The sequence below is a fragment of the Sphingobacterium corticibacterium genome (assembly GCF_004208525.1).
GTDB lineage: Bacteria > Bacteroidota > Bacteroidia > Sphingobacteriales > Sphingobacteriaceae > Sphingobacterium > Sphingobacterium corticibacterium.
Window position 1 is genome coordinate 115,344 of the sequence record NZ_SGIT01000001.1, and the last position, 115,343, is coordinate 230,686.

Annotated in this window: 108 protein-coding genes and 2 tRNA genes (2 of these 110 cut by a window edge); 58 read left to right on the forward strand and 52 right to left on the reverse strand. The window is 39.3% G+C overall.

Annotated elements, in window-relative coordinates; translation table 11 throughout:
- The 14 genes from glgB to EWE74_RS00540 all read left to right on the forward strand — a co-directional run.
- Positions 1-721 carry the 3' portion of a 1,4-alpha-glucan branching protein GlgB gene (gene glgB / locus EWE74_RS00475; protein ID WP_130139586.1) on the forward strand. The gene continues 1,184 nt to the left of window position 1, outside the view, so the window shows 721 of its 1,905 coding nt (coding positions 1,185-1,905); its start codon lies beyond the left edge, outside the window; the stop codon is at positions 719-721.
- 3 nt (positions 722-724) lie between these two features.
- Positions 725-2,137, forward strand: coding sequence for a glycogen synthase (locus EWE74_RS00480; RefSeq protein ID WP_130139587.1), 1,413 nt, complete (start codon positions 725-727; stop codon positions 2,135-2,137).
- 10 nt (positions 2,138-2,147) lie between these two features.
- A complete protein-coding gene (locus EWE74_RS00485; protein ID WP_130139588.1) occupies positions 2,148-3,419 on the forward strand; it encodes a glucose-1-phosphate adenylyltransferase in 1,272 nt (423 codons plus the stop codon).
- 112 nt (positions 3,420-3,531) lie between these two features.
- Entirely contained in the window at positions 3,532-3,969 is a 438-nt protein-coding gene (locus tag EWE74_RS00490) for an RrF2 family transcriptional regulator (protein ID WP_130139589.1), read from the forward strand.
- A 54-nt stretch (positions 3,970-4,023) separates the two neighbouring features.
- Positions 4,024-5,232, forward strand: a complete 1,209-nt coding sequence (hmpA, locus tag EWE74_RS00495; protein WP_130139590.1) for an NO-inducible flavohemoprotein — start codon at positions 4,024-4,026, stop codon at positions 5,230-5,232.
- Positions 5,233-5,364: 132 nt separating this feature from the next.
- Positions 5,365-6,645 (forward strand): chloride channel protein, encoded by a 1,281-nt coding sequence (locus tag EWE74_RS00500; RefSeq protein WP_130139591.1) that lies wholly within the window; start codon positions 5,365-5,367, stop codon positions 6,643-6,645.
- A 697-nt stretch (positions 6,646-7,342) separates the two neighbouring features.
- Positions 7,343-7,981 carry a hypothetical protein gene (locus tag EWE74_RS00505; RefSeq protein ID WP_130139592.1) on the forward strand — a complete coding sequence of 213 codons (639 nt, stop codon included), beginning with the start codon at positions 7,343-7,345 and terminating at the stop codon, positions 7,979-7,981.
- A 298-nt stretch (positions 7,982-8,279) separates the two neighbouring features.
- A complete protein-coding gene (locus EWE74_RS00510; RefSeq protein WP_130139593.1) occupies positions 8,280-9,002 on the forward strand; it encodes a sensor histidine kinase in 723 nt (240 codons plus the stop codon).
- A complete protein-coding gene (locus EWE74_RS00515; protein WP_165384606.1) occupies positions 8,995-9,705 on the forward strand; it encodes a LytR/AlgR family response regulator transcription factor in 711 nt (236 codons plus the stop codon). The genes EWE74_RS00510 and EWE74_RS00515 overlap by 8 nt, the downstream gene beginning before the upstream one ends.
- A gap of 109 nt (positions 9,706-9,814) precedes the next feature.
- Positions 9,815-12,085, forward strand: coding sequence for a cation:proton antiporter (locus EWE74_RS00520; protein WP_130139595.1), 2,271 nt, complete (start codon positions 9,815-9,817; stop codon positions 12,083-12,085).
- Between the two features lie 30 nt (positions 12,086-12,115).
- Positions 12,116-12,334: a hypothetical protein gene (locus EWE74_RS00525; protein ID WP_130139596.1), complete on the forward strand. Its 219-nt coding sequence runs from the start codon at positions 12,116-12,118 to the stop codon at positions 12,332-12,334.
- Between the two features lie 545 nt (positions 12,335-12,879).
- Complete coding sequence (locus EWE74_RS00530) at positions 12,880-13,941, forward strand: fatty acid desaturase family protein (protein ID WP_130139597.1); 1,062 nt, start codon at positions 12,880-12,882, stop codon at positions 13,939-13,941.
- A gap of 318 nt (positions 13,942-14,259) precedes the next feature.
- Positions 14,260-15,399 (forward strand): DEAD/DEAH box helicase, encoded by a 1,140-nt coding sequence (locus EWE74_RS00535; protein WP_130139598.1) that lies wholly within the window; start codon positions 14,260-14,262, stop codon positions 15,397-15,399.
- A 4-nt stretch (positions 15,400-15,403) separates the two neighbouring features.
- Positions 15,404-15,598, forward strand: coding sequence for a cold-shock protein (locus EWE74_RS00540; protein WP_130139599.1), 195 nt, complete (start codon positions 15,404-15,406; stop codon positions 15,596-15,598).
- Between the two features lie 53 nt (positions 15,599-15,651).
- Here EWE74_RS00540 and EWE74_RS00545 read toward each other — a convergent pair whose 3' ends face one another.
- On the reverse strand, positions 15,652-16,083 hold the full coding sequence (locus EWE74_RS00545) for a cold-shock protein (RefSeq protein WP_239018511.1): 432 nt from the start codon (positions 16,081-16,083) through the stop codon (positions 15,652-15,654).
- Between the two features lie 127 nt (positions 16,084-16,210).
- Entirely contained in the window at positions 16,211-17,242 is a 1,032-nt protein-coding gene (locus EWE74_RS00550; protein ID WP_130139600.1) for a helix-turn-helix transcriptional regulator, read from the reverse strand.
- Between the two features lie 857 nt (positions 17,243-18,099).
- Between EWE74_RS00550 and EWE74_RS00555 the strand changes: the two genes are divergently transcribed.
- Together EWE74_RS00555 and EWE74_RS00560 are read left to right on the forward strand one after the other, a co-directional pair.
- The gene (locus EWE74_RS00555) at positions 18,100-19,194 is read left to right on the forward strand and encodes a slipin family protein (protein ID WP_130139601.1); all 1,095 of its coding nucleotides are present in this window, start codon (positions 18,100-18,102) and stop codon (positions 19,192-19,194) included.
- Between the two features lie 125 nt (positions 19,195-19,319).
- A complete protein-coding gene (locus EWE74_RS00560) occupies positions 19,320-20,741 on the forward strand; it encodes an RtcB family protein (RefSeq protein WP_130139602.1) in 1,422 nt (473 codons plus the stop codon).
- A gap of 146 nt (positions 20,742-20,887) precedes the next feature.
- Here EWE74_RS00560 and EWE74_RS00565 read toward each other — a convergent pair whose 3' ends face one another.
- On the reverse strand, positions 20,888-21,202 hold the full coding sequence (locus EWE74_RS00565) for an RNA polymerase alpha subunit C-terminal domain-containing protein (protein ID WP_130139603.1): 315 nt from the start codon (positions 21,200-21,202) through the stop codon (positions 20,888-20,890).
- 247 nt (positions 21,203-21,449) lie between these two features.
- Positions 21,450-21,534: transfer RNA gene (locus EWE74_RS00570), tRNA-Ser, on the reverse strand.
- Between the two features lie 157 nt (positions 21,535-21,691).
- Between EWE74_RS00570 and EWE74_RS00575 the strand changes: the two genes are divergently transcribed.
- A complete protein-coding gene (locus EWE74_RS00575; RefSeq protein ID WP_130139604.1) occupies positions 21,692-22,543 on the forward strand; it encodes a GH25 family lysozyme in 852 nt (283 codons plus the stop codon).
- Here EWE74_RS00575 and EWE74_RS00580 read toward each other — a convergent pair.
- Complete coding sequence (locus EWE74_RS00580; protein ID WP_130139605.1) at positions 22,540-23,865, reverse strand: hemolysin family protein; 1,326 nt, start codon at positions 23,863-23,865, stop codon at positions 22,540-22,542. The genes EWE74_RS00575 and EWE74_RS00580 overlap by 4 nt on opposite strands.
- Before the next feature lie 188 nt (positions 23,866-24,053).
- Between EWE74_RS00580 and EWE74_RS00585 the strand changes: the two genes are divergently transcribed.
- Together EWE74_RS00585 and EWE74_RS00590 are read left to right on the forward strand one after the other, a co-directional pair.
- Complete coding sequence (locus EWE74_RS00585) at positions 24,054-25,157, forward strand: phosphotransferase enzyme family protein (RefSeq protein ID WP_130139606.1); 1,104 nt, start codon at positions 24,054-24,056, stop codon at positions 25,155-25,157.
- 13 nt (positions 25,158-25,170) lie between these two features.
- Entirely contained in the window at positions 25,171-25,809 is a 639-nt protein-coding gene (locus EWE74_RS00590) for a carbohydrate-binding family 9-like protein (protein ID WP_130139607.1), read from the forward strand.
- Between the two features lie 108 nt (positions 25,810-25,917).
- On the opposite strand, the gene EWE74_RS00595 is transcribed toward EWE74_RS00590, so the two are convergent.
- Complete coding sequence (locus EWE74_RS00595) at positions 25,918-26,781, reverse strand: 1-aminocyclopropane-1-carboxylate deaminase/D-cysteine desulfhydrase (RefSeq protein ID WP_130139608.1); 864 nt, start codon at positions 26,779-26,781, stop codon at positions 25,918-25,920.
- 51 nt (positions 26,782-26,832) lie between these two features.
- Here EWE74_RS00595 and EWE74_RS00600 point away from each other — a divergent pair, with 51 nt between their 5' ends.
- Both EWE74_RS00600 and EWE74_RS00605 read left to right on the forward strand, forming a co-directional pair.
- On the forward strand, positions 26,833-27,867 hold the full coding sequence (locus tag EWE74_RS00600) for an RluA family pseudouridine synthase (RefSeq protein WP_130139609.1): 1,035 nt from the start codon (positions 26,833-26,835) through the stop codon (positions 27,865-27,867).
- Between the two features lie 22 nt (positions 27,868-27,889).
- On the forward strand, positions 27,890-28,750 hold the full coding sequence (locus EWE74_RS00605) for an aminotransferase class IV (RefSeq protein WP_130139610.1): 861 nt from the start codon (positions 27,890-27,892) through the stop codon (positions 28,748-28,750).
- Positions 28,751-28,951: 201 nt separating this feature from the next.
- Here the strand turns inward: EWE74_RS00605 and EWE74_RS00610 are convergent, their stop codons facing one another.
- From EWE74_RS00610 to EWE74_RS00640, 7 genes are all read right to left on the reverse strand, one after another.
- Entirely contained in the window at positions 28,952-30,382 is a 1,431-nt protein-coding gene (locus EWE74_RS00610; RefSeq protein WP_130139611.1) for an amino acid permease, read from the reverse strand.
- Between the two features lie 81 nt (positions 30,383-30,463).
- Positions 30,464-32,080, reverse strand: a complete 1,617-nt coding sequence (locus EWE74_RS00615; RefSeq protein ID WP_130139612.1) for a DUF4139 domain-containing protein — start codon at positions 32,078-32,080, stop codon at positions 30,464-30,466.
- Positions 32,081-32,138: 58 nt separating this feature from the next.
- Entirely contained in the window at positions 32,139-32,291 is a 153-nt protein-coding gene (locus EWE74_RS21515) for a FeoB-associated Cys-rich membrane protein (protein ID WP_206365101.1), read from the reverse strand.
- A 6-nt stretch (positions 32,292-32,297) separates the two neighbouring features.
- The gene (gene feoB, locus EWE74_RS00625) at positions 32,298-34,400 is read right to left on the reverse strand and encodes a ferrous iron transport protein B (RefSeq protein WP_130139613.1); all 2,103 of its coding nucleotides are present in this window, start codon (positions 34,398-34,400) and stop codon (positions 32,298-32,300) included.
- 1 nt (position 34,401) lies between these two features.
- On the reverse strand, positions 34,402-34,638 hold the full coding sequence (locus EWE74_RS00630; RefSeq protein ID WP_130139614.1) for a FeoA family protein: 237 nt from the start codon (positions 34,636-34,638) through the stop codon (positions 34,402-34,404).
- Between the two features lie 111 nt (positions 34,639-34,749).
- Positions 34,750-35,616 (reverse strand): ZIP family metal transporter, encoded by an 867-nt coding sequence (locus tag EWE74_RS00635; protein WP_130139615.1) that lies wholly within the window; start codon positions 35,614-35,616, stop codon positions 34,750-34,752.
- The gene (locus EWE74_RS00640) at positions 35,613-36,206 is read right to left on the reverse strand and encodes a phosphatase PAP2 family protein (protein WP_130139616.1); all 594 of its coding nucleotides are present in this window, start codon (positions 36,204-36,206) and stop codon (positions 35,613-35,615) included. The genes EWE74_RS00635 and EWE74_RS00640 overlap by 4 nt, the downstream gene beginning before the upstream one ends.
- Before the next feature lie 203 nt (positions 36,207-36,409).
- Between EWE74_RS00640 and glmM the strand changes: the two genes are divergently transcribed.
- Positions 36,410-37,792, forward strand: a complete 1,383-nt coding sequence (glmM, locus tag EWE74_RS00645; RefSeq protein WP_130139617.1) for a phosphoglucosamine mutase — start codon at positions 36,410-36,412, stop codon at positions 37,790-37,792.
- Between the two features lie 60 nt (positions 37,793-37,852).
- Here glmM and rplI read toward each other — a convergent pair whose 3' ends face one another.
- From rplI to EWE74_RS00665, 4 genes are all read right to left on the reverse strand, one after another.
- Positions 37,853-38,296, reverse strand: coding sequence for a 50S ribosomal protein L9 (gene rplI, locus EWE74_RS00650; protein ID WP_130139618.1), 444 nt, complete (start codon positions 38,294-38,296; stop codon positions 37,853-37,855).
- A 12-nt stretch (positions 38,297-38,308) separates the two neighbouring features.
- Positions 38,309-38,572 (reverse strand): 30S ribosomal protein S18, encoded by a 264-nt coding sequence (gene rpsR, locus EWE74_RS00655; protein WP_105716646.1) that lies wholly within the window; start codon positions 38,570-38,572, stop codon positions 38,309-38,311.
- The gene (gene rpsF, locus EWE74_RS00660; RefSeq protein WP_130139619.1) at positions 38,572-38,940 is read right to left on the reverse strand and encodes a 30S ribosomal protein S6; all 369 of its coding nucleotides are present in this window, start codon (positions 38,938-38,940) and stop codon (positions 38,572-38,574) included. Before rpsF ends, rpsR begins: the two co-directional genes overlap by 1 nt.
- A 68-nt stretch (positions 38,941-39,008) precedes the next feature.
- Positions 39,009-39,881, reverse strand: coding sequence for a cupin-like domain-containing protein (locus EWE74_RS00665; RefSeq protein ID WP_130139620.1), 873 nt, complete (start codon positions 39,879-39,881; stop codon positions 39,009-39,011).
- 185 nt (positions 39,882-40,066) lie between these two features.
- Between EWE74_RS00665 and EWE74_RS00670 the strand changes: the two genes are divergently transcribed.
- Complete coding sequence (locus EWE74_RS00670) at positions 40,067-40,573, forward strand: lipocalin-like domain-containing protein (RefSeq protein ID WP_130139621.1); 507 nt, start codon at positions 40,067-40,069, stop codon at positions 40,571-40,573.
- Positions 40,574-40,641: 68 nt separating this feature from the next.
- Here EWE74_RS00670 and EWE74_RS00675 read toward each other — a convergent pair whose 3' ends face one another.
- Genes EWE74_RS00675 through gyrA form a run of 3 tightly spaced genes read right to left on the reverse strand, consistent with a single transcriptional unit; the run spans position 40,642 to position 45,498 of the window.
- Positions 40,642-41,826, reverse strand: coding sequence for a tetratricopeptide repeat protein (locus EWE74_RS00675; protein ID WP_130139622.1), 1,185 nt, complete (start codon positions 41,824-41,826; stop codon positions 40,642-40,644).
- A gap of 2 nt (positions 41,827-41,828) precedes the next feature.
- Entirely contained in the window at positions 41,829-42,983 is a 1,155-nt protein-coding gene (locus tag EWE74_RS00680; protein ID WP_239018512.1) for a tetratricopeptide repeat protein, read from the reverse strand.
- Positions 42,937-45,498 carry a DNA gyrase subunit A gene (gene gyrA, locus EWE74_RS00685; RefSeq protein WP_130139623.1) on the reverse strand — a complete coding sequence of 854 codons (2,562 nt, stop codon included), beginning with the start codon at positions 45,496-45,498 and terminating at the stop codon, positions 42,937-42,939. The genes EWE74_RS00680 and gyrA overlap by 47 nt, the downstream gene beginning before the upstream one ends.
- A 301-nt stretch (positions 45,499-45,799) precedes the next feature.
- On the opposite strand from gyrA, the gene serC reads away from it, so the two are divergent.
- The 5 genes from serC (at position 45,800) to EWE74_RS00710 (ending at position 50,725) form a co-directional block, all read left to right on the forward strand.
- Positions 45,800-46,870 carry a 3-phosphoserine/phosphohydroxythreonine transaminase gene (gene serC, locus EWE74_RS00690; RefSeq protein WP_130141075.1) on the forward strand — a complete coding sequence of 357 codons (1,071 nt, stop codon included), beginning with the start codon at positions 45,800-45,802 and terminating at the stop codon, positions 46,868-46,870.
- A 9-nt stretch (positions 46,871-46,879) separates the two neighbouring features.
- A complete protein-coding gene (locus EWE74_RS00695) occupies positions 46,880-47,827 on the forward strand; it encodes a D-2-hydroxyacid dehydrogenase (RefSeq protein WP_130139624.1) in 948 nt (315 codons plus the stop codon).
- Positions 47,828-47,952: 125 nt separating this feature from the next.
- Complete coding sequence (locus EWE74_RS00700) at positions 47,953-49,266, forward strand: aspartate kinase (protein ID WP_130139625.1); 1,314 nt, start codon at positions 47,953-47,955, stop codon at positions 49,264-49,266.
- Positions 49,267-49,362: 96 nt separating this feature from the next.
- Positions 49,363-50,538: a diaminopimelate decarboxylase gene (gene lysA / locus EWE74_RS00705; protein ID WP_394343217.1), complete on the forward strand. Its 1,176-nt coding sequence runs from the start codon at positions 49,363-49,365 to the stop codon at positions 50,536-50,538.
- A 114-nt stretch (positions 50,539-50,652) separates the two neighbouring features.
- Positions 50,653-50,725: transfer RNA gene (locus EWE74_RS00710), tRNA-Lys, on the forward strand.
- Between the two features lie 298 nt (positions 50,726-51,023).
- Here the strand turns inward: EWE74_RS00710 and EWE74_RS00715 are convergent.
- Entirely contained in the window at positions 51,024-51,458 is a 435-nt protein-coding gene (locus EWE74_RS00715; RefSeq protein ID WP_130139627.1) for an SRPBCC domain-containing protein, read from the reverse strand.
- Between the two features lie 302 nt (positions 51,459-51,760).
- On the opposite strand from EWE74_RS00715, the gene EWE74_RS00720 reads away from it, so the two are divergent.
- A complete protein-coding gene (locus tag EWE74_RS00720; protein WP_130139628.1) occupies positions 51,761-52,978 on the forward strand; it encodes an enolase C-terminal domain-like protein in 1,218 nt (405 codons plus the stop codon).
- A gap of 57 nt (positions 52,979-53,035) precedes the next feature.
- Here the strand turns inward: EWE74_RS00720 and EWE74_RS00725 are convergent, their stop codons facing one another.
- Together EWE74_RS00725 and EWE74_RS00730 are read right to left on the reverse strand one after the other, a co-directional pair.
- Positions 53,036-53,653, reverse strand: a complete 618-nt coding sequence (locus EWE74_RS00725) for an MCP four helix bundle domain-containing protein (protein ID WP_130139629.1) — start codon at positions 53,651-53,653, stop codon at positions 53,036-53,038.
- A 185-nt stretch (positions 53,654-53,838) separates the two neighbouring features.
- Positions 53,839-54,372 carry a dihydrofolate reductase family protein gene (locus EWE74_RS00730; RefSeq protein WP_130139630.1) on the reverse strand — a complete coding sequence of 178 codons (534 nt, stop codon included), beginning with the start codon at positions 54,370-54,372 and terminating at the stop codon, positions 53,839-53,841.
- Positions 54,373-54,866: 494 nt separating this feature from the next.
- On the opposite strand from EWE74_RS00730, the gene EWE74_RS00735 reads away from it, so the two are divergent.
- The 3 genes from EWE74_RS00735 to EWE74_RS00745 all read left to right on the forward strand — a co-directional run bounded on the left by EWE74_RS00735 (position 54,867) and on the right by EWE74_RS00745 (position 56,686).
- Positions 54,867-55,412 carry an AAA family ATPase gene (locus EWE74_RS00735; RefSeq protein WP_130139631.1) on the forward strand — a complete coding sequence of 182 codons (546 nt, stop codon included), beginning with the start codon at positions 54,867-54,869 and terminating at the stop codon, positions 55,410-55,412.
- Between the two features lie 116 nt (positions 55,413-55,528).
- Positions 55,529-56,272, forward strand: coding sequence for a hypothetical protein (locus tag EWE74_RS00740; protein ID WP_130139632.1), 744 nt, complete (start codon positions 55,529-55,531; stop codon positions 56,270-56,272).
- Positions 56,273-56,338: 66 nt separating this feature from the next.
- Positions 56,339-56,686, forward strand: a complete 348-nt coding sequence (locus EWE74_RS00745) for a hypothetical protein (protein ID WP_130139633.1) — start codon at positions 56,339-56,341, stop codon at positions 56,684-56,686.
- Positions 56,687-56,857: 171 nt separating this feature from the next.
- Here EWE74_RS00745 and EWE74_RS00750 read toward each other — a convergent pair whose 3' ends face one another.
- The 5 genes from EWE74_RS00750 to EWE74_RS00770 form a co-directional block, all read right to left on the reverse strand.
- Positions 56,858-58,147 carry a hypothetical protein gene (locus tag EWE74_RS00750; RefSeq protein WP_130139634.1) on the reverse strand — a complete coding sequence of 430 codons (1,290 nt, stop codon included), beginning with the start codon at positions 58,145-58,147 and terminating at the stop codon, positions 56,858-56,860.
- A 5-nt stretch (positions 58,148-58,152) separates the two neighbouring features.
- A complete protein-coding gene (locus tag EWE74_RS00755; RefSeq protein ID WP_130139635.1) occupies positions 58,153-60,552 on the reverse strand; it encodes a TonB-dependent receptor in 2,400 nt (799 codons plus the stop codon).
- 74 nt (positions 60,553-60,626) lie between these two features.
- The gene (locus tag EWE74_RS00760; protein WP_165384607.1) at positions 60,627-62,177 is read right to left on the reverse strand and encodes a PepSY-associated TM helix domain-containing protein; all 1,551 of its coding nucleotides are present in this window, start codon (positions 62,175-62,177) and stop codon (positions 60,627-60,629) included.
- Between the two features lie 31 nt (positions 62,178-62,208).
- Positions 62,209-62,490: a hypothetical protein gene (locus EWE74_RS21170; RefSeq protein WP_130139637.1), complete on the reverse strand. Its 282-nt coding sequence runs from the start codon at positions 62,488-62,490 to the stop codon at positions 62,209-62,211.
- A gap of 465 nt (positions 62,491-62,955) precedes the next feature.
- Complete coding sequence (locus EWE74_RS00770) at positions 62,956-63,636, reverse strand: YceI family protein (protein ID WP_130139638.1); 681 nt, start codon at positions 63,634-63,636, stop codon at positions 62,956-62,958.
- Between the two features lie 144 nt (positions 63,637-63,780).
- On the opposite strand from EWE74_RS00770, the gene EWE74_RS00775 reads away from it, so the two are divergent.
- Entirely contained in the window at positions 63,781-64,146 is a 366-nt protein-coding gene (locus EWE74_RS00775) for a winged helix-turn-helix transcriptional regulator (RefSeq protein WP_130139639.1), read from the forward strand.
- An 8-nt stretch (positions 64,147-64,154) separates the two neighbouring features.
- Here EWE74_RS00775 and EWE74_RS00780 read toward each other — a convergent pair whose 3' ends face one another.
- From EWE74_RS00780 to EWE74_RS00790, 3 genes are all read right to left on the reverse strand, one after another.
- Entirely contained in the window at positions 64,155-65,474 is a 1,320-nt protein-coding gene (locus EWE74_RS00780) for a gluconate:H+ symporter (protein ID WP_130139640.1), read from the reverse strand.
- A gap of 18 nt (positions 65,475-65,492) precedes the next feature.
- Entirely contained in the window at positions 65,493-66,986 is a 1,494-nt protein-coding gene (locus EWE74_RS00785) for a gluconokinase (protein WP_130139641.1), read from the reverse strand.
- Positions 66,987-67,177: 191 nt separating this feature from the next.
- Positions 67,178-67,633 (reverse strand): DinB family protein, encoded by a 456-nt coding sequence (locus EWE74_RS00790; protein WP_206365102.1) that lies wholly within the window; start codon positions 67,631-67,633, stop codon positions 67,178-67,180.
- 124 nt (positions 67,634-67,757) lie between these two features.
- Between EWE74_RS00790 and EWE74_RS00795 the strand changes: the two genes are divergently transcribed.
- Complete coding sequence (locus EWE74_RS00795) at positions 67,758-68,216, forward strand: SRPBCC family protein (protein ID WP_130139642.1); 459 nt, start codon at positions 67,758-67,760, stop codon at positions 68,214-68,216.
- A 40-nt stretch (positions 68,217-68,256) separates the two neighbouring features.
- Here the strand turns inward: EWE74_RS00795 and EWE74_RS00800 are convergent, their stop codons facing one another.
- Positions 68,257-68,481 (reverse strand): VF530 family protein, encoded by a 225-nt coding sequence (locus EWE74_RS00800; protein ID WP_130139643.1) that lies wholly within the window; start codon positions 68,479-68,481, stop codon positions 68,257-68,259.
- A 457-nt stretch (positions 68,482-68,938) separates the two neighbouring features.
- Between EWE74_RS00800 and EWE74_RS00805 the strand changes: the two genes are divergently transcribed.
- Entirely contained in the window at positions 68,939-70,339 is a 1,401-nt protein-coding gene (locus EWE74_RS00805; protein ID WP_130139644.1) for an RtcB family protein, read from the forward strand.
- 191 nt (positions 70,340-70,530) lie between these two features.
- On the opposite strand, the gene EWE74_RS00810 is transcribed toward EWE74_RS00805, so the two are convergent.
- Positions 70,531-71,616, reverse strand: a complete 1,086-nt coding sequence (locus EWE74_RS00810; protein ID WP_130139645.1) for a Gfo/Idh/MocA family protein — start codon at positions 71,614-71,616, stop codon at positions 70,531-70,533.
- Between the two features lie 239 nt (positions 71,617-71,855).
- On the opposite strand from EWE74_RS00810, the gene EWE74_RS00815 reads away from it, so the two are divergent.
- Complete coding sequence (locus EWE74_RS00815; RefSeq protein WP_130139646.1) at positions 71,856-74,393, forward strand: tetratricopeptide repeat protein; 2,538 nt, start codon at positions 71,856-71,858, stop codon at positions 74,391-74,393.
- 47 nt (positions 74,394-74,440) lie between these two features.
- Here EWE74_RS00815 and EWE74_RS00820 read toward each other — a convergent pair whose 3' ends face one another.
- Positions 74,441-75,595, reverse strand: a complete 1,155-nt coding sequence (locus tag EWE74_RS00820; RefSeq protein ID WP_130139647.1) for a TlpA family protein disulfide reductase — start codon at positions 75,593-75,595, stop codon at positions 74,441-74,443.
- Positions 75,596-75,844: 249 nt separating this feature from the next.
- Here EWE74_RS00820 and EWE74_RS00825 point away from each other — a divergent pair, with 249 nt between their 5' ends.
- Both EWE74_RS00825 and EWE74_RS00830 read left to right on the forward strand, forming a co-directional pair.
- Complete coding sequence (locus EWE74_RS00825) at positions 75,845-78,589, forward strand: DEAD/DEAH box helicase family protein (RefSeq protein WP_130139648.1); 2,745 nt, start codon at positions 75,845-75,847, stop codon at positions 78,587-78,589.
- Between the two features lie 72 nt (positions 78,590-78,661).
- Positions 78,662-79,141 (forward strand): DinB family protein, encoded by a 480-nt coding sequence (locus EWE74_RS00830; protein ID WP_130139649.1) that lies wholly within the window; start codon positions 78,662-78,664, stop codon positions 79,139-79,141.
- Positions 79,142-79,223: 82 nt separating this feature from the next.
- Here the strand turns inward: EWE74_RS00830 and EWE74_RS00835 are convergent, their stop codons facing one another.
- On the reverse strand, positions 79,224-79,778 hold the full coding sequence (locus tag EWE74_RS00835) for a hypothetical protein (protein ID WP_130139650.1): 555 nt from the start codon (positions 79,776-79,778) through the stop codon (positions 79,224-79,226).
- Between the two features lie 148 nt (positions 79,779-79,926).
- Here EWE74_RS00835 and EWE74_RS00840 point away from each other — a divergent pair, with 148 nt between their 5' ends.
- A complete protein-coding gene (locus EWE74_RS00840; RefSeq protein WP_130139651.1) occupies positions 79,927-80,139 on the forward strand; it encodes a hypothetical protein in 213 nt (70 codons plus the stop codon).
- Positions 80,140-80,305: 166 nt separating this feature from the next.
- A complete protein-coding gene (locus tag EWE74_RS00845) occupies positions 80,306-81,619 on the forward strand; it encodes a TPM domain-containing protein (protein ID WP_130139652.1) in 1,314 nt (437 codons plus the stop codon).
- 213 nt (positions 81,620-81,832) lie between these two features.
- On the opposite strand, the gene EWE74_RS00850 is transcribed toward EWE74_RS00845, so the two are convergent.
- Both EWE74_RS00850 and EWE74_RS00855 read right to left on the reverse strand, forming a co-directional pair.
- Complete coding sequence (locus tag EWE74_RS00850) at positions 81,833-82,405, reverse strand: tetratricopeptide repeat protein (RefSeq protein ID WP_206365103.1); 573 nt, start codon at positions 82,403-82,405, stop codon at positions 81,833-81,835.
- A 147-nt stretch (positions 82,406-82,552) separates the two neighbouring features.
- Complete coding sequence (locus EWE74_RS00855; RefSeq protein WP_130139654.1) at positions 82,553-83,143, reverse strand: hypothetical protein; 591 nt, start codon at positions 83,141-83,143, stop codon at positions 82,553-82,555.
- Between the two features lie 214 nt (positions 83,144-83,357).
- Between EWE74_RS00855 and EWE74_RS00860 the strand changes: the two genes are divergently transcribed.
- Positions 83,358-83,876 (forward strand): sugar phosphate isomerase/epimerase family protein, encoded by a 519-nt coding sequence (locus tag EWE74_RS00860; protein ID WP_130139655.1) that lies wholly within the window; start codon positions 83,358-83,360, stop codon positions 83,874-83,876.
- A gap of 257 nt (positions 83,877-84,133) precedes the next feature.
- The gene (locus EWE74_RS00865; protein WP_130139656.1) at positions 84,134-84,571 is read left to right on the forward strand and encodes a DoxX family protein; all 438 of its coding nucleotides are present in this window, start codon (positions 84,134-84,136) and stop codon (positions 84,569-84,571) included.
- A gap of 147 nt (positions 84,572-84,718) precedes the next feature.
- On the opposite strand, the gene EWE74_RS00870 is transcribed toward EWE74_RS00865, so the two are convergent.
- Both EWE74_RS00870 and EWE74_RS00875 read right to left on the reverse strand, forming a co-directional pair.
- On the reverse strand, positions 84,719-85,174 hold the full coding sequence (locus EWE74_RS00870) for a hypothetical protein (protein ID WP_130139657.1): 456 nt from the start codon (positions 85,172-85,174) through the stop codon (positions 84,719-84,721).
- Between the two features lie 18 nt (positions 85,175-85,192).
- On the reverse strand, positions 85,193-86,269 hold the full coding sequence (locus EWE74_RS00875) for an energy transducer TonB (RefSeq protein ID WP_130139658.1): 1,077 nt from the start codon (positions 86,267-86,269) through the stop codon (positions 85,193-85,195).
- Positions 86,270-86,578: 309 nt separating this feature from the next.
- Here EWE74_RS00875 and EWE74_RS00880 point away from each other — a divergent pair, with 309 nt between their 5' ends.
- Positions 86,579-86,830, forward strand: a complete 252-nt coding sequence (locus EWE74_RS00880; protein ID WP_130139659.1) for a DNA/RNA helicase domain-containing protein — start codon at positions 86,579-86,581, stop codon at positions 86,828-86,830.
- 73 nt (positions 86,831-86,903) lie between these two features.
- On the opposite strand, the gene EWE74_RS00885 is transcribed toward EWE74_RS00880, so the two are convergent.
- From EWE74_RS00885 to erm, 4 genes are all read right to left on the reverse strand, one after another.
- The gene (locus EWE74_RS00885; RefSeq protein WP_130139660.1) at positions 86,904-87,440 is read right to left on the reverse strand and encodes a hypothetical protein; all 537 of its coding nucleotides are present in this window, start codon (positions 87,438-87,440) and stop codon (positions 86,904-86,906) included.
- A 61-nt stretch (positions 87,441-87,501) separates the two neighbouring features.
- Positions 87,502-87,921, reverse strand: coding sequence for an LIC_13387 family protein (locus tag EWE74_RS00890; RefSeq protein ID WP_130139661.1), 420 nt, complete (start codon positions 87,919-87,921; stop codon positions 87,502-87,504).
- A gap of 28 nt (positions 87,922-87,949) precedes the next feature.
- The gene (locus EWE74_RS00895) at positions 87,950-88,396 is read right to left on the reverse strand and encodes a carboxymuconolactone decarboxylase family protein (RefSeq protein WP_130139662.1); all 447 of its coding nucleotides are present in this window, start codon (positions 88,394-88,396) and stop codon (positions 87,950-87,952) included.
- 50 nt (positions 88,397-88,446) lie between these two features.
- The gene (gene erm / locus EWE74_RS00900) at positions 88,447-89,247 is read right to left on the reverse strand and encodes a 23S ribosomal RNA methyltransferase Erm (protein WP_130139663.1); all 801 of its coding nucleotides are present in this window, start codon (positions 89,245-89,247) and stop codon (positions 88,447-88,449) included.
- Between the two features lie 481 nt (positions 89,248-89,728).
- On the opposite strand from erm, the gene EWE74_RS00905 reads away from it, so the two are divergent.
- Entirely contained in the window at positions 89,729-89,941 is a 213-nt protein-coding gene (locus EWE74_RS00905) for a DUF4287 domain-containing protein (protein WP_130139664.1), read from the forward strand.
- Positions 89,942-90,268: 327 nt separating this feature from the next.
- Here EWE74_RS00905 and EWE74_RS00910 read toward each other — a convergent pair whose 3' ends face one another.
- From EWE74_RS00910 to EWE74_RS00935, 6 genes are all read right to left on the reverse strand, one after another.
- Positions 90,269-91,744 carry a hypothetical protein gene (locus tag EWE74_RS00910; protein ID WP_130139665.1) on the reverse strand — a complete coding sequence of 492 codons (1,476 nt, stop codon included), beginning with the start codon at positions 91,742-91,744 and terminating at the stop codon, positions 90,269-90,271.
- Positions 91,745-91,836: 92 nt separating this feature from the next.
- Positions 91,837-92,796, reverse strand: a complete 960-nt coding sequence (locus tag EWE74_RS00915; RefSeq protein ID WP_130139666.1) for a BT_3987 domain-containing protein — start codon at positions 92,794-92,796, stop codon at positions 91,837-91,839.
- 38 nt (positions 92,797-92,834) lie between these two features.
- The gene (locus EWE74_RS00920) at positions 92,835-94,514 is read right to left on the reverse strand and encodes a RagB/SusD family nutrient uptake outer membrane protein (RefSeq protein ID WP_130139667.1); all 1,680 of its coding nucleotides are present in this window, start codon (positions 94,512-94,514) and stop codon (positions 92,835-92,837) included.
- A 4-nt stretch (positions 94,515-94,518) separates the two neighbouring features.
- On the reverse strand, positions 94,519-97,791 hold the full coding sequence (locus EWE74_RS00925; RefSeq protein WP_165384609.1) for a SusC/RagA family TonB-linked outer membrane protein: 3,273 nt from the start codon (positions 97,789-97,791) through the stop codon (positions 94,519-94,521).
- 218 nt (positions 97,792-98,009) lie between these two features.
- Positions 98,010-99,251 (reverse strand): FecR family protein, encoded by a 1,242-nt coding sequence (locus EWE74_RS00930; RefSeq protein WP_165384610.1) that lies wholly within the window; start codon positions 99,249-99,251, stop codon positions 98,010-98,012.
- Between the two features lie 83 nt (positions 99,252-99,334).
- Positions 99,335-99,955, reverse strand: a complete 621-nt coding sequence (locus tag EWE74_RS00935; protein ID WP_130139670.1) for an RNA polymerase sigma factor — start codon at positions 99,953-99,955, stop codon at positions 99,335-99,337.
- Positions 99,956-100,658: 703 nt separating this feature from the next.
- Here EWE74_RS00935 and hchA point away from each other — a divergent pair.
- The gene (gene hchA / locus EWE74_RS00940; RefSeq protein WP_130139671.1) at positions 100,659-101,510 is read left to right on the forward strand and encodes a glyoxalase III HchA; all 852 of its coding nucleotides are present in this window, start codon (positions 100,659-100,661) and stop codon (positions 101,508-101,510) included.
- Between the two features lie 131 nt (positions 101,511-101,641).
- Positions 101,642-102,301, forward strand: coding sequence for a hypothetical protein (locus EWE74_RS00945; RefSeq protein WP_130139672.1), 660 nt, complete (start codon positions 101,642-101,644; stop codon positions 102,299-102,301).
- Between the two features lie 47 nt (positions 102,302-102,348).
- Here EWE74_RS00945 and EWE74_RS00950 read toward each other — a convergent pair whose 3' ends face one another.
- A complete protein-coding gene (locus EWE74_RS00950; RefSeq protein WP_130139673.1) occupies positions 102,349-103,617 on the reverse strand; it encodes an ATP-binding protein in 1,269 nt (422 codons plus the stop codon).
- Positions 103,618-104,630: 1,013 nt separating this feature from the next.
- Here EWE74_RS00950 and EWE74_RS00955 point away from each other — a divergent pair.
- From EWE74_RS00955 to EWE74_RS01000, 11 genes are all read left to right on the forward strand, one after another.
- Positions 104,631-105,419: a virulence RhuM family protein gene (locus tag EWE74_RS00955; RefSeq protein WP_130139674.1), complete on the forward strand. Its 789-nt coding sequence runs from the start codon at positions 104,631-104,633 to the stop codon at positions 105,417-105,419.
- Complete coding sequence (locus EWE74_RS00960) at positions 105,409-106,143, forward strand: helix-turn-helix transcriptional regulator (RefSeq protein WP_130139675.1); 735 nt, start codon at positions 105,409-105,411, stop codon at positions 106,141-106,143. The genes EWE74_RS00955 and EWE74_RS00960 overlap by 11 nt, the downstream gene beginning before the upstream one ends.
- A 72-nt stretch (positions 106,144-106,215) precedes the next feature.
- The gene (locus EWE74_RS00965) at positions 106,216-106,749 is read left to right on the forward strand and encodes a dihydrofolate reductase family protein (protein WP_130139676.1); all 534 of its coding nucleotides are present in this window, start codon (positions 106,216-106,218) and stop codon (positions 106,747-106,749) included.
- 163 nt (positions 106,750-106,912) lie between these two features.
- Positions 106,913-107,728 carry an AraC family transcriptional regulator gene (locus tag EWE74_RS00970; RefSeq protein WP_130139677.1) on the forward strand — a complete coding sequence of 272 codons (816 nt, stop codon included), beginning with the start codon at positions 106,913-106,915 and terminating at the stop codon, positions 107,726-107,728.
- 72 nt (positions 107,729-107,800) lie between these two features.
- Positions 107,801-108,271, forward strand: a complete 471-nt coding sequence (locus EWE74_RS00975; RefSeq protein ID WP_206365104.1) for a VOC family protein — start codon at positions 107,801-107,803, stop codon at positions 108,269-108,271.
- 56 nt (positions 108,272-108,327) lie between these two features.
- Positions 108,328-108,795 carry a GNAT family N-acetyltransferase gene (locus EWE74_RS00980; RefSeq protein WP_130139678.1) on the forward strand — a complete coding sequence of 156 codons (468 nt, stop codon included), beginning with the start codon at positions 108,328-108,330 and terminating at the stop codon, positions 108,793-108,795.
- A gap of 465 nt (positions 108,796-109,260) precedes the next feature.
- Positions 109,261-110,145 carry an Mph(E)/Mph(G) family macrolide 2'-phosphotransferase gene (gene mph, locus EWE74_RS00985; protein WP_130139679.1) on the forward strand — a complete coding sequence of 295 codons (885 nt, stop codon included), beginning with the start codon at positions 109,261-109,263 and terminating at the stop codon, positions 110,143-110,145.
- A 708-nt stretch (positions 110,146-110,853) separates the two neighbouring features.
- A complete protein-coding gene (locus EWE74_RS00990) occupies positions 110,854-111,159 on the forward strand; it encodes a nucleotide pyrophosphohydrolase (RefSeq protein WP_239018513.1) in 306 nt (101 codons plus the stop codon).
- A gap of 442 nt (positions 111,160-111,601) precedes the next feature.
- Entirely contained in the window at positions 111,602-112,360 is a 759-nt protein-coding gene (locus EWE74_RS00995; RefSeq protein WP_206365105.1) for a virulence RhuM family protein, read from the forward strand.
- Positions 112,356-112,571 carry a Fic family protein gene (locus EWE74_RS21175; protein WP_317125950.1) on the forward strand — a complete coding sequence of 72 codons (216 nt, stop codon included), beginning with the start codon at positions 112,356-112,358 and terminating at the stop codon, positions 112,569-112,571. Before EWE74_RS00995 ends, EWE74_RS21175 begins: the two co-directional genes overlap by 5 nt.
- 167 nt (positions 112,572-112,738) lie before the next feature.
- On the forward strand, positions 112,739-113,104 hold the full coding sequence (locus tag EWE74_RS01000; protein WP_206365106.1) for a Crp/Fnr family transcriptional regulator: 366 nt from the start codon (positions 112,739-112,741) through the stop codon (positions 113,102-113,104).
- 90 nt (positions 113,105-113,194) lie between these two features.
- Here EWE74_RS01000 and EWE74_RS01005 read toward each other — a convergent pair whose 3' ends face one another.
- Positions 113,195-114,187, reverse strand: coding sequence for a hypothetical protein (locus tag EWE74_RS01005; protein ID WP_130139681.1), 993 nt, complete (start codon positions 114,185-114,187; stop codon positions 113,195-113,197).
- Between the two features lie 27 nt (positions 114,188-114,214).
- Between EWE74_RS01005 and EWE74_RS01010 the strand changes: the two genes are divergently transcribed.
- On the forward strand, positions 114,215-114,454 hold the full coding sequence (locus EWE74_RS01010) for a hypothetical protein (protein ID WP_130139682.1): 240 nt from the start codon (positions 114,215-114,217) through the stop codon (positions 114,452-114,454).
- A 244-nt stretch (positions 114,455-114,698) separates the two neighbouring features.
- On the opposite strand, the gene EWE74_RS01015 is transcribed toward EWE74_RS01010, so the two are convergent.
- On the reverse strand, positions 114,699-115,343 hold the 3' portion of the coding sequence (locus tag EWE74_RS01015) for a leucine-rich repeat domain-containing protein (RefSeq protein WP_130139683.1). 783 nt of this gene lie beyond the right edge of the window; the window shows 645 of its 1,428 coding nt (coding positions 784-1,428); its start codon lies off the right edge, out of view — the gene reads right to left on this strand; it ends in the stop codon at positions 114,699-114,701.

Sequence of the window (115,343 nt, forward strand, 5' to 3'; positions counted from 1 at the left end):
CTGGATGCATGATACGTTAAACTATTTTAAGGAGGATCCCATTAACCGTCGGTATCATCATGACAAGATGACCTTTGGCACAGTATATAGCTTCCATGAGAACTTTATGCTACCGTTATCACATGACGAAGTAGTACACGGTAAACAATCTCTTATATATAAGATGCCGGGCGATGAATGGCAGAAGTTTGCCAACCTGCGGGCACTCTATTTATATATGTACACCTTTGTCGGGACGAAGCTACTGTTTATGGGTGGAGAGTTTGGCCAAACCTCCGAATGGAATGTTAACCAGTCGCTTGACTGGCATCTCACCCAATTTGAATCCCATCGAGGTATGCAGCAATTTGTGAAAGATCTCAATATGCTATATCGGGCACAACCGGCTTTATATGAACGATCGTTTAGTCCGGATGGTTTTCAATGGTTGGAATATGGTGACCAGGAGAATAGTGTGTTTGTCTACTTGCGTCGGGGAAATGCCGCGTCCGATGATGTGTTGGTCGTACTTAATCTCACGCCTGTGGTTCGGGATTATCGTGTGGGGGTTCCTACAGCAGGTTTGTGGGAGGTAGTTCTCAATTCGGACGATGTATCGTATTATGGAAGTGGAACGCGTCAGCATGCTGCTCTTTCCGAGGAGATAGCGTGGATGGACTGCGGGAATTCCATAGCACTTAAATTACCGCCGTTGGGCGGATTAGTCCTTAAACAAGTATAAAATATGCATGTAATACATTTAAGTGTGGAATGTTTTCCACTGGCAAAAGTAGGCGGATTGGCCGATGTAGTGGGCGCATTGCCGCGGTACCAACGTAAGCTCGGCGTGGATGCTTGGGTAGTGTGTCCGTACTACGACAAGCCTTTTACACGTGACAATCATTTCTCGCCAATTGCGAAAGGGACTTTTTTTCAGGGATCAGAAGAGTTCCATTATGAAGTATTGAAGGAAACAAAGGATAGTTTAGGTTTTCCCCTGTACTTGATCCGTATACCTGGCAAATTGGATAGAGAGGAAGTGTATTGTTACCTGGATGAAGCAGAGCAGTGGATCGCTTTTCAGCATGCCTTTTTACACTGGCTAAAAAACAGCCAGATTAAACCGGATGTTATTAACTGTCATGATCATCATGTGGGATTAGTTCCGTTCTTGATGAAGTATGCCGATGACTTTAAAACGTTTGCAGACGTTAAAACGGTATTTACCGTGCATAATGGCCAATATCAAGGTTGGATGAACTGGAATAAGGGTATCCTACTCCCTGCATTTGATACCTGGAAATGGGGCCTATTAGATTGGGACGGCCTTATTAATCCGTTAGCGACAGCTATTAAATGTTGTGACGCTTTTACGACCGTTAGTTTAGGTTATCTCCAAGAACTATATGAACAAGCCAATGGACTGGAAAGCTTATTCTCTTCGGAAGCAGCAAAAGGTTATGGTATTGTCAATGGTATCGACGACGCCTATTGGAACCCTGCGGAGGATAAATTGATTCCTGTCAATTACGATGTCGAGTCGAGCAAAAAAGGAAAAGCGAAAAATAAGAAAGCGTTTTGTGAAAAATATGGTCTGGATGAAACGTTGCCTTTATTGACGTATATCGGGCGTTTTGCCACGGAGAAAGGTGCCGATCTATTGCCAGAAATTATTGTGGATATTTTTTCGAATCCTGAAAATAAAATAGGTATATTTATCTTGGGTTCAGGCGATGTGCAGATTCAGGCCAATTTACAAGCGTTATTGGCAGCATATCCCGGGCAGCTGGCCGCGTTCTTTGGGTATCATGAAGCATTGGCGCATGAAGTATATGCCGCTGCGGATATGATTTTAATGCCATCGCGCGTGGAGCCCTGTGGATTGAACCAGTTGTACGCTATGAAGTATGGCACTATTCCTATTGTGCGTGGAATAGGAGGGTTGAAAGATACCGTAATCGATGTAGGCGTAAGAAACGGATATGGTTTTGTGTTTCCGGAAGCGGATTCTACAGATGCAGTTTCTGCCATTGGACGTGCTGTCGATTATATCGGGCAGCGTGGAAAAATGCAACGGATTCGAAGAAAGGAAATGGAGTTGGATTTTTCTTGGGATAAATCCGCTCAACAATATATCAATTTGTATAACCGATTATAAATTTAATGGTATGGCACACAAAGTAGTATCGATTGTATTGGGCGGAGGACGCGGAACACGTCTTTTTCCCTTGACAGAACAACGCTCGAAACCAGCAGTTCCTATTGCGGGGAAGTATCGTTTGGTGGATATTCCCATTTCTAATTGTTTAAATTCCGGATACAACAAGATTTTTGTCTTGACGCAGTTCAATTCAGCATCCTTAAATCAGCACATCAAGAATTCTTACAATTTCAGTATTTTTAGCAAAGGCTTTGTGGATATACTCGCTGCTGAACAGACGTTGGAGGGAGACCGATGGTTTGAAGGCACTGCAGATGCCGTTCGGCGTACGCAGAAAAATTTGGTCAATGTCGACTACGACTATGTACTGATTTTGTCGGGTGACCAATTGTATCAAATGGACTATTCGTCGTTGATTGATTTTCATGTAGATAACGGTGGCGATGTCACGATAGCCACTATTCCATCCAACGCTAGGGATGCGACAGGTTTTGGTATTTTAAAGGCCAATGAGGCCAATGAAATTACTTCATTTACAGAAAAACCAGATAGCGAAGAAGTATTGAACTGGGCGTCAGAGGTATCGGAAGATATGCAACGGCAAGGACGACTTTATTTAGCATCGATGGGTATTTACGTATTTTCCAAAGGCATATTACGAAAAATGCTCACCGAAAACCCGGGAATGGATTTTGGCAAAGAACTCATTCCAGACGCCATTGAAACCCTAAAAGTATTAAGTTATCAGTTCGACGGCTATTGGACGGACATTGGAACCATCCGCTCCTTTTTTGATGCAAATATCGGTTTAACAGATGACGTGCCGGATTTCAACCTCTTTAACGAAACAGTCTTTACGCGCGCCCGGATGTTACCGCCTTCTAAAATTTCGGGTACCACCTTGAACAATACCATTGTCGCGGACGGTTGTATCTTAAATGGCGATAAACTGGAACGCTCCGTCATCGGTGTACGTTCGCGTATTGGAAAAGGAACAGTTATCAAATCAACGTATATGATGGGTGGAGATCATTATGAACATTTAGAAGAAGTCATCACCTTGGGCAACACCCAACAACCACCTCCGATAGGTGTAGGGGAACGCTGTTATATCGAGAATGCTATTCTCGATAAAAATTGCCGAATCGGAAACGATGTCCGTATAAAAGGCGGAGTACACCTACCTGATGGTGACTTTTCAACGTATATGATACGTGATGGTATCGTGGTTATCAGGCGTGACGCAATTATTCCGAATGGTGCAACGATTGGATGCTAAAATATATTAAAAGATATTTTTGTCTTTTATTTTTCTTTTGTAGTTTTGCCTGCAGAAACTGTTTAGGTATCGTTAGATTGACTGGCCTGAACGGCTACTAGTGTAATCGTTGATGGGTTTTTTTTCGAAAACATGTGAATATGCCTTAAGGGCGGTGATGTATATTGCCGCCCAATCCAGTAATGGGAAAAAGGTAGGTATCAAAGAGGTGGCTGAAAAGATTAACTCGCCAGCACACTTCTTAGGGAAAATTTTACAAAACCTAAGCAAAGATGGAATAATCCAGTCTACAAAGGGACCTCAAGGCGGGTTTTATATCAGCCAGGAGGGATTAAAAAAACCTTTGGCTGATATCGTAATTGCCATTGAAGGTGCGCAGTTTCTAAATGGATGTGGAATGGGATTGAGCTATTGCTCCCAGGAAAACCCCTGTCCGTTGCACGATGATTTTAAAGAGATTCGTGACCGGCTCAATCTTATGCTACACAAGACAACTATTGGACAGTTTAATGAAAAATTGATTCAAGGTGTCTTGACGTTAAACAAATGATTTTTTTTAACCCTATAAAAGACATTTTGGTCTTTTATTAAATATCATCATATAATGACAACAGAACAAAAGCAGTTGATTTTAGGTACTGTACCTGTCTTGCGCGAACACGGTGTTGCGTTAACCTCTCACTTTTACCAACGCATGTTTACGCATAATCCCGAGTTGAAGCATATCTTCAATATGGGAAACCAAAAGAACAACAAACAACAGCAAGCATTAGCGATGGCGGTATTGGCTTATGCAGAGCATATCGAAGATCCATCGGTCTTGTTGCCCGTTGTAAATAGTATCGGACATAAGCATACGAGCCTGGATATTCGTCCAGCGCATTACGCAATCGTAGGCCAACATCTCATTGCTTCTATTGGCGAAGTATTAGGAGATGCCGCTACACCGGAGTTGTTGGAGGCATGGGCAGCAGCGTATGCCCAGCTGGCGGGTCTGATGAGCGGCCATGAGCAGAAGCTGTACGACGTGCAAACCAACCAACGTGGTGGATGGAGTGGATGGAGACCTTTCACCATTAAACGGAAAGTCCAAGAAAGTGAAGAAATCACCTCCTTTTATCTTTATCCGACGGATGGGGGCGAGGTATCTAAATATCTTCCGGGACAGTATATCAGTTTACGTTTGTTTCTCCCGGAGCTTAATCTGCTTCAACCGCGTCAATATAGTATATCTTGTGCGCCAAATCATGAATATTACCGTATTTCGGTAAAACGGGAGCGGAAGCCGCAGCATGCGGATGGCATGATCAGTAACCGGTTACACGATTATATCCATGAAGGTGACAACTTAGAACTAACAGCCCCGGCAGGAACATTTGTGCTGAAAGAGGAAGAGTTTGCGGGTCCTAAAGTATTCATCAGCGGCGGTGTTGGGCAAACCCCATTAATGGCGATGCTCGAAAGCCTAGTTTCGAAAGATCATTCTGGTTCGCCGATTACCTGGATACATGGTTGTCGGAGTGAGGCCGTACATGCATTTAAAGACCGTATTGCCGAATTAGGTGCTATTAATAACCAAGTCAAGCGGCATATTTTTTACGAGAATGTACAAAGTGGATTAGATAATGCACATCTCGGCATGGTCGATTTGGAGCAGATAGAAGAGGATGTCTTGCTGGACAATGCAGCGTATTATATCTGTGGTCCTTCTCCCTTTATTACCAAACATTACAACTACCTGCGGGAAAAAGGTGTGACGATGGATGCCATACATTTTGAGGAATTTGGACCGGCATCACTACAATTCAGTTAATAATCTGCAAAAGCTTTCCAAAACCTGGAAAGCTTTTTTTTTCAAATAGATGTGGCAGTATTCTACATTTATTACGTCCTTTGTCGGAAATCGTCGTTTCGACGAAATCAATCATTAGAAAAGAAGAGGTAAGTGGATAGAAAGAAGATTATCAAGCAGCATTATTGGAAACTGGCCATCGTTTCCATCGGAATAGCGTTGGTTTGTTGTTTATTAGCCTATACCCTAAAACATGCCACGGAATGGTTTGAAGTAACCGCATTGCAATGGATTTCCCAAACCCAGACGTGGCTTTTCCTGTTATTTCCGAGTGTAGGTATTACCGCTATTTATTTTTTGCGGAAATGGCTGTTTCAAAACCGTAAGAACAAAGGGCTCACCGAAATTTTTAAAACGTTAGACGACCGAAAGGATCACCTCCCGTTATTTAAGATCCCTTCGCATTATATTAATGGTTTTTTGACGGTTGTGTTCGGTGGATCAACCGGTGTGGAAGTATCTACAGTCGTCGCGACGGCATCTATCGGAAATGCGGTCTATGAAAAGCACTTTGCGGCCAATATGTATAAGCGCGAGTTGATATGTGCTGCAGTGACCGCTGGCGTGGCGGTATTATTCGGTAGCCCTTTTGCCGGTTGGCTTTTCGCCATGGAGGTTGTTGCCCGAAAAATAAATAAGACACTTGTTTTGGCGTGCACGACGGCCGCCCTCACTGCCGGTATTTTTGTTTACTTCTTTGACAGCCATCCATTTTTCAATTATGCTATTCAGGATTGGTATACGGCAGCATTGCCCTTTTTTATCGTCTTGAGTGTGTTCTGTGGGTTATTGTCTACTTATTTTACGCTGTTGGTAACTCGGATGAAGGCGTTTTTCGGAAAGATCACGAATAATTTTATACGGGTTAATCTCGGCGCGCTGATTGTAGGCGGACTTATTTTTTATTTTCCCTTGTTATATGGAGATAGTTATCACGGCTTGAAAGAAGTGGTTGATACAGCCATGAAAGGAGAAGAGTTATCGTTCGGTATACTGCTCTTTATCGCCCTCTTGAAGCCTCTTGCAGCTTCTCTAACGTTGGGTGCAGGGGGAGACGGGGGTGTTTTTGCGCCAAGTATTGTCGCCGGAGCCTTATTGGGCCTGGGGTTTGCTTTAGCTTGCAACACCTACTTCGGTACGGATCTCGTCCTTTTTAACTTTATACTCGCGGGCGCAGCAGCGACCTTATCGGCTTCGATCTATGCGCCGTTTACCGCACTTTTCTTAGTCTGCGGATTAGTTTCCAATGGCTTTGAACTGTTTCTTCCGATTTTGATCGTCAGTTTTGTGTCGAAGTACGCCGCACAGTGGGTATTGCCATACAATGCATATACGTATGATCAATTTTTGGAAAAGAGGAAGGTGGTGGGGTAGCATCTATTTAAAAGCTCTTTTTTCTAATATTACACGTTTTCGACGTACTTCGTTGATCTAGCGACGGAGTTATTGAAACTGTCGACAGCTTTCATCGCTGACCTGAGAGGCATTTCCATGGTGATATTGTCTGAATACACGATATAGACGACCGTTATAGACATTTATATGCGCATGATAAACACTTCTATGCACATGTCTTTATTCTTGAGCTATTTCAGCACATTGCGTCGGCGTATCATTATGATCGTGAGGTTTTTCTTTATCACTTTGTGCTCGTTAAAGATGACATCGCTGCCCATGTGTTCTACTTAGAGGCACAACAAGACCGTCTTACCGTACTTCATAGCGATTTATTCATACAACAAAAAGATAAAGTTGTTCAGGTTGTTCGTCATGATGCTCCTCAACATGACGTTGAGGTACCTCAACGTTGCGATGATGCCCTTCAGGTTGGAAAGGAGCTCCTTCAAACGAAATATGTGGGAGGTCAACGGGGCAAATACGTTTGTCCTATGGTCGATGCAGTTCCTCGCCATAGCGCGGAGGTTCCTCAAAATGCAAACAATATCGGGAAAAGCGTTTGCATTTGATTGCAAATGATTGCATTTGTGGGCATTTTCCGTTGAAATTTTTGTGTCCGGACGATATTTGTTTCACAGCGCGGGAATGAACCCTGCTCATAAAGACATATATTATGAATATCAAACAACAAGCATTGGGCGGCTTCAAGCGAGCAAGTGACGAGGCCGTATTGGCCAAAGGCAAAACTGTGTTGCTGGCTATGACGAACAATCCAAATTTTGAAAATCCAAATCCTGCATTGGCAGCGTTAGTAGAAGTAGTGGACACCTATGAACAGAAATTGTCAGTGGCAAGGTGGCGACGTCGCAGTACGGAGGATACCACGATCAAGAACGAGGCGCGTAATGCCGTAGAAAAAATGTTGAAGCGGCTGGCGTTTTATGTAACACATGCGGCTGACGGGAGCCTATCGGTGCTGCTTAGTTCGGGTTTTGACGTGTCCGGCTTACCGCAGAAAAAAGATGCGCCAACAGGTGTAACCGGGGTAAATCTACGCGATGGTGGACAGTCGGGACAGATGCGGTTGGATTTCGATAAAAATAAATTGGCTAAGATTTACGAATATCAAATCTGTGAGGTAGATAGCCGTGGTTTGCCGGGCGAATGGAACGAGGGGTATATCACTACCTCATCTAGGCATAATGTTATCGCCCCATTAACATTTCTTCAGTGCTACGGCGTCCGTGTACGAGCCATCAATGGGTATGGACGCTCGGAGTGGTCAGAAATAGTAATTCATGTCGTGCGATAGAGCAAAAGAAAAATATAGGAGAATATTTATATATAATAACCGTGTAGGGGTTGGCTATGTGTCAACCTTTTTTGTATTGCCGTTTTTCCTTTTAAAAACAAATCCATTTTTAAGTTGGTTTTTTTGCCAACGACTATTAGTACGTGCAACAGATGATTATGGACAGGTTTTTGTGCAAAAAAGCAGTTTTAGAATAGAGAGTTTTAACTAAACGGGTATTGAATACCGCTGTTTCTACGGAAAAGATAAGCCAGTTTAACTATCTTTACCGAATACAAGTACCCGATAGGATGTAAAAATGGGAGATTTTGTTTATTGGATAATAATCGTTGTGCTGAGTGTTGGAGCAGGCTGTGTCTATTGGTTGATGTACCGAAAAATGCAGCAACTGACGAAAAAGAACGACGAACTTTCGGAACACAAAGAAAATAGTTTAAAGAGCAACGTTGATCTTGAACTGGCTCCCTATAAATTGGATCCGCATCTGTTGAAAAACGCATTAAATGCAATTCAATCACACGCTTACCATAGCTATAACGCGTTGGATAAATTGTCAAATGTTTTGGACTATATCCTCTATGAATCCGATGAGAAATTTGTCAAATTAAAGGATGAGGTTAGCTTTGCACAGAATTTGATCGAAATCAATAGATTAAAGGTCAGTCCATTGTTTGACCTACACATGCGGATAAAAATTGCACCGGAGGCAGGTAACTTCATGATTGCTCCTTTCATCACTATCAATGCCATTGAGAACGCTTTCAAACATGCGGATGTGCAAAGTGAAAATAGTTTTATTTCGATCGTATTTGAGGTAATAGGAAATACGTTTTTCTTATCGGTTTCTAACAAGATACAGCCCAATACCATGTATAAAAATGTGCATCACGGAGGTATAGGTGATAAAACGTTTAAAAATAGGTTGGATAAACTCTATGGCGACCGTTATAAGTTGGTTACGGAGCAAAAGGAGGGAACCTACCATGTTAAACTGGAAATAAAACTACATGTCAATGATTAAGTGCGTTTTGTTGGATGACGAGCTTCCCATGCTGGGATATTTGCAAGCACTGTGTAGAGAGCTTGAAGGTATTGAGGTGATCAAATCCTATAATAATCCGTTAAAGTTTTTAGATGACGTGGATAAATTAGATTTCAATACCTGCGTGTTGGATATTAATATGCCCGGCATCAACGGATTGGAATTAGCAAATAGATTAGAAGGGAAGGCCATTATCTTTTCTACGGCTTACAAAGAATATGCTGCGGAAGCTTTTGATTTGGATGCGGTGGATTATCTACGGAAACCCTACCAATTGGAACGGCTCGAAAAAGCTTTCGGCAAGGTACAGGCATGGTTATCCAATAAAAACCAGGTGAATGCAATTTACGTCGAACTTAACACCAATCTTGGAAAATCTCGAATGAATACGAATGATATTGCCTATATAGCTGTAGCAGAAAATGACCGACGTGATAAAGAAATATGGTTTAAAGATGGGCAAAGTTTCTTAGCGAAGAACATTACCTTTGATGATATCCTGGAAAGATTTCCGGAAGGCCAGTTTTGCAAAATCAATAGAAAGACCGTGATAGCTCTCCATGCGGTAAGCTATTATACCACCCAATGGGTGTCCTGTGAAATAGCTTCTAGTAAGAATCCAATACAATTTAAACTTTCCGAACAATACCGGGAGCATTTTATGTCGCTATTTTTGAGTTAGTACAAAAAAAAGATGTTTCAGTACAAAAATAGGAAAGCCTTCCATTGCTTTTCCTTCAAAACGAATATACTTGTGTGTTGTCTAATAAAAAAAAGACAACAACATACGTATGAAGGCTAGAAGTATACTATATTATTTTTTTATCATTGTTGGCGGTGTTATCCTAGGTTATTGGATCGTATTTCAGGGCAAAGGTCTAGAAAATGTAGCGACGATAGCGGAGAATAATGTAGAAGGATCCGCATGGCAACATTTTGTGTCGGCAATTGGCAGCAATTTGGCTTATCCTTTGGCAATGCTCTTACTCCAGATTATTGCTATTATTTTAGTGGCCCGTTTTTTTGGTATGCTGTTTCGAAGAATAGGACAGCCGTCGGTCATTGGCGAGATTGTTGCCGGTATTGTCCTGGGACCATCCCTGTTAGGAAATTATTTTCCGGAAATATCTTCTTTTCTTTTCCCCGTAGCATCTCTAGGCAATTTAGGTGTAGTTAGCCAACTGGGTTTGGTGTTGTTCATGTTTGTCGTTGGGATGGAGTTAGATCTTAAAATACTCAGAAACCAGGCACACGATGCCATCGTTATCAGCCATGCCAGTATTATTTTCCCATTCCTTTTAGGAATGGTTTTAGCTTATTTTATTTTCCAACAAACGGCTCCACCGGATATCTCTTTTCTTTCCTATGCTTTGTTTATCGGTATTTCAATGAGTATTACGGCATTTCCTGTACTCGCCCGGATAGTGCAAGAACGTGGTATGACCAAAACTAGGCTGGGTTCTATTGCGATTACCTGTGCCGCAGCAGATGATATTACGGCATGGTGCTTACTGGCGGCGGTAATCGCTGTGGTAAAGGCAGGTTCTTTAGCAAGTGCAGGTTACACTATATTATTTGCTGCCGCTTATGTTGTACTGATGTTACGCTTTGTGCGTCCTTTTCTGCAACGTATAGGCGATCTGTACTCCAGTAAAGAAAGGATGAGCAAGCCGGTGGTGGGTATTTTCTTTTTAACGCTGCTTGTTTCGGCATGGACAACGGAAATCATAGGTATACATGCTCTGTTCGGTGCTTTTATGGCGGGGGTCATTATGCCAGCTAATGTCAGTTTTCGAAATATCTTTATAGAGAAAGTGGAGGACGTGTCGCAGGTGCTTCTACTTCCCCTGTTTTTTGTGTTTACGGGGCTAAGAACGCAGATCGGATTATTGAACGAACCGGGACTATGGCAGATCTGTGCGCTGGTGATTGTGATTGCGGTTGTCGGTAAATTTGTAGGAAGTGCTATGTCTGCGAGGTTTGTTGGACAAAATTGGCACAGTAGCCTCACGATAGGCGCGTTGATGAATACCCGTGGGCTTATGGAATTAGTGGCGTTGAATATTGGATATGATCTTGGGGTTTTGACGGCGGAGATGTTTGCTATCTTGGTGTTGATGGCACTGATCACGACATTTATGACGGGGCCGGCCTTAGACTTCATCAATCGATATTTTGAACCGGAAAAGGATATAGAGGACAAAGGCATCTCCAAAAAGAATAAATACAATATACTGATCTCTTTTGCGAATCCTAATACAGGCCGGGTTTTGTTGAGACTCGCACATACATTGACAAAAAAAACTACGGATAACTCTACGATATCCGCCTTACATTTGTCGCCTGGTAATGAACTGAATCAATTTAATTTAGAAGAATATGAACGAGAAAACTTTACCGTTCTGGATCAGGAAAGTAAACTTTTGAATCAACCATACCGACCGATATTCAGAGGTACGGACGATATCGAAGAAGATATAGCGCAAATGGCAAATACGGATGATTATGATTTACTTTTAACTGGAATTGGACAGTCAGTATATGAAGGTACGTTTCTTGGTAAAATTCTCGGTTTTACAAGTAAAATGATTAATCCCGAAAAGCTCTATGGAACATTGACAGGAAAGGAAAACATCTTCGTAAGCGATTTTTTTGACGACCGGACAAAGAATCTCTTAAAAACAGTAAACATACCGTATGGTATTTTAATAGATAAAGGCCTACCAGAAAATATCCACCGTATAGTAGTGCCTGTCGATTCCTTAAGTGATAGTTTCTTATTGGTTTATATTCACAAATTTATTCAGAATAGTGGCGTCCATATTACGCTTTGGGATCTTAACGATACGATAAAATCATCGTTGGAGCTGAAAGAAGCTGTTCGGTCGATAGATCATGCCGCTCCAAACCATATCGAAGTGCGGTATGAGATGTCGGATAGTACCGTAGCATTACAGTCGTTTGAGCTGATGCTAAGTAGTGTGGCAACGTGGAAATACCTGTTGCAACAACATGAGGAATGGCTGAAAGATATACCGAGCGTTTTAGTATTAAAAGCGTGATTTTTGATAACCCATAAAAATGATAGTGCCATGGAAAATTTTAAGTTCGAAGCATTAGTGACTGAGGATTCTCAATTGAGAAAATTAGAAGATTGTATAAAAAAAATTCCAAACATCAGTGATTGGCAGATTACAAAACGTTTGAATGGGATCCTGTTGTCCGTAAAAGCAGCCAATATCCGGGCTTTCGATATTGTGCTGACATTACAAGAAGACGGCTTTTCATTGGAAAGACTATATGAAGAATAAAAAAATGTAATTTTATACAATATATTACACATATCAGCGTTTTTAATATAAAGAGAAGCAAATAATAGATGATCTCTTTCAAAGAGATTTTTATTTTAAATAAACGCTTCTTTACGGAAAGATGTATCTGCAAAGAATAAGCAAAGGGTTTATTCGAAAAAAGAAACATAGAAACGGAAAAAAAAGATACGAAGTAAGGAAGTAAGAAAGGGTTCAGATTTAATCTGAACCCTTTTTCTTTTTATAGGAATTTAGCGCCTTAAAAAGAAATCCCGAAGCGGGGAGCTTCGGGATTTTCACTAACTAACCAATTATTAACCTAAATTATGAATTACATATATAACGCGTATTGCGACCAGATGTTACAAGACTAAGTTCGTATTAACAAATTTTAACATTTGCAGCAGAAATTTTCTATTTAACATTCATTTAACTGTTGCTTAAAATAACTTATGAAGTTTAATACTTACCTTTACAAAAAAAAACACTAGCCAATAAAAAGTCTAGGACAAAACAGAAGATCAATACCCACTTTACAAGATTCAATGAGCTCATCCGTTAAGTTTAACAATGTCAATACATTGTTTTCCAAATCCCTTAAATTTAAAATCAACGATTATTTCATACGTAGCTATAAGAAGAAAACGGGGAATAGACGGATATTTATTAAAGCAGCAGTGCTATTGACCACTTTTACGCTGTTATATACGGTTTTGGTTTTTATCCAACCGCACTGGGCTATTAGCATTGTGCTTTGTTTGCTATTCGGGGCAAACCTTGCTGCGATTGGTTTTAATATTATGCATGACGCAGGTCACAATTCCTTCTCGGATAATAAAAACTTGAATACGGTACTTTCCTATACGTTAAACCTGTTAGGTGGTAATATTTATTTTTGGAAACTGAAACACAATATTGCACATCATACTTACACTAATATTGAGGGGGAAGATCACGATATCGAAGTGAAATTTATGCGGATTCATCATGATCAGCAATTGAAAAAACATCATCGTTATCAATCTTTTTATTTTATTTTCCTATATGGCGTCTCCTATTTAGCTTGGATCTTCTATCAAGATTATGAAAAATATTTTCGTCAGAAAATGGGTGGGAGTTCTGCGAAATTCCATTTTCCACTGCGCGAACGAGTTATCTTTTGGACAAGTAAGGTATTGCATTTTGCTATATTTGTGGTGATTCCTATGCTATATGTGGGATGGCTCCCCACGTTAATCGGTTGGGGAATCGCGGGTGCGGTGTGTGGTATAAGTTTGGCGACTGTTTTCCAGCTGGCACATGTCGTTTCCGAAACAGAATTTAAAACATTAGATGAGTCGAAAGTAGAAGAAGAATGGATGATTCATCAAATCCAGTCGACTGCTAATTTCGCAACGAAGAATAATGTGTTGACTTGGTTGTTGGGAGGACTTAACTTTCAGGTAGAACACCATCTTTTTCCCCGGATTAGTCATGTGCATTATCCGGCCATTAATAAAATTGTACAGCAAACGTGTAAAGAATATAATATCCAGTATATCGAATTTAAATCCTTTCGGCAGGCATTTTTGTCGCATGTTAAGGTTATTCATGCGATGTCCAGATAATTTTTAAAACGGCTGATATACCTTGTAACAGATAGTTCAAAAAATGACGAAAAGTCTTTTATTTACAAATAATTAATATTACCTTTGATCGGACAAGGCCCTGCCTATGCTGTTTTGATGTCGTTTAAATTATTTTCGGGATCATCCTTAGCTTTTTCAGTTGCCATTTAAGTTATCATAAATATAGACAGCATTCGTGCTGATTGGCGATGAAACCCTCCGATCTGAACATCTTGATATATTACTGTTAACAAATAAAATACATGGTTCTCTCTGGGAGCAAGCGATGTCTTGTTGAGATATCATAATTTAGAAGAAATGAGTTTTAATAATCTAGGGATAATAGACCCAATTATAAAAGCCGTCAATAACATTGGTTATTCAACGGCTACACAGATACAAAAGCAGGTGATACCCCTTATATTGAAGGGTCAAGATATCATCGGTTGTGCCCAGACTGGAACAGGAAAAACAGCGGCGTTTGCTTTGCCCGTTCTTCAGTTGCTATCGTCAGATAGTAGAAAATACAAGACGCCCCGTGCGTTGGTGCTTGTTCCAACTCGGGAGCTGGCTATACAAATTGACCAAAGCGTCGCACAATACAGTAAATATATTCAGGTAAATCGCTTGGCAATCTATGGTGGTGTTTCTCAGGTTGCTCAAGTCGAACGCTTACGCAAGGGAGTAGACATGCTTGTTGCTACACCCGGCAGACTGATGGATTTAATCAATCAAGGACATGTAAATCTTACCCAAATTAAAGTGCTGATATTAGACGAGGCGGATAGCATGTTGGACATGGGATTTGTGCACGATATAAAACGCATATTAAAACATATCCCCCAAAAAAGACAGACGCTCTTCTTTTCAGCAACGATGCCCAATGAAATTCGGAAGTTCGCCAATACCATTCTTCATCAACCGGCGGAAATCAATGTTTCTCCTGTATCGTCTACAGCGGAGAAAATTGTACAGTCTGTTTCTTTTGTTGAAAAGAAAGATAAAGCAGCGTTTCTGGCCAACGTATTACGAAGTAACGATGTGAAACAAACCTTGATTTTCACACGTACAAAACATGGTGCGGATCGATTGGTCAGAATATTGGGTAAGGGTGGGATAGCTGCCGCTAGTATCCATGGAAATAAATCTCAGACAGCTCGGCAAAAGGCTTTGTCGTCTTTTAAAAATGGTAATGTCCATATATTAATTGCGACCGATATAGCCGCTAGAGGAATCGACATTCAAGAGCTTCCGTTTGTGATCAATTATGACTTGCCGGTAGATTCGGAAACTTATGTACATCGTATCGGACGGACGGGAAGAGCTGGAAAGGAAGGGAAAGCGCTTTCCTTATGTAGTGAGGAAGAAAAACCCACCCTGCTAAAAATTCAAAAATTAATTGGTTTTCAATTACCAATCGCCAAAGAAAAAAACAATAATTTATCAATAAACAATTAATACAATGCAAGAAGGAACAGTAAAATTCTTTAACGTTACCAAGGGTTTCGGTTTTATCACACCAAGCAATGGTGGTCAGGACATCTTTGTACATTCAACAGGTCTAGTAAGTGACGTACGTGAAAACGATAACGTAACATTCGATGTTGAGCAAGGTAAAAAAGGGCTTAATGCAGTGAATGTTCGCGTAGCGAGATAATGAGAAGAAAAATGGCAAGTTTTTAGCTTGCCATTTTTTTTTAGCCTAAAAAATTACCGCTGTAGTTCTATTTCTGAAACCTGGTTCCCCTGTTTCGTGCGGATGTATTTATATTTTACTTTTTGATTTACAGCCAAGACCATCCCTGCTAGCTTATCGTTAAAATAAACGGTTTCTCTGCTTAAGTTGTCCCGGATAAAACCATAATGACCATCTTCGTTATAATAGGAAACTTTACCGTAAAGATATTCCTCCTCTATATCTGCTGGACGTATTAGATCTTCTTCTTTAAACTTGTACGGTTGTGTTGGTGGTGTATCGGAAATATTGCCGAATTCATCCACATAGGCAAACATTTCTTCCAATGATTTACCTTTGTTGTTAGATGATTTGTTTAGTTCTCTTCTTTCTTGTTTTTCTTTTTTTTTCTGTTGCTGTTTTTTAGCAAGTTCTTTTTTCTTGAATGTAAGTTGATTTCTTGACATTAAAAGGGGTTAAAGTTATAAAATAATAAGGGTATAAATCTTATAAGAAGCCGATTGCTTAAGGATAAGAGATAGGTGCCTTTCTGAAATGTATACAAATATACGGATTTAAAATGGCAAAAGCAATTCAACAGTCTTTAGCAGATGCGAGGTATTGTTGTAACATTTTGTAGGCTCTTCTTTTTATTTTATCACGCAGAACTTTGGGAGCTAATACTTTAATACATTCACCGAAACCTAGTATTTCACGTTCCAGTTCAAAGTTCAATACCACGTCTAGCCGGATGAGAATACCACCATCTTCCTCGGTTTTCAAAAGTTGCTGTGATGCGTGTATAGGTTTCGTGATGACATAAGGAGCATTATATGCATCTATTTGTAGAATAACACGATGACCTCTGTCGCGTTCTGATTTTGTGACGCCAATCGTATCGGCATAATAGCGTTCAAAATCAACCCCATCATAAGAAACATACCCAGATTTTGCCATTTCTGCGACTTCTTCAATCCGATCGAGTGCCAACGTGACGAGTGTTTTACCTTTTTTTGGTCTGCAAATGAGGAACCACCTGTTACGGTATTCTTTGAGTAAGTAAGGGAAATATATGGCTTCTTGTTTTGACTTGGATTTAAAGGATTTATACGTAATTAATAAAGGTCTCTTTTCCCGGATGGCTTTGTGAATAGATGTAATCCAATTTAACCCTTTTAATAATTTGTTGTTTTCCAATTGTATGTAAGAGGCGGATTCGCTTTCCTGCTTTGATAAATTGTTTTCCAACCGAGCAATCACATCGCTCATTTCTTCGAAATAAGAAAAGCCATTAAGGTGTTTCAGTATATCCACGGCTTCTTTCATTTTGGACATGTCATTATCTGACAATGGCAAGTTGCTGATGGAATAATTCGAATCCTCGTAAGTGTAGAACTTGCGTTTGATTACGATAATTGGCGCATTGTATCCCAATTTGTTGCTACGCATCAGTTGGATATCACCCTGTATGGTACGTTTACTAACTCCACTATGGATACCTTCCAATTCGTAAATACCATATGAAACTTTTTCAATTAGGTCTTCTAATGTCCATTTACGATGTGTTTGTCGAAGACAATTGTCAATAATTTTGTATCGGATTAGAGCTAGTTTATTGATTGCCATACGTTTTTTTCTGTTGATTTTGTTAAAAGTAAAATTAGAAGTTTTATTTTACTACGCAATATACTTGCGTAATATGGCTCCATGTAACAGTTATTTGTAGATGTTTGATAATTTATTTTGTTGATTATTAGTGTTTTGAGATATTTTATCATTTTTCTTTAGTTTTTTGTCTACTGCGTATAACGGCTGCGTAGTAGTGTCTGCATCTTTGTGATGTCAGGTATGACAATCGTTCTTTGATGAAAAATAAGCATAAAGCTTTAAAGATATGTGTCGTGAGGCGCAAAGATACCTCTTGATTAGAAATAGCGTCCTAGTCTCCTGTTTCGGTATAGCAGGATAGTGTTGGTTCAGTAGAATTCAATATGCTGACAAAATGGATAGTCTTGAGGTGCAGATTGCTAGGGTCGTAGGTTCGAATCCTACTCTCGATTTATCGAGATAGCTCAAAAGGTAGAGCATAGCTACTTAGGAGGGTTCGAATCCCTCGCTCATCCATCACATGAGTCCATCGGTTGGAGGAACGAAAGTTCCATTGGTTAAGTTTAGGCTTTCTTTCAAAAAGTCACGTTTTAAGCTTTTCGTCTTTTGTTCGGTTGCCTGTTGTTTTTCGTCTTTTAGTTAATGGAGATACCTCGATAGACTTAGCACGAGAGGCAGGAAGCGACAATTGTAACCTTACTTCGCAATTTAAAACAAATGTCTTGGGAGGTAAAGTCAAAAATCCAGATGTAAGACATTGCTGGATATGTCTTTACAAACAAACCATTCCTTTTAAGTTCCGTTGGGAAACAATGAACGAAACACGGAGAGCTTATTTGAAAAAGTAAATACTGTAAAACAAAATAATAGAAATCATGAAAAAAATAACAGTAAATGTAAATCAAGTCGGTTTGGTTGTTAAAAAAAACGCGGTGATACGTGTATTAACGGCCGGTAAATACTGGTTGGGATTTGGAGAAAAAATAGAAATCTACGATATGTCTAAAGCTTTCCAGGCACCGCACGATATTGATGTGTTGTTGCTGGTAGAGGGTTTCAAGGATTTCGTGGAGATAGTAGAAGTAGCAGATAACGCCTTGTGCATCATGTATGTCAATAACAATTTTAACAAAGTATTGCCTGCGGGTCGTCATATATACTGGAAAGGTCTACAAAATTACCGTTTCCAAATGGAGGATATTTCAACGATAGAAATATCACCTGCGGTGAGCCGAGAATTGTTGGAGAAGCAAACATTAGCGTATTATGTGCGTCAATACAAATTGGAACCGTCCGAGAAAGGATTGTTGTTTGTGGATGGAATCTTTGTAAAGGTATTGAACGCCGGAACGTACTATTGGTGGAAAAATGCGACCACTATTTCCGTAAGCAAAGCAGATATGCGGGTGGTGACCTTGGAGGTTTCCGGACAGGAAATCCTAACAAAAGATAAAGCACAAATCCGTGTCAATTTTTCTGTGCAATATCAAGTGAATGACATCGTGAAAGCATTGTTGGAAAATAAAGATTACGAAAAGCAATTGTATACGTTGATGCAATTGGTGTTGCGTAGGTATATCGGTCAAATGACATTGGATGAATTGATGGAAAACAAATCCGAAATATCCAGATACGTCATTGAGGTTACTGCTGAAGATGTGAAAGCATTGGGTTTAGTGATGTGGAATTGCGGTGTGAAGGACATTATCCTGCCAGGTGATGTGCGCGACATTATGAATCAGGTATTGATTGCTGAAAAACGGGCACAGGCCAATATCATTACACGTCGGGAGGAAACAGCCTCGACCAGAAGTTTGTTGAATACTGCAAAGCTGATGGAAGAAAATGCCATGTTATTCAAATTGAAGGAAATGGAATATGTGGAGAAGATCGCGGAGAAAATTAATAATATTTCCGTATCCGGCAACGGACAAATCGTCGATCAGTTGAAACAATTGTTTTTGAAATAAACGTTAATTAATAAAGAGGTGCAAGGGGTAACGGAAAGAGGCTTGTTACTCCTTGCTTTAGGAAATGGTATGATAATAGGTGTGTCTTGATACATTAATGAGATTACACGATAACAATAAGAAAAATGGAAAACAAAAGAATTAATGGCAATGATTTGATTGCTTTGGGATATAAAGAAAATCATGCAATGGGTGTTGCATTGAAAATTAACAAAAAGAGATTAGGTTTTACGCGAGAACAAATGTTGGTTAACTTCAAGAATGTGCTCGAAAATCCGGAATTGTATATAGAGGATGCTGTTTTTAAACCACTGGCTGAGATTTTATTGAAAATTGACATCATCGAAAAAGAAACGATTTCTTTGAAAGAACAACCCGATGCTTATATAGTATACGGAGAAGAAAACATTGAGGACGGTGCTAAAAAGCAAATGAATGTAGCAATGAAGCTGCCGGTTACTGTGGCAGGGGCATTGATGCCGGATGCACATCAAGGTTATGGTTTGCCGATAGGAGGCGTATTGGCAACAAAAAATGCTGTTATTCCTTACGGGGTAGGGGTAGATATTGGATGTCGAATGGCGTTGTCTGTGTTTGATTTGCCGGCTTCCTATCTGGAAGATCATTCCGATAAGCTGAAAGACATTTTAATGCAAAAAACACGTTTTGGTGCAGGACATGGTTACTTGAAACATGAAAGGGTAGATCATGAAGTTTTAGAGAACTCGTTGTTTGAAACGCATGATTTTATCCGTGTGTTAAAGGATAAGGCCTGGACACAGTTGGGATCTTCCGGCGGAGGAAATCACTTTGTGGAATTTGGGGTGATGGAGTTTACCAAAGCAGACGAGGTATTGGGTGTGGAAAAAGGTAAATACTTAGCATTACTGACACATTCGGGTTCTCGAGGATTAGGCGCGACGATTGCGGCACACTATACAAAATTGGCGAAGGAACTATGTAAACTTCCTTATGAAGCTCAAAACTTAGCCTATTTAGATTTGGATACCGCCGAGGGTCAAGAATACTGGTTGGCGATGAATTTGGCGGGTGATTATGCTTCCGCTTGCCATCAAGTCATCCATGATAAAATTAAAATAGCCCTGAGGGCTGAATTGCTGGCTAAAGTAGAAAATCACCATAATTTTGCGTGGAAGGAGCAATTTAATGGTGAAGAAGTAATCGTTCATCGTAAAGGAGCCACACCGGCAAGCAAAGATGTAATGGGGATCATTCCAGGTTCTATGGCTACACCGGGCTTTTTGGTACGTGGAAAAGGAGAGGAATCTGCCATTAACTCGGCATCGCATGGTGCAGGGCGTTTGATGAGCCGTACACAGGCCATTAAAACATTGTCATCAACAGATCTAAGAGCAATGCTGGAAGATAATGGTATTACATTGCTTGGTGCAGGAATGGACGAAGCTCCGATGGCGTATAAAGATATTCATACTGTCATGGCAGCACAAGCAGACTTAGTGGATGTTGTAGCAACTTTTTTGCCGAAAATTGTGCGTATGGCAGATGACGGTTCTAGAGAGGATTAACAGCGATCGCTAAAAATAATACGAAATCTATAGGTTTTTCGTCGATATGGTTTATTTTTATTGATGAGGATTGCTTTCAGAGGATGAATTGGAAGTCGGTTATCTGAAAATGAGCAAACTAATATAATTTATTGCTAAACGATTTGTTACAAAGTATTTGTATTAGTTTTATTGGATTTAAAACGTAATCCTGCTTCTTCCAATGCTTTTTGGAAGACAGGTAAAGAAGCTTTTCCGATACCGTGCAATGCGAGAATTTCTTTTTCTGTATGATTTGCTAATTTTTCAATAGTATCAATACCATAATGTAACAAAGCATTTTTCGCAGGGTTACTCAATAAAGCAAGGAAACCCAATGCCGGCTCTTTCATTTTTTCACAAATAGGGCAAGTAGGGCAGTCGCTACTTTTGTAGTATTTGTGTCCTTGTTTACAGGTTCGGAGTGTTTTAGGTGTTGCCATTTTTTAGATGTTCCATTTGACTTTTTTGCCTTGCTTCAAACTCTTTTTTGTGGAAAAACCAATAACAAATTAAAGAATATCTTTTTTTTATTTGCTTTTCATAGGACAAGAAATAAAAATCTTATTGAAGGTATCTTGTCCCTTCTCGAATCGAATCCTTCTAAACCCTTCTGTTCTCATCCGTCGGGTGGTGTTTATAGAAAAGCTCTAGAAATAAAAAAGCTCCAATCTTTTGATTGAAGCTACGCGGAGAGTGAGGGATTCGAACCCCCGAACCTGTGACAGTTAACGGTTTTCAAGACCGCCGCATTCGACCACTCTGCCAACTCTCCGCGACAAAAGTAGAAATTCCAAGCCGCTTCGCGAAACTTATTTTAACCTTCGTATATTACTCCTTGAAAATGAGGTGGATTATTTTTTTAGGCGTATCTCTATAGGGATATTTCCGTTTGCCAATGAAAAATAAATCTACTATTTTCACTGCGAAATATGGCAAAATATAAGAAACCTGTTAGAAGGGGAGCTAAAGCAAATGATGCGGAACGTAAGAAATATTTAATTTGGAGCATAGTTGTGCCACTATGTATATTGATTGGCTTTGCCCTTTTATATTATAGAACGGATTTTTCTTATACATTAAAAAGCTGGGTTTTACCGGAGGAATCGCCGGACACGCATACAACCAGCGAACATGAAAAACGCAATAGGAAGTTGATGGAAGACCATGATAGCTATGTGTATGGTATCGATATATCCCAATACCAAGGCGATATTAGTTGGATAGATATCAATACCATATATGATCAAATACCGATCGACTTTGTGTTTATTCGTGCCACAATGGGAGAGAAGGCAACGGATAAATGTTTCGCAGTGAACTGGAAAGCAGCGCAAAGTAGAACAAAATTACGAGGTGCTTATCACTATTTCCGGCCAAATGAAAACTCCATTCGCCAGGCACGTAACTTTATCAGCGTCGTCAAACTGAGACCCGGCGATATGCCCCCCGTTTTGGATATTGAGGAGCGTCCTCGAAAACAACCGATGGATTCCCTAAAAGTGGGATTAAAGAGGTGGCTGAATGCGGTAGAAAAACATTACGGAATCCAACCCATTATCTATTCCGGAGATAGCTATTTCACAGATTTTTTAGAAAAGGAATTTTCGGATTATGTGTTGTGGATAGCGAATTATAATTTTTGGGTGAATAAGCCCAAAAAACATTGGGACTTTTGGCAATTCTCCGAACGCGGCTACGTACGGGGCATAAAAGGCTATGTAGACTTGAACATGTTTAAGGGGAGTATCGAAGAGTTAGAAGAACTAACTCTTCCTTATTAATCCTCGTTTTCGTTGATGTGGTTTGTTAAAATAGAAGGAATATTCACGAGAACCTTGTCTATTCGGTGGCCGTCCATATCAATGACTTCCAGTTTATAGTCTTTAAAGTGGATAAATTCTCCTTCTTCCGGCACATGATCTAAGGTAAGGAATACCAATCCGCCTAAAGTAGTGATGTTAGAGATATCATCTTCCTCTTCTTCGCTTAACTCGATTTGGAAAAAATCCAAAAAATCATCCAGCTGTGTTCTGCCATCAATAATATAGGAGCCGTCTTCGCGTTTGCGGATAGTGCTATCTGAACGTTCTTCTCCGTTATTCATGTCGCCGAAAAGCTGACGTACAATGTCTTTTATAGACACAATGCCCTGCGGAATACCATATTCGTCAATCACGACGGCTAATTGTGCTTTGCCGCTCCTTAGCGTGTTTAGAATGTTATAAGCTGATGTATTTTCGTTAACAAATGGAATGGGTTTTACCAGTGCCCGCAAGTCTATAGGCTTATTGTCGATATATTTTTTTAGAAAAGTTTTGACATGGATAATACCTTTTACTTGGTCGAAACTACCATCTACCACCGGGAATTCGGTATGTTCAGACTGTCGGATAATATTCTTATTGTCTTCAAAAGTATTTTGCAGATCCAGACAATCAATATCGGAACGGTGTACCATGAGGTTAATGGCGCGTTTATCACCCAACACGAGTAAACGATCTACAAAATCATGTTCGAAATTCTCAATGACACCGCTGGTTACGCCTTCGTCAACCAATGCTTTGATTTCCTCTTCTGTAACGGTATTCTTCGAAACCCTGATATTCAATAACCGAACAAGAGCGTCTGTTGAAATACTTAATAGCCAAACAAAGGGTTTAACGAATTTACTCAAAAATAGCATCGGTGTGGCGATAATGGAGGCGTATTTCTCCGGAATGGCCATTCCTATACGCTTAGGAACAAGTTCACCAATAACGAGCGAAAGATACGTGATAGCAAGCACCACCACAACGATGGCTACCTGTTGGCTATAGGGGGCCAGAAACGCTATTTGGTTAAATACGGTGGCGAGGTGGGTCGAAATAGTTCCACCACTAAAAAAACCGGTAAGGATACCGATTAGGGTAATTCCAATCTGGATAGTAGATAAAAACTGATTGGGATTTTCTTTTAAATTTAAAGCTACTTGGGCAGACCTGTTATTTTTATCTGCCGCCGCCTGAAGGCGGGCCTTTCGACTTGATACAATTGCAATTTCGGAAGCAGATAATATTCCATTAAATATAATTAACACTATTATAATAATAATCTCTGTCAGCATAAAGCTTGTTTTATGCTCTAAAATACGAATTCTTTTCCAGCGTTGTATATTCTAGCGAAAAAAATCAGGAAATGCGATATTTCGAAAAAGAGCAAACGTTTGCTTTGATACCAAGCTTTTATTTATTGATTTATTTATAGATATTGCCAACGTTTAACATTTTTTATGTTAAATTTTTTAAATTTCCAATGTCTGAATTAAATAATAATAATATTTTAAGCGCTGCATCTCATTTTGATATAGAAGGAGATATCATGTATATTGAACGTTTTGGATCAGGGCATATCAATGATACTTACCGGGTGAAAACAGCTGTTCGAAGTTATCTGTTTCAGCGAATTAATGATCAGGTTTTTACGGATGTAGCAGGATTGATGGAAAATACCCGAGTCGTGTTGCACCATCTGAAACAGAAATTAGCACATCTCGGGCGAGAAAAAGTAGAGAAATCCACGTTAACACTAATACCGACCGACGAGGGGAAATGGTATTATCAAGATGAAAGCGATTGCTTTTGGCGGATGCTTATCTTGTTGGAAGGAACTAAAAGTTACGATATTGTAGAAACAGAAGCACAAGCATATGCGGGAGGAAAGGCGTTTGGTGAGTTTCAAAAACAGCTATCCGATCTTGAGCCAGGCAAATTGGTGGAGATCTTACCTAATTTTCATAACATCGATTTCCGGATGGGTAATTTGCGTAACGCTATAAAAGATAATGTTGCAGGTCGTGTCGAAGAAGTACAAGATATACTGCATTATATATTGCAGCGGGAAGAACGGATGCGTACCATTTTATGGATGGGGAACAATGGGGATTTGCCTTTACGTATTACGCATAACGATACGAAATTCAATAATGTTTTGCTGGATGAACATGATCGTGTACAGTGTGTAATTGATTTAGATACCGTAATGCCGGGGTATGTAGCCTACGATTTTGGGGACGCTATTCGCACCATTATCAATTCGGCAGCAGAGGATGAACCGGATACGTCGAAAATAATATTGAATATTCCGTTATTTAGAGCCTATGCGCAAGGATATATGAGCGAAGCCAGCGTTTTTTTAACGGAAAAGGAGATGACATCGTTACTCCATGGCGTATTTTTGCTGCCTTTTATGCAGGCGGTTCGTTTTCTGACGGATTATTTAAATGGAGATACCTATTATAAGATACATTATCCTACACATAATTTGGTTAGGACGAGAGCACAGCTTAAATTAGTGCAAGAAATGGAATTGTATCAAGAGGAGCTTACTACTATCTTGGAAGAAAGTGTTCATGTATAAAAATTAAAAACGGATGTCTAGTTTACATATACCTTACCGCCAGATAGCATTGGACAACTTTACATACGATGCCCTAAGCCAACAAATGAAGGGATTGCCATGGCAACCTATAATGCAGGTAAATTGGGAGGAGTTCCCATATAAACCAGAAGTATATTTTCAAGTGGCACACGATAATCAACGGATATTTATCCACTATAGCGTCCAGGAGGAATTTTTGAAGGCACAATATGTTCGTATTAATGAAGCTGTATGGGAAGATAGCTGTGTAGAGTTTTTTGTTTCTTTTGACGGAAACGTGAGTTATTACAACATCGAGTTCAATATATTAGGAACAGGACTGATAGGAGTGGGTTCTCGAATAAAGAAGGAAAGGACACGCCTTGATCCGGAGGTAATCGCAAAAATTCAGTCAACTACAACAGTTGTCAATGCAGGTGGAAGGAAAAAATGGAATATTATACTGGTGATTCCAACGGATGTATTTGTAAACGATAAAATCGAGTGCTTAGGGGGGATTACCGCACACGGTAATTTTTACAAATGCGGTGATGGTCTGCCGACCCCACATTTTCTCTCCTGGAATAAAATAGAGCACGCCACACCAAATTTCCATTTACCGGACTTTTTTGGAGAAATACAATTCCAATAGAAGGTTAATTTGAATTATTTAAAGCTGCGATAGCAAAGTTGAAAAGAAACGTAAGTCTAAAATTGTAAAAATAGAACAGGATGAATAGTTCTTTTATATGTTCTTCTTCTACAAATACCCTAAAAGACCGGTTAATCCTCCGGTATGAATGGTCAAGATTTTCGAGCCTTTAACAAAGTAATCTTTCGCAATCAAATCATGTAAAGCATAATAGAGCTTGCCGGTATAGGTAGGTTCTATCATGATACCCGTTTGCTGGCAGAAAGTCTGGATAAAGGCTTGCAGTTCAGCATTGCTCTTTGCATAACCTCCTAAATGATAGTCCAAATGCAGGGTAACTTGAAGAGGATCTGCGTGTAGTTTTCTTAGCTCTTCGTAGATAAATTCACCACCTTTCAATACAGGTACGCCGTGTAATTGCATAGCACTATTCCCCAATGCCAGCCCGGCCAAGGTTGTGCCTGTGCCGCAGGCACAAAAACAGTGGTCGTATACGCCCTTTATCTCTTCCAATAAATCCTTTACTCCCCAAGCTCCCTTTTCGCCATAACCACCCTCATCGATGAAATACGCATTATCCCGATGACCAAAATGTTTTTCAAACAAAGCCGGCTTATTTCTGTAGCTTTCACGGTCGACAAAGTGCAGCTGCATTCCGAAGAGTTTACAGAGTGCCAAAACCGGATTTTGTACTCCTTCTCCACGTACGAAACCTACGGTTTGAAACCGGAATTTGGCTCCGGCACAAGCTGTTGCCAACAAGTGGTTGGACCAGGCACCTCCGAATGTGACCAGTATTTTTTTGTTCGTTAGAAGGGCCTCTTCTAACGGATATTTCAGTTTCCGCCACTTATTACCGGATATATAGGGATGTATAAGGTCATCTCGTTTAACGAATACGCGAATACCGTGTTCTTCATAAAACGGAAGGACAATCTCTTCTTCGGGGCTGTAAAAATCAAAATCCAACATATACTTTTGCCAAAGTTAGTAGATTTTAAAGGATTTCGATACTTTTGCGTGATGGCAGAAGATTTAGATATACATGAGCAGGACGAGCGGGAGCTTTTTGAACATTATCGGATTGAAGCCGATAAAGGGCAAGCGCTGTTGCGGTTGGATAAGTTCTTGATGAACAGGGTGGAGAATACCTCCCGAAGCCGTATTCAAAATGCCATCGACGCCGAGACCGTCTTTGTAAACGGGAAATTGGCAAAAGCGAGTTATAAAGTAAAGCCTTTGGACGTGGTCACGATGGTTTTGCCAGATCCACCTCGTGATACCGAAGTTTATCCCGAAAATATACCCTTAGATATTATTTATGAGGACGATGACCTTTTACTGGTAAATAAGGAAGCAGGTATGGTTGTCCATCCCGGTTATAACAACTATAACGGTACACTCGTCAATGCATTAACATATCACCTAAGCCAATTGCCTACCTTGCCTGGCAATACTGGACGTCCCGGATTAGTACATCGGATTGATAAAGATACTTCGGGCTTGTTGGTGATTGCTAAAAATGAATGGGCGATGACCTTTTTAGCAAAACAGTTCTTTGATCATACAATAAATCGAAAATACCTAGCGTTAGTTTGGGGAGATATCGCGGAGGATGGTACCGTATCTGGCTATATTGGGAGGAATGCTAAAGATCGCCGGATAATGGAATTATACGATGATCCTGAAAAGGGTAAATGGTCTGTTACGCACTATAAGGTATTGGAGCGCTTAGGGTATGTCACTTTGCTAGCGTGTGAGTTGGAAACAGGACGTACTCACCAAATCCGAGCACATCTAAAGTCTATTGGGCATCCGTTGTTCGCGGATGAATCCTACGGTGGAGATAAGATTTTAAAAGGTACGGTGTTTAATAAATATAAGCAATTTATAAACAACTGTTTTGAGTTGTTGCCTCGGCAGGCATTACATGCGGAATCTTTGGGTTTTGTTCATCCTCGCAACAAAGAATCGATGTATTTTGAGGTGCCTCTTCCTCCCGATTTTCAGGCTGTTTTAGAAAAATGGCGTTCTTATATTACGGTGGCGGACCGATAAGTTTTAATAGAGAAAAATTTTTATGTCTTTACAATATATCAACTTCGATGGGCAGCTTCTTGCCGAAAATCAACACATCGCAACAATCGATAACAGGGCGCTGCGATACGGGGATGGGCTGTTTGAAACCATGCTTTGGAAAGATGGCGATCTCAGGTTTTTAGATCTCCATATAAAGCGTTTACAACAGGGTATGCAGACATTGCAATTGGAGGAATCTACCAAATTTGATGCTTTTTTTATCCGTTCTAAAACCGAAGAGCTGATCAGAAAGAATAATATGCTTGGACAACAGGTACGCGTGCGGTTGGTCATTTTCCGTGCAGGTGGCGGAACATATGCACCCGAAACCAATAAACCTGTATATGTTATTCAAGTCTCGAGGATACCTCCTGTAGTACGGGATAAAAAATTAGGACTTATCGTCGATTTGTATACCGATTTTAAAAAGCCCTATAGTGACTTGTCGCATCTTAAATCAAATAATGCTTTGATTTATGTGATGGCAGGTTTATATAAAAAGAAATTTGCTTTCGATGAAGTGTTCATTTTGAATCAAGAGGGGAATCTATGTGAGGGCTTAATCTCCAATATCTTTATATACTATGATAAGACACTGTACACACCTGCGTTAACAGAAGGATGTGTGGAAGGCGTAATGCGACGTGTCGTCATGGAAATGGCAGCACATGAAGGTATTTCCGTAGTGGAAGCCCAAATAAGCCCGGAAATCATGAAAGAAGCAGACGAGATATTCTGTACAAATGCGGTTCAAGGTGTGCAATGGGTGATGGGCTACAAGCAGAAGCGCTACTTTAATAAAATCTCCCGAATCCTTCAGGAGAAACTGCAAACTTGGGGAGAGGAAGCAAGTGAAAGTTAAACGATAACTAGCATTTGATCAATATATAAGGTGATATAAAAAAAACGCATATGCAATTTAGTGAAAATGCATATGCGTTTTTATTAGATTGCATATGCATTTTTGACAAAACGTATATGCATTTTTTGTGAAGTGCTTAGGTACTTTTTAAAAAGCACGCTATATCTGTTGAAAATCGTGAAGCGCTTTCACAGCGTACTGTTATTTTTTGTTCTTGTTATGTTGCACCAATCGGTAGGTAATATATAGTAATATCAGCCAGATGGGAATTAATTCAACGGAAATCTTCAACCCTGTAAACCACATCATGACCAGCACACCCGACAGGAATAAAAGACATATATAGTTGCTGATAGGGTATAGAAGTGTAGGAAACGATGAGGTTTCCAACCGTTCGGTTATCTTTCTTTTGAAGAAAATATGGGTTAAGCATATCATAATCCAGTTGATGACGAGGGAAGACACGACTAAACTCATTAACACTTCCAGTGCGCGTTCTGGCATTATTTTATTGATGACGATACATATCGCAACAAGTCCTGCGGAAACTAAAATGGCGTTAACGGGAGAATGGTGTTTATTCAGCTTCGTCAGAAGCTTAGGTGCGTTACCTTGTTCGGCCAGACCAAAGAGCATACGCGAATTACTATATACACAACTATTGTATACAGATAGCGCCGCTGTAAGCACAATAATATTCAACGCATTGGCGATGATATTGGTGAAATAATAGGTAGTGTCGAAAAATTCGAACTGTAAGCCTTTTAAACTGGCAAATACTTCTACAAAAGGACTTGTTTCGGGCGTAATGTTACGCCAAGGCATGAGCGAAAACAGCACTAACAACGATCCAATATAAAAAATGAGGATACGCCATAATACTTGATTTGTAGCTTTCGGTATGTTCTTTTCTGGATTTTCAGCCTCGGCAGCGGTGATGCCTACTAACTCCAATCCGCCAAAAGAAAACATAATCATGACCAATGCTGCTAAAAGCCCTTGGTAAGCACCGCTTTCATTGCTGGACAACCAGCCTTTTGGAAAGAAACCGCCATCATTCGTCAAGTTTTGTACCGTCGCTTGTTCTCCACCTTTTCCACTTAGCAATAGATAGCAACCAAAAATAATCATCGCAATAATAGCCACTACTTTGATAATGGAAAACCAGAATTCCGTTTCACCGTATACTTTTACGGAAGCCAGATTAAGGACGTTGATCACCATAAAGAAAAACAAGCTGGATACCCATAGTGGGATCTCCGGCCACCAAAATTGCACATAGTGGCCGATAGCTGTCAGCTCAGCCATACTAACTAATAAATACAAAACCCAATAGTTCCAGCCCGAGGCGTATCCGGCAAAGGAACCCCAATATTTATTAGCAAAATAACTGAAACTACCTGAAACGGGTTCATGCACCACCATCTCGCCCAATTGCCGCATAATAAAAAAAGCGATGATTCCCGCAATGGCATAACCGAGTATAACCGAAGGACCCGCTAAAACTGCCGCTTGTCCTACCCCTAAAAAAAGACCTGTGCCAATAGCACCTCCTAGGGCTATTAACTGGATATGTCTGTTGCTGAGCCCACGCTTAAGCTGTTTGTTATCTTCCGGAGTATTTGTTTTCAATATGCTATTATCAAGTTTATTGTTGTGTAAAAATAATAAAACCGCTAATAATACAGCGGCTTTATTACATTTAATCTATATCTAAAACAGATTCACTCGTTTGTCTTTCGGATGCTTGACCGAATAACCGAATTTTAGTTTTTGTGTCCCTCCGGCTGGAATATTTAATTTCCACGTGACGATACCGGTCTCTCTATTTACCTCTCCGCCATTGGATTCTTCGAGTGTGATGTCCATTGATTTATCTGTCGATAATGGATATTGCTCTTGTAGTGTTAGACTAACGGCCGATTTCTTATTATTTTTAATGGTTATTTCATAGATCGTCGTTTGTGTTCGGCTATTTCCTATCAATCTAGACGAAGAAAGGTCATTGATTTTTTCTCGTTTAACGGAAATCATCTTATCTCTTCCTAAACTCAGTTTTAAGGTGTCTGTAGCGTCGATTGGATTAATGTATGTTTTTCCAACCAACATATTTTCAAACATGACGTTTGCCTGTCCGGGAATGAGATTCAATTTTTCATAGTCCGTCATCTCTGCCAATAAAAACACCTCTTGGTTGATACGCGGAGCAACATAATATTGATAGCTCGCAGGATGCGTATATTCTTTAAGGCTAACAGCATGTTGTTTTCCGTTGGAGACTATGGTGTAGGGAATGTCGATATCAAAAGTCGTATTAAGTTGGTTTTCGACTTGCTGCACATAGTCATTCAATGCTTGGGGAGCTGCGGCTGCCTCTTGTCTAGCTGCACCCACTATGTTTAATTTTCTGGTGCTTCCATTTGCAACGGTGACGACTTCGTCTAACATATTTTGTCCACTTATCTCGTAATAATACAAATGCCAAGGCGAAAGGGTAGGTGCTACACCGCCTTGTGAGGGATTTGATGTAGAAAGCCGCAGATTGACTTGTTGCCAATCAACACCTGTTTGTTGGGAAACATTTGCTTTATACACAATTTGCAACGGTGATGCGGTATTTTCGGTACGTAATTCGTAAGAGGCGTTCCAGTTTGCTTGTCTCGTCAAATAAGAAATAGTAAACGGTTGGTTACCCGTTTGTTTATTCATAATCTGTACAATCAGTTGACCACCCGAACCAGAAGTTTGTCCCTTGACCTCATCAAATTGAACCTTTGCTTTATCTACAACATCCTGCTGCTCTGCTATTTTTTCCTCCAATGCGGTGATGTTATTCTTCACTTCCAGGTATTTTGGCTTGTAGAACTCCGCCATCTTCGTCAATTCAGCTACGGTCGTACTACTATTGTCGCCTGAAATCTTTTGGTTTTGCTCCAATAGTTTCAGCAGACTTTCTTCTGTAGCTTTTTGGTTTTGTAATTGTTTTAATGCGGTTAACGCCCGTTTGTATTCATTCTCAACTTGGCTATAAGCTGTCGTTTTTACATCCGCATCCATGTAATTCAATGCTGGTCGCACGGATAGGATGGTCACTTGTGAACCCGTACCAATCTGTATGCTATTTTCGTCGATGCTGTTGGCGACATGTGTGAAGACGATTTCGCTGCTACCTGTAGGAAGATTGATATTAGCAGTATGATTTAATTCCGCTGCATTCGTAAAGACCGTTACATTTTTTAATTCCGCTTTTTGTATAATAGCTTTTTGCGCAAAGGATAGGTTGACTAAAACCAAGCCTATAGAAAATAATAAACTGCTTTTTGTCATCATATGAATCGTTTTAGAACTGATGATTTTTCCGGTTATATTCCATAAAGATATTTAAAAATTACCTTTTTTTCTCTACATCTGTCATCGAACAACCACAACCTTTATTGCAACCCTGCTGTTTTTTTTTAGAAGGTGCAAACCGTTTTATTAAAAATACCAGTGCCGCGATGAATACAAGGGCAATGATAGCGTATTGAATCCATATTCCCATAATATATTATTTGAGCAGTTGATAAGCGACCAAAGCTACTATATAAGCTATGCCGGTCATCATAACGGTTTGTATCAATGTCCACTTCCAGGAACCTGTTTCCCGTTTCATGATCGCAATAGTACTCATACATTGCATGGCGAAAGCATAAAACAAAAGGAGTGAAATCCCTGATGCCAAGTTATAAGAAGGGCGGCCAGTATTTCTGTTGATCTCCGATCGCATTCTACTTAACAACGTTTCGCGCTCTTCGTCGTCATCGGGATCAATTTCTTCCCCCAAACTATATACGGTAGCCATGGTACCTACGAAAACTTCTCTTGCGGCGAATGAAGAGATAAGCCCGATGCCCATTTTCCAGTCGTAACCCAAAGGCCTAACAAAGGGTTCGATCCCCATCCCCATGTAACCTAAAAAGGAGTGTTCCAGTCTGAAGGAAGCTACTTCTTCATCTAATTCTTCTTCACTTAATGTTGGGTTGGCTTGCTGTACGTATTCTTCGGCATTACTAAATTTATCATTCGGACCAAAATTACCAAGTACCCATAGAATAACGGCCATCGCCAATATGATCTTCCCCGCACCAAATAAGAAACCAGCCGTTTTCTCCCACATATTCATACCCACATTTCTCCAATCGGGGGATTTATAGGATGGTAATTCGAAGATAAGAAATGACTTATGCTGATTTTTGATGATTTTATTTAAGACGGCGGCCGATAATAACGCTGCTACCACGCCGAGGATATAGAGCAGATTCAGTACGAGTCCTTGTAATCCAAATCCTAAAAATGTTTCATTCGGAATAACCAATGATATTAAAACGACGTAGATTGGAAGACGGGCAGCACAGGTCATGAATGGCGTAACCAACATCGTCACGAGGCGTTCTTTTGTGTTCTCTATGTTACGGGCAGCCATAATAGCAGGAACCGCACACCCTACACCTGACATGAGTGGAATAACCGATTTTCCATTTAACCCATAAGGACGAAGCCACCTATCCATTAAAAAGACAACGCGGCTCATATAACCCGTTTCCTCCATCAGGGAAATAAGTAGAAATAAGATGGCTATTTGCGGAACGAAAATAATAATGCCGCCGATCCCCGCTAATACACCCTGTGTTAATAGGTCTGATAACGGTCCTTCCGGTAATACGCCAGCAGTATAATCGATGAGGGACGAGAAGTTTTCGTCTATCCAATCCATAATCGGTTCGGATAGAATGAATACGAGTTGGAATACAAGAAATAAAAGAAGAAAAAAAATAATATAACCCCATACAGGATGGAGTAAGACTTTGTCAATTTTATTTGTTCTATGGAGATGGTGATTATCCTTTTGCAGAATAATCGTTTTTAAATCTTCCTCGATCTTTGTATTACGTTTTATAGCCTCTGTCTGTTGAAGAATATTGGAGGAGAGTTGATGCTTTTCTCGAATATCTATTAAAGTTTGTCGCTGTTCCTTCGTCAAGAAAGATACATGCTCTTGCGCAATAAATTGCCAAGTTTGATACTCGGTGTGTAACGGAAAAGATTTTTTTGCCTCTTCTAACGCTATTTTGTAAGTGCTGTCCACTTCAAACTGACCGGGGAAATAACCCGGACGCTGGTCAAAGGCCTGAATAAGTTGCGCTATCCCTTTCCCGTTTCGGGCGTCGGTGGTATAAACCTTGGTATGGAGATAAGCTTCTAATTTTTGATAGTCAATGTCGATCCCTTTGGCATAGGCTTCGTCAATCATATTGACAACAAAGATGGCAGGAACACCTAATTCACGAGCCTGTTGGTATAAGACGATTGATCGTTTGATATTATTTGGCTCCGCCACGACCACAACCAAATCAGGGTGTGCGGGATTTTCTTTATCCGCTAAAACGTTGTACACAATTTCTTCATCCATCGAGGTAGGAAAAAGTGTATATGTGCCCGGCAAATCAATGATACGATACGTTTTGCCGTTGGCTTTTACCGAACCGTCTCTTTTTTCAACTGTGATGCCTGGATAGTTCCCTACATGCTGATGTAATTTTGTAATACGGTTAAATAACGAAGTTTTCCCGACATTGGGATTTCCTAGAAAGGCTATTATTGGGTTCTTCATATTATTTTTCGACGAAAATGTGTAAAGCTTCGGATTTACGGATAGCAATTAAAAGGTTGGAATTTGAGATTTGAATACCAATAGGGCCGTGGAATGGGGCCTTATGTTTAATTTCTACCACAGTTCCTGGAAGAAGCCCCATTTCGTAAAATTTAGAAGGTAGTTCCGACGAATCAAGCTGCTGTATAGTTGCTCGTTCTCCTACTTCCAATAGATCAAGACTGAAACTTTTCTGCATTTTTTCGTATTAAAATATGATATAATTATATTCCTATTTCGGAATATCTAACGTATGCACCAAAGTTAGTTAATTTAGACTGATTTTAAGGTCTAAAGGGGTAATTAACTTTTAATGCTCATGCTCATGCTCATGCTCATGCTCATGCTCATGCTCATGCTCATGCTCATGCTCATGGTCGTGGTCGTGGTCATGATGATCGTGATTGTGGTTATCGTGATGCTCATGCCCTGGTGCATGATGATGGTCATGTCCATCAAATAGAAAGTTGGCTAACGATACGAGTACGCCTAATATGACAGCGATCATTTTCTTCCGATTGAATTTATGATGATCTGCGGAACCCGATTCGAATAGGATAGTAGTGGAGATATGCAGAAATATACCGATGACAATCGCCATAATCTTATCGAAGTATTGGGTAATGTTTCCAATCTCGCCTTCACTTATTCCTTTGCTGGTCAGAAAACCTAGCGGTGTCATTATCGCAAATAGAAGGAGAAAGATGGCTATCTTTGTTTTTGAAAGTCGTGTATTAAGGAGCAGGCTGCCCAAAGCAAAAGCAGCGGGTACATGATGTATTGCTATACCGAAAACCAATTCTGCCTGGTGGCCGGCAGCCAAGGGCATGCCCTCCAGAAAAGCATGTAAACATAAACTTATCATAATACCCAATGGAAAAGCATGATGCGCACTATGGTGAATATGGCCATGCTCAATACCTTGAGAAAATTGTTCCAATACCAGTTGGAATAGAAAACCGCCCAATATGTACAAACCAATTATTTCTGGACTGGTATTTTGGCTGATGTAAACGTGAGGTATTAAGTGCAACACGGTAATGCTAAACAAATAAGCGCCACTAAAGGAGAGGATAAGTTTAAGTAAATTCGTGTTGTTTCTTTTAACAAAGAACACCGATAAACCACTTAAAAAAGCCGAAATAAATAGAATACTGACGATTAATGACGAACTCATGTTGTTGCTGTAATAGAATTGGTTTTGAAAAAATCTGGAAAAAAGCGTTTAAATAAATAGCCGATTCCGGTACCGATTAGAATACCGAGAATAGCCCCACAAAGAATGTCGAAAGGATAGTGGACACCGACATATATTTGAGAAAAGCTAATTAGTGCGGCCCACGTGATACATAACCATAATGTATGTTTCCAACGTCGGCGGAATAAAACGATCCAAAAGAACGCCATGGCAAAATGGTTTGTGGCATGGGAAGACGTAAAGCTAAATCCGGAACCACAACGTACACGCACATTGGCTTCTGTTTTAAAAACCAAATCATTACAAGGACGTACACGCTTAACATTCTTTTTGATGACATGGGAAGACAGTGCATCCGAAATGCCAAAATTGGCTAATGTAAATGCAACAATCAATATGCCCATCTTACCGTAATGCTTGATAAAAAAAATAATCAGAAATAGGTATAAAGGGGCCCATGTGTAAGGATTTCGTAGAATAGGTAGCAACCAATCAAAAAAAGGATTACTTAATCCTTGATTAATGACTAAGAATATCTCTTGGTCAAAATGAATGAGTTGATTCAACATAGATTCTGTACTTGTTTAAATTATCCTTCAAAAGTAAAGAATAATTAGTAACATTGTCGCCTTTTCATTAAATGATACAATGTTGCAACAAAAGTAGCGTTTTGAAATTTAAAAAAGCAAATTATTATAATTTATTATAAGAAAATTTAGGATATAAAGCTATTTTTACGACTGCTTACATTGAGCGCTTTTAAATTTGAAATATGACACTTATAAAATCAATATCAGGTATCAGGGGTACAATTGGAGGTAAGCCGGGAGAAGGGCTTACTCCGATTGACATTGTTAAATTTACAGCAGCATTTGGTAAAATCCTTCTGCAGAAGACAGGTAATAGGAGGATTGTTGTAGGGCGTGATGCACGCTTGTCTGGAGAAATGGTAAGCAATTTAGTAGTAGGGACTTTACAAGGCATAGGCGCAGATGTGGTTAATTTGGGTTTATCAACAACGCCTACGGTTGAAATCGCTGTACCAATGGAAGGGGCTGCTGGTGGAATTATTTTAACAGCCTCCCATAATCCTGGACAATGGAATGCCCTGAAACTATTGAATAGCAAAGGAGAATTTATCAATGATCAGGAGGGAAAAGAGGTTTTAGCGTTAGGGGAGAATCTGAATTTTGATTTTGCCGAAGTAGGGGATTTAGGTAAGGAAACAAAAGATGATAGTTATCTACAAAAACATATCGACGCTGTTTTAGCACTTCCGCTCGTGGATAAAGAGTCTATTCGCGAAGCAGGTTTTAAGATAGCGGTAGATGCGGTGAATAGTACAGGTGGTATTTTTATCCCAGCTTTGCTAAACGCATTAGGGGTAGAAACCATTTATAAGATCCATTGTGAACCCAATGGGGAGTTCCCTCATAATCCTGAACCGCTGAAAGAACATTTGGTAGACCTTTCCCAAGCTGTCTTGAATCATCATGCAGATTTAGGTATTGCTGTAGATCCCGACGTGGACCGTTTGGTATTTATGATGGAAGATGGAGAATTGTTTGGGGAGGAATATACATTGGTGGCTGTCGCTGACTATATTCTAGGGCATACCAAAGGCAACACGGTTTCCAACCTTTCTTCAACGCGCGCTTTGCGGGATGTGACTGTGAAACACGGAGGTGAATATTTTGCGGCGGCAGTAGGAGAAGTAAATGTGGTCACAAAAATGAAAGCGGTAAATGCTGTCATTGGTGGTGAAGGTAACGGAGGAGTAATTTATCCAGACTCCCATTATGGACGTGATGCGCTGGTAGGCGTTGCACTGTTTTTAAGCCATTTGGCTAAATTGAAGAAAACGGCGTCTACCTACCGGTCGGAGTTGCCACAATATTTTATGTCGAAGAATAAAATTACGTTAACACCGGATTTGGATATTGATGCCTTATTGCAAAAAATGGAAGAGAAATATAAAGAAGAGCAATATACGACGATCGACGGGTTGAAAATTGACTTTGAAAAGGAATGGGTACATCTCCGGAAATCGAATACAGAGCCGATTATCCGTATTTATTCGGAAGGGCCTACACCAGAAGCTGCGGATGCTATCGCGCAGAAGATTATCCGCGAAATAGAAGAAATCATCAAATAAAATAAAAAAAGGAGATAACGCATGGTTATCTCCTTTTTCTTTTATAAGAATTCAATCTTATTATTCCGCTACCACTTCAAATGGAATCTGAACTTTAACTTCTTTATGTAAGTTTAAGTTAGCGACGTATTCGCCGATTGTTTTAGGCTCCGTTTCGAAAGTGATGCGACGACGATCAACTTCATACCCTTGTGTTTTCAATGCTTCCGCAATTTGGATGCTGTTTACTTTACCAAAGATTTTTCCAGTCTCACCAGCTTTAGCGCCAATGGTAAGTTTTATACTTTCCAATTTGTTCGCTAATTCTGCTGCGTCTTTCTTTATTTTTTCTTGTTTGAACTGAGCTTGCTTAGTGTTCTCAGCCAATACCTTCTTAGCAGACGGTGTTGCTAGAATGGCAAATCCTTGAGGAATTAAGTAGTTGCGACCGTAACCTGGTTTTACGTTTACGACGTCGTCTTTCTCGCCAAGGTGTTTAATATCTTGTTTTAATATAACTTCCATGTCGTTTCCTCCTTATTTTAATGAATCAGCTACGTAAGGTAATAGTCCGATAATACGTGCACGTTTAACGGCTTGAGCTACTTTACGTTGGAATTTCAATGATGTACCCGTTAGACGACGAGGTAAAATTTTACCTTGATCGTTTACAAATTTCAATAAGAAGTTTGCGTCTTTATAGTCGATATACTTAATACCGTTCTTTTTGAAACGGCAGTATTTCTTACGGTTGTCCTCTACTTTAGGGGCAGTTACGTATTGGATGTTTTCGTTTGCCATTAGTTTGCTACCTCCTCCGTTTTAGTTTCCGCTTTTTTGTTGAATGCACCGCTACGTTTTTTCTCATTGTAAGCTATTGCATGTTTGTCTAAAGCAATAGTTAAGAAACGCATCACACGCTCATCACGCTTATACTCAAGCTCTAGTTTTTTAATTAATTCACCCGGAGCCTTGAATTCAGTTAGGTGATAGAATCCAGTAGTTTTCTTCTGGATTGGATACGCTAATTTTTTCAAACCCCAATTGTCTTCAGCGACAATTTCGGCTCCGCCCTCAGTAAGGATGTTTTTGAATTTAGCGATAACTTCTTTCGCTACATCCTCTGAAAGCAACGGGGTAAGAATAATGACAGATTCGTACTGTTGCATTGTGTTTAATAAATTTAATTTAATTAATACTCGTACTTTTACGAGTGTGCAAAGATAATGATAAAGTTTTAATTTTTCAAATACTTGTCTAATGCTTTCTGACTTCGCTCAAAAGCTTTTCGTTGTTTATAATTCACCCATTTTTGCTTGAAGAGTTTTCGCATGATTTTGTCGGTATACCGGATGAAAAACACCTCGTTCAGCATATTAAAAAGCCTTTTTGGTGAACTAGGGAAAGAACGTAGGGTAACGGAGAAACCAGCCTCCAGATAGCGATTGAAATGCCAGTAGCCACTCGGCATAAAGAGTGCATCGCCGTGCTCCATAAAAATCTCATACCCCTTTGCATAACGTAATGCCGGAAACTGTGTATAGTCAGGATGTTCGTAATCTACATTATAAACAGTATGAACAGAAAGAGGAACTTTATATAGAAAAGCAGCTTCTTCGGGCGGAAATAATAATACTCTTTTTCGACCCTCGAATTGAAAATGCAATAAATCGCCCAGATCGACATCATAGTGCATCAGCACACGTGCCTCACTGCCACCAAAAAACAGCGTCGGTATGCGTTTAAAATATTTAAAGCCTAAATCCGGATAAGAAAAATTCTGAAGCAACCCCGGTAACTTATCCGTAATGATATAGAAGAAAATCCGCAGATCAGAAGGTTGTTTTTTGATAAGATGGATGTAGTCACGCATTTTCATATGCGTGACGGGTTCATCTGTTGCTTTATTAGGGTCAGCGGGTTTGTTATCATATAGTCCGACAATTTGTTCGCCTGCCTGCTCGTATATATAATCTAAATTCCATTTATCATATGCCTCCCATTTTTTAGCAAATTCTTTAATAAGAACAGGTTTTTGAGGCTTGAAGTATTTTTCTAGAAACACCTCTTTGCTTATATCATCCACGATATCAATCTCCGATAAAATCATAGCTCTTCTTTTAATGTTTAAACCCTGAATAAATCTATTTTGTCCTCCTTCGCCATCAAAGACAAATTTAATAATGGAAAAGTAGCAAAAAAAATGTCAAAATTTTATCATACATAACCTTCCCGGAAACTAAGTTGGGAAGAAATACGTTACTATATTACAAAACTAGTGCTACAGCATTTATTATGACATCAATAAAAAACGAATTAGTAGGAACTTGGAGACTTTTATCCTATATTGAAGTTCCCATAGAAGGAGATGATTCACTCTTTCCTATGGGAAAGAATCCGTATGGAATACTTATGTACTCACCCGATGGTTATATGGCCGTGCAAGTCTCCAAAGATGAACGACTGCTTTATAAGAGTAACGACAAAATGATGGCCTCACAGGAAGAGATGGTCTCTTCCTTGCAGGGATATATTGCCTTTTGTGGAAAATACAAAGTGGATAATCGAAATGCGGTTGTCACCTATTGCATTGAAAGTTCATTATTTCCAAATTGGAGAGACCAAATGCAACATCGGAAAATAGATTTCGAAGGCGATGTGCTTTACCTCAAATCTACGGAACCCATTCTCTCTAACGGTATCTATGTAAACTCATATATGACTTGGCAGCGTATGGATCGTTCAGCAGATGAGGTTGTGGACAAACACTTACTCCGGGAGATAAGTCTAATAAAAAATTAATTACACAACATAAAAAAAGAGCGTTTTAAACGCTCTTTTTTTATGTTGTGTATGAGACAATATATTTATTACTGTAGTGCATCAATTTTAGCTTGTGTTTCGGCTGATTTCTCCTCATCTTCTAGGAAACTATAATAACCTCTTAAGCTTCGTAATGCGTCAACATCGTTTGGATCTAACGAAATCACTTTTTCGAGATAAGGTAAAGCTTCTTTAATCTGCTCTTTAAGTGCAGTTACTTTTGCCGTGTAATCGGTATTGGACAACGTTTTATCGTCATTAAGCGCATTCAATTGACTTCCTACTTGATTGATAATCGTTGCGGAAAGGTTTTTATTAGCTTCTAAATAATCGGGATCTATTTCTACAGCCTTTTTGTATGCTTCGATAGCCTTTTCGTTGTTATTTGAGGTGGAATAAGCGATACCTAAATAGTAATGTAACGTTTTGTTGTTTGCGTCTTTTACAATTTGATTTTCGATTTCGCTGATTATTTTATCCTCGTTGCCCGTGATAAGGTTCAACTCTATATTTTGAACAGCGGCATTGTTGTCTTCCGGGTATTCTGCCGCGGCTATGGCAGCATATTCCAAGGCTTTAGTAGTATCCTTAGCGGATAGATATAGCTTCGGTAAGTCTATCACGACGGAATTATGTTGCGAAAATTCTTTTCGCGGAATTAATTCCTCAAAGTTTTTAATGGCGTTTGGATAATCCTGATTTTGGATAGCAGCTTGGGCAGAGTAGAAAAGTAATGTTGTATCTCCCGGACGATAATGCAATGCTCGTTCGAACGAGGTATAAGCTGTTTTAAAATCTTGACTGTTAAATGCATCGGCACCTTGGTCAAAATTATACTCGCCTAGAATCTGGCCTGCAGCAGTAATATTTTCTTTGTTCTTCTCATCAGTATCCAATTCTGTTGCTTTCTGAATACCTTCTTCTGCTGTTTTTGCTGCTTCTGCTGATTTTTCAGCGGTAGCCAGATTCGCATACACCAACGCATAAATAGTCCAAGTTTCGGGATCTTCTTTTGTTTTGTCATGTGTAATTGCTGCATCAATAGCTTCTTTAGCACTTTCCAAATCTTTTTTACCGAGTTGGGCTAATTGCTCCGAAGCGATATCGCTTCCCTTAAACTCTTGAAATTTCTGCAATCCTGCTTTGGCTTTTCTCAAATTGCCACTTTGAGCGAAAGCAGTAGTTCCTGCCACCACTAATAGCGAAAATAATATTGCTTTTTTAAAATTCATATCTAATTATTTGATAGTTGATTTAATAACAATTTTACGCGATCTAATTGTGCGAGATCTCCTGATCTTTCATAATATAAAGAAAGAGACTTTAACGCATTAACGTCATAAGGACGAATTTCGTTTGCTTTTAACAATAAATTTTGTGCCTGATACTGCGCTTCTACATTATCACTGTCCTGCAGGAAATTGTTAAGAAAAATGAGACCTAAAGCGAGATTTGCTTCATAGTTATTTGGCTCAAGTTGCAATACCTTCCCGTAGTATCTTTTTGCAATTTCGATATTTCCTACGGATTCGTTTGCATACCCTGCCAAATAATTTAGTTCAATATTTTCTGGTTCGTGGGCTACAGCCTCGTCAATAATCGGAGCGATTGCCTTGTATTCGTTTCGTTGTGCAAAGAGTTGAACCAAGTTCATCAACACCTGTTTATTTTCCGGAAACTTCGTGCGGGCATTGTGTAATGTGTTCAATACGGCTTGACTATCGCCGTTTCTTTTATGTACTTCTGCAAGCTCCAAATAATATTCAACAGGTGCATCGCCTCTTTTTAATAAATTATTGTAGTAAGCTGTTGCTGCGGCGTATTGTTCGGTTTGTGCGGCCAAAAGAGCAAGATTATATGTTACATCATAATTTTGAATGTTGAGGTCTCTCACTTTTAGATAGCTCTCGTAAGCACCTGCATAGTCTTCTTTCTCCAATGCTTTTTTAGCTTTGTAAATATGTGATGCAGCTAGATTTTGCTTGATGTAATTAAATTCAGAAGAATAATTTTCCCAATCGCGCTTTCTTATTTTGTTTACCGATTCATAGGTAATATCAATCGGATCACTAGGATTTTTTATGCTACGTGTAGAATCTGCATATGCCATAGCGCTATATATCATAGCACGGAGGACATTCACACGTGCACTATTTGAATCGCGACGGTTTTTGTACGTTTCGTCGATGAATTTTTTTGCACTCTCAAGATTCTTTAAATCACCGGACTGTGTATAGCGCGCAAAACTATTGCTACTTTCTTTATAGTTGGATTGCGCGAAAGTTTGCGCTGAACCCAATAACAGCAAGCCCGAAATGATGGCGGGCAAGCATAATCCTAATTTATTCTTCGTTTTCTTCCGCATCTGTTGTGTCATTTGATACGCCATTTTCATCCATGTTTTCAACACCGTTTTCCAACTCCTCTTCTTCCTCACGTTCTACTTTGGTAATCGAGGCTATGGCATCGGTATCTTTCAATGTAATCAGCCGTACGCCTTGCGTTGCCCGTCCCATTACACGAAGAGTATCAACACCTATACGGATAACAATGCCAGATTTGTTGATGATCATCAAGTCATCTTCATCGGTTACTCCTTTAATGGCAACTAATTCTCCTGTTTTATCCGTAACATTGATAGTTTTTACCCCCTTACCTCCACGGTTGGTTACGCGGTAATCTTCAATATCAGTACGTTTGCCATAACCTTTTTCAGAAACAACAAGTACTGTTGTGTCCGAATTATCTACAGCAATCATGCCAACTACTTCGTCCACATCACTAGCCAATGTAATTCCTCGTACTCCTGTAGCTGTTCTCCCCATCGGTCGTACTGTAGACTCGTTGAAACGTATAGCACGTCCGGAGCGCAGTGCCATGACGATTTCGCTATTCCCGGTTGTTAAACATGCCTCCAGCAACTCATCGCCTTCGTTGATGTTAATCGCGTTTATACCATTTGCACGAGGTCTTGAATACGCCTCTAAAGACGTCTTCTTGATTGTGCCTTTTTTCGTACACATGATAATAAAGTTATTTTCGAGATACTCTTGGTCTTTGAGGTTAATCACCTTAATAAAAGCTCTGATCTTTTCTTCCTTCGGTACGTTGATGATATTCTGCAACGCCCGCCCACGGGAAGTACGGCTACCCTCCGGAATTTCAAAAGCACGTAGCCAAAAACAACGTCCGTGATCCGTGAACAATAACAGATAATTGTGTGCGGAGGCCGTGATAATGTGCTCTGTAAAATCCTCGTCTCGTGTTGTAGAGCCGATGGAGCCTTTACCACCGCGTCCCTGACGGCGATATTCTGTCAGTGGTGTGCGTTTTACATAGGAGTTGTGTGAAATGGTAATCACAATCTCTTCATCATCGATGAAGTCTTCCATACGCATGTCCTCAGCAGAGTGTACGATGACGGAACGTCTCTCATCACCATATTTTTCTTTTATCTCCAGAAGCTCTTTCTTGATTATTTCCATACGTAGGTCTTCATCTGCAAGTATGGATTTCAAATAATCAATTGTTTTCATGAGTTCTGCATATTCCTCTTTGATCTTATCACGCTCTAGTCCAGTCAAACGGCGAAGCGTCATATCCAGGATTGCACGTGCTTGGATGTCGGTTAAACCAAATCTACTCATCAAGCCTACACGTGCGTCTTCTGGTGTATCAGAGTTACGGATAAGTTTAATGACTTCATCAAGATGGTCAAGCGCAATGAGATATCCTTCTAATATATGTGCTCGTTTTTCCGCCTCTGCTAATTCAAATTTGGTACGCCGAATGACGACTTCATGTCTATGCTCCACAAATTCGTGGATCATGTCTTTCAAGTTCAACAACATCGGACGTCCTTTTACTAAGGCTATGTTGTTTACCGAAAAAGAGGTTTGTAAAGCCGTATATTTATATAAATTGTTTAATACAACATTTGCGTTGGCTTCCCGTTTGATTTCATATACAATTCGGAAGCCTTCTCTATCGGATTCATCCCGAATGGTAGCGATGCCCTCAATTTTTTTCTCATTGACGAGCTCCGCTGTCCGCTCAATCATATTCGCTTTATTAACCTGATAAGGTATCTCGGTTACGATAATGCATTCGCGTCCGTTTTTTAGCGTTTCGATTTCGGCTTTGGCACGCATGACGATACGGCCTCTACCGGTTTCACACGCATCCTTTACGCCATTATAGCCATATATTATACCACCTGTAGGAAAATCTGGTCCTTTGATATGTTGCATCAATTCTGCGACTTCGATATCGCGATTATCGATATAAGCAACGGTACCATTCACCACTTCAGTTAGGTTGTGCGGTGCCATATTTGTGGCCATACCCACCGCAATCCCGGAGGCTCCATTTACCAAAAGATTTGGAATACGGGTAGGTAATACCGTAGGCTCTTGTAAGGAATCGTCAAAGTTCAGTTGGAAGTCTACGGTGTCTTTATTGATGTCAGAAAGTATCTCCTCCGATAGTTTCTTCAGACGTGCTTCTGTATAACGCATGGCCGCAGGAGGATCGCCGTCAATAGATCCATAGTTACCTTGTCCATCTACCAACGGGTAACGCATGCTCCAATCTTGTGCCAGTCGAACCATGGCATCATATACTGAAGAGTCGCCGTGTGGGTGATATTTACCCAACACATCTCCAACGATACGAGCAGATTTTTTGTAAGGTTTGCCACTCGTTACACCTAGGTCTAACATCCCATATAGTACACGTCTGTGTACAGGTTTCAAACCGTCTCTTGCGTCAGGTAAGGCACGAGAAACGATGACCGACATAGAATAATCTATGTAGGCAGACTTCATTTGATCCTCGATATTGATTGGAATGATCCTGTCGTTTGCAGGTACTAGATTGTTTTCGTTTTCTGTTTCTTCAGCCATATTAAATGTGGTTTCAATAAAACTAAATGTGCCTCTAAAAAAAGATGCACACATCGCAGCGAAGTTACGATTTTTTTTAATAATCACCGTGCGTTTACGCGTCTAAAATATTGGTGACGGCATACGTTACTAAAATCATGCAAGAAATAAAACGTCTCCGTTAATTCGTTTGTTGTATGTCATTTTTTTATAAAACAAAAGAAATGTTTATTTATTTCTCAATAAAAGTTTCGGAAATATGAAGAAAATTAAAAAATGTACTATTTTTGCGATTCATTTATTCACATAAAATAAATTCATGATGAAACACAATTTTGGGGCAGGACCATGCATACTTCCAAAGGAAGTATTTCAAGAAGCTTCGCAAGCTGTAATTGATTTCAATAACACAGGGCTTTCCATTCTTGAAATATCGCACCGTTCCAAAGAATTTGAGCAAGTGATTCAAGAAGCAGAGGCTTTAGTACGCGAACTTATGGATGTTCCATCTGACTATTCCGTTTTGTTTTTACAAGGAGGAGCTAGTCAGCAGTTTGCTATGGTTCCGTTGAATCTTTTGCCCGAAGGGGGGAAAGCGGCATATTTGGATACAGGTGTTTGGGCGACAAAGGCTGCAAAAGAAGCATCTAAGGTAGGGCAGGTAGAGATTGTGGCTTCTTCATCCGATAAAAATTATACGTATATTCCTAAAGAGTTTTCGGTGCCTTCGGACGCTGCTTATTTCCATTACACATCAAATAACACCATATACGGTACCGAGGTATTTGAAAAACCTAATGTCAATTTGCCGACGGTGGTTGATATGTCATCGGATATATTGAGTCGTGTAATCAATGTTGCTGATTATGATTTGATATATGCTGGAGCACAAAAAAATATGGGACCAGCGGGTGTTACATTGGTTATTGTAAAGAATGATATTTTAGGGAAAGCAGGGCGCACGATACCGACAATATTGGATTATGAAGCACATGCAAAGGCGGGGTCACTTTACAATACACCTCCGGTATTCTCTATTTATGTATCGATGTTGAACTTACGATGGTTAAAGGAAAAAGGTGGTATATCAGTTATTGAACAGGAGAATATCATCAAAGCACGTACGTTATACGATGAGATTGAGCGGAATCCGTTTTTCAGCGGAACAGCCAATGAAGAAGATCGTTCTCGAATGAATGTGACATTTGTTATGGATACCCCAGAACAGGAAGCTGCTTTCTTGAAACTCGCGCAAGAACGTGGAATGGTGGGCATTAAAGGACACCGTTCGGTAGGCGGTTTCAGGGCATCGATTTACAATGCATTGGGAATTAGTTCCATCAATGCTCTGGTAGATGTGATGAAAGAATTTGAAGAATTAAGTAATAAATAATTTATTTAGATGAAGATATTAGCAAACGACGGTATTGATGCAGCGGGTAAGAAGCTGTTGGAAGATGCCGGATTTGAAGTAGATACTAATCATATTCCGCAAGAAGAACTTGCAGAAAAATTGCAGGCTTATGATGCCATTACGGTACGTAGTGCCACTAAAGTTCGTCAAGCATTGCTTGATGTGTGCCCGAATATTAAAGCTATTGGTCGTGGTGGAGTAGGGATGGATAATATCGATGTCGATTATGCACGCTCGAAAGGTATCGCTGTTATTAACACGCCAGCAGCATCATCCTTATCTGTAGGAGAGCTTGTATTTGCACACCTTTTAAATGGTGTGCGCTTTTTGTATGACGCCAACCGCAAGATGCCGGTAGAAGGAAACACGAACTTCGCCGGACTTAAAAAAGCTTATGCAAAAGGTGTGGAGTTGAGAGGGAAAACATTAGGCGTCGTTGGATTTGGAAGAATTGGCCGTGAAACAGCTAAGGTAGCACTCGGATTGGGAATGGACGTTATCTACACAGATTTATTTGACGGACCGACATCTTTACCGTTGACGTTTTCCGGTGGAGTTCAAGTCGATTTGCCGGTAAAACAAGTGACTTTCGAAGATGTGTTAAAGCAATCTGATTTCATTACTCTCCATGTTCCTTTCTTAGATAAACCTGCTATAGGAAAAGAAGAGTTTGCATTATTGAAAGACGGTGTAGGATTGGTAAATGCGGCTCGTGGTGGTGTAATAGATGAACTAGAGTTAGTTAATGCGCTTGATTCGGGTAAAGTATCTTTTGCTGCCTTAGATGTGTTTGACAATGAACCAACGCCTAGACAGGAGATTTTGAGTCATCCGCGGATTTCTTTGACGCCCCATATCGGAGCGGCAACAAACGAAGCACAGGAGCGAATCGGGATCGAATTGGCAACGCTGCTTATAGACGCCCTGAAGAAGTAATTCTTCCGCATAAATAATATATGCGGCACAAAAGCAATGGAAAGCATTTGTGCCGCTTTTTTGTGTAAAATAGGTACATTTATAGGTTTTTAGAGAGATCGCAATAGATACTATAATTATAAAAGATGAAAATTCTAAAATTTGGTGGCACATCGGTGGGGAGTGCCCAACGTATTAAAGGGTTGTTGGATATTGTAAACCCTACGGATCGCCAGATTGTTGTATTGTCGGCAGTAGCTGGTACAACAAATGCATTGGTCGAAATAGGTCATGCCTTTTTAGCGGGAAAGACAGAAGAGGCGTTAGATTTAATCGCGCAACATAAGACTAAGTACGAGGAATTAATAAAGGAACTTTTTGCTACGGAGCAAGGGCTTGAAAAAGGAAAGAACCTGATTGATTATCACTTTAATTACATTGCCTCTTTGGGTAATGAGATGTTTACGCCTATCGAGGAAAAAATCACTTTGGCACAGGGCGAACTGTTGTCCACCACCTTGTTCCATTTTCATTTGGAGGAAATCGGCGTCTCATCGGTATTGTTGCCGGCGTTGGATTTTATGAAAATAGATGAGGACAATGAGCCTATGGTGCCTTATATCGGAGAGAAACTTGCTGCTTTGTTGGCAAACTATCCTGATAATACCTTGTTTATTACACAAGGTTATATTTGCCGTAATTCGTTTGGTGAAATCGATAATTTGCGTCGTGGCGGGTCAGATTATACAGCGTCTCTTATCGGTGCTGCTATCCAGGCAGATGAAGTACAAATATGGACAGATATTGATGGTATGCACAATAACGATCCACGTGTAGTAAAAGGAACGCAACCAATCGCACATCTGAGTTTCGATGAGGCCGCCGAGTTAGCTTATTTTGGAGCGAAGATCTTACACCCGCAGAGTGTTTTCCCTGCGCAGCGGTACAATGTACCTGTGCGTTTGTTGAATACAATGGACCCGCAAGCCGCTGGTACTTTGATAAGCAAAGAGGGGGGGACTAATGGACAAATTAGAGCTATTGCTGCAAAAGATGGAATTACAGCCATTCATATCCATTCTTCCCGTATGTTACTAGCTTATGGTTTCTTGCGCAAGATATTTGAGATATTTGAACGTTATAAAACACCTATCGATATGATTACAACATCGGAGGTTGCTGTTTCATTGACGGTGGACGATACCCGAAATCTGGAAGATATTATCAAAGAAGTAGAAGATTTTGGTTCTGTACACGTAGATCATGATCAGACTATTGTTTGTGTAGTAGGTGATTTTAGTGCTAATACACATGGCTACGCGGCTAAGGTATTGGATGCGATTAAGCATCTTCCTTTGCGTATGATTTCTTATGGAGGATCGGATTATAACGTTTCTATTCTGTTGGATGCTAGTCATAAAACGGAAGCACTACGTTCCTTACATAACAGATTGTTTTAAGACGTAACGGGTTATTACAAGGGCGATATTTGCAGTCGTCCGTGGAAGAGGAAATAGGGGCAATTGCCAATCATTACAAAGACAAAAGATTATATGTTGTTTAATAATAGTCAGCTAGATAGGATCAAAGAATTAGAAACGCCATTCTACTACTACGACCTTAATTTATTGGACGAAACATTAGAGCAAGCGAAACGTGCGGCAGATAAACGGGGGTTTCATGTGCATTATGCGTTGAAAGCTAACTTTAACGACCGGGTACTATCTGTGATTCAATCCAAGGGATTCGGAGCCGATTGTGTAAGTGGAAACGAAGTACAAAAAGCAATTGATCTTGGTTTTGCTGCGGATAAAATTACATTTGCGGGTGTAGGTAAATCGGATAAAGAAATTATCTTGTCGTTGCGGCATGATATCTTTGCTTTTAACGTCGAATCGATTCAAGAGATGGAAGTCATCAACGAACTGGCGGGTAAGCTCGGTGTTATTGCCAAGGTGTCATTGCGGATTAATCCAAATGTTGATGCGAACACACATCATTATATCACCACAGGCCTTGATGAGAATAAGTTTGGAGTTCCGACTTCTGAATTGGAGCAAGCGGCTTCTGTTATCCGGGAGGCGAAATATGTAGAACTCGTGGGATTACACTTCCACGTTGGCTCCCAGATTACCGATATGAATGTCTTTAAGAGTCTATGTGTTAAAGTAAATGAGTGGAAAAACTGGTTTGAAGAGCGGGGAACACAAATCAAAGTCTTGAATGTTGGTGGTGGCTTAGGGGTAGATTATCAGCATCCGGACGAGAATCCGATTCCTGATTTTGAGACGTACTTTGATATATTTGATAGGTTTTTGGAACGAAATGCGCACCAAGAGGTTCATTTTGAATTAGGACGAGCATTGGTAGCGCAATCTGGATCACTTATTACCAAAGTTTTATACACCAAAAGTGGTGTGAAAAAACACTTTTTGGTGGTCGATGCCGGTATGACGGAACTGATGAGACCGGCTTTATATCAGGCATATCACAAGATAGAACGTATAGAAGCCGGTGAAGAGGTGGTTATCCCGTATGATGTTGTAGGGCCGATCTGCGAAAGCTCGGATTGTTTTGGTAAAGAAGTGCCATTGCCGAAATCAGAGCGGGGAGACTTGATTGCTATCCGAACAGCAGGCGCCTATGGTGAGGTGATGGCCTCGCGCTACAATTTGCGCGATGAGATCCGCTATGTGTATAGCGACGTATTAAATTTATCCCCCTCACTATGAATGGGTTTTTGTTTTTCTGAAAAAAAGAGATGAAGAATGTTTGCATTTTAAATCGAAATTCCTACTTTTGCATCACTTCAAACAACGAAGCTCTGCTTTAGAAAAACGAAGTAAGATTCCGTAGCTCAGCTGGTAGAGCAATACACTTTTAATGTATGGGTCCTGGGTTCGAATCCCAGCGGGATCACAAACAAAAGCAACTCAAAAAGGGTTGCTTTTTTTGTTATAGCTGGGATGAGGACAGAAGGGGAGGCAAACACCACTACCCAACAGTGAAGAATTGCTTATCAAAATTGAAACACACATTGAAAAGGGAGTGCCAGAGGTACAATGGGCAATTAATTTTACTGCAGCTCAAATCGGAATTTTTGAAGAGAAATATCGTTTGAGATGTATTTCTTAGGTCTGTTGTGGCGTAATCAAAAATACATATTGGGAAGTGCCGTCGGGTCTCGAATATATTTTAGTTTTGCGTTTAGCAAAAATCAATTGGCGTAATTAAAAGCACCTTTACGAAGTTGAATCCCATATTCCAGATAAGCTTTCATACAGTCGAGGAAGTTTCCCCAACCAAATGTGTTGTCGGTAAGCCATTTGATATTTTTCTCGTTTAGTTGTTTCTCGCCTTCGGTAACTTTTACGACCGTGCTTTTGTCAGGTTGTTCTTCCAATGTAATACGCACGACGGTTTCTTCGTCCCAAACAAATTCTATGAATTTGTTAGGTTGTACTTCCGTAACTTTCACCGGAAATTTACCTGGGAAATCTCCAAACTCCCATAAAAGTTCTTTACCTGTTTCCATACGACCTGTGCTTTCAGAAATAAAATACTTCGTCATTTTCTCAGGATTTACTATCGCTTCAAAAACTTCGTGTATCTGTTTTTGGATTTGTAGAGTAGCTTTCGCGGTAAGTTTCATAGCAAATTTTATTTAAATGCGGGGTTCTTCCATAAATTGGAATCCAACAAATGTAAAAAGGCTGTTGTAAACTCAAGTTGCCTTATGGCAAGAAAATATTTTCTTTTTTAAATCGCATTTTTTTGCTTCGCTAAATCCATAATCAACAAACATGGCCTTTCTTTCTTCGTAAGCAAATTCAGGTGATCTAGAACGAACAAGCACAAAAACTGGAAATTGAGACAAAACGTAAATAAATTGATACCGTGTTATTGGAAGACGTATCCATTTTAATTGTACCTTTAATATAAAATAAACCCAGTATGAAAAGAAGAACATTTTTACAAGCGCTCCAAGTAGGTGTCGCATCAGCTACGCTGTTCAATGGCAAAAGTCATGGAATGGATTTAACTTCACTGATAGATAGAACGTCGGCAGACAAGGAATTGGCCTACCATCGAATTCAGGAGATCAAGTTTTCAACAGTAAAGCTGAACTATCCGCGATTAGTCGGGAAAAATGCTCGTCTCGACCTCCATGGTTATGGTCCAACTGTCGAGATATGTTGCATAATAACAGACAAGGGTGCTATGGGATGGGCCTCATTACGTGGATCAAAACGCGATGCTGAAAAGATAGTAAACGAACTTGTTGGCAAAAAGGTATCGGAGATATTTGCAGCCCATATCGGCACGTTACAGGAAAGATATATTCCCTTCGATATGGCTCTTCATGATCTTGCAGGAATCATTTTACAAAAACCTGTATATGCGCTACTCGGAAAAGAAAAGCCCTTTATTACAGACTACTATAGTGGTATGATCTATTTTGATGATCTAGAGCCCGCCGAAAAACCTGCCGGGATCGATCGTATATTGGAAGAATGTCGCTATGACTATGGTGTAGGATACAGACAGTTTAAGTTGAAAATCGGGCGTGGTCATAAATGGATGCCTTTCGAGGAAGGTTTACGACGGGATATCGAAGTTACCAAGGCGGTGAATGAAGCTTTTCCTGATTGTGAAATCCTAGTAGACGGCAATAATGGATTTTCAGCTGATCAGTTTATTGCATATCTTAAGGGTATATCCGGAACTAAACTGTTTTGGATAGAAGAACCTTTTCACGAGACCGTTGCGGACTACCAGAAGCTACGCCATTATATACGAGAGGAGGGGATAGAAACATTGTTAGCGGATGGTGAGGCAGATCCTGATCAACAATTTTTAAAGGAGCTGATTCAGCAAAAACTATTGGATGTTCATCTAACAGACATTGAAGGACTTGGATTCACCAATTGGCGAAGATTGATGCCCGAGCTCCAAAAGTTAGGTGCACAGGCTTCACCGCATGCTTGGGGATCACTTCTCAAAACCAACTATACGGCACATTTGGCTGGTGGGTTAGGTAATACGGTTACCATCGAAGGGGTAACGAGCTCATCTGATGACGTGGATCTTTCCGGGTACACAATCCGAGACGGTAAATTAATCCCACCATCGACACCAGGTTTTGGTATGCCGTTGTTGAAGAAAATATAACGGTCGTTATATGGATAGGTTCAATACTTTTGAATTTGCTTACACTGTCGGTTTTAGCTAGTTCAGATTTTCGTTTTTAGGCTTTCTGACACTCATCATTGTTTTTGAAGCAAACACGAGTGCTTGGATGATCACAGCAATGACGATGAGAATAGCTAACTCCAAATAGGAGAGTATGTTGGAGAAAGAAGTCATATTTAGTACATCGTCTAATTGGTTTTTTCCTTCCTCTACTTGTATGGAGGAAAGAGTTTGCAATGTGTCTCCGGCATCACGTGCGGCTAATAGGGCCGACGAATAATCGCCAATTTTGTTATTTCGGGATATGGTTTGACACAGCTGTTTGAAAATCTCAAAATTAGTTCTTTCTATGTCCGTAAGAATCGTTTTCTCGTATAATTCATTTAATGCGGTTACATCGGTTAGGTGATCGTTTATCCGGGCACTGGTCTTTTCATCTTCCTTTTCCAAGATGGCGATGATGCCCTCCATTTGCTTTGACAATTGGAGGATATATTGTGCGACGACAAGCCGATCTTCGTAAATGGAGGTAACCGCTGTACTTATCCGCGTAGCGATCCGTTGTTCACGCATATTGGTCAGCATTACCAGACCGATTACGGTGAATAACAATATCGCCGCCGTCATTTTCTGTTTAATCGCAAATGTCCACATAATCCTCAATTTAACCGACAACGTCATGCATCAGGTTCATAAAGCAGACAATTTAAGGAATTATTTCAAAAAACTATCACACATAATCACAGAGAAACGGCATAAAAATAGAGATTAACGATGATTTTAAAAAAAAGATATCCGACATATATCAATTGTAATACAAACTGGCGACGGTTGGTTGTTTATTTTTTTCGTTTGTAATACAGTTGTGTCAATCCTGTTTCAAATGTTTTTGCGGTTATGAATTCAAGAGTTTGTTCAGGTCTGCCACCCTTGAAAAGTCTCGTGCCATCACCCAACAAAACTGGTACAACCGAAATTATAAACTCGTCTATTAAGTCATGTTCCAATAGATCATTTATTACTTCCGCACCACCATCACAATAAATATTCTTTCCGTTCTCGGACTTTAGCTGTTTAACTAATTCGGACAAATCTCCCGTATAAAATGTCGTTCTTCCTACACTTGGCTTTTCGGTTCTTGTTATGACATAAACATCTCGTTGTCCGTTGTCGTAATGAGACGAGCCGATTTCCCTAAGCACATAATCATAGGTTTTTCGCCCAATAATTAATGTATCAATCGTGTCTGTAAATTTTGTATAACCATAGTCTTCTCCTTCTTTTTCAACGCTTTTTAAGAAACTAAGGTCGTCATTCGGTCCCGCAATATAGCCATCTAAACTTGTTGCAATGAAAAGTGATATCTTTCGCATCTATTTTTAAATTTAATCTCTCCTGTAAATTTCTGTGTAATTGTAACTTTTTTTGATTTAAACCTATCATTTAAGTTTTATAATTCGCTCCTTTATACAAGAAAAAGTAAGAATGTCGTTCATTTTAGCTGTTATTTTTCTGTAAATATTTGCTTTTTACTCATAATTTAATGGTATTGTTCGTAATTTATTCTATCTATAGAGATAGCAATGAACTTTTTTTCTTTTTTAGTAACTTTAAACAAAATTAAAAAATTTTAAAACATGACAACGGCCCTGTTAAGTGTATTTTTTGCCGTACTACTGATCGTATCAAGCTTATCTTCTTCAGGGGGAGAGATCCAGACTAAAATAAATAAAAAGTATCTTAATAATATTGAAGTGAAAAATCTAGAACTGTTTGGTATAGCATCCATCTGGGACTGATCATCGGATTACCGGCCTCGCTTTTTCTAACGGAGGCGATTACGCAATACAATATTTCAACTAAAATAATGCAGAATTATTTCATAATTAGTGGTGGACCTGGAGTTGGGAAAACAACTCTTATAGAAGAGCTTAAACAAACAGGTTTTTTAACGGTTGAAGAAGAAGCTAGAAGAATTATTAAAGATCAGCTAACGATGGGCGGTGATGGTTTGCCTTGGAGGAACAAGACGTTATATGCGCAACTGATGTTCGACGCTTCGGTAAGAACCTTTGAGAAAATCAAAAGTGACAATTTCCCTGATCCTATATATTTTGACCGTGGGATTTTGGATACTATTTGTTATATGAATATGGAAAATATTCCGGTATCCAAGGAAACCGTAGAGATTGTCCGTAAATGCGTATATAACAGAAATGTTTTTATACTCCCGCCGTGGAAAGCAATATACGAAACGGACAGGGAGCGGAAGCAATCTTGGAAAGAGGCTTTATCCACCTTTGATAAAATGAAAGAAACTTACATGGAATATGGTTACAACGTAATTGAAGTACCCAGAGTTTCAATTTTAGAGAGACGACAGTTTGTAATTGAGCAATCTAGCCAGTATTAATTGCTATACTATTCTCTTATTTGCGAACAATTGTGTGTATTATTGATATGAATATTTATATTCGTAGTTGTAGTAATTCCATAAATCGATAGTTATAAAGAAAATAAATCACAGATATGAATATCAAATCTTTACAATTGAAAAGTATCCTGCGTGCGCTTGCATACGTGTTCACCATGGCAGTGCTGAGTATATGTTTAATTTCTTGTAGCAAAGACGACGAAGATACTCCTGCAGATTTGGCGGACGAGATCGGCAATTTACCCGGGTTTGGAGATATTGGGGGGACACCTCACGGTTCTCTGTTCAAACTTCCTGAGGGTATTAGTATAGTAAACGCTATTACAGGTGGCGTTTGTGATAATCCGACTTTTAGAATAGGTAGTGGTCTACTTGTGTCTGTTTGTTTTGAATTGCGTAACGATACCGACAGCGAGATAAGTATTAGTTTTCCTGCAGGCCTCGTGTTTTTGTCAGAGACAGACGATTATCAGCACGGTGTAGTCTTGCGTGAGGAGAGTATTCGTATTCCTCCACGTAAAACAGTGCGTGTCGCTCTGTATACTTATTGTGGAAATAGTAGTCGTTCTGCTTCAGATGCCGATGCTTCCTATACGTTAGGTCCAATCACGAATAGTAAACTTATTTTGCGTTTGATAAACGACTTGAATGGTAAGAAAATAGATGCGATCGATTATTGGGATGAGGATACAAATAACTTTCGTGATGAGTATCTTTTCGAGCAGACTAAGGTCCAGACACTTTTATGGTATATTACCGAGGGTAGCGATATAAAGGATTGGGAGACATTCGAAAAAATGTATCACGAATTATTAAGTCAGATTCCTGACGATCATTAAAATATAAATCTCCAAAAACAACAACTATGGTATGTAAATACTAAATACCTTTTATCAGTCCTTCTTTTGGTTTTTTGCATTCTAAAGAGCAATGGACAGGATAGATTGCCGGCTTTTGTCAATTTGGTGAAGGACGATTCATCCGCAGATTTACTGACTTGGACCGATAAGCAGGGTATACATTTTTTGAAAATGGAGACTTTGGAGATAGTAGAAGGAGAAGAGTCTGGAACACAAACTCAGTGGGTACATATAGAACACCACGTGGATATAGATGGGGAGCGCCGGCAGACATGGTCTTACGAAACAGGAGAATATGATTTGAAAGACTTCAAAAAATTGCCACAGCGATATCAGGATTATGCGATAGAATATTTCCATCAACATAATGCCGAAGTATTTGATAACAGATAAATTGACTTACCGGAGCTTTTACATCCGTTGGTCAGTATCGTTGATGTATTGGATATGACATCGATAAGCAAAATCGGGCTTTTGCCCGACTTTGTGCTTATTTGAATACGTCTAAAATATGTTTACAATTTTATATTGCGTTCTGCAATAGATTTGGAGTAGAAATTGTCTTTAGTTATTATTAGCAATATTATACATACCATTCAGCGTAGCACCGGTAATGTTGAAAGCCTTTACTGCTGTTCCGGAACTTGCATTTAGCCTGTAATAAGCCGTCTCCGTTTCCGTTACAGTCGGAAGATAAATGTTGCCGTTGTGTGTAAATGTCGTACCATTGACAAAGATCCCAACTTTAGGCATCCCGCCGATTGGTGTAACCGTTTGTGCATTCAGATCCAAGATACACCATTGTGCGGAAGCAGCGGTGGCAAGAATATAAAAAATTTCGTTGATCTGCTCTCTTGTTAGGTTGGCAATACCCCCCGCAGCCTGTACTATAGCAATAGCCTCTTGTGGCGTTTCACTATTCACAACACAGACAGCCTTACCGTTACCGATCGTTGCAAATTTATAGATACAAGGCAAGAACACATTTGCTGGGTTTAAGATTTTTGCCGGTTCAAACTTGTAGTCAGCGTCTATACTATTGCTGCCGGCCGCGATTTTACTGACACGTGCAGGTAGACCTGTCCCTCCGATGTTTCCCGCATCAACGATATACAGGTTTCCGTGCTCGTCGATCGATTGTTGGCCAAAAGGTTCATAGTAATCAATCGGGCTTGAACCATCGCCAATGCGTTCTGTCCAGCCGATGTACTTCCCTGTATTGATATCTCCCTGATGCACGACGATCGTATTGAAATCTTCTCCAGTAAGACCCCTTATGACGGCAAAAATATCATTGCCTCTAAAGTAAAAACTTTGGTAACGGTGTACAATGTTGCCAGGAACAGGACCTTCGGTCAAATCAATTGTTCGAGTGACTTGCATCGTCTTTGGGTTGAATACAGAAATTTTCCCTTGGACAGCACGGTCCTGAAAAACACCCGTTTCCGAATCTTTAATCATGAGTTGTGCCGAGGTATTGTTGATTGTGGGAATAATCCCTTCTTCAACAATCCGGCCGTCTGCATTGACCACCATTTTGGAAAAGCCAGCCGTACCATCCGGACTTTGGATATATAAGGCATGATCATAAACCGAGGTCGCCCAAAACCGGACGAAATCTTGTCCGTCGGCTATATTGATCGTTCCACCATCTGCGGGCAGTTCGGCAACATATTTCACGGTAGCTGTCTCACTGCTGGTCAGACCATTGATGACGAACCCCGATGTTTTGATTTCGGTAGTTCCGTTATCTGTGTCATTATCTTTGTCGCAGGCCACATTGCAAGTCGCCACTAGAGCTAGGGCAACCATATTCCATTTAATCCATCTTGATTTTTTGTTTATTGCATCCATGTTGTCTATTTGTATATGAGGGTATAGTTTATTTTAAAAGCACAGTTAAATCCTGGACGAGGAATCCTGAAGTTGTCAAATATTTCAGCATTCAGCGCATTTTGGACATTGAACGAGAAGCTCAATCCGCGATTTACCAAGGAGTACGTTGCGCCCGCATTGTGCAGATGTTGTACCGGAACAATATATTCGGGACTTGCCGTATCCAAATTACCTACTTCGTTGATGCTGAATCTATCGGTATAGAAGTAGGTCCAGAATAACCGAAGATTGTTTTGCGATCGAAACACATCTTCGATTTTATAGTCAACACCTATGTTATAATAAAAATTGGGAATATTGGGAACCTGTCGGCCGATCGAGGCATTATCAGCAGCTTTGCCTACTTTCGCTATCTTATTGCTTTGGTAAGTGAGGTTCGCCGAGATATCTAAACTTTTCAAAAACGTTAATCTAGACGAGAATTCCACACCTTTTCCATCTACTTCAGCCTGATTGATATATCTCGCGTTTTCAATGCCTACCCGCTCTATTCTGATCAGGTTCTTTTGATTGCGTAAGAATCCATCAATCTTAATGGATAGATAAGCTTCTTCACCCAAATGGTCACTAAATGAAATACCTGCATTGATATTGTCGCTTGTTTCGGGCTTTAACTCATAATTAGGTAGGATGACCAAAAAATCGCCAAAAATCTCGGGTTCGGTGGGTATTCGCACGGCCTTTTCCACACTACCCCTAACAAATAATGACGGCAAAATGCTGTACTTTAATGCTGTACCATAGCCATTTTGTGTATCGTTAATTTTCCGAATAGGAAGTATGGTCGCTGATGATGTTCGCAGGTCAATAGATTCTCCGACATATTTATAGTTTTTATAGAACCCAATAGCGGTAAGTTTCTTCTCAAAAAAAAGTTGCTCCAATTCAGCTCCCACGATATTCCTATGTATTTTTGAAGGAATAGAATTTGGGTCAAGTAGCTGTCCGTCTATGGAAAGTCGTATACCGAAAGGGTCTTCTCCTTTTATACGTGTATAGCTAAAAAAATCTGAAAACTTAAGTGTGGTATTTGGACTGACTTGGTAATTCGCAATAAGACGATGAGCGGTACCCAAATCGTGCGCATCTCTGGCCGTTGGAGAAGAAAAAATTTCAGAACCAGTATCGTTGTAACGTTTAAACGGTGCACCGGTCCAATTGTAGACAAATTTCGTACTGTCGTTAACTTTTGAAAAGGCATTTGACAGTATCCCGAAGTATCGCAAGCTCAGTTTGTCATCCATAAATTTCTTACGGTAATCCACGCGTTGGGTAATACCATTTACTTTGCCTTTTGCCTCACCCACGGCTATACCGTCAATAAATTTTCCTTGCTGGATTTCATCAAATCGGTAAGAATGCGAAAAAGAGAGTACCAATTTATCGGTCCAACGTCTATTTTTCAGACTGAGTGCCGCTTCGACGAATGACGAAGCATGCTGATCATGAAAGCGCCTGGCATCAATATACTCTCTTTCTATATTTAAGAAATCACCGTTTGCATCAAAACGCTCGATATTATTGCGAATGTTTCGCATGGTGTAATCATTGTCGGAATAATTATAGAAAGATGAAATAGAGAGCGATGTTTTATCGTTCCAGTTTTTGTTGCCGTTTAGTGTCAATCGATGGGTATTAAATGAACCTGCGGAATAGGAGGTACGTAGCTGTGATTCGGTCGGTTCAACGGGGATCAGATTGATGCCGCCACCCAATGCGTCTGTTCCGACGTCAACGGGCATGACGCCTTTATACACGTCTATGCGTTGCAGTGCATCAACGGGAATAGTATTCAACTGGAGGGCATTGCCATATACTTCCATGGGGATACCATCGTAATAGATACGGACAGCTTCACCTGTCAGGCCGTTGAGATTAATGTTTAGTTCGCTACCCACCCCCCCGCTTTGCCGGACTACAACTCCTGTCGACGCTCTCAGCACTTCTTCCGCACCAAGAGAAAGGTCGGTCACTTTGCTTATATCTAATGAATTGATGTTCATCGCGTTCTCGCTCAGTTGCATCGCTTTGCTTTTACCGATAATGTTGACATCCTGTATGGCTTGTGAACTCTCTTGGAGCGTGAAAGCGAGGTCTAAATTATCGTCGACATTGATCTTTGATCTAGTGCTTTTAAATCCTACGCCACTGATGCTGACAACATACGTTCCGGCGTTGACATTCTTAAATTCAAAAACACCATTGTCATTCGTTTGGGTGGATTTACCTCCTGTCTCTAATTTAACACTGATCAAAGCAAGCGGATTACCGTTTTGAGCACTAATTTTTCCCTTAATGGTAAAGTTATCTTGTCCAAAAAGTGTAATCGGTATAAGTAATAAGGATAATAATAGTCTTTTCACGTCAACATTGCATTAATGTTACAAAAGTATGTCTTTTTTTAGATTTATTCTAAATAAACAAAAAAAACTAAAAATTATGCTATAACTTTCGAGGACTGCTTTGACAAATATTTTTTATAGATAAGTATGCCAAATAGACCGATAATCAGCCAGATAGCGTCTACAGCATATACATAATACTGTCCTGATAGGAGCGTTTTCCATAGCCAGTCACCTGTAAATACACCATTAGCAATTGGCACCAATAGCCCTAAAATACAGCCGATTAAGATGAAGTTCCGGTTCAGTTGTCGATACTCGTTCCAAAATAATCCTAAAATGGTAAGCAGGAGCCATCCTAGGAAAAATATCGTATTGATTAATTCCGCTCTGTTGGGCATGTCCATTGGTACGGAAATATTAGCTAGAAAAATAAGTGCTAATGCAGGAAACATCGATAAGGTAATTGCCAGATAAAACTTCGTAATACGGTGATGGAATTTTTTCTGTTTGGCGGTATAGCGATCGTTGTCCCGTGCTGTTTGCCAGATCATGACACCGCTGATAATAACGTAGCAGGTGACCATGGAAAGAAAGAAATAGATTATTTTCATTAGCGGTCCTCCAAAATTAGCGTAATGCAATTTTACTAAAACGCGAAATGCAGCAGAGGTATACGTTTTTTCTTCCGGATCTACAGATTGCAGTAATCTGCCATCTTGACCACTATAAATAAATAGTCCATCGCCCGCGATGCCAATGCGATCATCAGTCCTCACACTGATAGTACCATCTTCCTTTGTATAATTTGTAGTATATAAATACGTGATGTCGGTTTCGGGATTTGCTGCTTTTACCTTTGCGTATATACTATTTAAGGAAGTGTAGTCGTGCAGTGTTTTAGCATTTTGATCATGTCTGTAACCCGCCTCGGGGTTTACAGCTTTCAGCACCTGGCTGGTGTCTCCACCGAACATCAAAAAAGCACTTGGTGCGAGGAGAAATATAGATAGGCAGAGTAAAGCACCAGTCACAGCGTAAATCAATTGAAACGGCAACGTTATAAAACCCAAGGAAATATGGCTGTTTGTCCAGATTTGCTTCCATTTGCCTTTGCTCGTAAAACTATAGAACTTGCTTACCATGTTTTTCCAGTGGATAAGCAACCCCGTAATAATGGCAAAAATAAAAAAGAAAGCCACCAATCCCGATAAGTAACCTCCGACAATTGGAATCTGGCCGAAGTAATGTAGTTCATAAAGGGTATGGGCCATATGCGTTTTAGGCTTGTTGGGCGGCGTTATTTCGTGTGTTGTCGGATTGATGTACGTTGAAAAACGTTCCTTTTTTCCGTCCGAATGCTTGATGGTTCCGTAAAACAGCATCAACGGATTGGTTTTTGTTGGCGGCATCATCCCGAATTGCGAAGTGATATCAAACCCTTCTACTTGTTGTTGGACAATAGAGGTTATCTGGTCATAATCAACTATCTCGGGGTTGATACTTTCGAATCTCGCCTCTGGATTTTCCCAACGGTATAATTCATTCATAAATAAGGAAATCGCTCCTGCAAAAAAAATAACATATAATGCAAAACTGATCACGATACCCGAAACGGTATGTGCGTGGAATATTGCGTTATACATCCTCGGTTTTAAAGGTTTTAATCGCATACGCCTATTTATTTAAAAAGATTATACCTATGAAAATCAAGATAAGCAGCATATAGACCGCCCATACCTTCCAACCGTTTTTGGCGAGAAAGGCAATTACTAGAAGAAACGACCAGACTAAAAACGACGTAAAGGCAGAGGTTACAATCAAACCATCTTTGTCTTCTAAGATTGATCCTATGGCATTATGCAAGAGTACGGAGACAAAATATCCACCCAAAATGCCGGCAGTAATTTTCAATATTCTCTGTCCTGTACTTGAAAGATGCTTTTTGTCCGCCGGCATATCAAAGAATATTTTCGAATACAATTAATGCCATGCAAATTCCCGCCACTAGATATACCCATTTTCTGTTTAAGGGGAGTACGATCATCATAAAACAAAAATTAAACATGACGGCGGCAAAAAAAATGAAAAGCCCTGTTCCCAGACCATATACTATGGTAGATAATACCGCAGATGCTAGCAGAAAAAACGAGCCAATGATTTTGAGATACCTATTTTGAGGCCGAATTGGTCTTTTTAACAAAATGATTCCAGCAGGAAAATATTTTGAAGTTCTGTACAAGAAAAAGCAACCTATAATAGCAAATAAAAAAGGCATTTGATGTAATTTAGAACAAATATAAATAATATTACAACATAAACAACTCAAGTTTATAAAACAAAAAAGAGGCAAACACGTCGTAACATGTTTGCCTCTCCTATTTTCACCGCTAAGAATTTTTGCTTAGTTGTGAAGAGCTGTATTTATTTTTTAGCGGTGATATCAAATTCTAAGTCAACCTCTTGTGAAATCATCCAATCCTTAGGGTCACCATCTGTTCCGTAAGTAAGACCCCAATCCTGTCTATTAATGCTGAATTTCGATTGTACATTCACCTCGTTTTCACTGATGGATACTTTAGCTGGGAAAGATATATTTACTGTTTTTTCCTTAATGGTAAGATTACCACTAATAACGTTTGTTGCATCCGCTAATACACTTTTGTCTTTTGCAGGATCAAAAGATCTTACAGACGTGATTTCCAATTTCGATGTGGGATATTTTTCAACTTCGAAAAAATCTTCGTTTTTTAAATGTCCATCTAAATCTGCAGACGTCTTTCCGCCCGTTTTCGCCACATCTACAGCATCTTCATCCGTACGCAACGAATTCATGTCGATGGTGAATTTACCACTCGCAATCGTATCATTTTCCAAGGTCAGGCTTCCCTCGCTCTCCAATATTCCAAATCGCGGATCAAAACCACCTTTATGGTACGCTTTCCATTTTATGGAGCTGTTTGCACGATCAAGATAAAATACGGTACCTTTTTCCGTTGCAACTTCTTGTGCTGTTGATGTCTGTACTTTGTCTCCATTGGAGTTACCTCCACAAGCCGCCAATGCTAATGCGGCAACGATTGTTAAAGCTGATAGTTTTTTCATTTTTTATTTAACTGTTATTGATGTCTGAATAGCGCTGCAAAGGTAATATAAGGTCGGTTTAAAAAATGCATTAGTTACCAATTGGAAACTAGTTTCCAATTGGTAACTAAAATTCGTTTGTTTATTTTTGAAAAAAACTCCAGTATGATAAAGAGGAAAGCGGTTAAGAAATCGTTAGAATGTAAGGTTAGAATAACGGCGATAACAGACACGATGCAAGTCCTATCGGGTAAATGGAAAATTCATATCCTCGGAACGCTTTTGCAAGGTGGAAAAATGCGATTTATGGATCTTTTACGAGAGATTGATGGTATTGCCGCCAAAATGCTGTCCAAAGAATTGCAAGATTTAGAAATGAACCAGCTTGTAACGAGGACTGTCGTTGACACAAAGCCCATAACGGTCGAATACGAAGTTACGGAATATGGAAAAACGATGGAACCGATCATCGATGAAATTGCAAATTGGGGTGTTTTCTATAGAAATAGGTTGCACGGCAAGACCGAATAAATCAACACCTAGCCGACAAACCAGTTCAAGAGTAAAACGCCAAATAAGCCAATAACAGAAACCAATGTTTCCATAATAGACCACGATAGGAAAGTATTCCGCATCGATAAACCAAAGTATTCTTTAAACATCCAGAAACCGGTATCATTTACATGCGAAAACATGAGGCTCCCTGCACCAGTTGCCAGCACCATGAGTTCGGGGCTGCTGTGGGAAGACTCGAGGATGGGTAGCATAATTCCGGCTGTCGTAAGCCCCGCCACAGTAGCCGATCCAATAGCTAGCCGTATAATAGCGGCAATTGCCCAGGCCAAAACCAATGGTGACAGCGTAAGGTCAGCGGTAATTTCAGTGATATATAGCGCTAGGCCACTGTCCACAAGCACCTGCTTAAACACACCAGATGCTCCAATAATAAATAGTATCATCGTCACACCCCGTAGAGCATCTTCAATGCTCTCGGCCTGCTGTTTCAAACTCTTGCCCTGTCTTATGCCCATCGTATACATAGCCAATAGAGCCGCTAAAAGTAATGCAAATACGGGATCCCCTAGGAATTGTATGACCTTTAAGATACGGGAATTTTCGGGTAGAAACAGCGATCCAAATGATCCCAATGCGATGAGAAATACGGGAAATAGTCCGGTGAAAATACTTACAGCAAATCCAGGTGAAGTAGTCTGAATTCTGGATTTAGGAGCAAATAATTCTTCGGGTGGATTGGTGGGTATAGATTTCAAGAAGTGTCCAAAAAGTGGACCACTTATAATAATAGCCGGTACCGCGACAATCATTCCATAGATCATTGTTAACCCAATATCTGCCTGAAATATGATCGCAATAGCTGTTGCCCCAGGGTGTGGTGGCAGGTAGCCGTGCGTGACAGAAAGTGCTGCAAGTAAGGGGATACCCACGTAAAGCAAAGGAAGTTTGTTCGACCGACATACCATAAAAACAAATGGAACCAACACGATAAAGCCTACATTATAAAAGAGAGGAATTCCCACGAGGAATCCCGTTAATACCATCGCCCACGGGAGATTTCGGACGCCAAACACCCTCGTCAAAACATCGGTTATCTTCTGTGCTGCTCCGCCATCAGCAAGCAGCCTTCCTAAAATTGCGCCGAAGGCAAGTATTAGCGCCAACTGGCCCATTGTGCTACTCACGCCAACTTCTACAGACTTCATAATGGATGTCCCGTCCATTCCCATAGCGAAACCAACTGCCATCGACGTAAGCAGTAACGAAATTATCGAATTAAGCTTTACGACCGTTATTAATAGTAATAGTAAAATGATTCCAGCAAAAACAATCATCAAAGGCATAATACAATTATTAGATGTTTAAAATTCTTCTTTCAACTTAAGGTAGAGACGTTCAAATTTCTGAAAGTTCTCCATATAAATGCGATGGTTATTCTCATCCGGAAGATATCGTGTACTGTACGTGTCAATTGTATTGGGCGATAGGTATGCACCATTTATACCAAGTGCTTCCATTCCTACGATAGCCGCTCCCCATGCCGAACTTTCTACATTTTCTTTTACAAATACGGGTTTGTTAAATACGTCGGCCAGCATTTGAACCCAGAGCACGGAACGTGCTAGGCCACCACTTGCATAAATAGTTTCTATCGGTTGTGTTGTTTCTTCCAGTGCGATTCCAACGTTATACAACGCAAATAGCATCCCTTCAATCATCGCACGCGCAAAGTGTGCTCTACGATGCTGAAGCTGGATTCCAAAATAAAGACCTTTTGCTTTTGCATCCCAATATGGGGCACGTTCCCCCGTAAGATAAGGTAGAAAGATTAATCCGTCCGAACCAGGAGGGACGGATCTGATTTCGTTATCAAATAAAGCGGAGGAATCCGTACCTAACGATGACTGCGAAAGTTCGGACATAAACTGATCTTTAAACCAGTTTCGGACAACTCCTGCATTATTGATAGCACCACCTACCACAAATTCACCGGGACGAAGGATATAACTGAAAACACGTTCTTTAGCGTCCGTATTGGAGCGATCCGTCATTACCCGTATAGCGCCACTGGTTCCTACTGTCAGGGAGGCTACGCCGGGCTTGGTCGCGCCCACGCCCAAATTGGCGAGGCACCCGTCGCTAGCACCAATCACAAAAGGTGTGCCTACGGGAATTTTCCACCGCTGCGCTATCACTTCATCCTCTACTTTCATTACATAATCAACAGAGACTAATGAGGATAGGTGTTTATCTGTTATTCCAACCTCTGCAAGCGCCAGTTTACTCCAATGCAGCGTATGGATATCTAATAGACCCGTAGCGGAAGCGATAGAATAATCTATGACATATGCATGGAACAGTTGGAAAAATAGGTATTCTTTTATGCCAATAAACTTGTGGGTTTCGTTAAAGACAGTTGGCATATGCTTATTCATCCAAATTAGTTTGCATAATGGAGACATTGGATGTATGGGCGTACCTGTTTGTCGGAATAGGTTTTGGCCTGCGGGTGTTCCTTTTAAGTTATCTGCAATATCTTGGCTACGTGTGTCTGCCCAAATAATACAATTGGTAAGATGATTCCCTTTCTCATCCATGGCGATAAGCCCATGCATAGCACTGCTTACAGCTATACCTTCTAAGCGATGTTCCTGTTTACAATTTTTTATAGCATCCATAACTTCCGAAACTGAGCGGACACAAGCCTCGTAAATTTGCATCGGATCTTGCTCATAATAACCAGTTTGTGGAGATAAAATAGGATATGTTACGTTATATTGTGTAATGATTGTACCCCCGTGGTCAAACGCTATTGCTTTTGTAGAGGATGTACCGATATCTAAACCAATGATCATATTTTATTTATTCTTAGAAAAGCCGATTACAAGGTACGAAGATGTGCGTCATTTATAACCAGTTTTTGTTTCTTTTTAACAATAAAGTTTTCTTGGACACGCTGTAACCTTTTGCCATGTTCCTGCGTGTCCTGTAATAGGAGAAGGGCTGCCTTTATAGTGATTTCATTCGGTTCGTGTACGAAATCAAACTATCTCTTGAACATAATATAGTCTGTTATTAAAGGATTCAGGTTACTCAGCCTGAACTCCGTCGCAATCTGTGCGCGGTGATAAGTAGAATGGTTTATGACATGGAAAATAATGCTCCTAATAGGAGATGTAAAATCCCCTCCTGTACTTATTTTATAATTTACAATTTGGTCGAGATCGAAGCTCTCTATAATATCTATCGAATGCCTATAGTTCGTTAGATTCAGGTTTATGAACTCAGCCGTGTTGTGGATCTGCCATACACTGAAAGTCTTTGCTTTCGGATCAATCCTGTTGTTCCAGATCTGATGCGCGTTGAGTATGTGACTATATAAGTTGATGACATTTTCGGATAGTTTCTCTTGTTGAGAGACTATCGCGTGCGCCAATATTTGGTTGCATTCGAGATTATAATCGAAGAGTTCCTTGAAGAATTGTACCATTGTTTTATCCATGTAGATGGATTATAAATATACTTATATTCTTGTCTTGGGGCAATTTTAAGTAAGAGAAATCTTTATATACTTGTAAATAGATAATTGATCAGAAAAATAGGTTAATAACTAAAAACATAAAGCGATGAAAAAACTGCAATTCACAAAAGAAATTAACGCATCGGCTCAAAAAGTATATGAAGCGATGTTGGGTTTAAATGATAAGTCGACCTACGAACACTGGACGTCGGCATTTAATCCGACTTCTACATATGAAGGAAGTTGGGATAAAGGAAGTAAAATCCATTTCGTCGGCACAGACGAAAAGGGAAAAAAAGGTGGAATGGTTTCGGAAATCGTAGAACACAGACCCGCTGAGTTTGTTTCGATTCGTCACTATGGCTTTTTGGATGGTGATACCGAAGTAACTACGGGTGAGCAAGTGGAAAAATGGGCAGGTGGACATGAAAATTACGGCTTTCGAGAGAGCAATGGCATTACAACCGTGACAGTAGATATGGATATGACAGACGAATATCTCGATTATTTCAACAACACTTATCCAAATGCTTTGAATAAGTTAAAAGAAATTGCTGAAAAGTAAATTCAGTGATCGTGGGGTTAACCGCCACGCCTTCCTGGCACTATTGCTCCGGAAAAGTTGCGAGGTATAGATCCTCAACTTTCTTACGAGCCCAAGGTGTTTTTCTTAAAAAAGTCAACGATGATTTTAGACTCGGATTGTCAACGAAACAATTAATCCGTATCTCTTGGCTCAGCGCTTTCCAACCGCCATAGTACGTTAACAGTTCTTCGATAATCGTATCGAGCCGCTTGCCATGTAAAGGGTTGTTTGGTTGTTTTTCCATGCAATAAAGTTATGAAAAATAATGGTTTGTAAACAGCATCCCTATAGAAATTCAGATGTCGGTTCCACTCAATTCCAACGGCTTGTTCGGTGGCAAGTTCTCGGTCCCGAGCGATTCCATTTTTTGCATATTTAAATTATTCCCTATCTTTGCGCTCATTCTTGATTTATTTACTTTTTAATATCAAGGAATCATGACAGATCAAATTTACATATCGTCCCTTTCGCTCATTGCCTAATAAGGCAGTCAAACCCCGTTTTTTATAATTAAGCAGTTGTGTAATTAACTTATGCAATGTTTGCCTGCCTGAAATTTCATTAGATGGTGCTGCGCGCTCCTAAAGGTATATCCTTCTACAAGGACGAATTGCAATCAAAAATCAAATTCAACAAAAATTACAAACATTTCCAGATACAGCCCGAATCAGGCTTTTCTGGGTTTAAATATACATCCCCACATGGGCAATTTAAGAACAAAAGATTTAAGTAAGATAGGTTATCATAATGACCAGCTACGAAGTCTGGTTATTGGGATAGTCTCCAAAAACTTCAAACACCACAGTAAGCAACAAATACTGGAGCTGTTGGTGGATATTAAGAATGATCCAGAAGCATTTCTGGATGATGAATTGACAAGTAAAATAGCCGAGAAAATAATTGGTAAGGTAGAAGGAGCATCGTTTAAAGCTTACACGTTACGTGATGAACCGGTATTTTTTAAAACATATGGCGGTAAGGGCATTGAACCATCGGCTAAAAAACAAATGGAATTTGCTAGCCTGTTGCCGGTAAGCATACAAGGCGCTTTAATGGCGGATGCACATATGGGATTTGGCTTACCTATTGGAGGTGTGTTGGCCACGGATAACGCTGTTGTCCCATATGCGGTGGGTATGGATATCGGCTGCCGCATGGCACTTTCTATTATTGATGAAAGCGATAGTTTTATAGAAAGGTTTGCATACCAAATCAAGCAGGCATTAAAAAACCATACCCATTTTGGAATGGACGGCGGGTTGGACATCAGGCAGGAGCATGAAGTTTTAGATAGTCCGGTGTTCCACGCGATACCTTTTTTAAAACCTTTAAGAGGTAAAGCCGTAAGGCAATTGGGTACCTCTGGAAAAGGCAACCACTTTGTGGAGTTTGGTGAAATAGAGATGCTGGCCAATAATGTCCTGGGATTACCGGCCAGGAGGTACTTAGCATTATTAACCCATTCGGGAAGTCGTGGTTTAGGCGCGGCTATTGCTAAACACTATACGAAACTCGCTATGGACAGTTGCAAGTTGCCCCGGCATGCACAACAACTGGCTTGGCTGGACATGAATAGCGAAGAAGGGAAGGAGTATTGGCTTGCTATGACATTGGCTGGCGATTATGCCAAAGCCTGTCATGACCGTATCCATTCGAACCTATTAAAAGCTTTAGGGCTAAAAGCAATCTGTGTAGTGGAGAACCATCACAACTTTGCTTGGAAAGACACATTGTCCGATGGCAAAGAAGTGATCATACACCGTAAAGGCGCAACACCAGCCCATAAAAATGAGCTTGGCATTATTCCCGGTAGCATGACAACACCAGCTTACCTCGTGTCCGGCAAAGGAAACCACGATGCCCTGTATTCCGCATCGCACGGTGCAGGCCGTGCTATGAGCAGGCAAAAGGCTAAAGATAGCATGACAGTATCCGCCATGAAAAAGATGCTTATCAATGCCGATGTTACTTTAATCGGGGGGACGGTTGAAGAAAATCCGTTGGCATATAAAAACATTGACGCTGTCATGATTGCACAACGTGATCTGGTTGATATCCAAGGTAAATTCTATCCACGTATTGTTAGAATGAATAAAGAGTAATGATGAAGAAAATTATGATACAAATTACATCAGGTAAAGGCCCGGCAGAATGCTGTCGGGTTGACTATTCAAGTTATTGATACAATTCTCCATATTGACTAATTGTTGATAATACTTTCTTCTAACGTGTCCCATATTTTGTTGTATTGCAAGTCAGAATTGGTGTTTTTGGATTATTAAGCGCTTTTGTATTATTGTAAGAATATAGTTCGTTTTTGTTTTGCCGATTGCATGGCCGCATCGAGGATTTCGACAACGATGCAATTAATCGTTAATTCATAAAGATCAAGTTTGTCCAATACTAACGATCCATTCACTACCGCGGCCAATACAGAAAATGGATCATCAAACGGAGCCGCTCTTACAGGAAGTTGCTTCTTTTCTTCTTTATTGTTGCCCGAAAAGCGTTGTTGTAAGGTTGTTGCATCAGGTGCTATAGCATAACCTTTGGTGCCATATACTTCCATGTCCTTCCTAGAAAATGGCCAATTCCATGAGGCCTGAATCAGACATTGCGCGTTTGGATATTGTAGAATGATGGTCGCTTCATCGTCCACCTCTTTGTAGATGTTGGGTTTATTTTGATGTACTGCGGCCGTTACCGAAAGAGGTCGCTCGCCGTTCATCAACCACGTCATCAGGTTGGCGCCATAGCATCCAAAATCCACTAATGCGCCCGCTCCATTTTTTGCCGGATCGGTCAGTATCTCCAAGAATTCTTTGCTCACCCCGATTTCCTTTGGCCCTTGATGTCCGTCATTCACCATCACTTTTCGTATTTCCCCCAATTGACCTTTTTCTAACATTTCTTTGATCTGCTGATTGCTTTCGTACCACGATGTTTCAAAATTTGTCAGAACATGTATCTTATATCTTTCGGCAAGCTCTTTTATCTCTTTGGCATCCGCTACGGTCGTCGCCAAAGGTTTTTCCACCATCACATGGATCTTTCGCGGTGCGCAGGCACGTACAACAGCAATGTGTTCATTAATAGCGCCGAATGCCGACACAGCGTCCGGTTTTAGCTCATCCAACATTTCCTCCAAATCCGTAAAGAAAAGAGCTTTATCTAGCTGGTATCGTTTGGCATAATGATCAATCAACTCGGGATTGGTTTCATAAATGCCGATTACAACCACATCCTTTTTGTCTTTTCTGTTAAAAATCCAGTCTACGTGTCCGTGACTTAACCCAGCGACGGCCAGCCGTAAAGGAACTTCAGCAAAAACTAAATGGCTGATTAAAATCAAAAAGATGTTTAATAAAATGGGTTTCATGGTTACAAAAATATTCAGATCAAAGATAAAACATAATGAGGGTAAATTTAACAAATTTTAAATGACGGAAACGTGATATATACTAGCGTATAAATTACCTTTTAGTATCCATTTTTTGCTGACGATTCCTATAATTGAATGGAATTCTTTAGTTTTGACTATAGCTAGTTAGGAGGAAATTACGATATTATCTCTTAGGCGAAGCAACGTTTGGAAAAATTCAGAAATACGGACGAACAATGATATTGAAAGAAAGCATCGGCTATAACTACCGGAAATACCTGTTTACCGGGGTGTTTTCAGCTTTGCTGATTATGGGGTATGCGCAGGAAGGGGATAGACAACAGAAAGACACGCGACAACCTAGTGAGGAACGGCAGGAAAAACAAACTACATTTATGGATTCCATCGATGTTGTACGTGATTACCGACCGATGCTGGCCGATGCCATAAAGGTCCGCCGAAACCCGGATATGGACATCAACAAGGAAGCGATTGAGCGTCAGCTGCAGCAGATCGCTGCTGCTACATATTTTTCAAGAAATGGTTTCAAACAAGCCTACAATGATGAACTTCTTAAACGGAATCCCAACGCCTCACGCAACAATATCGACAATTACCGAATTAGTTATTTGGCCTACCGTGCAGGAGAGTACCCAAGAGCGACCTCTATTTTGGAGAGTTTGGAAAAATCGGATGCCTATTATCAGGGCGCAATAATTACTTTGGGCAATATTGCTATAGAGACTGGCGATAAAGAACGTGCGCGGAATGCTTTTCTTAACGCCTCGCGAATGGATCTCGATCCGGAATTGAAAATGATAGCGTTGTATAACTACGCCAAAGTCTTACATGAACTAGACTCCGTCCAAGTTGCTCTAGAAGTACTCCAAGGTTATATCGCGAAGAAATATACGGTTAGTGATCGAGATGGCAAGAAACAGGAGAGTGCCGAAACGTTATCCGTAGATGTTTTGTCGGGTACGAGTAATTTTCATGCGGGAGTAAGTATGCTGGAATCGTTAAACAAAAGGAGCCACGAAGCCGATGTAACCTATCAAAAAGCGACGTATTATCGTGGATTAGAGTTTTATAACGAGCGTGCTTTTGAAAATAGCATATCCATGTTCATGAGATCAGAAAAATTCCCGATCGATGCGGAAATGGCGGCGTTGGCCACATATTGGAAAGCAGAGGCGATGTACGAAGTACGTAAGTACAAGGAGGCGGTAGAAAACTTTTCCCGATTCCTTCGATTGCCCGCTGCGCGAAACACCAATGTTTACAATTATGCGAACTATGGTCTGGCATATGCGGCGTTTCGCAATAATAGTTTTGCCATGGCAGCTGATTACTTTGAGCGTTTTTTGGCGACCGATGGACATTCGATAGACGAAAATGTGCGTCATGACGTGATTGCGCGTCTGGGTGATTCGTATTTGTCCATACGCGATTACGGCCGAGCCAACAAATACTATGACCAACTGATCAACAGTAAAGCTCCCAATCAGGACTATGCGTTGTTCCAGCGCGGTATTATCTATGGATTGCAGGGCGACAACGAAACCAAGCTCAGTACACTGTGGTCTGTTGTGGAGCGATTCCCCGGTTCGAACTATGCGGATGACGTGGCCTTTGAGGTCCCTTACACGTATTTCACTAGGGGAGATTACGATACCGCCATTGAAGGGCTGCAGCGGATGATCGAACAATATCCCCGAAGCAGCTATGTTCCCCGGGCGTTGATGACCATTGGGCTTGTCCAGTACAATAAAGGTGACACCGAAGCGGCGAAGGCCTCCTTCCAGAAGGTGGTGGAACAACACGCTACAACTGATGAAGCAAGACAAGCGCTGCGTTCCATCGAAAATATTTACCTGGATCAAGGCGATGCTTCGAGTTATATTCATTACGCGACCAGCACCAATATCAGTAATCTGAGTGCCGCGGAGCAGGATAACTTCACTTTCGGAGTAGCCCACTCCTTGTTTGCCAAAGGGGCATATGAAGGGGCTGTGGAAGCGATCAATGCATACTTTGATAAATTTCCGAAACCCATACAAGAAAAACATGCGCGTTATATCCGTGGGGTGAGTTTGTACCGTACGGGGCATCCAAAAGAAGCGCTACACGACCTGAACATCATTCTGAATGACTGGACGAGCAAATATACGGAGAGTACCTTACTGACAGTGGCCGCGCTATACCTAGACTTGAAGGAATACAACGAAGCCATCGTGCATCTCAAAAAACTAGAGCTTACTTCAGAATATAAAGAAAACTATAACTACGCGGTAACTAACCTGATGATTTGTTATTTCGAAATCGGTGATTTGGATCAGGTGGCCAAGTATGCGAAGTTGATCAAGAATTATGACCGATCATCTGAGGAAGACATTGCCAAGGCGCACTTGTACAGCGCGCGGGCCATGTTGCGGGAAGGAAATGCGGCGCCTGCCATGAAGGAACTGAATCTGGCGGCGCTCAAGAGCCAAACGGCAGTAGGTGCAGAGGCACGGTACCGCATGGGGCAATTGCAGTATAAAAACAAGGAATACGACAAAGCCCAGGAAACAGCCTTTGATGTGATTAACAATATGGGGGAACAAGATTACTGGGTGGCCAAGAGTTTCCTCCTGCTTGCAGATACCTATTCTGTTAAAGGTAATAATATGCAGGCGAAGAGTACATTGCAAAGTGTGATTGAAAATTATGAAGAAGATGATGATGTCATTCCTTCAGCAAAAGAACGTTTACAGAAATTGAACATGAAGTAACTTATATAAAGCGATGTCTCTTATCAAGCAACTTGGCAACGGCTATCTCATTTTATTAAATCCCGTGTTTCTGCGAAAAAATCTTCTGTTGCACCTACAAATCTTTTAACTATTTTCAAATTTTTATCAATCACGATCTTCGTAGGATATGTAGTGATACCATACCTTATCGCGACATCATCTTTGTCGGAATTTATTAATTGGGTCCATTCCAGGCTGTAGTTTCTTATCGCTTCATTCCACTCTTCCGTTTTTTCATTACATGCAATCCCTATTAAGACTATATTTTTCTTGTTTTCTTCATAAAAAGATTTCAATTTAGGAATTTCTGCTAGGCACGGAGGACACCACGTTCCCCAAAAATCAAGAACTATTATTTTTCCTTCGAAATCCGACAGCGAGACGTCTTTGCCATTGTTATCTTTTAATTCGAAATGCGGTGCATCATTCCCTATGTTCAAGTTTTCCTCCGCTAATTTTACAGCGCTAAATTTTTGATAGTTTCTGTAGGCGTTTTCAAGGACGTCACGGAATATTCCGTTCCGAATGTCTGCTGTTAGTTTCGGATAATACGTAGCAAACTTCTCCAGTGAAAATCTAGAAATAAGGTATGCCGACAAATCTTGATCAAAATTATCATTTACATAATCTGTTTTGGCTTGGGAAATTTTACCAAAATACTGCTGTCTGGTATGGAATAGTTCGTTGATTTGATCCTCGGTTCCGCCATTTTCTCGTATAGAATCCATTTTAAGCTCAATTTTAACAGCTTCTATAGTAGCGGTTTTATAAGATGTGCGGAACTGCGCCAATTTTTGACTAACATCATTCCCCGAAGTTTGATAATTAAGATAGCGCTCTTCGAGTTCACCTTCGATAGTGATTTGTTCATCTGGACGGCTAAAAAGTTCGATAAATTTTGTTCGAGCAACGTAAAAACTGCCATCACTTCTTTTATATACCGCTTTACGTGGAATTATCGCGTAAGCTGTGGGCTCGGTGGATACTGGATAGGTGAACATATTGTTGTTCGCTATCAATGTGTCTTTATGCATGTCCTCGATATTTGCCAGAGGATATTTCCAAATATAAACCGTGTCATTGCCGAGTCCCTTTATTGTCGCTGTGATTTGCGCATTTGATCGTCCAAAAGGAGCCATCGCCAAAATAGAAAATAAGGTGATTACTAAAATTTTCATCATTAAGGATTTAAATAAAAAGATATTAAAAACAGTACTGAAAAAGTTAAAATACAAACACTTGTATTTTTAAAAGTAGACCGTTGTCTTTGGTTATCTAATATTAATTAGGGGGATGCAGGTTATTCCTCGGTGGTTGTCGGAAAATTATCGGTAAAGGAGAATGGGAAATAGCTTTCCAATTCATTGCACCCTTGATACTTCCATTCGGATTTGCTATTTTCAACCACGAAATCCTTAACAATATATACATTGACCTCGTTTCCACAAGACATTCTATTCAAATATCCTTGGCGAAAATATCAGCAACGTGTACTTGATGAACTGCGTTCACATCTTACTGACAGGCATCTTCACATTGTAGCTCCACCGGGATCAGGAAAAACAGTGTTAGGCCTAGAGGTAGCTATCCGAATCAACCAACCCACTTTAATTCTAGCTCCGACCTTAGCGATTCGCAATCAATGGATCCAGCGGTTTTGCGAATTATTTCTCCAAACAGCCGAAGTTCCAGAATGGATTTCCAGAGATATACGACGACCTAAGTTCTTAACGGTTGTAACTTATCAGGCCATCCATAATAGTGCCTGCAATAATGTAGAGGCTTCAGCAAATGAAATAGATGCCGAAGACAACGAAGCCGAGGAAAAAACCACCACCGTACTTCGGCGCAGCCGTAACCACAACCGTAACATCAATCAAATTATTAGAGGCTTGAAACAGGTTGATGTAAAGACCATTGTGGTGGACGAAGCACATCATCTAAAGAATGAATGGTGGCAAACGTTAATTCGTTTAAAAGATAAGTTAAATCCCGTGATCGTCGGATTAACAGCCACACCTCCCTATGATGTCACTCCTTTGGAATGGCATCGTTATATCACCTTAAACGGCCCCGTTGATACAGAGATTTCGGTGCCTGAACTCGTGGTGGAAGGGGACTTATGCCCCCATCAGGATTATATCTATCTCACTACACCTTCCAGTGCGGAAAATATTATCATTCATCACTTCAGAGAAAATGCCCAGCGCTTTTTTAATGAACTCAGACAAGATGAAACGCTGCTTACAGCTATCGAATCCCATCCCCTCTGGCTGAACCCAACGCAGCATTTAGAAGTTATTTATGAGGATATCTCTTTGTATTCAGCTAGTCTCATCTTTCTGCATGGCAACGGCCGCCCTATTTCCGAAGATCATCTAAAAATTATTGGTGCAAGCGAATTCGATATTCCGCATTTGGACTATGAATGGATGGCGCGTCTGCTGGAATTCTATCTGTTTAAGGAGAAAGTATATTTCGATTCTTATACAGAACATCGTACTACTTTAGAGAACCGACTCCGTCGCAATGGTTTGATTGCCGGTAGAAGGGTCAGTTTTAGTAAGAGTAAACGGGTAACCACGCATTTAACATCCAGTATCAGTAAACTGCAAGGAATAAAAGAAATCGTATCGTTCGAATATGAAAAACTAGACAAGGGCCTTCGAATGGTTATCTTGTCGGATTATATCCGGAAGGAGTATTTTCCCAAATCGTTCACCAACACGATTGAGATCAAGAAAATGGGGGTTATCCCTATTTTTGAAATGCTTCGAAGAGAACAGATTAGCAATCTGAAATTAGGAGTTATGACCGGATCACTGATTATCATTCCACAACAAGCATTCGCTATTTTTGAGGAAAAAGCCAAGAGGTATGGACATCAGCAACTTGCCTTTTCTCCGGTTCCCTTCGACGACAGCTACGTGATCATTCAACAAAATGAACAGTTAAAACACGATATTATTCATATTGTCACCCAAATTTTTCAACGTGGGGATATTGAAGTCCTGATCGGTACAAAATCTCTTCTCGGAGAAGGTTGGGATGCTCCAGCGATCAACTCGCTCATTCTGGCAAGTTTTGTCGGTTCGTTTGTGTCCTCTAATCAGATGCGGGGTCGTGCTATTCGAACACAAAGCGGCAATCCAGCCAAAACCGGAAATATCTGGCATTTAGCCTGTATAGACCAAACAATCGCTAATGGTGGTGACGATTTTCAACTGTTACGGAGACGTTTTAGAAGTTTTGTCGGTGTTTCGAACGACGAACCAATCGTGATTGAAAATGGGATCAGACGAATCATGACCGTCGAGGGTCTGTTAAGCCAAGCGGATATATCCAGCCATAATCAACAAAATATGGTGCTGGCCGGTAACCGGCAGGATTTACGCCTGCGGTGGGAAAAAGGTCTTCAATCCGGTATTAACTTAGTTGAAGAAATTAAGATTCCTTTTTATGAAGAGGGGGGATACCAGGCTGTAAAATCCGTTCATTTGCAAAAAACGATTGCCAATTTGACAGGAACATTAGCTAGCGGTATAGTGATATATATGGAAACGGTCTTAGAAATCGTGTTGCGGGCACAACGATGGATCAAAACCTTTCATGATGCATACATTGCTTTAAGTATCATCGGCGTTGTTGGCTTCCTTATTTTTGGATATCGATCATTCAAAGCACTTCGAGTATATATTGGTTACCGTGATATTGCTAAAGATATGAAAAACATCGGTGATGCTGTGCTTATGTGTTTGATCGAAGCAAACGCTGTACATACGGAACGCACCAAGCTGATAGTAGAATCTTCGATGGATGAACATGGAGCTGTCTTTTGTCATTTAGAAGGTGGATCAACGTTTGAAAAATCAATTTTCATTCATACCCTGGAAGAGATTATTAGCCCGATAGATAATCCACGTTATATTATTATTCGTAAAAGCAAATTCATGACGTTTTTAAATCAACGTGATTATCATGCTGTACCTGAAATTTTTGGTCGAAACAAAATGTTAGCTGAATATTTTGAAAAACAATGGAATAATTATGTAGGTCAGGGCGAATTAGTTTTTACACGTACGCTCATTGGCCGGCAGGTATTAGTTAAATCCCGCGTTAAATCTTTACTATCCCAATTGGATGATCAGGTAGAACACGTTAGCAAATGGAAATAGGAAAGAATGGTATTCTGTGCTGCCCGCGGTTGACTCTAGGAGAACTACCTATAAAATCCTATCTTTAGTTCCATGAGCTATATCATGATTCAAAATATTATTTTGCAGCTGCAGGACTTACAGGGGCAAGAAAATTGGTTAGATGAAAATTTCGAAAAGAAGATCGGAAGCGTCGCAGAAGATAAAGTTTTCAAAAGACCCTTGCCGGAACTGCATAGTGTTGCTGAACTCATTTCCCATGTATTGATATGGAGGCTAGAAACGATACGGAAATTAAAAAATCTGGATGCCAAATTAACAATAAATAGCCCTGAAAACTGGCGGACGAATGATGAGTTAATGAAAGTTGGATGGCAGAATTTAAAGAACGATTTTTTCCAAAGTTTGTATACGCTTACTGAAATTTTAGAGGAAAACGACGATACATTTCTTGATCAGCGCTATCGTAATAATGAAAGTTTTAAATATCTCATCGAGGGGCTTATCCACCATGATCTTTATCATTTAGGACAGTTGGGTATTACCATTAAGTTTCTGCGATTAGAAAAGTAGTGCTAAATTAAATTATAGTTTTCGTTTTAAATCCAATAGGTTTCAGTATTTCTTGGAATCCTTCTTTATTCTTTATCAGAGATCAGAATAAAGATCTGTTTAGAATACGCTGTATCATGTACGGATGGTGACTTGCAAATTCCCGCTCGAAATCGTTAAGTCCATATAAGAAACAACTCATTTTAATCCGTTCCCCTTGTTTTGAATAGAGGCGAATCTGTTGCATGTTTTTGTTGAATTCTGCATCTGTTAGATCTTCCCATTTAATACAACTTGTTTTTCCCCATGCATTGTAGGAGGTAATAATTTCGGCGTTGTAAATTACCCGATGGTTGTAGTAATAAAAGGTGAGATGGATGAAGCCGTACAGTATAGCTAGTAATACGACTATAGGAAATATATAAGAACTCCACGTTTCATTGTCTTTCGTTTCCCAGCCAAAATAGAAGCCGATTCCTATAAAGAACAATAATAATATACCCAAAAAATAACCTAGGATCGCAAAAATAATATGGTTTTTAAGCATTTTGTCACCATTTGCCAAAACTTGGAAGTGTGCACCTTTCTTTTTTGCCAGACCAATAGTCCAACCCATAATCGCAAAAGTTGCCAATAGCGTAATAATACCGAAGCTCATAATATGATCAATTAACGAGATAAAGATAGACTGAAAAATTGGATTATGACTGTTTCGGTCCAAAAAACATCTAACTATGGGACTTATAGGGGGCAGTAAAATTGGTTAGATTTTTACGAACTTTGTGCTATTTTTTTAGTATAAAAGAATGGTATATTTGCTCTGTAGGCTACCGAGTAAAATCCAAATAAGGTACCGCTTTCCGTCAGTGGGCGACTCAGAACATCGATTTAAACGGGATGGTGAAATAAAGATCAATGACAATGCTTTGGTGACGTTGGCCTTATTCGTAGCTCAGAGTGACCCTCAGGAAAAAGAATTGATGGTCAAACTGATTACACAACTTATAAATAGCCGTTAGGATAGCTTGGTTGGAGTTTCTTAACTTATACAAATAAGTAAGTACTAAAACACTTGTAGGTATTTTGTATATATAATTAAAAATGATGTAGATGGTTTGTGAGGCTGAATAGGATAAACATTTGCCCATTTCTTCTTTCTTTTGTTTTAAATAAAATTATAAGATTATGACACCGAAAGTTCAATCAATTATAAGCTATCTTGGCTTTTTATGGTTAGTGGCATTTTTTGGTTGCTTTTTTTCATCCACGCTGTTGGCGCAGGGAATTCCTGCACAGCAAAAATTTGTGATAAAGAAAAATCGGATTATTGATAATGAAAATATTTTCACCTCAATAGAAATACAGCAATTAGACAGTATTGTCACGCGTTGCTGGGACAAAGGAATTGCAGAGATCGCTATTGTAACCCTTGACGACCGCCATACCAATAAAGAAAATTTTGACAGCTACGTATTCAATAATCTTACTTCTTATGCATTAGGCGAATATGGAAAAAACAATGGTATAGTGATTGCCATCTCTAAAAAACTGCGTCAAATGCGTATAGAAAACGGATATGGGATTGAACAGGTTTTGAGTAATGCAGCAACCAAAAAAATCATCGATGAACAGTTTATCCCAAAATTCAAAGATGGTAAATATTTCGAAGGTACGCTAAATGGGCTGCACACGATTATCAGTGATGTAGCAAAAGTAATGAAAGAAGAAGATTTTACCCTTGCGTCTTCTATTTTTACGCCTTCCATTTTTAAAAAGATAAGAGCTTTTGTGTTAGAAAACGGCTCGCCGCAAACATTCCGTAATCTGGATAGCGATAATCCTTCGTACAATTTCACATCGCTGGATGTGTTCCTCGGGCCCTCAAGAAAGAATTCCTTTGTGTTGAAAGATTTTCAAGAAGATAATTATTATGAAATGACCATTCGGGATAATGACGGCCGTCTATATCAGTTTGTATATTTTGAAAAATCTATACCCGAACAAACATTCATCCACCGAAAGATGAAGCCTGAGAAAGTGTACTGGTGGTATCCCGGTGACAAATATCTTTCATCAGACGTATGGCCTTTACTGGCACAGATAGAAGATGAAATAGTTCAGAATTCAGCGGTAAATGAAGCAAAGCCTTTCACGGAATATCAATGGATATTGAAACAGGAATTTCATCCGATGGAACGTGTATATAAGGATATTGAAAACAATGATACGCTGTCTTTTCACCATAGTCACTTTTCCGTCGATGGAAAAAACGCAGGTACATTCTATACTAATCCAGCGGAAAGAATATTAACGCTCAAAATGGAAGACGAGGAACGACCTGCATTCGCTATTTTCAAGATGAATGATAGCTATCGCTACCGTTATAACTTCAACAAAAAAGCAAGAAAGCTATATCTCGTGCCATTGGATGAGCAGGAAGGAGATGACCTTGTTTGTGTAGAGGGATGTACGTTGTTGTTTGAAATTTTAGAACAATAAAAAAGATGAAGATGACAGAAGCCAACCGTAATGAAAGAAAAAAGTTAGTTAGTTCCAAAATAGATTTCATCCTCATGAAAAAATAATAAGGTCCAGTTCAAGCTTTGGTCAATTACAGTTAGGTCATCAGTACAACGATAGGTTCTACTTGTTTCATTTTTATCAATATTCCACAAATGGCAGAAGCAATTAAGATAAATCCACCTCTTATTATTATCGCTTATTTTTTTGTTCCAGCAGTTCCCTAACTTGAGGATGGACAGCTTTTGGATCAAATTTATCGGTTAGATTTAAATATTTATTAGCACTATCTTTTTGATAGAAGTAGGAATACGCAGCCGTCAACTGTGCCAAAATCCTCGGATTATTCTTGTCTAAAGTATTGGCTTTTCTTAAGCTTTCAATAGCTTTATTAAGCGTGTTTAAATCTTGATCCATGCTAAATAATTGTCCGTAGCTCGTCGCTTGCGATTCATAAACCCTTGGATTGGCGGAGTTGATTTTTAATGATTTCTCAAAGAAATAGATCGATTCTTCCAGTTTATTTTGTCTTCCCAGTAGATTGCCGAAACCCCAATAAACATCGGCATTTGTACTATCCAAGAGCCAAGCCTGATTAAATCTTTTCATAGAACTTTCCAAGTCATTTTTATAGAAATATTCCCAAGCCATATCAATGTAAGACACTGCGGCAGTTTTTCTATCTGAAAATTTTGAATCTACAGAAGCGAAGAAATCGTTGTCGATTTTAATTTGCGCTGCGCATTTAGTTAATTTGCCATACATGGGAAGGAGGTTAATACCTTCTTTACAGTCTTGCACCGATGAACATGCTATGTACAATAAACAGGTAAAAGTTAGTATTAGAAATTTATTCATATTTCTGTATCGTGTTTTTTAAGCCTTATCGTATTTTGCCATTTTTTTAAATTTTTATTTCGTCACTATTCCTTCACCACGGATCATAATGGTATTTCTTTTATCAATATTCTCTTTGGATTTTGTCAATAATTTTATTAATCCTATCTCGACTTTGTCTTTATTGGTTTTCAGTTTGTCTACGATTATCGTTAACAGGTTATTTTCATCTACAAAATAACTTTCTTGATCAGAATTGATCACATCTGCGTCCAGCATGAATACTACAGGTATTTCTTTAAAGCTTGTATATTTATTTTTCAGTTCTGCTAACGAAATAAATTTTGGAGTATATTCTGCTTTAGTCTTTATATGGATTTGACCCGCATATGTTTGCGTTCCGATTACGGTATCTCTTTTGACTACATTCATGCTTTCTATTTGTTCAGCGTTGATAGAACTAAGATTTTGTATAAATCTATCATTAATAAAGTAGGCGGGCAGCTGTATCTGTTTCTCTTTGTCAACTATGATCACTCGTAAGGAAGTGTCTCTACTTTTATTGATTGTAGCAGGCGTGGATTTCTTTGAGAACACATTTTTCGCTCTTTGGGCAAATGAATGTGTCGAAGTAAACACGATTAGAAGGAGAATAAGCTTTTTCATGATTATCCTATGATATCGTCTGTTTTCCAGTCCGTAAAATCGATCACTTCCGTTTGACACACAGAACAATTTCGTCCTCGTTCAGAAGGAGAGATGTTATCCCATTTCTCAATGCAGGTTTTTGGAGTTGTTATAGACATAAATTAGTCAGTTGCTTTAGTTATTTGTAAAATAACTAAACTTCATAAAACTACCAAAAATCTTTTATAAAACAATGGAGCTGTCAAAGTCATTTAGGCGGGTCAGTGGTGCATCCCGCATGGCCCCCGATGGGTTTGATAAAAATGTCGCACACAAGCAGTTTGTAGACATTTCCAGAAAACTGGCCGTTCTTGCTGCGCAATATAATATCGTACTCTCGCTAGAAAGCCAAAATAAAGAAGAATGCAATTTCATCAATACTTTGCAAGAGGCCATGTTGATTGCCAAAGAAGTAGATCATCCGAATTTCCGTGTAACGGTAGATATCTACCATATGATGCGTGAAAATGCGCCAGCTGACCATATTATCGATGGAGGAAAATATATTTATCATTGTGATATAGGTGAGAAAGAAACACGTTCCGCTCCAGGGGTCAAAGGAGATGACTTTGTGCCTTATTTCCGTGCGTTTCAGCAAATTGGTTACAAAGGAATGGTCGCATTGGAATGTCAGTTTACGGATTTGGAAACGGAACTTCCTTTAGCGAAAGAAACTATTGTCAAACAGTGGGAATTGGCGAAAAAGCTATAGCTGGATATCAACTTCTGTGTCGACTTTTTCTTTGGCTATGTGTCACTTAAATATTCGGGCGTAAAACCTAGAAAGGATGCGATAAGATATTGCGGTACCCGTTGTTTCTACACTGATTTATCGTTGCTAAGTTGGCGAAGACGAAACCATTCTTCCTCGCTAATACGAAATAGAAGTTTAGCATATCTTTTGGCGGACGACGACAAATTGATAAAACTTTTCGGTCGATGAAGAAGTTCTAAATTGAAAGCACTATTATGGACACGGTAAAAACATCTACACTACAAAATCTATGCAGGATCTTTTTGGGCGGCTTCATGTTATTTGCGGGTATAAGCCACTTATCCTTTATGCGGGAAGAGTTTTTGGCTCAGGTACCTAGGTGGTTGCCAAGCACACCGGCTTTTATGGATTTTGTGGTTGTGTCCTCTGGAATTGTTGAAATTGCTCTTGGATTGGCAATGATATTCCTAAGTAGGTATAAAGTTAAAATAGGCATCATATTAGCCATATTCTATGTGCTCGTCTTTCCTGGCAACATCTCACAGTACACCAATCAAATTGATGCTTTTGGTCTCGATACCGACCAAAAAAGATTTATGCGGTTGTTCTTTCAGCCGGTCTTAATTCTGTTGGCGCTTTGGTCAACGGGGGTAATTAAAGCCTATATGCAAAAAAGGTTACACAGGTCTTAGTTTGGTGGACCCCTTAATTAATCATCTTGTAATTTAAATATCTGAAAACATGTCGCAGGGTCGGTAATCTGGCTCGTCAAGTATTTCAATTGTCAAGCTTTTATATTGATATCGTTTCATGTTGTAATCAATTTTGGCGGTTTCCCATTAGAAAGCTACTCCGTTCAGCGTATGGGTGCAGCAACTACAATAAGGCGTTAAATCATTTGCTTTTAAATCTGGATTCGACAGTTGCAAATTTCCAATATCATCTATGTACATTCCAGAAAAATAGGAAGATTCACCAACTCTCACATAATCTTGTCTTTCATCTGGATTTAAAGCCACTATCCAAAATATAGGTTCCGTTTTATCTAGTCTAGACTTGGCTTCGCTAAAAACATCATTCCAATTGGAACCAACTTTTGACAACAAAAATCTAAATAGCGGAGTATAGTCGAGGCCGCGATCTTTTTTGCCAAACATTGTACCCCTAATCTGTTCCGGAGTTTCACCTTTTTTATTCTTCGAATATTTAAAGTCACCGCCAAAGTTGTGACGAATACCTCTTGCTTTGGTGTTGACCTTTCGGTATAATGGTTTTTTAGTTTTGTTTCCAAACATTCCTTATTCCATTTAATATTATTTGCAGTGTTTTTCTAATAATGACTTTCCAGAGTCGAATCCGAGATTTCGCAGTATTCTGAAATCCTCGCAGGCAGACTCTTGATCATTCAACAAGAGATAACAGTAACCACGATTTATCAAAGCTTTTTCATTTTTAGGGTTTTTGGCGATCATCCTGTCAAAGTACGTTATAGCGCCATAAATATCACCTTCCTCAATCCGCTTCGCAGCGTATCTAGTATATCGTTCATCTGTTAAAAATTGATCCATAAAATTGAAATCTATTTCCAGGGTGACTTGAGCGTCAACGGGCTCTCCATTGTAATAAGCCGGCTTCCAATTCTTTGCCATTTTACTACAGGTTTTAATAAATTCCTTGTTAAATTTATCATCCATACCTTGCAAGATTTTTATGTTATCTACGGAGCCAGATTTACGAACAACAAAAGTTGCCAAAAACAGCCGTCCATAATCCTGGGAAAAGCCCATCATATACTTGCTATAAGATGGCATCGCCGTCTGCAAAGCATGGCGTAGACCATAGGGATTCGAAAAAGTAGGATGGATCTTTCGACTGGCTTTGTAAACCGTGTCAGTTTTAGAAATACCTACCAAATCCTTTCCATTCCATTCCGATGTTTTTTGTAAATGTTCGTATCTAATTAATGTTATTAATAGCGAACTTGGATCTGTTGCTCCTAAAGTTCCCGGTTGGACCACAATTAAGCTATCCGAATTAAGACGGATAATTCCCAATGTTATTTTGGCGTTAAAATTGGTAGAAATCTCTATTGTCCCGTTTCTATCCTCATAAGAATTGAAGTTTCCTGCATGCGTATAGTCCGTAATTATGGCAGCCTTGTTCTTTGGTTTGAAGCTGTATTTTAAAAATGTATATTTCAGCGGGTGCGATTCTTCTACTTCCGTACCGTCTAAATAGGTCACACCTACTTTTATCCAATCGCCTAACAGGGTTGCTTTTTCTTGTGCCTTTATTGGGAAAAATCCATATAGTAATAAGAAGAGGGTTGTTATTGCTAAATGGATATGGCTACTATTAGCTTTTAAAAATATGTTTCCTAAATAATTCATAATTGTCAATTATGTGAAGATGGTTTTTGTTCGTTAATAGGCATGTCCAAAGAGTTTTATATTAGTTTATATCTTTCTTAAAGATTGAATAAATCGTTTCCGCACATTGGGGGTCTGTTTTCCAATCGGTAAAATCGACCACTTCCGTTTGACAGACAGAACAATGCCCTCCTCGTTCAGAAGGAGACATGTTATCCCATTTCTCAGTGCAGGGTTTTGGAGCTGTTATAGACATAAATTAGTCAGTTGCTTTAGTTATTTTACAAATAACTGAACTTCATAAAACTACCAAAAATCTTTTATAAAACAATGGGAAGATGTCAAAGTCATTTAGGCGGGTCAGTGGGCAAGCATTTACATTTTCTCCCACAATACTCCCGCAAAATTCGTGAATTTAGCCATCAAGCCGTTTTTGAAGCACACCATGAGCTGATCAGAGCTGCCCGTGTTTCTGTATTCTTTGTAGATGACTTTCAGGCCGTACGTCGTGGAGAGATCGGCTTGTCCAGTTTTATACGCATGCAGGCTGAGAAAATGGGATGTACCGTCAGAGATTGCTGACCTAACATGCTATCTGCTCCTGTAATTAAAATCTTATTTTTCATTTTCTGTATTTTTTTAAGCAATCTTTTTATCAATCACTGCTGTGGTTTTCCGCTTGTTGTTTTATACATTTTAGAATTTCCCGCCTTATCAGTGCACTGAAGGGGCTAATTATAGTCCAATAATTTCTAAATCTTCTTTTAATGACGGCATTTAAACATAAAATGCGTGTTTCCGTTATTACTTTTGTTTTTGATGGCTCGATTTCTGAAATTTTGAAACTCCATATCGCTTTTGCAAATTCTTTGTCTTCGAAATCTCTAAATTCTCCCGAACCTATCTTTTTTAGATTTCCGGATATCGTCCAAAATTTTCCGACAAGGCCTAGCACTATTTCCCTGTTTTCCTGAACCTCCAATTTCTTGAACCCAATTTTTTCCAGACCGATCATTGTTAAACTTTTCGGTACGGGAATACCACGTAATCTAAAAAGCCAGTAAACAATCTCTGAATTTCTAAAGTCAAGATCTTTGATTAATGGGAATACTCTGTCCGCAGGGCTATTTATAATAATCTGTTCCGACTTTGAAACATCAAAAACTGGCAGATATTTTTCCTGTAAATCCATAGTTTTTTATATAATAGGGTCATGAGATAAATATCTTTATTATCCTTACTGATATGATATGTTATGCGTTTATTATAATAAGGATATAAGCAACCAGATAGCACAAAAACGGCACACAAAGTGCGTAGAAAGCGGCCTTGATCAAAAAACGGTATGCTATCCAAGCAAAGACTCCGCTGCAAAAAACCGTGGACACTAATAGCACTTGTCCGGTTTTTAGGAGTTCAACGTGTTGGAATGCCATATATGCACCTATTATTCCCATAAAGAGGAGACCTACACCGAACCCGGCATTAAATCCAATCCACGCATTCCATAAATTTGAATTTTGATCAACTTCCAGTTCGGAATTTTTCATTGTATCCATCAACTCTCGGGTTTTCGGATACAATTCTGTCGTAAAAAATATTCCTCTCACATGGAGTAGACCTATCAGTGAGATCACAATTGAGCCAATGGCCCATAGTATTATTTCTGTCATCAGTATAATTTTTAAGTTTCTTGTTTTTTTATTTAGTTCCCCGCACGGTTTTCTTTGTACTTATCACGATTCTGTTCCATGCATTGATGGTAACAACCGCCATAATGATCTGTGCGATAAGATGGTCGTCAAATAGTTCTTCAGCTTTATGATAAGTAAAGTCACTTAACCCACTTTTATTGATTAACTTTATTTCTTCCGTTATCGCTAAAACTGTCTTTTCTTCTTCTGTAAATAGTTCGGTTTCCTGCCAAGCATTGAGGAGAAAAATCCGCTGAGAAGATTCACCGTTTTTTAGTGCATCAGAGGCATGCATATCAATGCAAAATGCACAACCATTGATTTGTGAGGCACGAATTTTAATTAGGCCCAAATGTGTTTTTGGTATTTTTGTGTTTTGTAGGTAAGTCTCTAACGAAAACATTGCTTTGAATGCATTCGGCTCAAGCTGTTGAATATCTATTCTTTTTTTCATTATGTTTTATTTTAAATTCATTAATTTTTTTATCGAAATAAATTACAATATCAAGGGTGAAATCTGTCGGGAACTTTCAATATCATTTGCTGAAAGCAGGTAGCGATTTCTTTCGCCGATAGTTCAGATATTTTGATGTCTCCCTTTATGCCAAGTTTTTCAATTACTTGTCTGGCTTGACTCTTCCTAAATATAGTTTTTAGTACAGTAAGTGCATTTGAACTAGGATTTCTAATCAGAAAACAAAGATATCTTAGGTACCTTTCCTTCATTTCTACCCCAATGTGACAATTTTTCTTCCTGATAATTCCTAAAAGAGCTGACCTGACCTTTGGAGGAGGGGTGAAGCTACTAGGAGATATTTCATATATTATCTGGAAGTCGTAAAATGTACGGTAAAATAATTTAAAGGGATCTGAAGTACAATTTACTGTTAATTTGGATGCAGGTTCAAACTGCATAATGAGGCTAGCGCTATCAAAGTACTCCATATTATCATACATTAAGTATTTTAATATATTTGATGTGAGAAAGTACGGAATATTGGCAACCACTTTAAAGTTTACTTTCGGGGCTTTGAAATTTCTAAAATCTTGATTTATAATTTCAACGCTTTCGTGGTCTATGAATTTTTGTTTTAAATACTTGGCTAAATACTTATCGTTCTCGACTGCATATACTTTATTACAACGTTTAAACAAATGGGTTGTTATAATGCCTTTTCCTGCACCAATGTCTAAAACGGTATCATCGTTTTTGATTTTAACAAGATTAACTGCATCAGCTATCAGCAAATTATCTATAGTGAAATGTTGCCCAGTAAACCGTATGGGGATTCTGTTTTTTTTCATGAAAATTTCTTATGAATGAATACTAAAAATCACATCGCGGAAGACGCGATGACGGTAGTGTTCAATTCCAAGAAATTATAGGGATAATATTATCTACCCAAAATCATATCGCCGAGGAGGCAATAATTTGTAATATCTAGTAATGAATAGCTACCAATTTTTATGCGGTAGCCCAAGGTCTATAAAAACCAAAAAATGATGTCAATAACATATTATAATTTTTTAATAGTAATTATACAAACCTAGTGATATTCTGTCACTTTTAGAAAATTTCATAAAAAATTCGCAATTTCTTTCCTTAAGATTTTATAAAAATATAGCTTTACAAGCTCGATTCAATCCTGTTCCTTGATAGGCTATTCCCAATCAAGTCCACAAATAGATTTCTTGGTAGGGACTTTCGCGATAAAAACATCAGATTGTTTGTATGTTAAATTTCGAAAACGTAATTTTAAAAAAAATCCAATAATTAAATTCAACTATGTCCTTTCAAGCTTACATCGACAATATTCAAAAGAAAACTGGAAAATCACCTGACGACTTTAAAAAAATGGCAGAAGAAAAAGGCTTTTTGGTAAATGGAGAATTGACTGCAAAGGCAACGCAAATTACGAACTGGTTAAAGGAAGAGTTTGAGTTGGGGCACGGACACGCTATGGCAATATATGCTTCATTAAAAGGGAAAACAGCGTAAATATCCTGCTATTTGAATACGCAGTAAATAGCGATGTTTCGCAGATCAGAACGTCGATCTAGTTACCAATTTGTCTGATGGCATTCCACGGTTCAAGCCATACGCCGAATTCACTCTGACTTACGTGGAATCGAAAGAAAGCATTTCGTAATGACTCTGCGCATATTCAACGGCTTACCTGCAGATCGTAGAAATGCTACTGAAAAAAGAAAGGTTAGCAGCATAAAAAAGTTTCCTATTTTAATTAGCAATTCCAAAAAAAGCCGCCTCTGTGAATTTGAGACAGCCTTTACAAAAAAGTTTTTTTAAAAATGTTTAAAAAGTTATTTATTTAACAGAAACATCGGCCATTTCCCACCACCCATTTTTATTGGGGCTTCCTGCTAATGCTAAGTTGAGGGCTGGAATATTCCCTTTGGTGCGATCAATAATACCCAGTGCCAACTTGTATTGACCAGGTGGAATATTGTTTTCTTTTACCTTTAAAGTGTAATTTTTTGCTACACCTTTTAACCAATCAGCTGGATCAGCATGTTCATCTATAATTAGTTTTGCAATATCACCAGTATTTGGATTCAAGAATGCGAATGCAATTTGATACTTATAGTTCCATTGTTTTAAGTTATTAGGACATACACCAACACCTAAATTCTGCCACTCGTGTTGTATTTCGAAGCTAGTGTCTGATTTGATTTCTTTCGGTAATGTTATTTTCGAAGGGTATAGTCGATATCCGCCTTCCTCTATAAATTTTTGAACTAAATCCGGTGCGGTCTGGATCCATGAAGTAGCTTCTGAAATATTTCTTAAGTCTAAGATATTGGCCCTTCCCTCGAGTGCATCCTTCAGTGTTTGCGCCCATACATCCCGCCATGTTTTATAATTAGCTGGGTCATCATGTTGCCAATGATTTGTACCATTATGCCACCAACCACTTTCAGCTATGACAGGTCGTTTAGGGAAATGTGATTTAACCATATCCCGTTCGAAATTCAAATAATAATAGCCCATTCCAAAAGCGTCATGTCTCAGAATATAGTCCTTGTCGTTGTATGCCCAATCTAATCTATCTTTTTTGATTTCAGCATGGTAATTGATTGCAACAAGTACATTTTTGAAGGTTTCACTATACAAGTTGACGATCCACTTATACATTTGATCATAATTTTCGTCGTCTTGTAGAATCATAGAATGCCCTTCCCCCCATAAGCCAAGTCCAAATCCATCTACAAAGTCTACCGAGTCTGCATTGTCAAATCTTTTGGCAAAAGCCTTGACAAATTCAGCATAATTTGATTGAAATATATTATCGTCTGGATAGGGAGACCACTGGTTGGTATTTCCAATAATACCCTTTGCACCGGCATCGATTACGTATGAAGGAGTAGAACAACTATTGTAGTCTCTGCTGTCTACATAAACACGAAAAGCAAGTTTGAGCCCCCTTTCTTTAGCCCCGTTTATTAATTCGATTAGAAAAGGATCATTGTCCCATGCATACTGACCTTTGCTTGGTTCAAATGCACTCCAAGGCCACCTTATATAAAGATGGGTTGCATATTTCTTTATTTGTAAAGCATCGAATTCCTTCCAAAAACTTGGATTAGGATTATAAGCGTCACTATATATACCCCATCCCATTAGCGGATTTTTAATTAAGCTGGTTTTATTGGGTTTAGGTTCTAAAATTTTTAATTCTGGTTCACTCTCTGTTTTTTTGAAGCTATCCGGCGATTTCGCACAAGCCGATAGCGTAGTTGTCAACAAGAAGTATAAACAGAAAATATTTTTTATCGTAATCATATTAGTATAATTAATTTTAAGAACTCCTTTTCAATTTTTTTATTGAAAAGTTTGATTAAAAAGTGGATTTCTCAGGGCTAGATTAAACTTTCTTAAAATGCATTGATTTCCGCTATGTGTGTGGATGGATTAGGTCTGTGGTTTATCCCATCATCAAAAGTCGTTTCTACAATAATTTTTACATATCGTAAAGTAATCGCCTCAGCAAATATTATCTGTTGTTCCTCATCTGTGTTTTCTAATACCAATTGCTTTTCCATCTTCCATGTCTTATTATCTAGACTTGACAATAAGGATATATTTTTTGGATTGCCACCATTTAATATCCTATTGTTTCTGTTTAGAAATAAGAAACCGTGCACCAAATTATTTTCATTAAAATCAATTACGAGATAGTGTGGGGGTGCCGGCTGACCACCGTCCCATTTGGTATGCCAATAGGTAGTGTTTAAATTGTCAATAGCATGTTTGCCAAGGCCACCACCACTATTTCCCCAATTATTCTCCCCAGGTTCTTCGCTAGACGAATCGATAATTTTCCAAGAATCACGGCTAATCAGATCACGCACTACCTGGAAATGAAAATAGGAAGTTCGCAACTCTTGATTAATGACAAAGTCATTAGAGACTTCGTCAATACTAATCGGGAGTAAATACTCTTCGCCTAATTTAATATCATCAGAACTTTTTATCAGGAGGTCCAAAGCAGCGGAATTCACTTTTCCTTTTTCAATAGTTATCTTGTCATTTGGTATTGTAAAAGCAGTAGCTGGTAGCATTTTGTATTCCGTATAATTTTTCTTATTATAAGCAGACACTAGATCGCTGTCTATTTTAAACGATACTTGAGCGGTTTGATCCAAAGCCTCAGTTCCACCTACAGCGGCACCAAAAATAAGTCTCATTTGGCCTTTGTTTAACGATATGTCATAGGGGTTTAATCCCTTTATAGATTGTGGCATGTAAACCATTTTTCGATCTCCTAGATCTACATCTTTCTTACAAGAAAGCAGCGACAAAAATATGATCGTTAGAATTAGATAATTTTTCATTTTTTTTGTTTTTTGTAATACTTTAATTAATTCATTATCTACCACCCAGGGTTTTGTTCCAGTGCGGGATTCTTGTCGATCTCAAGTTGCGGTATCGGAAAAAAGTAATGTTTATTTTGGTTAAATACACGCACGTTCCAAATCGGATAAGTATACTTTCCATCTGCACTCACTGATATTTTACGGACGGGGCCCTGATCGACTACATGAGCAATTTTCCATCTTCTAACATCCCAGAAATACTGCCCTTCCAATACGAATTCGACTTTACGTTCGCGATATAATCGTTGCCGAAATTCAGATTGAGATAAGTTTGCCGGAAGATTTAGTAGGCCAGCGCGCTGTCGGATGGTGTTCACTGCGTCGTAACTAGACTGATCCGGACTACTCAATATTTCGTTTTTCGCCTCCGCATAATTCAGATATAATTCTGCCAATCTAAACAGTACAAACCTTCTGCTGGATAAGCCCGTGTTAGTAACGAGATTTCGTTCTTCAAGCATTCCCTTTCGCCAAAAATAATTTATACGAGGACGATCGGTGTAATAGTCCAATCCACCTGGTTTTACGTTTACCACCCGACCTTTCCATTGTGCACCATGATACAATATAGATTGATAAAAACGAGGATCTCGTCCAACAAATGGGTTATTTGAATCATAAGTTGAGGTGGGATTAACACGTTGCGTGCCGTCAGCATTGTAGCTTAATACCGGTAACTGACCCGTTGCGACCATTTCGTACGAATCAACCATTTCTTGAATCGGAGCTTCTCCGTACCATCCACCATATCCTAAGGATTCGGACCAGAAATCCCACCAGTAAGAATCTGATGCACGAGACCAGATGACCTCAGGGTTATTTAATTCTATGAAGATCCGTTCATAATTTTTCTTTCCGTTTTGACTCACTAACGAAAGTGTATGACCATTTGATTCACATAGAGATATAGCTTCCAGACTTGCAGCTGCGGCTTCTTCCCAACGTGATTTGATATTTTCTGGGTTGAAAAGTGGGCTTGCATAGTATAGCAAAACTCTTGATAATAGAGCTCTTGCAGTTAACCCGGAAAAACGGCCATAATCTGCACCACTAATTCTAGGTGGCAGGATTGAAATAGCACGATCTATATCTGATCGAATAAAGTCTACAACATTTTCTATGGGCGTTCTCGATATCAAGTAGTCTTCTGGTACGTTAGGATCTAATGGGCGGTCAATAAGAGGTACCGGCCCCCACATCTTGATCAACTGAAAGTAATAGAATGCGCGAAGTCCGTATGCCTCACCAAGCAACCTTTGTTTTCTGAAAGTATTATTTTGATTTCCAGCTTCTTCAGGAATTAATTCATGGTTTTTAATAAAAATGTTTATCCTACGAATAGCGTTATAGTACTGGCTCCATCGATTGTCCAGAGGGAAAGAGAGCGGATTCCAATTGCCATTGTTGAAATCAATCGACAACTTAGTGTGTTCGTTCCACATGTTTACTCCTTCACCGGTACCTGAGCCCAGGTTAAAATCACCTCCAGTACCTCCTTTGTTTAGTAAGTCAGGCAAATAGGAATATGCATTATTCAAAAATGCTTCCGCATTATCAATATTGGTAAAAACTTCATTTTCATCAATAAAATCACTGGGAGCACGTTCTAGAAAATCTTTTGTACAACCCGCTGTTAGAATTAGCAGAATTGAGGTAATATATATGTAGTATCTCATTGAATTATAGTTTAATGTTTACACCGAAATTAACAACTCTCTGGATCGGGTATGGTACATTCCAAGAACTTGTAGCTTCTGGATCACGATCTTTTATCCAAAGTTTATCCCAAACGATTAAATTTTGACCATTAACAAATACTCTTGCAGAAGTCACTTTAATACTCTTGAGCCAATCAGGGGCTATTTCGTATCCTATTTCAACATTTCTCAGTTTTAGATAATCGCTAGGATGAAGCCAAAGCGAAGAAAGCAAAGCATTGTTCTCTGATCTTCTAGGAGCCGGTAGTCGGGCTTCAAATTTATTTTCTGGAGTCCACCTTTGCAATTGAGCTGCATCTCGCGACGAGGGCACCATATCCGCAATACCTCCGTAAGCACCATTAAGCAATACGCTCATGTCGAATCTTTTATAAGAAGCACCTAACGATAGTCCTCCCATTAATCTTGGAATATTCTGAACCTGCATTGGAATTCTATCGTACGCATCGATTACACCATCGGAGTTCACATCCATATATTTGATATCGCCTGGTATCGTCTTGCTGTCAAAATTCTGTGTTGCACTATTCAATATCTCGTCTTCATCATTGAAGAAACCTAGAGCCTTATACCATAGCGTATATCCCACTTCATATCCGGTGAGGTTTTGATAGCCATACATTGGCGTTGGTTGATCATTCTGCAATACTTTATTCCGCGTGTAAGTGAACATTAGGTTCGAGAATATTCGGAGATCTTTCCATGATTTATTGAATCTTAATTCACCTTCAAGGCCTCGATTCAAAACGATGCCGGTGTTTCGAGGGGCTAGGTTTCCAATACCAACGTAGTCTGGCACGGTACCAGGTGCAGTAAGAATGTTTGTTCTATATTCTCTGAATACATCGAATGTAAGTTGTAGCATATCTTTTGGAAGTATTGACATCTCGAAACCTACATTAGATTTCTGCGATCTTTCCCATGTTACGAATTGATTGCCTACTCTATTTTCGTTATATCCGGGTCTAGTAGTTGGAGATTCACCAAATGAAAATCCTCCACCGGGCGCATAATCAGTTATGTAAAGCCAGCGATTTCCACCGATCTGATCGTTGCCGGCAATCCCATAAGAACCTCTCAACTTAAGATAGTTTATGTCGATGGATTCCATAAGGGGTTCGTCACTAACGATCCATCCTGCAGAGATACTCGGAAAAAAACCATACCGTCGATCTGGAGGAAAATTCTCTGAACCATTGAATCCAATATTTGTCTCTAGGAAGTAACGATTTTTAAGATTGTAAGTAATTCTACCACTCACACCTTGGTAGGCATAAGGCAGTTCATCATTATATACGCGTAAGGTTCTATTAGCTAGCACTTGGGCCACCAAAGTGTTGTCTCCCCAGTTTTTGTGGTAGTTGAGTCTAAAATCGAAATAGTTCGAGCGTTCGATAGTGCTAGACCCCGTTGTAGTTAGGCGAGTACCGACATTGGTTTGTTGATATATTGGCTGTCCTTGGGAGTCCAAGCCGCGATACCAAAACATGTCAAATTGCTGCAACCTGGACGTACCTTTGTAGTTGTTGTTTTCAAAACTGAAAAACATTTGAGCATCTAAACCTTTCGTAATAAAACCTAGATCATGTTTCGCGGAAATTGTTCCATACATAACATTGGTCACGTTGGTGTAATAGCCCCCTCTAGTTACACTCCCATAAGGATTTTGATAGAAAGGTATTTCTGCATTACTGGCAGCCCCAAGTGAACCGTTCGGGTTGAAGATGGGCAGCGCTATTGGAGACATATTCGTTAAATTTGAAAACAAGCTCTCGAATCCTGCTCCCGGACCAATTCTATTTTCCAATCTTCCAGCAAGATCGATTTGAATATTCAGTAAAGAAGTAGCCTCTATATCAATATTGGATCTAAAATTATAGCGATCAAATTTGCTTTTCAATCCATAATTCTCTTGAAATTCATCGTCATGTTTTAATAAGGTCCCTTGATTAATATAGCTTCCTGAGGCGAAGTAACGAATACGATTTGAACTTCCCGAAATATTAAGGTTATAATGACTTTGCGGAGATGAGCTTTTCAGAATCTCATCAAACCAATTCACATCTGGATACAAGTAAGGTTCAGAACCGTCGCTAATAGTTTGTAAAACTTCTTCACTAAATCGAGGAGATAGGTCACTATTGCTGTCCCATTCATTCCAATATTTGGCTATATCGTAAGCCCTCATATTATTGGGGAGGCGGTCTGGACTTTGTATAGCTTGTTGAGCGGTGAAGTCAATGACAGGTTTTTGATTACTCCCTCCACGTTTTGTCGTTACGACGATGACACCATTGGCTCCTTGGATACCATACAAAGCAGATGAACTGGCATCTTTTAAGATAGAAATTGATTCAACTTCATTTGGATCGATCTGACTGAAATTTCCTTGACCTCTGGGGAGCCCGTCTATAACCACTAGTGGAGCACGGTTGGCACCGTAGGTTCCAACCCCTCTGATGTATAACGCAGCCGCATCTTGTCCTGGAAGTCCTGAAGATTGGACCGAGATCAAACCAGGTAATCTTCCGGCAAGTGCATTGTTAAGATTGGCGACCGGACTTTGCTTTAGCTCTTTCGTCTCTATTGTAGCCATCGCTCCGGTGACTGATCTTTTCGTTTGCTTGAAATTCATTCCTACGACTACTACTTCATCGAGATTTCCGATGGTAGATACCAACGAAACGTTGATTTCTTTCCGATCTCCGATAACCGTTTCAACTGTTTCATAACCTATGTTTGATACTACTAGCGTTACATCTCGAGATAAATCAGTTGGTAGCTTTATTTCGAAATTGCCCGTGCGCGTTGAAGTCGTCGCTATAGACGTATTCTTTATCGTTATGGTTGCTCCGCTGATAGGGTTTCCAGATTGATCGGTTATTAAACCCTTTAGCATTCCATTTTGATTAACGGCGCTTTGTAAGTTTCGATGTTCTGTTTTGTCATTCTCGGAAATAGTGACTATTCCTTCATCTATTGACCATTGTAGCCCATGTTTTTCTACGATATGGTACATGGCATCTCGAAGGCTTAAATTTTTAAATTCGGCCGTCACCCTAGTTTCTGCGGCGGATTTCCCACGAATCATGAACGATATACCCTTTTCTTTTTTGATATTTTTCATGACCGATTGCAAAGTGACATCTCTTACGTTGATAGAAATTATCTGCGCTTTACTGGAAGCGACAACATGGAAAGAAAATAAAAAGGTTAGTAGAATAACTAATTTCATTATTATCAATAGCTGATGTGTAAAAAGCCGTAATAGACTCTTCAAATATTGGATGAATGTCATATATTTATATTGTTTGTATGATTAGCATTAGCACAGCAAAAATCTACTTGCTGTGTTTCGGTACAAGCAAATTAAACGGGCGATGTAGCAGCATCGTCCGTCTTATTTGTACCAGTATAAGTGTCGTATTGTCCGTTTTATGTTTTCATGATTTTTTAAGATTTAGTGCCTACTACGATTAGTTTATATCGGTTATTAGAATGTTGTAATTTTACGGTTAGACCGCTGTTTTCCAGAGCCTTTAAAACAGCGCTTAAAGGCTTGTTTCTATCTATCAAAGCATACAAACTGATATTCGGGACATTTGGTTTGTACACCACATCGATATCGTACCACCTTGACAGCGCATTTAGGGCTTCTCTTATTGATGTGTTTTCAAAATAGAAGACCCCATCTTTCCAAGCAGTATACGGTTCAGTATCTAGCGTTTTTGTTCTTATTCCCCAGGCGCCTAACTGTGCTTGTTGGCCAGGCTGCAAGTAAGTTTTGTCCCTGATCACTTTTACGGAGGTGGGAACTTCGTTGCCCATACTTATTTTTGAGACGGCAACGGAGCCCTCGACTAGTGTTGTTGCTTGGGTTTTATCCTCCTGATAGGCAGAGACATTAAATTGCGTACCGAATACTTCGACTCGCTGATCATCAGTATATACGGTAAACGAAATACGTTTACTTGTAGAATTTGACGATGGTTTACTTAGGAGAGGTTTTATATCAAAATAAGCCTCTCCTTCTAGATGAACGGAACGATGTTCTTCATCAAATCTAGCTGGATAGCGCAATGTTGAACCTGCGTTCAACCATACCATTGATCCGTCAGGTAGTTGCAATTTGTAAGTACCACCGTTCGGTGTACTCAGTATTAGGGTGTCATTCACAGAGATGCTTGGCATAGTTACAATTGGCTGATCGATGTCATCGTACATGATAGAGTTCTGTCCAACAATGATACTTGATCTCGAATCGTCCAACAAGATAGTCTCCCCATCAGCAAGCTTAAGTGTAGCACGATTGCCTCCCGGCTGAACATCTTCTTTTGAGATATCCACTACGCGAAATTCTGGCTGAACATCATCTGCCACGAATCTTGTTTGATAAAGCCAAGCAAATAGGCATAATAGTAAAATCGATACCGCAGCGTAAGAAATCCATTTTTTCAGGATGAATATTTTCTTTTGATTTCGACTTGATATTTTGATTCCGATCTTTTCGATAACGATCCTATCTTCTGGTGACAGGTCTGTCTCATCAGACGCGGTATCAATTGAATTTTCGATCAGCTTGCTCAGTTCGAGATCTCCATGCTCCGTTTCAAAAAAACGTAGCAGACGATTGGCCTCCTCAGGCGAACATTCTTGGTTTAAAAATTTTCGGTATATCTTTTCAAAATCTTCCATCACAGACATATTCTACAGCTGTTTTTGTATCCTATTCGTACAGCTGTCAAAAACTCTCTGCTCTTAATCTTTATTTTTTTTAATTATTCAAAAAAATTATTGGAGACGAATACTTCGACTATAGCAAAAAAGAAAATGGAAAGAAGCATGTTGCTGTGCTTTCCTTTTAGTTCGGACTTCAGGTAGCTCATAGCCTTAGCCATGTGATCCTTTACTGTGCTTGGACTAATGTTAAGCTCATCTGCCACATCTAAGTATTTTTTTCCTTCGAGCTTTATCATACAAAATATTTTTTTTCTCTGAGGGGGCAGTGCGTCAATAGCAACTTTGAGTGCAACATTTAGTTCGCTGTCTTCAGTTGGGAAAAAATCCTCGACGTAGAAGTTAGAGGCTATCTGAACCAACTGCTCTTTCATTTTTTTATCTCGGAGGGCTTTTCGGTAAAAGTCGACTACGATACTTTTAGTAGTCCGCAGGATGATCGCTTTAAATGGAACATTCGGATCGATCTTTACGCGGGCATGCCAAATCTTTAAGAATACATCTTGATGAATTTCTTCAACCCATTCGGGATTATGCAATAATCTTTTAATTCGGGCAAATACCGTTGGCGCATACGCGTTGTACAAAATATGAAATGCGCGATCATCGCCCTTGGTTAATTTTTCAACTAGTTTCTTCTCCTGTTCAACGGGTAGCTGCATTTTTTTAGTAACGTGTCGAATGTAAAGGTACAAAAACTGTTGAAAATTTATACAATGATGGTTACACCTTATAGGTATTTAGTTTTTAAATCTTGATTACAAGTCCCAAATGCTGTCATTCTGAAATATATATATATAAAATGTCTAAAACCATGAATTGTGTTGAATATTATTGAGCGGAGGGCGTATTGGCTGCACTCTTATTTTTCAAATAGTTTTGATAAGCCCCATTTTTTCTTTTCTGGTTTTTCGATTGCCCAAATTAGTTCAGATCCATGTCTTTTCACATTATCTATATTCGGTCCGAATTTCTCCCAAGCAAATCCTGTTTTATTCAGTTTTTTTCTTAAATCCGCAATGACGTAGTTTTCGGATAATTTTTCTGCAAATTCCCTTAGGCCATTCTAGGTAAAATCCCTTTACAAATTCATCTGCTGTCATCTGCGTAATGTCTCAATTATTGTTAGCCTGCTTTTTAGCGATTCGCTTTTTTCATATCATTAGCTGTCTGATCCACATGTTTATATATGTGTAGTCCAGTACCGACCGGAATAGGAAATAGGACTAATCTGCGTCTTCGCTACAGAGCATTATTGAAAAATTAAAAAAGAGTCACCGCTTTTTTGTGCGGTATATCCTTTTAAAAAAATGCAGTTGGGTACTAATTTTGTATGAATAATAAAAAAGATTAAACATCAACATTATGTCACAGGAATTAAGTAAAGAACCCGTTTTCGATGGTATCGGTTATGAACCATCGCCATTTTCTCGTTCACAATTTGTTGCCTCTAAAACAGATTATGATTTTGCAACGTATGAAAACGCCAACAAGGACAAGAATAAGAAAATCCTGGTAGTTTGTACAGAAGAGCGTTATATGACCATGAAAAACGGAAAGAAATTTTCTACCGGAAACCACCCTGTAGAGACCTTGGTGCCGATGTCGCACCTTGCAGCAGCCGGATTTGAAGCCGATATTTTCACACCAAAGGGAGCTCCCGTAGCTATAGAGATGTGGGCAATGCCATCGGAAGACGAAGCGGTGAAAGGCATTTATGAGCAATACAGAACGCAATTTGAAAACCCGAAAAGCTTAAAAGATTTTGTAGCTGGAGATATGCAATCCGACGTAGAATACGTTGCGGTATTTTTACCAGGCGGACACGGAGCAATGCTGGGATTACCAACCAATGATGATTTAAAAAAAGTGATCCATTGGTCAGTAGAAAATGATAAATATATGCTCGCTATTTGTCATGGACCGGCAGCTTTATTGGCGGCAGCTCACCATGAAGGCCCTGAAAGCTTCCCGTACAAAGGTTATCAGGTCAAATCGTTTCCTGATATCATCGACACGAAGACACCGGGTATTGGATATGTTCCCGGAGAGATGCCTTGGTTGTACGGTGAAAAATTAGAAGCCTTGGGAATTGAGATTTTAAACAACGATATTTCCGGAGCTTGCCATACCGACAGAAAACTTGTGACAGGCGATAGTCCGCTTGCTGCCAATAATTTTGGTAAAATGAGTGCCGAAGTTTTGCTGGGCCAATAATTTGGCTTGAATTTGTCAAAAATATGGGTTGATGTCCATGTAATACAAGAGTGCCGTATATGATAAGTTTGATGCGTTTATAAAACAATATTTTTTACGTAAGTTTGGAGTACTGATTTATATTTTTCACCATGATCCAAGCATTTTCACTGCGATATAAAAAATTATTTTTTCTTGTTGCCATTGCCTTTTTGTTTCTTGTTAGCTGCTCGAAGGAATCTTTGCATCCCGAAGTTGACGAAGACGAAACCATTCTTCCTCACGAATATGAGATAGAGAGTTTAACGTATCTCTTGGTGGACGATGATAAAATTGATACAGTGAAAATCAAAGGGGGCATAGAAGAGTTTACTAATCCCGGGAATACCCTCAAGGAAGTACATCACGTCGAAACGTTTGACGAGCTTGTCAAGACTTCCTATTTTGAGGTAAACCAGGAGGAGGACGAATTACCCTTAGATTTAAATATCACCGAATTTAAGGTTAATGTGCCTGCGGTATACTACGATGACGGAACATTTTCCTATTATCCTGAACCTTTTCCAATAAGTAGCAGCGAGAAACGGCAGCGCTACAAAGGTAATGGTACATTTGCCTTCGACCTAAAAGTACCTGCACGATCAAAACTAATATTCGCAAAATCTATTGAACGGCATGATATAATATGTTCATTTAAGCTGATCATTCGTAATAAAACTACCGGTGAAAAATATAATGTTGACGGAAAATGGCAGGGTGTACTTGGTTATTTCAACGAAAGCTTCTCGGTTGATGAGGAAAAGTTAAACTAATAGCAGCACTTCCTTATAATATGTTGGCTATGTGTAATGGAGCCTTCCTATTTCAATATCTTCCCGATCCTTTCCCTTTCTTTATCAGATAGGGGTATAGCCTGTTCTACGATAGGCAATATCTCCGCTTTGCGGTCAGTTTGCAGCAATAAGTCCAAGAATCCCATATACGTCCTGATCAGGTCAGCCTTTATGCCCACAAAGGCACGTGGATCAGCAATATAAAGTTCCTGAATCAGTTGCAGCAGTGTAACTTTACGCTGTTTATCCGCGTCCGAAGAGCTATATCGAGGTAAGAGATCCTTTTGAACGAGTTCCTGTAGTTTGATATCTACCGCCTGCTCACGGACATACTTCTTCTGCTTACGGTCCAGCATATCACGCAGTTCCTTCAATAGATTACGGTACACTACCATATGTTCCTTTTCACTGAATAGATTCCCCTCGGACGACAATGTCATATCTGATTGCTCAAAGCCATTAAAAAAAGCAGACTCCACATAAACCGAGTGATGAAAATCGATCGCATTATTGTTAAAACTACTTAGCAGTTTAGCTACCTCCATTTTATGGCTATCCATAAAATAATAATAGTAGCGGTCTCCGATAGGATATTTCCAGCGGATATAGTTTACCTTGAAGACAAACGAATTCTCCTCCGGGCTATACACCGTGAAAGATGTCTCGTCCGTTTCTTGAATAAGCTGTTGATAGGAGATAGGTTTACCATTTATCTTGATATTGTAGCCCATGTCCTTATTCAGATGTAAGAACCATCCAAATTCTTGCGCCAGAAAATCCAAAAACTCATCGCCGTCAAGAGTGAAAGCATTCAGGCCGAATACACCTTCCAGTACTACGGTAGTACCTGTGTGATCAATATCCGATGGTTGCGGCTCTGTGCTATCATATGTTTCTTTAGCCTCCCTGTCGATTATCAGCTTGTACTGCATCAACTCATTGCCGATAGCGACTACTGTATTCCAGGTAGCACGTGTGGCGAATAGCGAAAAGGAAAACCGACCTTTGCCCTTTTTACCCCGTGTGTATGATGTCCGTTTAACCTGTGTCTTTTTTAGCGAATCCAAAAAGTTACCAAAAGAATAGTCTAGCGTGTCAGGAGCTATGCCCTCGCCGTTATCGTTGATACGAATACGTTCAATATATCCCAGTTCATTACTACTGATATCGATAGATACAGAAGTAGCCTTCGCGTCAAACCCATTCCATACATATTCCGCAATGACCTGCTTTGCATCCTTCGGTAGACCTGCCGACTCTATACTCGCATTTGTTATCTTCGTACTCTTCTTCATAAATTATAAACCTTCCCTCAAATCTATAAAAAAACCTTTTATTAAATGTCTTTATTGCTAAAAAATATAGTATTTTATGGAGGGGATTATTTCTCGAATGCAATCATGAGTGTCGTGATCAACCAGCCAGGAGGGCTCAGTATATTTAATTTAAACTCCAAATATCTTTCTAGTTTCTTAGTCCTATGTCTCCTCTCCTTATGCGGTAAGATTACGGTTAATGGAATGTCTGTTGATATAGCTTTTTGATCTATCTGTAACGTAACTTTAATTTTCTCCATCACCAAGTCACATAGCTGTTGGTGAAGAATACGTACCTGGCATTACTCTGTCGTGGTAGTATTGTATTGTCCATTTACAAGTTTACAATAGGTATCATGATCAATTGTTTTTTCAAATGACAATCGGATTTTTAAATTATATTGTGATTTTTGTCCATCTTTTTCTACTAATCCCTCAGAAACAATTAATGGCTAGATGGATGATATTATAAAACAACAAAAGGAATTTACAAAAATCTTAGACGCACACCTTGGAATACTGGTAAAGATCTCTGCGGTTTATTACAAAGGGAATCGTTCTTTTGAAAGGTGAAATAGAATTTATCCTTCCGCTAGTGATTATCATTGCGGGTGTCTTATTATTTTCGCGATCCCGGCACAGGCTCATCCAAGATCAAATAAGGAAATTAAGAGAGGAGATGGAGGAATTAAACGAAAGTGAAAGATTAGAATAGGTGCGTATTACCTTGTAAGAGTTTTCGTCCAACAGACGATACAAGTTGTCTTCAGCCCATCTTCCGCCTCGGGAGCCCGATCTCGTGTTTCTGCTCGCTGCAAGCGTATGACAAAAAATGTCAATGGTTATTGTTTTCAGTACGAGCCGAGTCGACAGTTATTCTTGTTGCTATTTTTTTTAGTATAAAGGAATGGTATATTTGCGTCTATAATATATTAGCGTTCAACTGTAAAAGAGACCAATTGAAGCTCGCTTCAACCAAAGAATATAAAGCTATGAGTAAGATCTTAATGTATCAAACAAAAGATAATCGAACCCAGATTGAGGTGCAATTTGATAAAGATACTGTCTGGTTAAATCGGCAACAGATATCTTCGTTGTTTGATAGGGATATTAAAACCATTGGTAAGCATATAGGTAATGTATTTGCGGAAGTAGAATTAGAAACCGGTTCAGTTGTCGCAAAATTTGCGACAACTGCTTCAGATGGTAAAGTGTATCAAGTCGAACATTACAATTTAGACGTTATTATATCTGTAGGCTACCGAGTTAAATCCAAACAAGGTACCGCTTTCCGTCAGTGGGCAACCCAACGATTGAAAGAGTATCTAATTCAAGGTTACACTATCAATCAAAAACGTCTGGACGAGTTACAACAGACTGTGCAATTCATTGCCAAAAAGGCAAAAGATGTAGAAAATGTAGACGAGGCGAAGGGTATTATGGATATCATTTCACAGTATACCCAGAGCTTTGTGCTTTTGAACCAATTCGATAGCAATTCTATTGACCCGAAAAAGCTTAATGAAAATATTACTTACGAAATTAATTATGCTGAAGCAAAGATTGCCATTGCTGAACTTAAGAAACAGTTAATAGAGAAAAAAGAAGCAACAGCATTATTCGGCAATGAGAAAGATAACAGCTTTGAGGGAACATTGCAAAGTGTTGTGCAGACATTCGCTGGGCAATATTTGTATTCCAGTATAGAAGAACAAAGCATAAACATCTATAAACAGATTAGTGTTCACTGTAGAACCGTCAAAAAAATAAATGAAATATAAAAAGACAAACCCCCACAAAGACTTAAAACCCTTTATTCATTTCTATTGGGAGTTAAAAGGGAATAAACTTGAAAGCCAATGGGAACGTGTTTTTCCAGACGGCTGTGCAGGTGTATTGATGAATTTGGGAGATACTTGTTTAACAGATAATGGCTCACTTTCTTTGGAATTTGGAAAGACATATGTAGTTGGTGCAATGACTTCTTTTAAAGATAGCTTTATTGGTAGTAATACACATTTAATGGGTGTGTGCCTAAAACCTGCAACTTTTGCAAATTTCTATAATTATGCTTCTCAAAATGAATTGATGAACGATACCATTGAGTTTGAAAAATCCAATTCATTTAATGTCGATAAAATCCTTGACAACCCATTTGATTATCTCAACCAATTTTTTTCTGACAGAATAAAAATAAAAAACAATCCATTGCAATCGGTTATTCAGGATATTCATTCTACAGGCGGACTAATCAGCATTTACGAACTGTCAAAACGTAATTTTACAACTGTAAGACAATTAGAACGAAACTTTAAAAAGTTCGTTGGACTATCCCCAAAAGAATATTCAAATATCATTCGCTTTCAGAAAGCATTGAGTATTATCAAAAAATCAGATAAAAATCGAAGTTTTTTAGATATTGCTTTTGAATGTGGTTATTACGACCATTCACATCTTACCAATGAAATTAAACGAAATACAGGGCTTTCTCCATCACAACTTTAAATTGTCGCATTTTTCCAAAGTGCAGACTGCCGTCTGAAGCTAACTTTGCGGAAACATTAAATATTTATAAAAATGCGAAAAATATCACTTTTCATTGCAATGAGTTTAGACGGCTACATTGCAAAACCTAATGACGACCTTACTTTCTTAAAACTCGTTGAAAAAACAGGAGAAGACTATGGTTATGGAGAATTTACAGACACCATTGACACATTGATTATTGGCAGAAGAACTTATGATTATGTGCTTAAAAATGTCGGTCTATCTCATTACGACAACGGACGACGAGATGTTTATGTCATCACAAGAACGGAAAGACCGAGAATAGGTAGAACTACTTTCTATACAGGGAATTTAACTGAATTGGTCAAACGACTGAAATCTGAAAAAGGTAAAAATATTTATTGTGACGGTGGAGCGGAGGTAATAAATGAGCTGTTGAAACACGACTTAATAGACGAGTTTATCATTTCGATAGTACCCATTTTATTAGGTTATGGAACAAGACTTTTCAAAGACGGCAGACCAGAGCAAACACTTGAATTTATCAAAGTCAAAACGTTTGAGACTGGATTGACACAACTGCATTACAAGCGACAAAAATAAAACCTCGACTAAATTGAATGTTTTCTTTCCTTTCAGCGACTTGTTGAAAGGCTTTTTTCTTTCCATCAGGCAAAGCGAAACGGTAGGAAATATTTTGTACATTTGTTCAATAGATACATGAATTATAAGGCATTTTAAACCAATAAGGTGCTAACGATAAATAGTGAACTTTACACCAGAAATAAGAAGCCTATACAAACCTGTTCAACCGACTATCAGACAATCGGCTGATAATGTAATATACACTGAATTTCTGCCCGACATCAAACTTCAACCATTCCTTTATTGCTATTGGCAACTCAAAACCACACAAGAATTATCCGAACAATTTAATTATCGTGTTGTAGCCGACGGTTGCATTGATATTTATTTTGAACTCAACAATCCGCAGGAAAATTATGTAATGGGTTTCTGCAAAAAGTTTACAGAATTTCCGCTTGATAATACTTTCAACTATGTTGGTCTCCGTTTTTTGCCGACCATGTTTCCGCAACTTTTCAGAATTAACGCAATGGAATTAAGCAACCGGTATGAATATTTGCAATTGGTTGTTCCGCATCTGTCCAATTTTATTTCAAATAGTTTTCATGAAAAACAAAATCAGGAGGAAATCAAAGTCTTGCTTGACAATTATTTTCTCGGACTGATTAAAAAAATAGAACTTGATAACGACAACCGATTATACAATGCAATAGACATCATTTTAAAAAACTTCGGAGTGCTTGATGTTGAGAAAGACTTAAACACAGGTATCAGTCAAAGACAACTTCGCAGAATTTTTGAGTTTTATGTCGGAGATACTGCCAAGACATTTAGCAAAGTTATTCGTTTTCAAAATATTTTAAGAGCAAAGCCCTCAAAGCAAAGTTTGAGACAGAATAAATTATTCTTTGACGCAGGCTACTACGACCAATCACATTTTATAAAAGAGTTCAAAAATTTTTACGGTGTTACGCCAAGCAAGGCATTTGGCAGATAAGGTTGTCCGATTTTTACTATTCTATCAACTTCATTTGTTTGAACTTTGTATCGTTAATCAAATTCAAAAACAATGAAATGGATAGTTTTAATCATTGCCACATTTTGCTTAACTGCAAATGTATTTTCTCCATCAAGTTCAACAACTAAAAAACAAATTAAGATGAAATTAAACGCAGGTATCGTAACACCGAAATTAGCAGAAACAAAAGAGTTTTACACCAAAATATTGGGTTTTGGTGTAACATTTGAAAATGAATTTTACCTTTTGTTGCACACACCCAATCACGAAGCGGAAATAAGCTTTTTACTTCCAAACCACCCCAGCCAGCAATCGCTGTTTCAATCGCCTTTTCAAAATAAGGGAGTTTATCTAACCATTGAAGTAGACGACGTTGATAGTATCTACAACGAACTGAAACAAAAAGGAATTGAAATCAAAATAGACATTCGCAACGAACCGTGGGGCGATAGGCATTTTGCTATACAAGACCCAAACGGAGTTGGTATTGACATTGTAAAATATTCACCACCGCAGGAATAGCGGTGATTGGCGAAGACCAACCAAATAGATAAAACTGAAATAAAAATGAGTACGAAATGAAAATAATTGAAATCACTTTTGACGACTTTACAATTACGACAGACAAATCAAAAATGGATATAGTTGCAATCCACGACTTTCTATCAAAATATTCAGGTTGGAGTGACAATATTCCCATTGAAAGAGTGAAGACTTCAATTGACAATTCTTTAAACTTCGGACTATTTCATAACGGCAAACAGATTGGGTTTGCAAGAATCATATCGGATTTTTCAACTATTGCTTACTTGGGAGACATTTATGTTTTAGATATTTATCGAGGACAAGGACTTTCAAAAAAACTAATGGACGCTGTAATTAAACATCCGAATTTACAAGGATTAAGACGGTGGATTTTATTGACATCCACAGCAGATTGGCTTTATGAAAAGTATGGCTTTCGTAAACTGCCAAAGCCAGAATTATATATGGAGCTATTCGACCCAAATGTTTATAAAACAGACACACAAAAAATTGACAAATAAATTAGTGAAAAAAACAACGAACCGTTACCAAGGTATTGCCAAAAGCGGGGCTGAAAGGCTTCGTACCATAAATTCAAGGTTCGGATAAAGAAAATAAACGAAGAAGTTATTCACCCCATCTTCCGCCTCGGCAGCCCGATCCCGTGCGCCTGCGGGTAAGGCGCACGGCTGGTCATGCTCAGATCCTTGCGGATACACTTATGATTGAATAATTCATAAAAAATTTGCTGAAATTGAATTGAATTTTTACGTTTACCACATGTTATATACTAAAAACAATACAATTGCAAGACCTTGGATGGTTTAATCCAATGCAATCGTAGCATTTCCACCCTTTAAGAAGAGCATAGCGTTATTGTTCATCAAAAATTAACATTTTTTTTTATACCTCTTTTTTTTGGAAGCGGTTCAGCTGTTGAATTTTCCTGAAAAGGTTATTTACGAACATTTTAAAAATCTATTAAGATGACTACCAAAGACATTCAAAACCTTACTGAAGCTCATGGGCTTAAAATAACGGACGATATAACATTCAATGATATGGGTATAGACTTTAGAGTCGGTGTCGTATCAGATATTAACGGTCAGAAATGGGTACTTCGGATTCCCAGACGTAATGATATGGGTGATCAAATCAAAGAAGAAAAACAAATATTGAACCTGGTCAAAAAACATCTTTCGGTTGAAGTTCCAGATTGGAAAATTGCTGGACATGATTTAGTAGCCTATCCGCTACTTACAGATAAACCAGCGCTTACCTACGATGGCATAACTTATGAAGTCACCTGGAATATGGATAAGGATAGTCCTAACTATATTTCTTCGTTGGCGAAAGTACTTGTGGAACTTCATCAAATTCCAAAATCTGAGGTCAGCGCAAAAAATCTAAAAATAAAGACCACAACAGATTTGAAGGACGACATAGAAAATCAACTCAGATTGGTAAAATCCGAAATTGGTGTTTCGGAAGAATTAGAAACTCGGTATAAAACATGGCTAGATAATGATTCTCTTTGGCCTAAGTTCACTAGATTTATCCATGCTGATCTTTACGCAGGTCATATTTTAACCAACAAAAACAACGAAGTTTCAGGAATTATTGATTGGACTACTGCGCACGTTGGTGATCCGGCAATGGACTTTTCTGGACACCTCAATGTATTTGGAGCAAAAAGCCTAAAAGAATTGATTGCAGAATATGAGAAGCGGGGCGGACAGATTTGGGATAAGATTTTTGAACAATCAGTAGAAAGAGTGGCGGCCTCTGCTTTAGCCTATGGATTTTTTGCTGTGGAAACCAAAAGCGATGCTCATATCCAAGGAGCTAAAGCAGCGTTGGGAGTCGGGTAAGTGATAATAGCACCGCATTATTATTTTCAGCCATGCTGTCAATAAAAGTGTCCTGCCCAACTTTATACATCAGTTCTTCGTAAATAATTATTTTAGACTTGTTTCTCATACTTACCCTTAATGATGCTAATTTAAGTGCAATCCATATACCTAACAACAAAGTCGAAAGATGGGGCTAGAAAAGTCTGCATCTCTTGTTAACTTACTTTTGTACAATCCGAAGTTCTTACTAAAAAGTCTTATAAGGAAGTGGTCTCTTAAGAGAAATTAAAATATTAAGAGAGATTTAAGAGAGAAATTATTAGAAGAACACAGCATAACCGTTAAAAAAAGCGTGCTGTAACAAAGAAAAGAAAGGTGAAGGAATAAGTTTAAGAGAAAAGCTATTAGAAGAATTAAGAGAAGAGTTATTAGAAGTGTTAAGAAAAGATTAAAGAAGATTATACCGGCCGGGTGATGGCAGATTTGTCAGATCGTCCTTTCTTCGAACATTACTTAAACCGTATTCACACACTGTTCGCCCATCCAACGGGGATTTACCGAGTGTTTACTGGGGATTTACCGTACGCAACACGGTAAATCCTCGGTACTTTCCCGGTAAAATCCCGGTACTCTTCCGAACAACTTGCGAATAAGTAGCGAACCAAGTATAAAGAAAGAGTAAATGAAACTCTCGCAAAATTCGTAAATTTAGCCATCAAGCCGTTTTTGAAGCACACCATGACAGATATCCAACAACTCTTGCAGCAGATCAGGAACTTTCGCGATGCCCGCGACTGGCAGCAGTTCCATAATTCCAAAGACCTTGCGCTAGCCCTCAGTATAGAAGCCTCCGAGCTGCTGGAACTATTCCTCTGGAAAGGCAACGAAGAATCCGATCCCAAAAAATTGAAAGAAGAACTGGCGGATGTACTGATGTACGCCCTTTTACTGGCCGACAAACATGATCTCGATATCAAGCAGATCATCGAAGACAAGATCAAACGCAACAACAAGAAATATCCCGTAGAATAAGCCAAAGGAACAGCCAAAAAATACGACGAATTATGAAGCTATACGCCGGATCAGCAACCGACAAGATTCGGTAGATCGGTTTCCCGTATATGGTGATGACGACACCTTGTTGGAGGTAGGAGGATAGTAAGGAAATGTTTTTCTTGTAAGGACGGTTGGAGTTTTTATTTAAAAGTTGATCAATATGATGATAGGTCTTTTGTATGGCTGAAAAAAGAGGATTCTGCTACAATTTTGGATCTGTTAACAAAATCTAGAGATAGAGCAGAATTCTTGGCTGATAATAGTTAATGTTTAGATGCACAAATCAATAACTATTTTTACGGTTCTTGTTGCTATTTTTTTTAGTATAAAAGAATAGTATATTTGCGTCTATACTATGTTAGCGTCCAACTTTAAAAGTGACCAATTGAAGCTCGCTTCAACTAAAGAATAGAAAGCTATGAGCAAGATCTTAATGTATCAAACAAAAGATAATCTAACCCAGATTGAGGTGCAATTTGATAAGGATACCGTATGGCTTAGTCAGAGGCAAATGGCAGAGTTGTTTGATAAAAATATAGTGACTGTAAATGAGCATATTAAAAATATTTACAAAGAGCGTGAGTTGGACGAACCCGCAACTCTAAGGAAATCCCTTATAGTTCAAAATGAAGGAAACCGTGCTGTCCAGCGAGAAATTTCATTTTACAATTTAGACGTTATTATATCTGTAGGCTACCGAGTTAAATCCAAACAAGGTACCGCTTTCCGTCAGTGGGCAACCCAGCGTTTGAAGGAATATCTCATCCAAGGCTATACCATTAACCAAAAACGTCTGGACGAGTTACAACAAACTGTGCAATTCATTGCCGAAAAGGCAAAAGATTTAGAAAATGTAGACGAGGCGAAGGGTATTATGAATATCATTTCACAGTATACCCAGAGCTTTGTACTTTTGAACCAATTCGATAGCAATTCCATCGAACCAAAAAAGCTCAATGAAAATATTACTTACGAAATTAATTATGCCGAAGCAAAGATTGCCATTACTGAACTTAAGAAACAGCTAATAGAGAAAAAAGAAGCAACAGCATTATTCGGCAATGAAAAAGATAAAAGCTTCGAGGGAACATTGCAAAGTGTTGTGCAGACATTCGCCGGGCAATATTTATATTCCAGTATAGAAACAAGCTGCCCATCTGCTCTATTTTATCATTAAAAACCATCCATTTACTGATGGTAACAAACGCATTGGAGCTTTTATGTTTGTGTGGTTTTTAGAGAAGAATAAACATCGATTTAAACGGGACGGTGAAATAAAGATCAATGACAATGCTTTGGTGACGTTGGCCTTATTAGTAGCGCAGAGTGATCCTCAGGAAAAAGAATTGATGGTCAAGCTGATTACACAGCTTATAAATAGCCGGTAGAATGTGATCGATCATTTTTCATCGGGCATGTACGGAATGCAGTGTGTCATTTAATAATATCGTACAATTTATTAGAGATATTGAGTAAATTCACTTGCTAAATTTTAAAACGGAGGATATTTGGATGGTAATAAGAACAATGTACAGCCTTTTCTTTACATTTCTATTTGTATCAAGTGCATTTGGTCAAAATAGTGGGCGAAATTGAGTTTATCCGAAAGATCGTTTGTCTGTGCAATATCGAAGCAATGACAGATGTAACGGTCTATGCTATTACTCCAAACTATTTTGGGGAACTTATCAAAAACGACCTTAAACTGAACAACCTGCTGTTAGATGTTTTTGCAGAACGTATTATCAATACAGCAAGTCGGGCATCATACCAACAATTGTACACCATAGAGCATAGCTTGGGCAAACTTTTGGAACTGCAATCCAAACAGGAAATAGCCATGTCAAAAGAAGATATGGCTTCGTATCTTGGTGTTACTGTAAGAAGTCTGAACAGGGCGTTTAAAAGTTTGTCGGAATGATTTTGAAGACATAAAAAAAACAGCCCACTGCTAATGGCCCTCATACTACCCTATAACTTGCTAAGAGCGTCGGCCAATATGTGTTATGTCCTATCTCATTCCAAAGCACTTGTCCAGCGTTTCCGTCTTCTTTACTTCCATCAGCGATCTCACCTGTTTTGGAATTTGAATTTCTTCAACCTCCGCAAAACCGAACCACTTGGCAAAGCACCCGAAAAATCGGTGTTCATACGCATATCTAATATCGGATATGATCGCATTGTAAGCGGGATTATTCCGTTCAGTCCAGTATTGTGTATGAAATGCACGAATCCATTTATCCGCATAGAATTGGGCGTTTTTCGTTTCGTGACCATATTTCCTGAACAGATAGAGCGAAAACGCCCATCCCATGTTACCAATTTCTCCATCATCTTCTATGCCGTAAAGATTCTGCCAATTAAACCGAGCAGTAAAAAAGGAAAGTAGTTGCTGTAGTCTCTCACTGTGAGCAAGTTTTGGGTACTTTTCACCCTTTTTTGTCACGGACAGCTTGTTATTACGTTTCTTGATCAAGCCTTCCGTAGTGAGGTACTCCTTGATTGGCCATATATATGGAATATTATCCTCCGAAAGTATTTTCACGTATTTCATGTACTTCCAGTCGATTAAATTTTTCTTCACCAACAATGTGCACACCGCTACCGGAAGATTACCTTTCGCGGTGAGTCTGAGCTCGCCGGCTTTCTGTATTTCTGCTAACAGCATGTCGGATAGTACCAATAACGGGATTGCAGCCAAATCGCTTTCATAATGAGGAGCTACCCATTTCAATGGGCTATCCTCAGCTAAGGGGTAGTGGAGTAGGAGATGCATTTGGTGTGGGCTGAGTCCATCAAAATCATCGACTGCTGACGCATTGCGTTTCTCTATATATTCAGCCATCAGGACATTGATCTGCTCGATAGATAGTTTACCACTATTTGCCTGTGGATACTTTTTAACAAATTCTTTCCATATTTCTTGCGACATGCTCATTGTATAAAGGTCGTAATTATGTCCCATAATTTGATAATTTTCCTTAATTCCCGTCAGATTTGCCACAAGCTAGAAAATTATCTAGATTTTTGGGTGGTATTCAAGAAGGATATTTATAATGCCGACTATCTTGAATCTCTTGGTTTGAACATCCGGCAGATGAAGGCTGTTTTGTTTGCGAAAGAAAAGGGAAAAATAACGAATAGTGACTATCAGACGTTGAATAGTATATCTAGAGAAACAGCAACACGGGACATCAAAGAATTAGTATATAAAAAAATGTTTAAATCCAGTGGAGTGAAAGGTGCTGGTGCCTACTATATCTTAAATTGAATTGCGTCATTAATTGCGTCAATTGCGTCACGATTGAGTATTAATTGCGTTATGAATATCCCAACCGTTTCAGATGTCCTGTTAATGGATGAGGCGCATCGTTTTCGCGAGAAAACGAAGGGACCCTATGCCAAATAGGCGGGCAGGCTACAAAGGGAAGATTTACTCCATGCCAGGGAGAACTGGTCGATGTGACCTTTTACATTTCGTTGTTTTGACGCTGCAATTAAGGAACAGCGCTGCATTAATTTACCGCAATAGTATCAACTGACATCATTTTTTCAGCTCTTGTTTGAAAGAAAATAGTACAGTTTGGCAACCATTTTCTCAAGTTTTTTTTATCATGTTCAGTTAAAAAATCGTCGTCCAATCGCAAACTCCGTAAGCCGGTCAACGTCGCTATTTTAGGTGAGATATATGTAATAGGATTATCCCATATCTCCAATTCTTCAAGATTTTTTAAATCAGCTATATTATCCGGAATACTGTCAATCTCGTTGTCGAAGATCAACAACTCCCTGACGTTTCCCAGAAACTTTGTTTCCTGGGTTAAGCTTTTGATAACATTGTTATATAAATATAATGTTTCCAGCTTTTGCAAGCGCTCGTCAATGAAGGTGATGTCGGCTAGTTTATTATTCTGCAACGAAAGCCATTTTAGACTGGGAATTGTTTTTATCTTCTCTGGAAACGTAGTTAAATCGTTTCTAGATAGATCAAAATGTGCTAAACTATCCATCTTCGATAGGTCGCACGGGATCTTCGTTATACCCGTTTCTGCGAAAGACACGCTTTTTAAGGAATGTAGTCTTGGGAGCTCGCAAGGAAACTCCGTAAGAGGATTTACGGCAAGCACAAGATCCTCTAATCCCTTTATCTCGAAAATCTG

What these genes read in the sequence shown, in the direction of transcription:
- EWE74_RS00490 (WP_130139589.1), top strand. Translation starts at nt 3,532, where the DNA reads ATGGGTTTTTTTTCGAAAACATGTGAATATGCCTTAAGGGCGGTGATG.
- EWE74_RS00835 (WP_130139650.1), bottom strand. Translation starts at nt 79,778, where the DNA reads ATGAGCTTCGGTATTATTACGCTATTGGCAACTTTTGCGATTATGGGT.
- EWE74_RS00525 (WP_130139596.1), top strand. Translation starts at nt 12,116, where the DNA reads ATGGAAAATTTTAAGTTCGAAGCATTAGTGACTGAGGATTCTCAATTG.
- EWE74_RS00850 (WP_206365103.1), bottom strand. Translation starts at nt 82,405, where the DNA reads ATGTATGGCAAATTAACTAAATGCGCAGCGCAAATTAAAATCGACAAC.
- EWE74_RS00565 (WP_130139603.1), bottom strand. Translation starts at nt 21,202, where the DNA reads ATGGCAACACCTAAAACACTCCGAACCTGTAAACAAGGACACAAATAC.
- EWE74_RS00505 (WP_130139592.1), top strand. Translation starts at nt 7,343, where the DNA reads ATGAATATCAAACAACAAGCATTGGGCGGCTTCAAGCGAGCAAGTGAC.
- EWE74_RS00750 (WP_130139634.1), bottom strand. Translation starts at nt 58,147, where the DNA reads ATGGATGCAATAAACAAAAAATCAAGATGGATTAAATGGAATATGGTT.
- EWE74_RS00925 (WP_165384609.1), bottom strand. Translation starts at nt 97,791, where the DNA reads ATGAAATTAGTTATTCTACTAACCTTTTTATTTTCTTTCCATGTTGTC.
- hmpA (WP_130139590.1), top strand. Translation starts at nt 4,024, where the DNA reads ATGACAACAGAACAAAAGCAGTTGATTTTAGGTACTGTACCTGTCTTG.
- EWE74_RS00555 (WP_130139601.1), top strand. Translation starts at nt 18,100, where the DNA reads ATGAAAAAAATAACAGTAAATGTAAATCAAGTCGGTTTGGTTGTTAAA.
- EWE74_RS00720 (WP_130139628.1), top strand. Translation starts at nt 51,761, where the DNA reads ATGAAAAGAAGAACATTTTTACAAGCGCTCCAAGTAGGTGTCGCATCA.
- EWE74_RS00965 (WP_130139676.1), top strand. Translation starts at nt 106,216, where the DNA reads ATGCGAAAAATATCACTTTTCATTGCAATGAGTTTAGACGGCTACATT.
- EWE74_RS00485 (WP_130139588.1), top strand. Translation starts at nt 2,148, where the DNA reads ATGGCACACAAAGTAGTATCGATTGTATTGGGCGGAGGACGCGGAACA.
- EWE74_RS00800 (WP_130139643.1), bottom strand. Translation starts at nt 68,481, where the DNA reads ATGGAAAAACAACCAAACAACCCTTTACATGGCAAGCGGCTCGATACG.
- EWE74_RS00995 (WP_206365105.1), top strand. Translation starts at nt 111,602, where the DNA reads ATGAGCAAGATCTTAATGTATCAAACAAAAGATAATCTAACCCAGATT.
- EWE74_RS00955 (WP_130139674.1), top strand. Translation starts at nt 104,631, where the DNA reads ATGAGTAAGATCTTAATGTATCAAACAAAAGATAATCGAACCCAGATT.
- EWE74_RS00740 (WP_130139632.1), top strand. Translation starts at nt 55,529, where the DNA reads ATGAATATCAAATCTTTACAATTGAAAAGTATCCTGCGTGCGCTTGCA.
- EWE74_RS00980 (WP_130139678.1), top strand. Translation starts at nt 108,328, where the DNA reads ATGAAAATAATTGAAATCACTTTTGACGACTTTACAATTACGACAGAC.
- EWE74_RS00530 (WP_130139597.1), top strand. Translation starts at nt 12,880, where the DNA reads ATGAGCTCATCCGTTAAGTTTAACAATGTCAATACATTGTTTTCCAAA.
- EWE74_RS00880 (WP_130139659.1), top strand. Translation starts at nt 86,579, where the DNA reads ATGGGAAGATGTCAAAGTCATTTAGGCGGGTCAGTGGGCAAGCATTTA.
- EWE74_RS00905 (WP_130139664.1), top strand. Translation starts at nt 89,729, where the DNA reads ATGTCCTTTCAAGCTTACATCGACAATATTCAAAAGAAAACTGGAAAA.
- EWE74_RS00735 (WP_130139631.1), top strand. Translation starts at nt 54,867, where the DNA reads ATGCAGAATTATTTCATAATTAGTGGTGGACCTGGAGTTGGGAAAACA.
- EWE74_RS00815 (WP_130139646.1), top strand. Translation starts at nt 71,856, where the DNA reads ATGATATTGAAAGAAAGCATCGGCTATAACTACCGGAAATACCTGTTT.
- EWE74_RS21170 (WP_130139637.1), bottom strand. Translation starts at nt 62,490, where the DNA reads ATGCCGGCGGACAAAAAGCATCTTTCAAGTACAGGACAGAGAATATTG.
- rplI (WP_130139618.1), bottom strand. Translation starts at nt 38,296, where the DNA reads ATGGAAGTTATATTAAAACAAGATATTAAACACCTTGGCGAGAAAGAC.
- EWE74_RS00845 (WP_130139652.1), top strand. Translation starts at nt 80,306, where the DNA reads ATGACACCGAAAGTTCAATCAATTATAAGCTATCTTGGCTTTTTATGG.
- EWE74_RS00790 (WP_206365102.1), bottom strand. Translation starts at nt 67,633, where the DNA reads ATGGATAAAACAATGGTACAATTCTTCAAGGAACTCTTCGATTATAAT.
- EWE74_RS00580 (WP_130139605.1), bottom strand. Translation starts at nt 23,865, where the DNA reads ATGCTGACAGAGATTATTATTATAATAGTGTTAATTATATTTAATGGA.
- rpsF (WP_130139619.1), bottom strand. Translation starts at nt 38,940, where the DNA reads ATGCAACAGTACGAATCTGTCATTATTCTTACCCCGTTGCTTTCAGAG.
- EWE74_RS00560 (WP_130139602.1), top strand. Translation starts at nt 19,320, where the DNA reads ATGGAAAACAAAAGAATTAATGGCAATGATTTGATTGCTTTGGGATAT.
- EWE74_RS00805 (WP_130139644.1), top strand. Translation starts at nt 68,939, where the DNA reads ATGGGCAATTTAAGAACAAAAGATTTAAGTAAGATAGGTTATCATAAT.
- EWE74_RS00780 (WP_130139640.1), bottom strand. Translation starts at nt 65,474, where the DNA reads ATGCCTTTGATGATTGTTTTTGCTGGAATCATTTTACTATTACTATTA.
- EWE74_RS21515 (WP_206365101.1), bottom strand. Translation starts at nt 32,291, where the DNA reads ATGGGAATATGGATTCAATACGCTATCATTGCCCTTGTATTCATCGCG.
- glmM (WP_130139617.1), top strand. Translation starts at nt 36,410, where the DNA reads ATGACACTTATAAAATCAATATCAGGTATCAGGGGTACAATTGGAGGT.
- EWE74_RS00480 (WP_130139587.1), top strand. Translation starts at nt 725, where the DNA reads ATGCATGTAATACATTTAAGTGTGGAATGTTTTCCACTGGCAAAAGTA.
- hchA (WP_130139671.1), top strand. Translation starts at nt 100,659, where the DNA reads ATGTCACAGGAATTAAGTAAAGAACCCGTTTTCGATGGTATCGGTTAT.
- EWE74_RS00630 (WP_130139614.1), bottom strand. Translation starts at nt 34,638, where the DNA reads ATGCAGAAAAGTTTCAGTCTTGATCTATTGGAAGTAGGAGAACGAGCA.
- EWE74_RS00715 (WP_130139627.1), bottom strand. Translation starts at nt 51,458, where the DNA reads ATGAAACTTACCGCGAAAGCTACTCTACAAATCCAAAAACAGATACAC.
- EWE74_RS00585 (WP_130139606.1), top strand. Translation starts at nt 24,054, where the DNA reads ATGTCTGAATTAAATAATAATAATATTTTAAGCGCTGCATCTCATTTT.
- EWE74_RS00910 (WP_130139665.1), bottom strand. Translation starts at nt 91,744, where the DNA reads ATGATTACGATAAAAAATATTTTCTGTTTATACTTCTTGTTGACAACT.
- EWE74_RS00665 (WP_130139620.1), bottom strand. Translation starts at nt 39,881, where the DNA reads ATGATTTTATCGGAGATTGATATCGTGGATGATATAAGCAAAGAGGTG.
- EWE74_RS00865 (WP_130139656.1), top strand. Translation starts at nt 84,134, where the DNA reads ATGGACACGGTAAAAACATCTACACTACAAAATCTATGCAGGATCTTT.
- EWE74_RS00675 (WP_130139622.1), bottom strand. Translation starts at nt 41,826, where the DNA reads ATGAATTTTAAAAAAGCAATATTATTTTCGCTATTAGTGGTGGCAGGA.
- EWE74_RS00595 (WP_130139608.1), bottom strand. Translation starts at nt 26,781, where the DNA reads ATGTTGGATTTTGATTTTTACAGCCCCGAAGAAGAGATTGTCCTTCCG.
- EWE74_RS00890 (WP_130139661.1), bottom strand. Translation starts at nt 87,921, where the DNA reads ATGACAGAAATAATACTATGGGCCATTGGCTCAATTGTGATCTCACTG.
- EWE74_RS00575 (WP_130139604.1), top strand. Translation starts at nt 21,692, where the DNA reads ATGGCAAAATATAAGAAACCTGTTAGAAGGGGAGCTAAAGCAAATGAT.
- EWE74_RS00520 (WP_130139595.1), top strand. Translation starts at nt 9,815, where the DNA reads ATGAAGGCTAGAAGTATACTATATTATTTTTTTATCATTGTTGGCGGT.
- EWE74_RS00600 (WP_130139609.1), top strand. Translation starts at nt 26,833, where the DNA reads ATGGCAGAAGATTTAGATATACATGAGCAGGACGAGCGGGAGCTTTTT.
- EWE74_RS00615 (WP_130139612.1), bottom strand. Translation starts at nt 32,080, where the DNA reads ATGATGACAAAAAGCAGTTTATTATTTTCTATAGGCTTGGTTTTAGTC.
- EWE74_RS00810 (WP_130139645.1), bottom strand. Translation starts at nt 71,616, where the DNA reads ATGAAACCCATTTTATTAAACATCTTTTTGATTTTAATCAGCCATTTA.
- EWE74_RS00510 (WP_130139593.1), top strand. Translation starts at nt 8,280, where the DNA reads ATGGGAGATTTTGTTTATTGGATAATAATCGTTGTGCTGAGTGTTGGA.
- EWE74_RS00775 (WP_130139639.1), top strand. Translation starts at nt 63,781, where the DNA reads ATGATAAAGAGGAAAGCGGTTAAGAAATCGTTAGAATGTAAGGTTAGA.
- EWE74_RS00920 (WP_130139667.1), bottom strand. Translation starts at nt 94,514, where the DNA reads ATGAGATACTACATATATATTACCTCAATTCTGCTAATTCTAACAGCG.
- EWE74_RS00760 (WP_165384607.1), bottom strand. Translation starts at nt 62,177, where the DNA reads ATGTATAACGCAATATTCCACGCACATACCGTTTCGGGTATCGTGATC.
- EWE74_RS00695 (WP_130139624.1), top strand. Translation starts at nt 46,880, where the DNA reads ATGAAGATATTAGCAAACGACGGTATTGATGCAGCGGGTAAGAAGCTG.
- EWE74_RS00540 (WP_130139599.1), top strand. Translation starts at nt 15,404, where the DNA reads ATGCAAGAAGGAACAGTAAAATTCTTTAACGTTACCAAGGGTTTCGGT.
- EWE74_RS00950 (WP_130139673.1), bottom strand. Translation starts at nt 103,617, where the DNA reads ATGAAGAAGAGTACGAAGATAACAAATGCGAGTATAGAGTCGGCAGGT.
- EWE74_RS00785 (WP_130139641.1), bottom strand. Translation starts at nt 66,986, where the DNA reads ATGATCATTGGTTTAGATATCGGTACATCCTCTACAAAAGCAATAGCG.
- EWE74_RS00820 (WP_130139647.1), bottom strand. Translation starts at nt 75,595, where the DNA reads ATGATGAAAATTTTAGTAATCACCTTATTTTCTATTTTGGCGATGGCT.
- EWE74_RS00680 (WP_239018512.1), bottom strand. Translation starts at nt 42,983, where the DNA reads ATGGCGTATCAAATGACACAACAGATGCGGAAGAAAACGAAGAATAAA.
- erm (WP_130139663.1), bottom strand. Translation starts at nt 89,247, where the DNA reads ATGAAAAAAAACAGAATCCCCATACGGTTTACTGGGCAACATTTCACT.
- EWE74_RS00640 (WP_130139616.1), bottom strand. Translation starts at nt 36,206, where the DNA reads ATGTTGAATCAACTCATTCATTTTGACCAAGAGATATTCTTAGTCATT.
- EWE74_RS00960 (WP_130139675.1), top strand. Translation starts at nt 105,409, where the DNA reads ATGAAATATAAAAAGACAAACCCCCACAAAGACTTAAAACCCTTTATT.
- EWE74_RS00915 (WP_130139666.1), bottom strand. Translation starts at nt 92,796, where the DNA reads ATGAAAAATTATCTAATTCTAACGATCATATTTTTGTCGCTGCTTTCT.
- EWE74_RS00605 (WP_130139610.1), top strand. Translation starts at nt 27,890, where the DNA reads ATGTCTTTACAATATATCAACTTCGATGGGCAGCTTCTTGCCGAAAAT.
- EWE74_RS00770 (WP_130139638.1), bottom strand. Translation starts at nt 63,636, where the DNA reads ATGAAAAAACTATCAGCTTTAACAATCGTTGCCGCATTAGCATTGGCG.
- EWE74_RS00795 (WP_130139642.1), top strand. Translation starts at nt 67,758, where the DNA reads ATGAAAAAACTGCAATTCACAAAAGAAATTAACGCATCGGCTCAAAAA.
- EWE74_RS00670 (WP_130139621.1), top strand. Translation starts at nt 40,067, where the DNA reads ATGACATCAATAAAAAACGAATTAGTAGGAACTTGGAGACTTTTATCC.
- EWE74_RS00875 (WP_130139658.1), bottom strand. Translation starts at nt 86,269, where the DNA reads ATGAATTATTTAGGAAACATATTTTTAAAAGCTAATAGTAGCCATATC.
- EWE74_RS00975 (WP_206365104.1), top strand. Translation starts at nt 107,801, where the DNA reads ATGAAATGGATAGTTTTAATCATTGCCACATTTTGCTTAACTGCAAAT.
- EWE74_RS00860 (WP_130139655.1), top strand. Translation starts at nt 83,358, where the DNA reads ATGGAGCTGTCAAAGTCATTTAGGCGGGTCAGTGGTGCATCCCGCATG.
- EWE74_RS00535 (WP_130139598.1), top strand. Translation starts at nt 14,260, where the DNA reads ATGAGTTTTAATAATCTAGGGATAATAGACCCAATTATAAAAGCCGTC.
- EWE74_RS00930 (WP_165384610.1), bottom strand. Translation starts at nt 99,251, where the DNA reads ATGGAAGATTTTGAAAAGATATACCGAAAATTTTTAAACCAAGAATGT.
- EWE74_RS00635 (WP_130139615.1), bottom strand. Translation starts at nt 35,616, where the DNA reads ATGAGTTCGTCATTAATCGTCAGTATTCTATTTATTTCGGCTTTTTTA.
- EWE74_RS00515 (WP_165384606.1), top strand. Translation starts at nt 8,995, where the DNA reads ATGATTAAGTGCGTTTTGTTGGATGACGAGCTTCCCATGCTGGGATAT.
- EWE74_RS00840 (WP_130139651.1), top strand. Translation starts at nt 79,927, where the DNA reads ATGGTATATTTGCTCTGTAGGCTACCGAGTAAAATCCAAATAAGGTAC.
- EWE74_RS00870 (WP_130139657.1), bottom strand. Translation starts at nt 85,174, where the DNA reads ATGTTTGGAAACAAAACTAAAAAACCATTATACCGAAAGGTCAACACC.
- EWE74_RS00895 (WP_130139662.1), bottom strand. Translation starts at nt 88,396, where the DNA reads ATGAAAAAAAGAATAGATATTCAACAGCTTGAGCCGAATGCATTCAAA.
- EWE74_RS00945 (WP_130139672.1), top strand. Translation starts at nt 101,642, where the DNA reads ATGATCCAAGCATTTTCACTGCGATATAAAAAATTATTTTTTCTTGTT.
- EWE74_RS00545 (WP_239018511.1), bottom strand. Translation starts at nt 16,083, where the DNA reads ATGTCAAGAAATCAACTTACATTCAAGAAAAAAGAACTTGCTAAAAAA.
- gyrA (WP_130139623.1), bottom strand. Translation starts at nt 45,498, where the DNA reads ATGGCTGAAGAAACAGAAAACGAAAACAATCTAGTACCTGCAAACGAC.
- mph (WP_130139679.1), top strand. Translation starts at nt 109,261, where the DNA reads ATGACTACCAAAGACATTCAAAACCTTACTGAAGCTCATGGGCTTAAA.
- EWE74_RS00550 (WP_130139600.1), bottom strand. Translation starts at nt 17,242, where the DNA reads ATGGCAATCAATAAACTAGCTCTAATCCGATACAAAATTATTGACAAT.
- EWE74_RS00855 (WP_130139654.1), bottom strand. Translation starts at nt 83,143, where the DNA reads ATGAAAAAGCTTATTCTCCTTCTAATCGTGTTTACTTCGACACATTCA.
- EWE74_RS00725 (WP_130139629.1), bottom strand. Translation starts at nt 53,653, where the DNA reads ATGTGGACATTTGCGATTAAACAGAAAATGACGGCGGCGATATTGTTA.
- EWE74_RS00700 (WP_130139625.1), top strand. Translation starts at nt 47,953, where the DNA reads ATGAAAATTCTAAAATTTGGTGGCACATCGGTGGGGAGTGCCCAACGT.
- feoB (WP_130139613.1), bottom strand. Translation starts at nt 34,400, where the DNA reads ATGAAGAACCCAATAATAGCCTTTCTAGGAAATCCCAATGTCGGGAAA.
- EWE74_RS00730 (WP_130139630.1), bottom strand. Translation starts at nt 54,372, where the DNA reads ATGCGAAAGATATCACTTTTCATTGCAACAAGTTTAGATGGCTATATT.
- EWE74_RS00830 (WP_130139649.1), top strand. Translation starts at nt 78,662, where the DNA reads ATGAGCTATATCATGATTCAAAATATTATTTTGCAGCTGCAGGACTTA.
- EWE74_RS00885 (WP_130139660.1), bottom strand. Translation starts at nt 87,440, where the DNA reads ATGGATTTACAGGAAAAATATCTGCCAGTTTTTGATGTTTCAAAGTCG.
- EWE74_RS00590 (WP_130139607.1), top strand. Translation starts at nt 25,171, where the DNA reads ATGTCTAGTTTACATATACCTTACCGCCAGATAGCATTGGACAACTTT.
- EWE74_RS00935 (WP_130139670.1), bottom strand. Translation starts at nt 99,955, where the DNA reads ATGCAGCTACCCGTTGAACAGGAGAAGAAACTAGTTGAAAAATTAACC.
- rpsR (WP_105716646.1), bottom strand. Translation starts at nt 38,572, where the DNA reads ATGGCAAACGAAAACATCCAATACGTAACTGCCCCTAAAGTAGAGGAC.
- serC (WP_130141075.1), top strand. Translation starts at nt 45,800, where the DNA reads ATGAAACACAATTTTGGGGCAGGACCATGCATACTTCCAAAGGAAGTA.